The 113,449-nt window shown below is 62.1% G+C and carries 103 protein-coding genes, 1 tRNA gene and 3 pseudogenes (1 of these 107 cut by a window edge); 52 read left to right on the top strand and 55 right to left on the bottom strand.

What is annotated here, in order from left to right:
* Positions 1-144, top strand: the 3' portion of a protein-coding gene (locus Q2M23_RS12430) for a PaaI family thioesterase (protein ID WP_253625576.1). The gene continues 276 nt to the left of window position 1, outside the view; the window shows 144 of its 420 coding nt (coding positions 277-420); its start codon lies beyond the left edge, outside the window; it ends in the stop codon at positions 142-144.
* A 152-nt stretch (positions 145-296) separates the two neighbouring features.
* Here the strand turns inward: Q2M23_RS12430 and Q2M23_RS12425 are convergent, their stop codons facing one another.
* Positions 297-1,562: a flavin-dependent oxidoreductase gene (locus tag Q2M23_RS12425; RefSeq protein ID WP_316395759.1), complete on the bottom strand. Its 1,266-nt coding sequence runs from the start codon at positions 1,560-1,562 to the stop codon at positions 297-299.
* Positions 1,563-1,732: 170 nt separating this feature from the next.
* On the opposite strand from Q2M23_RS12425, the gene Q2M23_RS12420 reads away from it, so the two are divergent.
* Positions 1,733-2,350, top strand: a complete 618-nt coding sequence (locus Q2M23_RS12420) for a glutathione S-transferase family protein (protein WP_316395758.1) — start codon at positions 1,733-1,735, stop codon at positions 2,348-2,350.
* A gap of 165 nt (positions 2,351-2,515) precedes the next feature.
* Here Q2M23_RS12420 and Q2M23_RS12415 read toward each other — a convergent pair whose 3' ends face one another.
* Positions 2,516-3,430, bottom strand: a complete 915-nt coding sequence (locus Q2M23_RS12415; protein ID WP_316395757.1) for a LysR family transcriptional regulator — start codon at positions 3,428-3,430, stop codon at positions 2,516-2,518.
* Between the two features lie 151 nt (positions 3,431-3,581).
* Between Q2M23_RS12415 and Q2M23_RS12410 the strand changes: the two genes are divergently transcribed.
* Positions 3,582-4,004: a nuclear transport factor 2 family protein gene (locus Q2M23_RS12410; protein WP_057016996.1), complete on the top strand. Its 423-nt coding sequence runs from the start codon at positions 3,582-3,584 to the stop codon at positions 4,002-4,004.
* A 78-nt stretch (positions 4,005-4,082) separates the two neighbouring features.
* Here Q2M23_RS12410 and Q2M23_RS12405 read toward each other — a convergent pair whose 3' ends face one another.
* The 3 genes from Q2M23_RS12405 to Q2M23_RS12395 all read right to left on the bottom strand — a co-directional run bounded on the left by Q2M23_RS12405 (position 4,083) and on the right by Q2M23_RS12395 (position 6,553).
* Positions 4,083-4,769 (bottom strand): glutathione S-transferase family protein, encoded by a 687-nt coding sequence (locus Q2M23_RS12405; protein WP_028334792.1) that lies wholly within the window; start codon positions 4,767-4,769, stop codon positions 4,083-4,085.
* Between the two features lie 136 nt (positions 4,770-4,905).
* Positions 4,906-5,232 carry a hypothetical protein gene (locus tag Q2M23_RS12400; protein WP_057016997.1) on the bottom strand — a complete coding sequence of 109 codons (327 nt, stop codon included), beginning with the start codon at positions 5,230-5,232 and terminating at the stop codon, positions 4,906-4,908.
* Between the two features lie 187 nt (positions 5,233-5,419).
* Positions 5,420-6,553 (bottom strand): site-specific DNA-methyltransferase, encoded by a 1,134-nt coding sequence (locus Q2M23_RS12395; protein WP_057016998.1) that lies wholly within the window; start codon positions 6,551-6,553, stop codon positions 5,420-5,422.
* Between the two features lie 108 nt (positions 6,554-6,661).
* On the opposite strand from Q2M23_RS12395, the gene Q2M23_RS12390 reads away from it, so the two are divergent.
* From Q2M23_RS12390 to moaB, 3 genes are all read left to right on the top strand, one after another.
* Positions 6,662-6,865 carry a hypothetical protein gene (locus Q2M23_RS12390; RefSeq protein WP_156436184.1) on the top strand — a complete coding sequence of 68 codons (204 nt, stop codon included), beginning with the start codon at positions 6,662-6,664 and terminating at the stop codon, positions 6,863-6,865.
* A gap of 70 nt (positions 6,866-6,935) precedes the next feature.
* On the top strand, positions 6,936-7,874 hold the full coding sequence (locus tag Q2M23_RS12385) for a neutral zinc metallopeptidase (RefSeq protein WP_057016999.1): 939 nt from the start codon (positions 6,936-6,938) through the stop codon (positions 7,872-7,874).
* A gap of 184 nt (positions 7,875-8,058) precedes the next feature.
* Positions 8,059-8,622, top strand: a complete 564-nt coding sequence (moaB, locus tag Q2M23_RS12380; RefSeq protein ID WP_316395756.1) for a molybdenum cofactor biosynthesis protein B — start codon at positions 8,059-8,061, stop codon at positions 8,620-8,622.
* A gap of 124 nt (positions 8,623-8,746) precedes the next feature.
* Here the strand turns inward: moaB and Q2M23_RS12375 are convergent, their stop codons facing one another.
* Positions 8,747-9,688, bottom strand: coding sequence for a helix-turn-helix domain-containing GNAT family N-acetyltransferase (locus tag Q2M23_RS12375; protein ID WP_076830312.1), 942 nt, complete (start codon positions 9,686-9,688; stop codon positions 8,747-8,749).
* 45 nt (positions 9,689-9,733) lie between these two features.
* Complete coding sequence (locus tag Q2M23_RS12370) at positions 9,734-10,303, bottom strand: glycosyl transferase (protein ID WP_316395755.1); 570 nt, start codon at positions 10,301-10,303, stop codon at positions 9,734-9,736.
* A 164-nt stretch (positions 10,304-10,467) separates the two neighbouring features.
* On the opposite strand from Q2M23_RS12370, the gene Q2M23_RS12365 reads away from it, so the two are divergent.
* The 4 genes from Q2M23_RS12365 to Q2M23_RS12350 all read left to right on the top strand — a co-directional run bounded on the left by Q2M23_RS12365 (position 10,468) and on the right by Q2M23_RS12350 (position 14,899).
* Positions 10,468-11,634: a PA0069 family radical SAM protein gene (locus tag Q2M23_RS12365; RefSeq protein ID WP_316395754.1), complete on the top strand. Its 1,167-nt coding sequence runs from the start codon at positions 10,468-10,470 to the stop codon at positions 11,632-11,634.
* Between the two features lie 117 nt (positions 11,635-11,751).
* Positions 11,752-12,198: a VOC family protein gene (locus Q2M23_RS12360; protein WP_316395753.1), complete on the top strand. Its 447-nt coding sequence runs from the start codon at positions 11,752-11,754 to the stop codon at positions 12,196-12,198.
* A 94-nt stretch (positions 12,199-12,292) separates the two neighbouring features.
* Complete coding sequence (locus tag Q2M23_RS12355) at positions 12,293-13,069, top strand: ribonuclease HII (protein ID WP_076830319.1); 777 nt, start codon at positions 12,293-12,295, stop codon at positions 13,067-13,069.
* A gap of 321 nt (positions 13,070-13,390) precedes the next feature.
* Entirely contained in the window at positions 13,391-14,899 is a 1,509-nt protein-coding gene (locus tag Q2M23_RS12350) for a glycosyltransferase family 39 protein (protein ID WP_316395752.1), read from the top strand.
* Between the two features lie 146 nt (positions 14,900-15,045).
* Here the strand turns inward: Q2M23_RS12350 and Q2M23_RS12345 are convergent, their stop codons facing one another.
* Positions 15,046-15,876, bottom strand: coding sequence for a uracil-DNA glycosylase family protein (locus Q2M23_RS12345; RefSeq protein ID WP_410469720.1), 831 nt, complete (start codon positions 15,874-15,876; stop codon positions 15,046-15,048).
* Between the two features lie 185 nt (positions 15,877-16,061).
* On the opposite strand from Q2M23_RS12345, the gene Q2M23_RS12340 reads away from it, so the two are divergent.
* The 6 genes from Q2M23_RS12340 (at position 16,062) to Q2M23_RS12315 (ending at position 24,921) form a co-directional block, all read left to right on the top strand.
* Complete coding sequence (locus tag Q2M23_RS12340) at positions 16,062-17,720, top strand: electron transfer flavoprotein-ubiquinone oxidoreductase (RefSeq protein ID WP_316395751.1); 1,659 nt, start codon at positions 16,062-16,064, stop codon at positions 17,718-17,720.
* 434 nt (positions 17,721-18,154) lie between these two features.
* Positions 18,155-19,939, top strand: a complete 1,785-nt coding sequence (locus Q2M23_RS12335; protein ID WP_229192997.1) for a tetratricopeptide repeat protein — start codon at positions 18,155-18,157, stop codon at positions 19,937-19,939.
* 321 nt (positions 19,940-20,260) lie between these two features.
* Positions 20,261-21,148: a 4-(cytidine 5'-diphospho)-2-C-methyl-D-erythritol kinase gene (locus tag Q2M23_RS12330; RefSeq protein WP_057019120.1), complete on the top strand. Its 888-nt coding sequence runs from the start codon at positions 20,261-20,263 to the stop codon at positions 21,146-21,148.
* A gap of 434 nt (positions 21,149-21,582) precedes the next feature.
* Positions 21,583-22,509, top strand: coding sequence for an SMP-30/gluconolactonase/LRE family protein (locus tag Q2M23_RS12325; RefSeq protein WP_057019121.1), 927 nt, complete (start codon positions 21,583-21,585; stop codon positions 22,507-22,509).
* A 146-nt stretch (positions 22,510-22,655) separates the two neighbouring features.
* On the top strand, positions 22,656-23,249 hold the full coding sequence (locus Q2M23_RS12320) for a GNAT family protein (protein ID WP_316395750.1): 594 nt from the start codon (positions 22,656-22,658) through the stop codon (positions 23,247-23,249).
* A 28-nt stretch (positions 23,250-23,277) separates the two neighbouring features.
* Positions 23,278-24,921, top strand: coding sequence for a GMC family oxidoreductase (locus tag Q2M23_RS12315; RefSeq protein WP_316395749.1), 1,644 nt, complete (start codon positions 23,278-23,280; stop codon positions 24,919-24,921).
* Between the two features lie 171 nt (positions 24,922-25,092).
* On the opposite strand, the gene Q2M23_RS12310 is transcribed toward Q2M23_RS12315, so the two are convergent.
* Together Q2M23_RS12310 and Q2M23_RS12305 are read right to left on the bottom strand one after the other, a co-directional pair.
* Positions 25,093-26,595 (bottom strand): NAD(P)/FAD-dependent oxidoreductase, encoded by a 1,503-nt coding sequence (locus tag Q2M23_RS12310; RefSeq protein ID WP_316395748.1) that lies wholly within the window; start codon positions 26,593-26,595, stop codon positions 25,093-25,095.
* A 90-nt stretch (positions 26,596-26,685) separates the two neighbouring features.
* Positions 26,686-27,528 (bottom strand): AAA family ATPase, encoded by an 843-nt coding sequence (locus Q2M23_RS12305; RefSeq protein WP_016847781.1) that lies wholly within the window; start codon positions 27,526-27,528, stop codon positions 26,686-26,688.
* Positions 27,529-27,893: 365 nt separating this feature from the next.
* On the opposite strand from Q2M23_RS12305, the gene Q2M23_RS12300 reads away from it, so the two are divergent.
* From Q2M23_RS12300 to sseA, 3 genes are all read left to right on the top strand, one after another.
* A complete protein-coding gene (locus Q2M23_RS12300) occupies positions 27,894-29,069 on the top strand; it encodes a vWA domain-containing protein (protein WP_016847779.1) in 1,176 nt (391 codons plus the stop codon).
* Between the two features lie 132 nt (positions 29,070-29,201).
* Positions 29,202-29,615, top strand: a complete 414-nt coding sequence (locus tag Q2M23_RS12295) for a rhodanese-like domain-containing protein (RefSeq protein WP_316395747.1) — start codon at positions 29,202-29,204, stop codon at positions 29,613-29,615.
* Between the two features lie 99 nt (positions 29,616-29,714).
* Entirely contained in the window at positions 29,715-30,572 is an 858-nt protein-coding gene (gene sseA / locus Q2M23_RS12290; RefSeq protein WP_253625586.1) for a 3-mercaptopyruvate sulfurtransferase, read from the top strand.
* 17 nt (positions 30,573-30,589) lie between these two features.
* Here sseA and Q2M23_RS12285 read toward each other — a convergent pair whose 3' ends face one another.
* Positions 30,590-31,417, bottom strand: a complete 828-nt coding sequence (locus Q2M23_RS12285) for a hypothetical protein (protein ID WP_316395746.1) — start codon at positions 31,415-31,417, stop codon at positions 30,590-30,592.
* A 329-nt stretch (positions 31,418-31,746) separates the two neighbouring features.
* Here Q2M23_RS12285 and Q2M23_RS12280 point away from each other — a divergent pair, with 329 nt between their 5' ends.
* The gene (locus Q2M23_RS12280; protein WP_316395745.1) at positions 31,747-32,991 is read left to right on the top strand and encodes a L,D-transpeptidase; all 1,245 of its coding nucleotides are present in this window, start codon (positions 31,747-31,749) and stop codon (positions 32,989-32,991) included.
* 102 nt (positions 32,992-33,093) lie between these two features.
* Positions 33,094-33,837 (top strand): DUF4336 domain-containing protein, encoded by a 744-nt coding sequence (locus Q2M23_RS12275; protein WP_229193191.1) that lies wholly within the window; start codon positions 33,094-33,096, stop codon positions 33,835-33,837.
* Between the two features lie 18 nt (positions 33,838-33,855).
* Here the strand turns inward: Q2M23_RS12275 and Q2M23_RS12270 are convergent, their stop codons facing one another.
* Both Q2M23_RS12270 and Q2M23_RS12265 read right to left on the bottom strand, forming a co-directional pair.
* Entirely contained in the window at positions 33,856-34,818 is a 963-nt protein-coding gene (locus Q2M23_RS12270) for a D-2-hydroxyacid dehydrogenase family protein (protein ID WP_316395743.1), read from the bottom strand.
* Positions 34,819-34,935: 117 nt separating this feature from the next.
* Complete coding sequence (locus Q2M23_RS12265) at positions 34,936-35,181, bottom strand: hypothetical protein (protein ID WP_057019128.1); 246 nt, start codon at positions 35,179-35,181, stop codon at positions 34,936-34,938.
* 273 nt (positions 35,182-35,454) lie between these two features.
* On the opposite strand from Q2M23_RS12265, the gene ettA reads away from it, so the two are divergent.
* From ettA to Q2M23_RS12250, 3 genes are all read left to right on the top strand, one after another.
* The gene (gene ettA, locus Q2M23_RS12260; RefSeq protein WP_057019129.1) at positions 35,455-37,104 is read left to right on the top strand and encodes an energy-dependent translational throttle protein EttA; all 1,650 of its coding nucleotides are present in this window, start codon (positions 35,455-35,457) and stop codon (positions 37,102-37,104) included.
* Positions 37,105-37,269: 165 nt separating this feature from the next.
* Positions 37,270-37,851, top strand: a complete 582-nt coding sequence (locus tag Q2M23_RS12255; RefSeq protein ID WP_057019130.1) for a TIGR00645 family protein — start codon at positions 37,270-37,272, stop codon at positions 37,849-37,851.
* Between the two features lie 99 nt (positions 37,852-37,950).
* Positions 37,951-39,195: a lytic murein transglycosylase gene (locus Q2M23_RS12250; RefSeq protein ID WP_410469719.1), complete on the top strand. Its 1,245-nt coding sequence runs from the start codon at positions 37,951-37,953 to the stop codon at positions 39,193-39,195.
* A gap of 95 nt (positions 39,196-39,290) precedes the next feature.
* On the opposite strand, the gene Q2M23_RS12245 is transcribed toward Q2M23_RS12250, so the two are convergent.
* Both Q2M23_RS12245 and Q2M23_RS12240 read right to left on the bottom strand, forming a co-directional pair.
* Positions 39,291-39,575: a hypothetical protein gene (locus Q2M23_RS12245; protein WP_016843728.1), complete on the bottom strand. Its 285-nt coding sequence runs from the start codon at positions 39,573-39,575 to the stop codon at positions 39,291-39,293.
* 236 nt (positions 39,576-39,811) lie between these two features.
* Positions 39,812-40,117: a hypothetical protein gene (locus Q2M23_RS12240; protein ID WP_016843729.1), complete on the bottom strand. Its 306-nt coding sequence runs from the start codon at positions 40,115-40,117 to the stop codon at positions 39,812-39,814.
* Positions 40,118-40,507: 390 nt separating this feature from the next.
* Here Q2M23_RS12240 and Q2M23_RS12235 point away from each other — a divergent pair, with 390 nt between their 5' ends.
* Both Q2M23_RS12235 and bfr read left to right on the top strand, forming a co-directional pair.
* A complete protein-coding gene (locus Q2M23_RS12235) occupies positions 40,508-40,780 on the top strand; it encodes a bacterioferritin-associated ferredoxin (protein ID WP_106322359.1) in 273 nt (90 codons plus the stop codon).
* A gap of 189 nt (positions 40,781-40,969) precedes the next feature.
* Positions 40,970-41,458 (top strand): bacterioferritin, encoded by a 489-nt coding sequence (gene bfr / locus Q2M23_RS12230; protein WP_076830360.1) that lies wholly within the window; start codon positions 40,970-40,972, stop codon positions 41,456-41,458.
* A gap of 90 nt (positions 41,459-41,548) precedes the next feature.
* On the opposite strand, the gene Q2M23_RS12225 is transcribed toward bfr, so the two are convergent.
* The 5 genes and pseudogenes from Q2M23_RS12225 to Q2M23_RS12205 form a co-directional block, all read right to left on the bottom strand.
* Complete coding sequence (locus tag Q2M23_RS12225) at positions 41,549-41,959, bottom strand: hypothetical protein (protein ID WP_076830363.1); 411 nt, start codon at positions 41,957-41,959, stop codon at positions 41,549-41,551.
* A gap of 187 nt (positions 41,960-42,146) precedes the next feature.
* Positions 42,147-42,500 carry a hypothetical protein gene (locus tag Q2M23_RS12220; RefSeq protein ID WP_076830365.1) on the bottom strand — a complete coding sequence of 118 codons (354 nt, stop codon included), beginning with the start codon at positions 42,498-42,500 and terminating at the stop codon, positions 42,147-42,149.
* A gap of 154 nt (positions 42,501-42,654) precedes the next feature.
* Entirely contained in the window at positions 42,655-43,002 is a 348-nt protein-coding gene (locus Q2M23_RS12215; RefSeq protein WP_316395738.1) for an MmcQ/YjbR family DNA-binding protein, read from the bottom strand.
* 17 nt (positions 43,003-43,019) lie between these two features.
* A pseudogene (locus tag Q2M23_RS12210) lies at positions 43,020-44,077 on the bottom strand (alpha/beta fold hydrolase).
* A 111-nt stretch (positions 44,078-44,188) separates the two neighbouring features.
* Positions 44,189-44,590, bottom strand: coding sequence for a nuclear transport factor 2 family protein (locus Q2M23_RS12205; RefSeq protein WP_316395736.1), 402 nt, complete (start codon positions 44,588-44,590; stop codon positions 44,189-44,191).
* Positions 44,591-44,729: 139 nt separating this feature from the next.
* On the opposite strand from Q2M23_RS12205, the gene Q2M23_RS12200 reads away from it, so the two are divergent.
* Positions 44,730-45,419, top strand: a complete 690-nt coding sequence (locus tag Q2M23_RS12200; protein WP_316395735.1) for a metalloregulator ArsR/SmtB family transcription factor — start codon at positions 44,730-44,732, stop codon at positions 45,417-45,419.
* A 15-nt stretch (positions 45,420-45,434) separates the two neighbouring features.
* On the opposite strand, the gene Q2M23_RS12195 is transcribed toward Q2M23_RS12200, so the two are convergent.
* Positions 45,435-45,680, bottom strand: coding sequence for a DUF2188 domain-containing protein (locus tag Q2M23_RS12195; protein WP_016840968.1), 246 nt, complete (start codon positions 45,678-45,680; stop codon positions 45,435-45,437).
* A 118-nt stretch (positions 45,681-45,798) separates the two neighbouring features.
* Between Q2M23_RS12195 and Q2M23_RS12190 the strand changes: the two genes are divergently transcribed.
* Both Q2M23_RS12190 and Q2M23_RS12185 read left to right on the top strand, forming a co-directional pair.
* The gene (locus tag Q2M23_RS12190; protein WP_057019313.1) at positions 45,799-46,065 is read left to right on the top strand and encodes a DUF2277 domain-containing protein; all 267 of its coding nucleotides are present in this window, start codon (positions 45,799-45,801) and stop codon (positions 46,063-46,065) included.
* A gap of 85 nt (positions 46,066-46,150) precedes the next feature.
* Positions 46,151-46,375: a hypothetical protein gene (locus tag Q2M23_RS12185; protein WP_028334831.1), complete on the top strand. Its 225-nt coding sequence runs from the start codon at positions 46,151-46,153 to the stop codon at positions 46,373-46,375.
* 55 nt (positions 46,376-46,430) lie between these two features.
* Here the strand turns inward: Q2M23_RS12185 and Q2M23_RS12180 are convergent, their stop codons facing one another.
* Positions 46,431-46,958, bottom strand: a complete 528-nt coding sequence (locus Q2M23_RS12180) for a collagen-like protein (protein ID WP_057019139.1) — start codon at positions 46,956-46,958, stop codon at positions 46,431-46,433.
* A 130-nt stretch (positions 46,959-47,088) separates the two neighbouring features.
* Here Q2M23_RS12180 and Q2M23_RS12175 point away from each other — a divergent pair, with 130 nt between their 5' ends.
* A complete protein-coding gene (locus Q2M23_RS12175) occupies positions 47,089-48,084 on the top strand; it encodes a hypothetical protein (RefSeq protein ID WP_229193055.1) in 996 nt (331 codons plus the stop codon).
* A gap of 113 nt (positions 48,085-48,197) precedes the next feature.
* On the opposite strand, the gene Q2M23_RS12170 is transcribed toward Q2M23_RS12175, so the two are convergent.
* A complete protein-coding gene (locus tag Q2M23_RS12170; protein WP_016840962.1) occupies positions 48,198-48,458 on the bottom strand; it encodes a helix-turn-helix domain-containing protein in 261 nt (86 codons plus the stop codon).
* A 169-nt stretch (positions 48,459-48,627) separates the two neighbouring features.
* The gene (locus Q2M23_RS12165) at positions 48,628-49,395 is read right to left on the bottom strand and encodes a 3-oxoacyl-ACP reductase FabG (RefSeq protein ID WP_316395730.1); all 768 of its coding nucleotides are present in this window, start codon (positions 49,393-49,395) and stop codon (positions 48,628-48,630) included.
* A 127-nt stretch (positions 49,396-49,522) separates the two neighbouring features.
* On the opposite strand from Q2M23_RS12165, the gene Q2M23_RS12160 reads away from it, so the two are divergent.
* A complete protein-coding gene (locus tag Q2M23_RS12160; protein WP_316395728.1) occupies positions 49,523-49,996 on the top strand; it encodes a hypothetical protein in 474 nt (157 codons plus the stop codon).
* Positions 49,997-50,084: 88 nt separating this feature from the next.
* On the opposite strand, the gene Q2M23_RS12155 is transcribed toward Q2M23_RS12160, so the two are convergent.
* Positions 50,085-50,339, bottom strand: a complete 255-nt coding sequence (locus tag Q2M23_RS12155; protein ID WP_057019143.1) for a hypothetical protein — start codon at positions 50,337-50,339, stop codon at positions 50,085-50,087.
* Between the two features lie 273 nt (positions 50,340-50,612).
* On the opposite strand from Q2M23_RS12155, the gene Q2M23_RS12150 reads away from it, so the two are divergent.
* Entirely contained in the window at positions 50,613-51,053 is a 441-nt protein-coding gene (locus Q2M23_RS12150) for a hypothetical protein (RefSeq protein WP_141343177.1), read from the top strand.
* 248 nt (positions 51,054-51,301) lie between these two features.
* Here the strand turns inward: Q2M23_RS12150 and Q2M23_RS12145 are convergent, their stop codons facing one another.
* The 4 genes from Q2M23_RS12145 to Q2M23_RS12130 form a co-directional block, all read right to left on the bottom strand.
* Positions 51,302-51,883 carry an NUDIX domain-containing protein gene (locus tag Q2M23_RS12145; RefSeq protein WP_316395727.1) on the bottom strand — a complete coding sequence of 194 codons (582 nt, stop codon included), beginning with the start codon at positions 51,881-51,883 and terminating at the stop codon, positions 51,302-51,304.
* Positions 51,884-51,902: 19 nt separating this feature from the next.
* Positions 51,903-52,352 carry a GNAT family acetyltransferase gene (locus Q2M23_RS12140; RefSeq protein ID WP_035632483.1) on the bottom strand — a complete coding sequence of 150 codons (450 nt, stop codon included), beginning with the start codon at positions 52,350-52,352 and terminating at the stop codon, positions 51,903-51,905.
* 14 nt (positions 52,353-52,366) lie between these two features.
* On the bottom strand, positions 52,367-53,794 hold the full coding sequence (locus Q2M23_RS12135; protein ID WP_316395725.1) for an FAD-binding oxidoreductase: 1,428 nt from the start codon (positions 53,792-53,794) through the stop codon (positions 52,367-52,369).
* 134 nt (positions 53,795-53,928) lie between these two features.
* Positions 53,929-54,915, bottom strand: coding sequence for an L-threonylcarbamoyladenylate synthase (locus Q2M23_RS12130; RefSeq protein WP_092087289.1), 987 nt, complete (start codon positions 54,913-54,915; stop codon positions 53,929-53,931).
* Positions 54,916-54,993: 78 nt separating this feature from the next.
* On the opposite strand from Q2M23_RS12130, the gene Q2M23_RS12125 reads away from it, so the two are divergent.
* Positions 54,994-55,070, top strand: a tRNA-Pro gene (locus Q2M23_RS12125).
* A 168-nt stretch (positions 55,071-55,238) separates the two neighbouring features.
* On the opposite strand, the pseudogene Q2M23_RS12120 reads toward Q2M23_RS12125, so the two are convergent.
* Positions 55,239-56,039, bottom strand: a pseudogene (locus tag Q2M23_RS12120) (tyrosine-type recombinase/integrase); the annotation flags it as partial.
* A 1,905-nt stretch (positions 56,040-57,944) separates the two neighbouring features.
* On the opposite strand from Q2M23_RS12120, the gene Q2M23_RS12115 reads away from it, so the two are divergent.
* Positions 57,945-59,099 (top strand): hypothetical protein, encoded by a 1,155-nt coding sequence (locus tag Q2M23_RS12115; RefSeq protein WP_316395723.1) that lies wholly within the window; start codon positions 57,945-57,947, stop codon positions 59,097-59,099.
* On the opposite strand, the gene idi is transcribed toward Q2M23_RS12115, so the two are convergent.
* The 11 genes from idi to Q2M23_RS12060 form a co-directional block, all read right to left on the bottom strand.
* Entirely contained in the window at positions 59,077-60,720 is a 1,644-nt protein-coding gene (gene idi, locus Q2M23_RS12110) for an isopentenyl-diphosphate Delta-isomerase (protein ID WP_316395721.1), read from the bottom strand. The genes Q2M23_RS12115 and idi overlap by 23 nt on opposite strands.
* A 363-nt stretch (positions 60,721-61,083) precedes the next feature.
* Positions 61,084-61,344, bottom strand: a complete 261-nt coding sequence (locus tag Q2M23_RS12105; protein WP_081334827.1) for a helix-turn-helix transcriptional regulator — start codon at positions 61,342-61,344, stop codon at positions 61,084-61,086.
* Between the two features lie 210 nt (positions 61,345-61,554).
* Positions 61,555-62,811, bottom strand: a complete 1,257-nt coding sequence (locus Q2M23_RS12100; RefSeq protein WP_069279578.1) for a hypothetical protein — start codon at positions 62,809-62,811, stop codon at positions 61,555-61,557.
* A 39-nt stretch (positions 62,812-62,850) separates the two neighbouring features.
* Positions 62,851-63,894: a hypothetical protein gene (locus Q2M23_RS12095; RefSeq protein WP_316395719.1), complete on the bottom strand. Its 1,044-nt coding sequence runs from the start codon at positions 63,892-63,894 to the stop codon at positions 62,851-62,853.
* A gap of 1 nt (position 63,895) precedes the next feature.
* A complete protein-coding gene (locus tag Q2M23_RS12090; RefSeq protein WP_069279576.1) occupies positions 63,896-64,618 on the bottom strand; it encodes a hypothetical protein in 723 nt (240 codons plus the stop codon).
* An 82-nt stretch (positions 64,619-64,700) separates the two neighbouring features.
* Positions 64,701-66,161, bottom strand: coding sequence for a magnesium transporter (locus Q2M23_RS12085; RefSeq protein WP_081334828.1), 1,461 nt, complete (start codon positions 66,159-66,161; stop codon positions 64,701-64,703).
* Between the two features lie 16 nt (positions 66,162-66,177).
* A complete protein-coding gene (locus Q2M23_RS12080; RefSeq protein WP_316395717.1) occupies positions 66,178-66,897 on the bottom strand; it encodes a thermonuclease family protein in 720 nt (239 codons plus the stop codon).
* 396 nt (positions 66,898-67,293) lie between these two features.
* Positions 67,294-67,602, bottom strand: a complete 309-nt coding sequence (locus Q2M23_RS12075; protein WP_316395716.1) for a DUF3892 domain-containing protein — start codon at positions 67,600-67,602, stop codon at positions 67,294-67,296.
* Positions 67,603-67,607: 5 nt separating this feature from the next.
* Positions 67,608-67,898, bottom strand: a complete 291-nt coding sequence (locus Q2M23_RS12070; RefSeq protein ID WP_069279573.1) for a hypothetical protein — start codon at positions 67,896-67,898, stop codon at positions 67,608-67,610.
* A 19-nt stretch (positions 67,899-67,917) separates the two neighbouring features.
* A complete protein-coding gene (locus Q2M23_RS12065; RefSeq protein ID WP_069279572.1) occupies positions 67,918-68,205 on the bottom strand; it encodes a DUF3892 domain-containing protein in 288 nt (95 codons plus the stop codon).
* A gap of 4 nt (positions 68,206-68,209) precedes the next feature.
* Positions 68,210-68,446 carry a hypothetical protein gene (locus Q2M23_RS12060; protein ID WP_316395715.1) on the bottom strand — a complete coding sequence of 79 codons (237 nt, stop codon included), beginning with the start codon at positions 68,444-68,446 and terminating at the stop codon, positions 68,210-68,212.
* A gap of 94 nt (positions 68,447-68,540) precedes the next feature.
* Between Q2M23_RS12060 and Q2M23_RS12055 the strand changes: the two genes are divergently transcribed.
* Both Q2M23_RS12055 and Q2M23_RS12050 read left to right on the top strand, forming a co-directional pair.
* Entirely contained in the window at positions 68,541-68,894 is a 354-nt protein-coding gene (locus Q2M23_RS12055) for a helix-turn-helix domain-containing protein (protein ID WP_069279570.1), read from the top strand.
* 2 nt (positions 68,895-68,896) lie between these two features.
* Entirely contained in the window at positions 68,897-69,781 is an 885-nt protein-coding gene (locus Q2M23_RS12050; RefSeq protein ID WP_069279569.1) for an ImmA/IrrE family metallo-endopeptidase, read from the top strand.
* A gap of 96 nt (positions 69,782-69,877) precedes the next feature.
* On the opposite strand, the gene Q2M23_RS12045 is transcribed toward Q2M23_RS12050, so the two are convergent.
* Together Q2M23_RS12045 and Q2M23_RS12040 are read right to left on the bottom strand one after the other, a co-directional pair.
* The gene (locus Q2M23_RS12045; protein ID WP_316395714.1) at positions 69,878-70,444 is read right to left on the bottom strand and encodes a hypothetical protein; all 567 of its coding nucleotides are present in this window, start codon (positions 70,442-70,444) and stop codon (positions 69,878-69,880) included.
* Between the two features lie 1,018 nt (positions 70,445-71,462).
* A complete protein-coding gene (locus tag Q2M23_RS12040) occupies positions 71,463-72,635 on the bottom strand; it encodes a hypothetical protein (protein WP_316395712.1) in 1,173 nt (390 codons plus the stop codon).
* Positions 72,636-73,812: 1,177 nt separating this feature from the next.
* Between Q2M23_RS12040 and Q2M23_RS12035 the strand changes: the two are divergent.
* A pseudogene (locus tag Q2M23_RS12035) lies at positions 73,813-75,480 on the top strand (NAD-dependent malic enzyme).
* A 267-nt stretch (positions 75,481-75,747) separates the two neighbouring features.
* Here the strand turns inward: Q2M23_RS12035 and Q2M23_RS12030 are convergent.
* Positions 75,748-75,942, bottom strand: coding sequence for a hypothetical protein (locus Q2M23_RS12030; RefSeq protein ID WP_316395711.1), 195 nt, complete (start codon positions 75,940-75,942; stop codon positions 75,748-75,750).
* Between the two features lie 82 nt (positions 75,943-76,024).
* Here Q2M23_RS12030 and Q2M23_RS12025 point away from each other — a divergent pair, with 82 nt between their 5' ends.
* From Q2M23_RS12025 to Q2M23_RS11995, 7 genes are all read left to right on the top strand, one after another.
* Positions 76,025-76,774: a hypothetical protein gene (locus Q2M23_RS12025; RefSeq protein ID WP_316395710.1), complete on the top strand. Its 750-nt coding sequence runs from the start codon at positions 76,025-76,027 to the stop codon at positions 76,772-76,774.
* Between the two features lie 51 nt (positions 76,775-76,825).
* Positions 76,826-77,170, top strand: coding sequence for a hypothetical protein (locus Q2M23_RS12020; RefSeq protein WP_316395709.1), 345 nt, complete (start codon positions 76,826-76,828; stop codon positions 77,168-77,170).
* A 214-nt stretch (positions 77,171-77,384) separates the two neighbouring features.
* On the top strand, positions 77,385-77,582 hold the full coding sequence (locus Q2M23_RS12015; protein WP_316395708.1) for a hypothetical protein: 198 nt from the start codon (positions 77,385-77,387) through the stop codon (positions 77,580-77,582).
* Between the two features lie 555 nt (positions 77,583-78,137).
* Positions 78,138-80,516 (top strand): TerB N-terminal domain-containing protein, encoded by a 2,379-nt coding sequence (locus Q2M23_RS12010; RefSeq protein ID WP_245314014.1) that lies wholly within the window; start codon positions 78,138-78,140, stop codon positions 80,514-80,516.
* A complete protein-coding gene (locus Q2M23_RS12005) occupies positions 80,513-81,844 on the top strand; it encodes an ATP-binding protein (RefSeq protein ID WP_316395706.1) in 1,332 nt (443 codons plus the stop codon). The genes Q2M23_RS12010 and Q2M23_RS12005 overlap by 4 nt, the downstream gene beginning before the upstream one ends.
* Positions 81,813-84,053 (top strand): DEAD/DEAH box helicase, encoded by a 2,241-nt coding sequence (locus Q2M23_RS12000; protein WP_316395704.1) that lies wholly within the window; start codon positions 81,813-81,815, stop codon positions 84,051-84,053. The genes Q2M23_RS12005 and Q2M23_RS12000 overlap by 32 nt, the downstream gene beginning before the upstream one ends.
* A gap of 45 nt (positions 84,054-84,098) precedes the next feature.
* Entirely contained in the window at positions 84,099-87,494 is a 3,396-nt protein-coding gene (locus Q2M23_RS11995; protein WP_316395703.1) for a TM0106 family RecB-like putative nuclease, read from the top strand.
* A gap of 96 nt (positions 87,495-87,590) precedes the next feature.
* Here Q2M23_RS11995 and Q2M23_RS11990 read toward each other — a convergent pair whose 3' ends face one another.
* The 6 genes from Q2M23_RS11990 to Q2M23_RS11965 form a co-directional block, all read right to left on the bottom strand.
* Complete coding sequence (locus tag Q2M23_RS11990; RefSeq protein WP_245324891.1) at positions 87,591-87,800, bottom strand: KTSC domain-containing protein; 210 nt, start codon at positions 87,798-87,800, stop codon at positions 87,591-87,593.
* Positions 87,801-87,815: 15 nt separating this feature from the next.
* Positions 87,816-89,642, bottom strand: a complete 1,827-nt coding sequence (locus Q2M23_RS11985) for an ATP-binding protein (RefSeq protein WP_316395702.1) — start codon at positions 89,640-89,642, stop codon at positions 87,816-87,818.
* Entirely contained in the window at positions 89,639-90,853 is a 1,215-nt protein-coding gene (locus tag Q2M23_RS11980; protein WP_316395700.1) for an SIR2 family protein, read from the bottom strand. Before Q2M23_RS11980 ends, Q2M23_RS11985 begins: the two co-directional genes overlap by 4 nt.
* A 68-nt stretch (positions 90,854-90,921) precedes the next feature.
* Positions 90,922-91,818 carry an exonuclease domain-containing protein gene (locus tag Q2M23_RS11975; RefSeq protein WP_069279557.1) on the bottom strand — a complete coding sequence of 299 codons (897 nt, stop codon included), beginning with the start codon at positions 91,816-91,818 and terminating at the stop codon, positions 90,922-90,924.
* Positions 91,819-92,018: 200 nt separating this feature from the next.
* Positions 92,019-93,341 (bottom strand): DUF2130 domain-containing protein, encoded by a 1,323-nt coding sequence (locus Q2M23_RS11970; RefSeq protein WP_316395699.1) that lies wholly within the window; start codon positions 93,339-93,341, stop codon positions 92,019-92,021.
* Between the two features lie 497 nt (positions 93,342-93,838).
* Positions 93,839-94,891: an amidohydrolase gene (locus tag Q2M23_RS11965; RefSeq protein WP_316395698.1), complete on the bottom strand. Its 1,053-nt coding sequence runs from the start codon at positions 94,889-94,891 to the stop codon at positions 93,839-93,841.
* 156 nt (positions 94,892-95,047) lie between these two features.
* Here Q2M23_RS11965 and Q2M23_RS11960 point away from each other — a divergent pair, with 156 nt between their 5' ends.
* Positions 95,048-95,638 carry a S1/P1 nuclease gene (locus Q2M23_RS11960; protein WP_316395697.1) on the top strand — a complete coding sequence of 197 codons (591 nt, stop codon included), beginning with the start codon at positions 95,048-95,050 and terminating at the stop codon, positions 95,636-95,638.
* 592 nt (positions 95,639-96,230) lie between these two features.
* On the opposite strand, the gene Q2M23_RS11955 is transcribed toward Q2M23_RS11960, so the two are convergent.
* Complete coding sequence (locus Q2M23_RS11955; protein WP_316395696.1) at positions 96,231-97,253, bottom strand: hypothetical protein; 1,023 nt, start codon at positions 97,251-97,253, stop codon at positions 96,231-96,233.
* Complete coding sequence (locus Q2M23_RS11950) at positions 97,250-100,114, bottom strand: penicillin-binding protein 1A (protein ID WP_316395695.1); 2,865 nt, start codon at positions 100,112-100,114, stop codon at positions 97,250-97,252. The genes Q2M23_RS11955 and Q2M23_RS11950 overlap by 4 nt, the downstream gene beginning before the upstream one ends.
* A gap of 190 nt (positions 100,115-100,304) precedes the next feature.
* Here Q2M23_RS11950 and Q2M23_RS11945 point away from each other — a divergent pair, with 190 nt between their 5' ends.
* The 4 genes from Q2M23_RS11945 to Q2M23_RS11930 all read left to right on the top strand — a co-directional run bounded on the left by Q2M23_RS11945 (position 100,305) and on the right by Q2M23_RS11930 (position 106,359).
* Positions 100,305-100,877 carry a hypothetical protein gene (locus Q2M23_RS11945; protein ID WP_028343337.1) on the top strand — a complete coding sequence of 191 codons (573 nt, stop codon included), beginning with the start codon at positions 100,305-100,307 and terminating at the stop codon, positions 100,875-100,877.
* Positions 100,878-101,334: 457 nt separating this feature from the next.
* Positions 101,335-104,118 carry a UPF0182 family protein gene (locus Q2M23_RS11940; RefSeq protein ID WP_316395694.1) on the top strand — a complete coding sequence of 928 codons (2,784 nt, stop codon included), beginning with the start codon at positions 101,335-101,337 and terminating at the stop codon, positions 104,116-104,118.
* 535 nt (positions 104,119-104,653) lie between these two features.
* The gene (locus tag Q2M23_RS11935) at positions 104,654-105,049 is read left to right on the top strand and encodes a hypothetical protein (RefSeq protein WP_229189152.1); all 396 of its coding nucleotides are present in this window, start codon (positions 104,654-104,656) and stop codon (positions 105,047-105,049) included.
* A 128-nt stretch (positions 105,050-105,177) separates the two neighbouring features.
* A complete protein-coding gene (locus tag Q2M23_RS11930; protein ID WP_316395693.1) occupies positions 105,178-106,359 on the top strand; it encodes a radical SAM protein in 1,182 nt (393 codons plus the stop codon).
* A gap of 50 nt (positions 106,360-106,409) precedes the next feature.
* On the opposite strand, the gene fabF is transcribed toward Q2M23_RS11930, so the two are convergent.
* The 3 genes from fabF to Q2M23_RS11915 form a co-directional block, all read right to left on the bottom strand.
* Positions 106,410-107,672: a beta-ketoacyl-ACP synthase II gene (fabF, locus tag Q2M23_RS11925; protein WP_316395692.1), complete on the bottom strand. Its 1,263-nt coding sequence runs from the start codon at positions 107,670-107,672 to the stop codon at positions 106,410-106,412.
* A gap of 171 nt (positions 107,673-107,843) precedes the next feature.
* Positions 107,844-110,153 carry a tetratricopeptide repeat protein gene (locus Q2M23_RS11920; protein ID WP_316395690.1) on the bottom strand — a complete coding sequence of 770 codons (2,310 nt, stop codon included), beginning with the start codon at positions 110,151-110,153 and terminating at the stop codon, positions 107,844-107,846.
* Positions 110,154-110,447: 294 nt separating this feature from the next.
* Positions 110,448-111,566 carry a hypothetical protein gene (locus tag Q2M23_RS11915; protein ID WP_316395689.1) on the bottom strand — a complete coding sequence of 373 codons (1,119 nt, stop codon included), beginning with the start codon at positions 111,564-111,566 and terminating at the stop codon, positions 110,448-110,450.
* 363 nt (positions 111,567-111,929) lie between these two features.
* Here Q2M23_RS11915 and Q2M23_RS11910 point away from each other — a divergent pair, with 363 nt between their 5' ends.
* The 3 genes from Q2M23_RS11910 (at position 111,930) to Q2M23_RS11900 (ending at position 113,032) form a co-directional block, all read left to right on the top strand.
* Positions 111,930-112,343, top strand: a complete 414-nt coding sequence (locus tag Q2M23_RS11910) for a hypothetical protein (RefSeq protein ID WP_316395770.1) — start codon at positions 111,930-111,932, stop codon at positions 112,341-112,343.
* Positions 112,344-112,441: 98 nt separating this feature from the next.
* Entirely contained in the window at positions 112,442-112,651 is a 210-nt protein-coding gene (locus Q2M23_RS11905) for a hypothetical protein (RefSeq protein WP_141340037.1), read from the top strand.
* 210 nt (positions 112,652-112,861) lie between these two features.
* The gene (locus tag Q2M23_RS11900; protein WP_316395688.1) at positions 112,862-113,032 is read left to right on the top strand and encodes a hypothetical protein; all 171 of its coding nucleotides are present in this window, start codon (positions 112,862-112,864) and stop codon (positions 113,030-113,032) included.
* The last annotated feature ends 417 nt before the right edge of the window (positions 113,033-113,449 follow it).

Here is a 113,449-nt window from a genome sequence, read left to right as displayed (position 1 = left end):
CCGATCACCGGCGAGGCGACGGTGACGCAACTCGGCAAGACCATCGCCTTCGTCGAGGGAAAGCTGAGCGCCGCCGACGGCACACTGCTCGCGACCGCGAGCAGCAGCATCCGCCTGGTGGAGGCGGCGCGCGCGCTGCGATGAAGCCGCGCCTGCATTGGTAAGTCCGTCATGCTGAGGTGCGAGCGGAGCGAGTCTCGAAGCATGCATGGCCACCGGCCGGGCCGTGCACCCTTCGAGACGCCGCTTCGCGGCTCCTCAGGGTGACGGTGATACATAGTGCGCCGCGCTACAACTCAGCCTGCCCGCTGCACGATCGGCGGCTTGGCGTTCAGTCCCTCGACCTGGAAACCGGCGACGCGCTTGTAGTTGGCGGCGATGTCTTCCAGCTCCTGCTGCGACAGCACGTCGGTGACGACCTTGAAGCCGTCAGGCGCGCGCTCCTCGACCAGCTGCATCACCTGCTCCGGGCCGTTGCGGCGATTCAGCATCACGAGGTCCGCGGTCGCAGGCCGCCGCTCGGCCTCATAGGCCGCGAGTGCCGCCTGCGTCGGGCCATGCGCCAGAATCTCGCGCGTCAGCACGCGCGCATCCAGGATCGCCTGCGAGGCGCCGTTGGAGCCGATCGGATACATCGGATGCGCGGCATCGCCCATCAGCGTGACGCGGCCAAAGGTCCATTGCGGGATCGGATCGCGATCGACCAGCGGATATTCGTAGGCATGCGGACAGTTCCGGATCAGGCCGGGGACATCGAGCCAGTCGAAATTCCAGCTCTCGAACCACGGCAGGAACTCGTCGAGCTTTGCGGTCCGGTTGTAGTCCTCGCGGCGCCATTGATAGGTCGGCGGCATGTGTCGCTCGGCGACCCAGTTGATGTCGAACTTGCCGTCGGGGCCTGCCTCCTTCGAGATCGGGTAGCAGACGAATTTCAGGATCTCGTGGCCGGCCATGATCATGGTGCGGCCGGTCAGGAAGGCATCGCCGCGGGTGATGCCGCGCCACAGGATGCGGCCGTTCCAGATCGGCGGCCCCTCCTGCGGATAGAGCTTCTCGCGCACCGCCGAATGGATGCCGTCGGCGGCGATCAGCACCACGCCGTCATAGCTGCCGGCGGGCTTGCCGGTGGCGCGATCGATGAAATCGGCGCGGACGCCGTCGGCGGTCTCGGTCCAGCCGGTGAGGTGATGGCTGGTGAGAATGTTCGCAGCCCCCAGCCGTTCGGTCGCGGCATCGAGCAGCAGCTGTTGCAGCCGGCCGCGATGGATCGAGAATTGCGGCCATTTATAGCCGGCCTCGAGCCCGCGCGGCTCGCTCCAGATCGGCTTGCCGTGCTTTGAGAAATAGGCGAGCTCGCGGGTGCGCACCGCAGAAGCGTCGAGCACATCGTGCAGGCCGAGCTCGATCAGTTCGCGCACCGCATGCGGCAGCACGTTGATGCCGACGCCGAGCGGCCGCAGCTCGGGCACGCTCTCGAAGACGCGGGCCGGCACGCCGATCTGGTGCAGGCTGAGCGCCAGCGTCAGCCCGCCAATTCCGCCACCTGCAATGAGCACAGTCATAAAAAATCCTCTCAATTGGCCATGGTCATCGCACGACGGCACCGCCGCGGGCAAGGTCCGCGGCGCGCGGGGTGGACGGCCAAGGGGGCTGCCGCTAACCTCCGCGCCGTCAGAACAAGAACCAGAGCCGCGTTCGCAACGAACCGACAAGGCTCGGAGAGGACAGCAACATGCTCAAGTTCTATTTTGCCCCCGGCACCTGCGCGCTCGCGTCCCACATCGCGCTGGCCGAGGCCGGCGCGCCCTACACGACCGAGAAGATCGACTTCAAGACCAACCAGCAGAACAGCCCGGAATACCTGAAGATCAATCCGAAGGGCCGCGTGCCCACTTTGGTGACCGATCGCGGCGTGCTGACCGAGACGCCGGCGATGCTGGCCTATATCGCGCAGAGCTTTCCGCAGGCGAAGCTCGCGCCCGACGACGCCTTCGAATTCGCCAGGCTGCAGGCCTTCAACTCCTATCTGTGCTCGACGGTCCATATCTGTCACGCCCACAAGATGCGCGGTCCGCGCTGGGCGACGCAGGAGACGTCGTTCGCCGACATGAAGGCGATGGTGCCGAAGACCATGGGCGCCTGCTTCAACCTGATCGAGCGCGACATGCTGAAGGGCCCGTGGGTGATGGGCGAGAACTACACCGTCGGCGATGCCTATCTCTACACGCTGACCCTGTGGCTCGACGGCGACGGCGTCGACATCGCAACGCTGCCCAAGGTGAAGGCGCATCGCGCGGCGATGGAGGGCCGCCCGGCGGTGCAGAAGGTGCTGGCGGAGCAGAGGGCGTAAGGCCCAAAAATTCGGTGTCGTCCCGGGCAAGCGCAGCGCGACCCGGGACCCATAACCACCAACGATCGTTGTTACGCGACGCCGGGGCCGCAGCTCACTCTCACAACGCAACCCTGTGGTTATGGGTCCCGGCCTTCGCCGGGACGACGTGTGGAGAGAGCTGGGCTACACCTTCCCCGTCTCCAACTCGCGTCCGGTCTCCAGCATCAGCTTGCGCAGCCAGAGCGAGCCCGGATCCATCTGCGCCCTTGTCGGATAGAACATGTGCTGCTCGTCGATCCCTGGATCGAGCGGCGGCGTCACCGTCATCAACGACAATTGCTTCGACAGCGCCGAGATCAGCCGGCGCGGCACAAAGGCGACGAGGTCGGTGCGCGCGGTGACGTGCAGCGCCTCGATATAACCCGGCACCACCAGCGCGATCCGCCGCTCGATGCCCTTGGCGCGCAGCCAGCTGTCGATCAGGTCCTCGTTCTGGCCGCGGATGATCACGGCGACATGGCGCGCGGCGAGGAAGGCCTCGCAATTCTTCAGCTTCGTGCCGACGCCGTGGCCGCGCCGCACCGCGAGTGCATCGCTGTCGGTGTAGAGCCGCTGGCGGTGAAAGCCCTTGAAGGAGTCGCCGATCGAGATCACGAGATCGATGGTGCGGGCGAATTCGGGCGTGAAGATCGCAGGTCCCCGCCACGGCACCACGTCGATGGTGACGTTCGGCGCGATCTGCGTCACCTTCTCCATCAGCGGCGGCATCAGGAGCTCGACCGCGAGGTCGGGCATCATCAGGCGAAAGTGCCGGTCGCTGCGCGCGGCGTCGAAATCGTCGGAGACGAACAGCGCGCGCACCTGGTCGAGCGCATGGGCCAGCGGCGAGCGCAATGCCTGCGCCCGCGGCGTCAGCTCCATCCGCGCGCCGGTGCGCACCAAAAGCGGATCGCCGATCAGGTCGCGCAGCCGCTGCAGCGCGTGGCTGGTCGCCGGTTGCGACAGATTGAGCCGCATCGCCGCGCGGCTGACATTGGCTTCGCGCAGCAGGGCGTCGAGCGCGACCAGCAGATTGAGGTCAAGCGAATTCAAATTCATCGAGTGAATATATATCATACTACCTATCGATTGGAAGAATGCGCGCAGGCGCCGCAGGATTGCGGGCAAGGCGTTTTTCACGAGAGCCGAAGACCGCATCGCGTGAGGAAACGCCTGAAATCAGGGTCTATCAATCGCAAGGAGACGCGCCATGAGCGCAGCCGACAACAAGAAACTGGTGCAGGAGATGTTCGTGATCGCAGGCAGTCCCGATCCTGCGGTGCGCGAGAACTCGCTGTTCATGGCAACGCTTGCCGACGACGCGATCTGGACCGTGACCGGGCAATATTCCTGGTCGCGTACGTTCACCGGCAAGCAGTCGATCATCAACGATCTGCACGGCCATGTCCGCTCGAAACTGGTCGAGCGCGGCCGCACCGTCGCCCATCGCATCATCGCCGACGGCGACATCGTCGTGATCGAGGCCAAGGGCGACAACCTCACCAAGCAAGGTCAGCGCTACGACAACGACTATTGCCTGGTGTTCCGTTTCGACGGTGGTCGGATCAAGGAGGTGCGGGAATATTGCGACTCGGTCCTGACCGAGAAGGCGCTCGGCGCGTTTCCGGCGTAGCGGTCCGCCGCTAACGGGCGGCACAAACGAAGACGGCGCCCATCCGGGCGCCGTCGTCTTGCCGTCGTGTGGATTGGCTTACGCCACCTTGGACTTGAGGTGGCCGAACATGATGTCGCGCGCCGCGTCGTCCATCTCGGCCTTGAAGGTGTGCTTGTCCTTCAGCGCGATCGCGCGCGCCGCCGCCGGCCGCGCCGAGATCTCGTCGACCAGCCGCTTGACGTTCGGATATTTGGCGTAGCCTTCCTCGCCGAGGATGAACGCCGCCATCCGCGCCCAGCCCCAGAACGCCATGTCGACGATCGTGTAGCTGTCGCCGACCATGTAGCGCTGTTTCGCCAGGTGATCGTCGAGGATCTTGTAATGGCGGTGCGCCTCGTACTGGTAGCGGTTGTTGGCGTAGTCGAGATCCTTCGGCGCGAAGTGCTTGAAGTGCACGGCCTGGCCGGAATAGGGGCCGAGGCCGGTCGCGATGAACATCAGCCAGGACAGCGTCGCGGCGCGATTGGCCGGCGTATTGGCGGGCAGGAACTTGCCGTGCTCCTCGGCGAGGTAGAGCAGGATCGCGTTCGAATCGAACACCAGCACGCCGTCATCGTCGATCGCCGGCACCTTGCCGTTCGGGTTGACCTTGAGGAATTCCGGCGCGAACTGCTCGCCCTTGCGGGTATCGACCGGGATCGCCTCGAACGGCAGGCCGGACTCTTCGAGGAACAGCGCGACCTTGTTCGGGTTCGGCGCACCATTGAAATAGAATTTGATCATGAAGGGACTCCCTTGGTTCTTGTAGCCGGCGAGATCGCGACGCGGCGGGGAAGGCCGCAGACCGGCTCCTCTTGCGCAAATTTCACGCCGCGGCGCAAGCGACGAGTTTGTGAATCAGGGTCGCGTGGCGCGCTGGTCAGCCGGCCCAGAAGAAGCCCAGGATACCCGCGACGACCAGCGCGATGCCCGCGACGTCCAGCGCGGCGGCGGAGCGGGTCGCAGCACGCAAATGGGAGACCTGCGCCGCGCGTTCTGATCCCCGCGCGTAGCCATGGACGATGATCTCTTCATTGAACTCGCCATGCGCCTCGAGGGCGAGCGTCAGGCCGACGCAGACGAGCAGGATGCCGAAAATGATCAGGCCGAAGAATCCGAGCAGGCCGATCAGCAGCATCGGAAACATGCCGAGCAGGAAGACCGGCAGCAGCGGCACCAGCAGCAATGTCTCGGATTGTCTGCGCATCGGGCGACCAGTCGAAGCGGCAAGTGGTGGGACCGAATCTAGTCCCGCCGTCGCGGCGCAACAAGGCGGGCCGCATTCAAGACGGCGTCATCTTTCCCAACGTGTCATTCCCCGGTGCGCAATTGCGCATCTGAGGGCGCCGGGAAGCGGCGAGCCCGGAATGACGAGGAAGATTAGTCGGCTTGCCTCAGCCCGCCGCCATCTCGGAGCGGATCTCGGCGCGCAGCTCGTCGATCAGCCGCAGGCCGCTCTTGGTCTCGACGTGCCAGAAGGTCCAGCCGTTGCAGGCGCCGGAGCCCTGCGCGACCGCGCCGATGCGGTGGATCGAGCCGACCTTGTCGCCGAGCATGATGGCGCCGTCGGCGCGCACCAGGGCGCCGTGGCGCTTCTTGGCGTCGACCAGCCTGGCGCCCGGCACGATCATGCCGCGTTCGATCAGTTCGGAGAACGCCACCCGCGGTGCCTCGCGCGCGGTCATGAACGGCGCCAGCGTTGCTTCCGGCAGCGGCTCGATCGCGGCGATGCGCGCCTCGGCGGCGGCGGCATAGGCCTTGTCGCGCTCGAAGCCGATATAGCTGCGGCCGAGGCGCTTGGCGACGGCGCCGGTGGTGCCGGTGCCGTTGAACGGATCGATCACGAGATCGCCGGGCTTCGAGGACGACAGCAACACGCGGGCGAGCAGCTGCTCGGGCTTCTGCGTCGGATGCACCTTCTTGCCGTCGCCGTCCTTGAGGCGCTCCTCGCCGGTGCACAGCGGGATCAGCCAGTCGGAGCGTGCCTGCACGTCCTCATTGGACGCCTTCAGCGCTTCGTAATTGAAGGTGTAGCCCTTGGCCTTCTCGTCGCGCGCGGCCCAGATCATGGTCTCGTGCGCATTGGTGAAGCGGCGGCCGCGGAAGTTCGGCATCGGATTGGACTTGCGCCACACGATGTCGTTCAGGAGCCAGAAGCCGAGGTCCTGCATGATCGCGCCGACGCGGAAGATGTTGTGATAGGAGCCGATCACCCACAGCGTTGCCGACGGCTTCATCACGCGGCGGCAGGCCAGCAGCCAGGCGCGGGTGAAATCGTCGTAGGCGGCGAACGACGAGAACTTGTCCCAGTCGTCGTTGACGGCATCGACATGCGACTCATCGGGGCGCTTGAGGTCGCCCTTGAGCTGCAGATTGTAGGGAGGATCCGCGAAGACCAGGTCGACCGAGCCGGCCTGAAGCTTCGACAATTCGGCCACGCAATCGCCAATGACGATGTGGCTCGATGGGGCACTCTCAAATTTAGTGCGGGGCGCCCTTGCAGACGCCCCGCGACGCGACACTACCATGACTCAAGAACTCTGACTCAGGCGACGCTGTCGGCGACGCGGGACTAAACAACCGACTGGCGTCACATTGACCCGGCAAAGTAAAAATCGACTTAATTGGAAATCTTCATGCAAAAGATTGCAGCATCTTTTGCGCGGCACGTCGCGATGCCACCGGCGTTGTGCTGCAACATCAGCGCGTTCGGCGAAAAAATTTGCGGATCATCAAACCGGCACGATTCGCGCGGTAAATTTGCGCTCATTGGCAACCGTTTGCACCGCAAGGGATGCGCCTCTTCCGGACTAGGCAATTATTGCCGGGCAGGATATTGATTAACAGAATGGAAATTTTAAGTTGGAGTGTCCCGCGTCGGGTCGCCGACTGGAATGAAGGGAAACCACCATGCGCTATGATGATTTCCGCCGCAGCGACGACATCGAAGATCGTCGCGATGAAGGCGGGATGGGCGGAGGGGGCGGTGGCGGCTTCGGCGTTCCGATGGGTGGTGGCGGGCTCGGCATCGGCACCATCATCGTGCTCGGCTTGCTCGGCTATGCCTTCGGCATCGACCCGCGCATCCTGATCGGCGGCGCCGAGATTCTCACCGGCGGCGGCCAGGCGCCGACCTACCAGACCGACCGGCAGTCGTCAGGCGGCCAGGCCAAGCGCGGCGCCCCGACCGACGAGATGGGCAGCATGATCGCCGGCATCCTGGGTGAGATCGACGATCGCTGGAGCGAGATCTTCAAGGCCAGCGGGCAGACCTACACCGGTCCGAAGATCGTGCTGTTCCGCAATGCCACGAATGGCGGCCGCTGCGGCATGGCGCAGTCGGCGATGGGACCGTTCTACTGCCCGCCGGACAAGACCATCTTCCTCGACACCGGCTTCTTCCGCGAGGTCGAGACGCGCTTCCGCGGCTGCTCGGGCAACGCCTGCAAGTTCACCGCGGCCTATATCATCGCGCATGAGGCCGGCCATCACATCCAGAACCTGCTCGGCATCATTCCGCGCGTGAATCGGCTGCAGCAGCAGGCCGGCAGCAAGGCCGAGGCCAACGCGCTGCAGGTCAAGGTCGAGCTGCAGGCCGATTGCCTTTCCGGCGTCTGGGTCAACCGCGAGGAGAAGAAGCGGCCGGGCTTCCTCGAGGCCGGCGACATCGACGCCGCGCTGACCACCGCGAACGCGATCGGCGACGACACGCTGCAGCGGCAGGCGACGGGCAGGGTGGTGCCTGATTCCTTCACCCACGGCTCCGCCGCGCAGCGCAAGGAGTGGTTCATGAGGGGCTACCAGCAGGGCACCGTGCAGGCCTGCAACACGTTCGGCGGTAGCTTGTAGCCGTGTGCCGGTAGCGTCATCCCCGGATGAGCGCGAACGCGCTCACTCGGGATATGTTCGCCTGTTGGCGAGCCTCGAAGGATGACGGAGCCCGTGGCCCATCCTGAGGTGCTCGCCCAGTGATGCAAGTGCACCGCGAGGCGAGCACCTCAGGATGTCGTCAGCGGGATGGAAAGAGGTGCAAATGTCCTCACTCGACGAATCCAAATCATTCATCCCGCTCAATATCGCGGTACTGACGATTTCCGACACCCGCTCGCTGGCGGATGACAAGTCGGGCACCACGCTGGCCGACCGTCTCACCGCGGCCGGCCACAAGCTCGCGGCGCGCGAGATCGTCACCGACGATGTCGAGGCGATCAGAGCCGTGATCCGGCGCTGGATCGCCGATCCCGCTGTCGATGCCGTCATCACCACCGGCGGCACCGGCTTCACCGGCCGCGACGTGACGCCGGAGGCGGTCGAGCCATTGTTCGAGAAGCGGATGGACGGCTTTTCGATCGCCTTCCACATGCTGAGCCACGCCAAGATCGGGGCGTCGACTGTCCAGAGCCGCGCCACCGCTGGCGTTGCGGGCGCGACCTTCGTCTTCTGCCTGCCCGGCTCGCCCGGCGCCTGCCGCGACGGCTGGGACGGCATTTTGGCGGCGCAACTCGACTACCGCACGCGCCCCTGCAATTTCGTCGAGATCATGCCGCGGCTGGATGAACATCTGCGCCGCCCGAAGGCGAAAGGCGCGAGCGCTTAGCCTCCCTCATTCCGGGGCGTGCGAAGCGCGAACCCGGAATCCAGAGATTGTGGCGCGAGATGCCGGGTTCGATGCTGCGCATCGCCCCGGAATGACGCCGGAGGGTAAAGAGAGGTAAAGAGCCCTACAACTCCAGCTCCCAGGTCTCGCCGACTAGGTCGACGCCAAAGCTGTGGTGCTTTTCTTCCTTGACCCGCTCGAAGCCGGCACGGGCGTAGATGCCGCGCGCGGCGACCAGGATGCTCTGGGTCCACAGCGTCATCTTCTTGTAACCCTTCTCGCGCGCGGCGCGGATGCATTGCTCGACCAGTGCGCGGCCGACGCCGAGCCCGCGCGCCTTTTCTTCCACCAGCAGCAGGCGCAGCTTGGCGACCCCGTCGCCGCCGTCGACCAGGAAGACCGAGCCGACCGGCTCGCCGTCGACCTCCGCGATCCAGCAATGCTCGCGCGCCGGATCGAACGATCGCAGAAACTGCGCGCAGATCTCGGCCACCAATGCCTCGTAGCTAATGTCCCAGCCATACTCCTCCGCGTAGGCTTGTCCCTGCCGCGAGACGACCCAACCCATGTCGCCGACGCGATGGCTGCGCAGCAGGAAGCCGACCGGTTTCTCGGCCGGCGGCTCCAGCGATTGCTCGATCGTGCCCATGGCGCGCACCACCGCGGCGCGACGGTCGCCGTCCATCTGCTTCAATAGCGTCCCGACCTCGCTGCGCGAGCGGCAGTCGAGATCGGCGGCAGCAGTGCGGCCCTTGGCGGTGAGGGCCACCTCGTTGACGCGCTTGTCGGCCTTCGATGGCTTCCGCGTCACGATCTGGCGCCTTTGCAGCGCCGCCAGCGTGCGGCTGACGAAGCCGGCATCGAGGTCGAGATCGCGCACCAGATCGGTTGCGGTGCAATTTTCGCGGTGCGCGAGCTCGTAGATGATCCGCGCTTCCTGCAGCGTGAATGGTGAGTGCAACAGCTTCGGCTCGATGATGCCGAGCTTGCGGGTATAGAACCGGCTGAAGCCGCGGACCGCGGCGACCTGGCTCTCGAGCGTGGTGTCATGGAAGTTTGATTTCATCAAGCATACTATTTGACGGAATCAAATAATCCGCAAGCGCTTTGTTCAGGCCACCATGATCCGGCTCCGCAGCATGGTGCGGGAGGAACGGCCGAGCCGGCGCAGCAGGCGCGCCTCGGAGCGGCGGGCATCGGGCCGGTAGCCGCCGATCCGCTCGTAATGCTCGCGCGCGATCAAAAGGCCCTGTTCGGCCGAGGGTCCGGTGATCATCCGGGCAACGAATTTGAGGCCGTCGCGCAGGCCCGGGTCGGTGTAGGGTGCGCGGGCGTAGCGGAAGATGCCGGCGCGGTCCTTGCCGCTGGCCGCCACCATCTGGATGAACTGGGTGGTTTCCTCGATCCAGCCGGCATCGAGCACGGCGCCCGGATGCAGGAACATCAGCCAGGGCGACCGCGCCTGCCGCGCGCCTGCCGCAAGCGCGGCGGCGCGCGTGCCCTCGAAGCGCAGGAAGCGGCAGCCGGCGACGTCGGCGACGCGCTCCATCACATCGCTGTGGCTGCGGTCGACCAGCAGCACTTCGCGGATGACGCCCGCGGCCGCGCCCGGCACCAGCGCCGCCAATGTTACGACCGCGGTGCGCTCGACGCCGTCGGTTGGAATGATCACGCTCAGCATGATTTTGAGGCTTCGATGGCTCAAACGGTGGAGAAACTCCGGCCGTGTTATCACCTTGTCATATTCAAAGCAGCCTGTTCGCCTGCAGAATTTTGTAGCAAGGTTTTGTGGAATTTCTCCGTTCATGTTCTTGATTTGTTCTCGTGCTGTGTTAGCTTCAAAGCATGAGCCGAGCATCCTCTCATGCCCTCAAGCACCCGCCGGTAACGGCGCCCTCCGATAACCCGGCGGGTGCACCTTCCCCTTTTCCCGAGCTTGCGGTCGCGATCGAGCGCGAGCGGCGGCGCGGCCGCGGCGCGCAGTCCAACGCCAGCGGCCGCTACGAGGCCGAGGCGCGCGTTGCCTTCGACGACGGCTGGCAGAGCCTCGAGGACCTGCCGCCATTTGCGACCAGCGTGGCGCTCGACACCTCGCGCAAGGTGATCACCCGCAACGACTCGCCCGACATCGGCTTCGACCGCTCGATCAATCCGTATCGCGGCTGTGAGCACGGCTGCGTCTATTGCTTCGCGCGGCCGACCCACGCCTATCTCGGCCTGTCGCCGGGGCTGGACTTCGAATCGAAGCTGTTCGCCAAGCCGGACGCACCCGCGCTGCTCGAGAGGGAGCTGGCGGCACCGGACTACGAGGCGCGGATGATCGCGATCGGCACCAACACCGATCCCTATCAGCCGATCGAGCGCGACCGGAAGATCATGCGCGGCATCCTCGAGGTGCTGGAGCGCGCCGGCCATCCGGTCGGCATCGTCACCAAGTCGGCGCTGGTCACCCGCGACATCGACATCCTGGCACGTATGGCCAAGCGCAATCTCGCCAAGGTCGCGCTCTCGGTGACGACGCTCGACCCGAAACTCGCCCGCACCATGGAGCCGCGCGCCTCGACCCCGCCGAAGCGGCTCGAGGCGATCAAGCGGCTCACGGATGCCGGCATCCCGACCACGGTGATGGTCGCACCCGTGATCCCGGCGCTGAACGATTCCGAGATCGAGCGCATCCTCGATGCCGCCGCACATGCCGGCGCCAGGGAGGCGAGCTATGTGCTGCTGCGGCTGCCGCTCGAGGTGCGCGATCTGTTCCGCGAATGGCTGATGGCCAACTATCCCGATCGCTACCGTCACGTCTTCACGCTGATCCGCGACATGCGCGGTGGCCGCGACTACGACTCGCAATGGGGCACGCGGATGAAGGGCACCGGCCCGATGGCCTGGATGATCGGCCGCCGCTTCGAGATCGCCTGCGAAAAGCTCGGCCTCAACAAGCGGCGGACCAAGCTGACCACCGATCACTTCGCCAAGCCGAAGCGCAGCGGGCAGCAGCTGAGCTTGTTTTAGGTGCCAGCAAAGTGATGATCGTCATTGCGAGGAGCGAAGCGACGAAGCAATCCATGCATCCGAATATGTGGAACAATGGATTGCGTCGCTTCGCTCGCAACGACGGGAAAGGTAAACATGAGTAACGCCGCGACCGCACGCTTCACCGTCCTCACGCTGGGCGTCAGCGACATGCGCGCCAGCATCGGCTTTTATGAATCGCTCGGCTTCTCCAGGAAGATGCGCGCGACCGGCGAGGAGGTCGCCTTCTTCGAGACCGGCGGCACCGTGCTCGGCCTGTTCCCGTCGCATCTGCTCGCTGCCGATGCCGGGCTGCCGGATCAGCCACGGCCTTCAGCGTTCCGCGGCGTCGCGATCGCTTGGAACTGCAACGACGACGCCGAGGTCGATCGTGTGATGGCGTTCGCGCTGTCGAAAGGCGCCAGGCTGCTGAAACCCGCGCAGCCGACCAGCTATGGCGGCTATTGCGGTTATTTCGGCGATCCCGACGGCCACGCCTGGGAAGTGGTGCGCGCGCCGGGCTTTGAGGTTCGCGACGACCGCCGGGTGTCAATCCCCGATTAGAGCGCCGATCCCGATTAGGGTGGCGGATTGAATAACGGGGAAGGGCGCCAGGTTCCCGGTTGCGCCGCGGGCCGGGCTTGATCACGATCCCCGCATGATTCGGGACAAGTCCAATCGCACGTCAAAGACCGCGTCGAAGAAGAAGCCGGCCGAGCCGGCCAAGCCGGACAAGCGCGTCATCGTGGTGACGCGGCCGAGCTTTCGGCGCGAGCGCGCGCTGATCAAGCGCGGCGTCTGGCCGGTCGCCGGCTGCGACGAGGCCGGGCGCGGGCCGCTGGCGGGTCCGGTGGTCGCCGCCGCCGTGGTGCTGGACCCAAATCGGATACCCAAGGGCCTCGATGATTCGAAGCGGCTGACCGTCGAGCGCCGCGAGGAACTGTTCGAGGAAATCTGCGCGACAGCAGCGTTCTCGGTCGCGGTGGCGTCACGGGCGCGGATCGACCGCGACAACATCCTGCGCGCCTCGCTGTGGGCGCTGGCGCGCGCGGTGCATGCGCTGCCGGAAATGCCGAAGCATGTCTTCGTCGACGGCCGCGACAAGCTCGCCACGCCCTGCGACTGCGACGCCGTGATCGGCGGCGACGGCATCGTGGCCTCGATCGCGGCGGCCTCGATCATCGCCAAGGTGACGCGCGACCGCCTGATGTGCGCGCTGGCGCTGGATTGCCCCGGCTACGGCTTCGAGCAGCACAAGGGCTATGCCGTCCCCGAGCACCTCGAGGCGCTCGACCGGCTCGGCCCCAGCAGCCATCACCGTAGCTTCTTCGCTCCCGTCGTCGCGGCGCGGCTGAAGCATTTCCCGGTCCCGGCGGAGCCCGACCTGTTCACGGTGGACGCCGAAAGCGAAGCCGCGGCATCCGAAGCGGCGTAAAGCGCGGCGGCGCCGCACTCTCGGTGTCATCGCCCGGCTCGCCGCCTCCGCTAAAGCTTCGGCGCGCCAGGGGGCCCTGGCCTCGTCGAAGCCTTGGCGAAGACGGGACCGGGCGATCCAGTATTCCAGAGACCGTTGTGCTCAAGCCTGGCCGCCGCGGCGTACTGGATGACCGCCTTCGCGGGGCATGACAGCGATGTTTGACTTTGCACCGTGGACACATCCAGCCCGGTTGCCTCCATCGCCGCCGCCGTTTATCAAAAAACCTCGGGATCAGATGGCGCCGCTTGATACGGGTGGCTGGGGCATTTCAGGCGTTTCATGCGGTTTACCTCCCTGGTTGTCGAACTGATCCGCGCCCGGCCGCGCCTCGTGGTCTGGATCGTGGTGCTGGCGCAGGCCGCGATCTGGCTGTTCCTGCCGGCCATCTTCTACGGCAGTCCGCCCGGCAACCTCGCCACCATCCTCGCCTTCGGCCGCGAATATCAGGTCGGCACCGACATGGGGCCGCCGCTCGCGTTCTGGCTCGCCGACATCGCCTTCCGCGCCGTCGGGAATCACGTGTTCGGCGTCTATCTCCTGGCGCAGATCTGCGAGATCGTCACCTTCATCGCCTTCTACGCCTTGGCGCGCTCCATCGTCGGTGGCCCGCAGGGCGTGCTGGCAGTGCTGCTGTCGATGACGGTCGTGGTGTTCTCCTCGCCAAGCGTCGAGTTCGGTCCGCTGATCCTGGCGCGCCCGCTCTGGGCGCTGCTGTTGCTGCATTCCTGGCAACTGATCGGGCAGAACCGGCGCAGCGCCTGGTTCGCCTGGTCGATCGATTGCGGCCTCCTGCTGCTGACGACGCCGGCGGCGATCGGCATGATCCTGCTCGTGACCGGCTTTGCGCTCGCAACCGAGCGCGGGCGGCGCATGCTCAAATCGGTCGATCCGATCTACGCGCTGCTCGTCATCATCGTGCTGGCGCTGCCCTACCTGATCTGGATGCTCCGCGCCGACGTCCTGGCGCTGCCGGCCTTGCCGGCACTCGCCGATCTCAAGGCGCGCGCGCTGCGCTGGGGCGTGGTGCTCGGCGGGCTGATCGTGGCGACCGCCGCGATCGCGCTGCTGGCGATCCTCAATTCGCGCTGGTTCGCCGGCAAGACCGAGGATGCCCCGATCATCAACCGCCCGCCGGTCAGTCCGCTGGCGCGGCAATTCGTGTATTTCTTCGCGTTTGCGCCGGCGATCGCGAGCAGCTTCGTCTCCGCGCTGTTCAATCTCGATCGCGCCTTCGGCGGCGCCGGAGTGGCGCTGTTGATGTCCGGGCTTGCCGTCGTGGTCGCGACCGGCGAACTGATCCCGCTCAGGCGGCAGCGGCTGCTGCGTTCGGTCTGGGCCTTGGCGGTCGCGGCGCCTGCAGCGCTCGCGCTGGCGGCGGCGCTGTTCCTTCCCTGGACCAGCACCACGGAGGCGTCCACCTCGCTGCCGGCAGCCGCGATGGGCCGCTTCTTCGATGACAGCTATGAGCGCCGCACCAACCAGCGCCTGCGCGCGGTGGCCGGCGATCCCGAACTTGCCAGCCTGATTGCGATGAACCGCCGGCGCCCGCATCTCTTGCTCGACGCCACGCCGCAGCGGACGCCGTGGCTGTCGGTCGCAAAATTCAACGAGACCGGCGGCGTCGTGGTGTGGCGCGCACAGGACACCGCCGGCACGCCGCCGCCCGACATCGCGCAGCGCTTCCCCGGCCTCGTGCCGGAAGTGCCGCGTTCGTTCGACCGGCTGGTCAACGGACGGCAGCCGGTGCTGCGGATCGGCTGGGCGATCGTGCGGCCGAAAGGGACGTGATTTGACGTGACGTGGAGCCGTAGCCCGGATGAAGCGGAGCGAAATCCGGGGCCGCCCTTTTACGCCACCTGATCCACCCGGATTGCGCGGAGCCTGTCATCGGGCGCGCGTCCGCGCGACCCGTTGGCTCCATCCGGGCTACGAAGCTACGCGCTCGCCACCTGCAACACCTTCGCGATCGCGCGCAGATCCTGCCACGACAGCCGCTTGTACGACGGCGAGCGCAGCAGATAGGCGGGATGGAAGGTGGCGACGGCGCGGATCGTGCGGGTGCCGGTGTCGTAGTCGATCCATTTGCCGCGCGTGCGCATGATGCCCTCGCGCGTGCCGAGCAGCGCCTGCGTCGAGGGATTGCCGAGCGTCACCAGCACGTCGGGATTCACGAGTTCGATATGGCGCTGGATGAAGGGCAGGCACACCTGCGTCTCCTGCGGCGTCGGCGTGCGGTTGCCGGGCGGCCGCCACGGGATCACGTTGGCGATATAGGCTTTGCTGCGGTCGAGCCCGATCGCCGCGATCATGCGGTCGAGCAGCTTGCCGGAGCGGCCGACGAACGGCAGGCCCTCGATGTCCTCGTCGCGGCCCGGCGCCTCGCCGACGAACATCACGCGCGCCTGCGGATTGCCGTCGGCGAACACCAGCCTGGTTGCGGTGTGCTTCAACGCGCAGCCGTCGAAATTCTCCATCAGCGTGCGCAGGGCTGCAAGCGTCGGCGCAGTCCGCGCAGCCTCGCGCGCGGAAGCGATCGCGGCATCCGGCGCCACGGTGATTTCGCTGCGCGGAACTGACGGCATCGGCGGCGGACGCAGCGGATTGAGTGCAACTGATGGGCGCGGCGCGGCTGGGGCGGGAACTGGCTCCGGCTCCTCGAGCCGGTTGATCGGCGCATCGCCAAGCGCGCAATCGACCCCGGCCTCAAGGTAAAAGGCCAGCAATTGCTGCAGTGTAGGGGTGGGCTCGGGCGGCAGGGCCATCATGGGCGCAATCTAGAGCATCGACCAGAAAAGTGGAGGGCGGTTTTCGGAAAAGATTATTCTCTTGCGGTACCCGGGCCGTGCAAACCCATGGAAGCGCAATTCCATGGTTGTCCTTCCGCCAAAAATCGGAAACAACGACCCGTGAAAAGCTTAGAAGCGTTCTCAATGGGCTGAGATCAAAGATCATGAATGCTGAAGACCTTCCTCCGCGCGAGTCTATGGAATTCGACGTCGTCATCGTCGGCGCCGGCCCGTCGGGCCTGTCGGCCGCGATCCGGCTGAAGCAGCTCAATCCGGAGCTCTCGATCGTCGTGGTGGAGAAGGGCTCCGAGGTCGGCGCGCACATCCTCTCGGGTGCGGTGATCGATCCGGCCGGGCTCGACAAGCTCGTGCCCGATTGGCGCGACGACGCCGATTGTCCGCTGAAGACGCAGGTCAAGGACGACCGCTTCTACTGGACGACGTCGCAAGGCTGGTTCCGCCTGCCGAACTTCATCATGCCGCCGCTGATGAACAATCATCACTGCTACATCGGCTCGCTCGGCAATGTCTGCCGCTGGCTGGCACCGAAGGCGGAAGCGCTCGGCGTCGAGATCTATCCGGGCTTTGCCGCGGCCGAAGTGCTTTATGACGACAAGGGCGCGGTGCGCGGCATCGCCACCGGCGACATGGGCATTGCCAGGGACGGCAGCCACAAGGATTCCTACACCCGCGGCATGGAGCTGCTCGGCAAATATACGCTGTTCGCCGAAGGCGCACGCGGCTCGCTGTCCAAGCAGCTGATCGCGAAGTTCAATCTCGATGCCAACTCCGAGCCGCCGAAGTTCGGCATCGGCCTCAAGGAGGTCTGGCAGATCGACCCGGCGAAGCACAAGAAGGGTCGGGTGCAGCACACGCTCGGCTGGCCGCTGAACGACAGGACCGGCGGCGGCTCGTTCCTCTATCATTACGACGACAACCGCGTCGCGGTCGGCTTCGTCGTGCATCTGAACTACAACGATCCCTATCTGTCGCCGTTCGACGAATTCCAGCGCTTCAAGACCCATCCCGATGTCCGCGAGCTGTTCGAGGGCGGCAAGCGGCTCGCCTATGGCGCGCGCGCCATCACCGAGGGCGGCTACCAGTCGGTGCCCCGGCTCTCGTTCCCGGGCGGCGCGTTGATTGGCTGCGCGGCGGGCTTCGTCAACGTGCCGCGCATCAAGGGCGTCCACAACGCAATGGGCTCCGGCATGCTCGCCGCCGAGCATGTCGCGGCCGCGCTCGGCGCCGGACGCGCCAATGACGAGCTCGTCGAGTACGAGAACGCCTGGCGCTCGTCGGCGATCGGCAAGGACCTGTTCAAGGTCCGCAATGCCAAGCCGTTGCTGTCGAAGTTCGGCAGCATGCTCGGAACGGTGCTCTCCGGCTTCGACATGTGGTGCAACACGCTCGGCTTCTCGCTGTTCGGCACCCAGCCGCACGCCAAGCCGGACCGCAAGACGCTCGATCCGTCCAAGCAGCACCAGCCGATCGCCTATCCGAAGCCGGACGGCAAGATCTCGTTCGACAAGCTGTCGTCGGTGTTCCTGTCCAACACCAACCATGAGGAGGACCAGCCGGTCCATCTCAAGGTCGCCGACCTCAATCTGCAGAAGACCTCGGAACACGACGTGTTCGCCGGTCCGTCCAACCGCTATTGCCCGGCCGGCGTTTATGAATGGGTCGAGGAATCGACGGGTCCGCGCTTCCAGATCAACGCCCAGAACTGCGTCCACTGCAAAACCTGCGACGTGAAGGACCCCAACGGCAACATCACCTGGGTTCCGCCGGAGGGCGGCGGCGGTCCGAACTACGAGGCAATGTGAGGCCAGGGTGAGCTCGAGGCGGCCGACCACATTTGCGTGAGGCGGCCGCGCGAGTTGCCGCAACCTCCGCTTGGCCTCTCCGCGCGTGGAGCGGCCGGATTGCACTTCAGGTTACAACGGAAGACGCAAAAAGGGGTGCCGTGGCACCCTTATCTCGCGCCTTTTTGCGTCCGCGCGCGAATATGCCCGGCCCGGTCACGATACCGCCATAGTGGAAGCGTCTTGCGGAGGCTGGCTGGATCGGCGGGCCTAAAGGCCTAATCTGCCAATTGATTCGTCATGGGTTGCCTTTGGGCGATCCTTGCGGATAAGCGCCAAAAGCGGCATTGTCCCCCGCCGTGATGCCGCCGCTTGGGTTCGCATTTTGAGACTGATCGCAAGATCTTGGCCGTAAAATCCATCTTGGCGTAAATCCCTGGAGCAAGGCGACCGTGATGCTGTCCACCCGATTCCACCGCCTGACGATTGCCGTTCTCGCTGCCGCAGCGCTTGCCGTGCCTGCGCAGCTTGCAGCGCAAACGCCGGACCATCCGACCGACAATGCCGCGCAATTCCCGTCCAAGAACGACCTGAAGTCGCTGACCACCGCCGGCAGCTATCTCGCCGCCCGCCACGCCAGCGTCGAGCGCGATGCGACCTCGGCCGCGACGTTCTACCGCTCGGCGCTGCGCACCGACCCGAAGAATTCCGAGCTGCTCGACCGCGCCTTCATCTCCTCGCTTGCCGACGGCGATATCGAGGAGGCGGTCAAGCTCGCCGACCGCATCCTCACCCAGGACAAGGCCAACCGCGTTGCGCGCCTCGTCGTCGGCGTGCGCGATCTCAAGCTGAAGAAATATGCCGCCGCGCAGTCCAACATCAACCAGTCGGTGCGCGGCCCGATCACCGATCTCGTCGCGACGCTGCTGTCGGCCTGGGCCGCCTATGGCGCCGGCGACAGCAAGGCCGCGGTCGCCTCGATCGACAAGCTGACCGGCCCCGAGTGGTATCCGATCTTCAAGGACCTGCATGCCGGCATGATCTACGAGCTGTCCGGCAAGGAGAGGGATGCCGGCGCCCGCTTCGAGCGCGTCTACAAGCTCGACGATTCGATGCTGCGCACGGTCGACGAATATGCGCGCTGGACCTCGCGCAACAAGGACGCGGCCGCCGCGACCGCGATGTACGAGGCCTTCGACAAGAAGCTGCCGCGTCACCCGCTGGTGCTGGAAGGCATCAAGGAGACCAAGGCCGGCAAGAAGCTGCCGCCGCTGGTCGAGTCACCGCAGGCCGGCGCGGCCGAGGCGCTGTACGGCATCGGCGCGACGCTGACCCGCCGCGGCGGCGAGGACCTCGCGCTGGTCTATCTGCAGCTCGCGCTCTATCTGCAGCCCAACCATCCGCTGGCGCTGCTGTCGCTCGCCGATCTCTATGAATCGGTGAAGAAGCCGCAGATGGCGATCAAGGTCTATGAGCGGATGCCGGCGTCCTCGCCGCTGAAGCGCAACGCGCAGATCCAGCTCGCGACCAATCTCGATGCCGCCGACCGCAGCGACGAGGCGATCAAGATCCTCAAGGAAGTCACATCGGATCAGCCGAAGGACATCGAGGCGATCCTGGCGCTCGGCAATATCGAGCGCGGCCGCAAGAAGTTCGCCGACTGCGCCACCACCTATTCGCAGGCGATCGACGCACTGCCGGCCGGCGGCGACAAGAACGCCTGGGTCACCTATTACTATCGAGGCATCTGCGAGGAGCGCTCCAAGCAGTGGAACAAGGCCGAGGCCGACATGCGCAAGGCGCTCGAGCTGCAGCCCGAGCAGCCGCATGTGCTGAACTATCTCGGTTATTCCTGGATCGACCAGGGCATCAACCTCGACGAAGGCATGAAGATGATCAAGCGTGCCGTCGATCAGCGCCCCGACGACGGCTACATCGTGGACTCGCTCGGCTGGGCCTATTACCGGATCGGCAATTACGAGGAGGCGGTCAAGAACCTCGAGCGCGCGATCGATCTGAAGCCGGAAGATCCGACCATCAACGACCATCTCGGCGACGCTTACTGGCGCGTCGGCCGCACCCTGGAAGCCAAGTTCCAGTGGGCGCATGCCCGCGACCTCAAGCCCGAGCCGGAAGAGCTGCCGAAGATCCAGGCCAAGATCGACAACGGCCTGCCGGATGACACCTCCAACGCCGCCGCTGCCGAGAAGAAGAAGGACGACGACGGCAAGGGTGGCTGAGCGGCGGTCGTCGCGCTGCATCTTCATAAAATACCGTGATGCCCGGGCAAAAGCGCGAAGCGCATCTTCGCGCAAGATGTCCCGGGCATTGACGTTTGCCCGTCATGGCCGGGCTTGACCCGGCCATCCATCCCTTCGAGAAATTCGTTCTTGGTTGATAGATGCCCGGGTCATAGGCGAGCGGAAGCGACGCCGTCCTTCAGACGGCTATGCCCGGGCATGACGAGTCATGGCGGAATTTCCATCCAAACAAAGGGATAGGATCGTACGGCGATTTACGCTAATCGCATCACGATGTTTGTTTTTTAGGGGTTTATCGCCGTGCCGGCGCTGATTGAAGAAGGGCGTGCCAAGGTCAACCTGACGCTGAAGGTTGTCGGGCGGCGCGTCGACGGGTTTCACGACTTGGAGAGCGTCGTCGCGTTTGCCGATTGCGCCGATCGCCTGATGCTCGAGCCGGGACCCGAGCTGTCGCTTTCGATGGCGGGGCCGCTGGCCGATGCCTGCGGCGACACCTCTGACAATCTGGTGCTGAAGGCCGCGCGGCTGCTCGGCGAGCGCGTCGCGGACCTCGAGGTCGGCCACTTCACGCTGGAGAAGGTGCTGCCGGTTGCGGCCGGCATCGGCGGCGGCTCGGCGGACGCCGCGGCGGCGCTGCGGCTGTTGGCGCGGCTCAATGAGCTCTCGCTCGACGATAGCCGGATCATGGAGGTCGCGCTGCAGACCGGCGCCGACGTGCCGGTGTGCGTCGCCTCGCGGGCCTGCGACATGACCGGCGTCGGCGAAGGCCTGCTGCCGCTCGACCTGCCGAAAATGCCGTGCGTGCTGGTCAATCCGCGCGTGCCGGTTGCGACCAGGGACGTCTTCAATGCGCTCGGCCTGCGCAATGGCGAGCTCCTGATCGGCGCCACCGACGTCGTGATGCAGGCGCCGTCATGGCCGGAAGCCGGGCGCGCGATCGACGATTGGATCGCGGCGCTGGAGCGCGGCACCAACGATCTCGAAGCCCCCGCGGCGCGCATCCAGCCCGTCATCAGTGACGTGCTGTCCGCGCTGCGTGAGACCCGGGGCGTTCGTCTGGTGCGCATGTCGGGCTCGGGCGCGACCTGCTTTGCCGTGTTCGGAACCGACGCCGACGCCGAGGCGGCCGGCGAACAACTCCGCGCCGGTCACCCCGGCTGGTGGGTGCATGCGGGCACGCTGAGCTAGTGCGCGCCCATTCTCTCTCCGTCATTCCGAGGCTCGCGCCAGGAGGCGCGCAATTGCGCACTGGGGAATGACGACGGAGAGGGGTGCGACAAAACAACCCGACGGGCAACTCAGCAAAACCTGTCAATCCTCGCGCGCGAAAATATTTCGCTTTATCCGAATCGCGAAGCTCGGACAGTGTCGCGAGAACGCGGAAATTTGACTCACTGACCGTGCCACCTATTCGGTGTCGTCCCTGCCTAGTGCGCAATTGCGCACTAGGCAGGGACGACAGGGGCATTTGCGGCGCGCCCATCCCGCCCCAACGCCGGGCAGCCTTGCGGGGCCATTGCTTGGCAAGCCAAACCCCGTTTGCCATAACAGGATGAAACAACAACGTTGCGCGTGCGGGGCCGTTCGGAATCCGCCTGCAGCCAAAGAGCCGGGAGGATGCCATGGCCAATATCCGAGTTCTCGCCACCGATCTGGAGTTTCCCGAAGGTCCCGTCGTCATGCCCGACGGTTCGGTCGTGCTGGTCGAAATCCGCGGCCAGCGGCTGACGCGGGTCTATCCCGACGGGCGCAAGGAGATCGTCGCCAAGGTGCCGGGCGGCCCGAACGGCGCGGCGCTCGGTCCCGACGGCAAGATGTACATCTGCAACAATGGCGGCTTCTCCTGGATTCCGACCCGCAACATGATCATGCCGGGGCCGCAGCCCGAGGATTATCTCGGCGGCTCGATCCAGCGCGTCGATCTGCAATCCGGCAAGGTCGAGACCGTGGTGACGAAATGCGGCGAGCACGCGCTGCGCGGGCCGAATGACCTGGTGTTCGACAGGCAGGGTGGCCTGTGGTTCTCCGACCTCGGCAAGCGCCGCGCCCGCGACATGGATGTCGGCGCGTTCTATTATCTGAAGCCCGGCATGAACGAGATCGTCGAGGCCGTGCACGGCATCCTGCCAGCCAACGGCATCGGCCTGTCGCCGGACGAGAAGACCGTCTACATCGCGGAGACGCCGACCGCGCGGCTGTGGGCGTATGAAGTTTCCGAGCCCGGCACCGTCAAGCCGCGCGACGTGATCTATCGCGGCGAGCGCGGCAAGCCGATCGCCGGCCTCGGCGGCTACCAGATGTTCGACTCGCTCGCGGTCGAGGCATCGGGCAATGTCTGCGTCGCGACGCTGGTGTCGGGCTGCATCTCGGTGATCGCGCCCGACGGCACCGTGGTCGAGCAGGTGCCGACCGGCGACCGCGTCACCACCAACATCGCCTTCGGCGGCCCCGAGCTGAAGACCGCCTACATCACGCTGTCGGGCAAGGGCGAGCTGATCGCGATGGACTGGCCGCGGCCGGGATTGCCGCTGAATTTTCTGAATAGATGACGATTGCGGTTCGCGAAGCGCAATCGTCATTCCGGGATGGTGCGAAGCGCCAGACCCGGAATCTCGAGATTCCCCGATGCGCAATTGCGCATCTGAGGTTCGATGCTGCGCATCGCCCCGGAATGACAAAGATGGAGAGATCTCGAATGCCCTGGCTTGAACCGGTCACCCTTCGCGGCGCGCATGCGCGGCTGGAGCCGTTGTCCCACGATCATCGCGACGGGCTGGTCGAGGCGGTGAAGGACGGCGAGCTGTCAAAGCTCTGGTACACCGCGATCCCACAGCCGGAGAACATGGCCAAGGAGATCGACCGCCGGCTCGGCCTGCAAAAGGCCGGATCGATGCTGCCGTTCACGGTGTTCGACGCCGACGGCAAGATTTCCGGCATGACGACCTACATGAACGTCGACACGTCGAACCGTCGCGTTGAGATCGGCTCGACCTGGTACGCCAAGCGTGTGCAGCGCAGCGCGGTCAATACGCAGTGCAAACTGCTACTGCTGACCCATGCCTTCGAGAAGCTTGATTGCATCGCGGTCGAGTTCCGCACGCATTTCTTCAATCACCAGAGCCGGCGTGGCATCGAGCGTCTGGGTGCGAAGCAGGACGGCATTCTGCGCAGCCATCAGATCGCGTCCAACGGCACGTTGCGCGACACCGTGGTTTACAGCATCATCGCCAGCGAATGGCCGACGGTGAAGGCGCATCTGACCTATCAACTCAACGAAAAGCCGCGCTGACACGATAGTCGGCGCCAGAAACGAGACGATGGAAACGTTCGATTATGTGATCATCGGCGCAGGCTCCGCCGGGAGCGTGCTGACCAACCGCTTGAGTGAAGACGCAGGCACCAAGGTGTGCGTGCTCGAGGCGGGGCCGAGCGACTGGCATCCCTACATCCATCTGCCGGCCGGCTTCATCAAGACCTTCCATATGAAGAGCGTGAACTGGGCCTATCAGCAGGAGGTGGGTCCCTACACCGGCGGGCGCAGCATCTATGCGCCGCGCGGCAAGACGCTCGGCGGCTCGTCCTCGATCAACGGCCACATTTATAATCGCGGCCAGCGCCAGGATTTCGACACCTGGGCGCAGCTCGGCAATCGCGGCTGGGGCTATCCTGACGTGCTGCCCTATTTCCGGCGCATGGAGAGGCGGATCGGCGAGGGCGACGACACCTATCGCGGCCGCGACGGCAACCTCACCGTCACCACCATGGACTGGCAGGATCCACTCTGCGAGGCCTTCATGGCAGGCGCGGTCAGCCTCGGCATTCCGCGCAATCCTGATTACAACGGCCAGATACAGGAAGGCGTGTCGTACTGCCAGCGCACCATCCTAAACGGCCGCCGGGTCAGCGCCGCGACCGCGTTCCTGCATCCGGCACGGCGGCGGCCCAATGTCGATGTGCGCACGCATGCGCATGTCACCGGCATCATCTTCGAGGACAAGCGCGCGGTCGGCGTGCGCTACAACCGCGGCGGCAAGCACGGCGATCCCCTGGAGATCCGCGCCACCAAGGAGGTCATCCTCTCCGGCGGCGCCTACAACTCGCCGCAGCTGTTGCAGCTCTCCGGCGTCGGCGCGCCCGAGCTGTTGCAGGCGCACGGCATCGAGGTGCGCCACGCGCTGCCGGGCGTCGGCGAAGGTTTGCAGGATCATTACGCGCCGCGCTCGGTGGCGCGGGTCAAGAACATCAGGACCATCAACGAGCTTCGCCGCGGCTTCAGCCTGTGGGGCGAGGCGATCAAATGGGCGACGACGCGGCGCGGCCTGCTGTCGCTGTCGCCTACCATGGTCTACTGCTTCTGGCATTCCGGCGAGACCACCGAGAGCTCCGATCTGCAGCTCACCTTCACGCCGGCGAGCTACAAGGAAGGCGTGCAGGGCCAGCTCGAGGACGAGCCCGGCATGACGGTGGCGTCATGGCAGCAGCGGCCGGAGAGCCGCGGCTATGTCCGGATCCGCTCCGCCGATCCTTTCGCGCCGCCGATCATCCAGACCAACTACCTCGCCGAGGAGATCGACCGCCGCGTCGTCGTCGCCGGCATGAAGCTGGCGCGCCGGCTGCTCGCCTCCGAGCCGCTCAGTCCGTATTACGCCTATGAGGACTTTCCGGGCCCGAAGGTCACGAGCGACGACGAACTGCTCGCGGCCGCGACCGAGCGCGGCACCACCACCTTCCATCCCGGCTGCACCTGCCGGATGGGACCGGCGGACGCGCCGTGGGCGGTGGTCGACGACCAGCTTCGGGTCCATGGCATGGAGGGCCTGCGCGTGATCGACGCCTCGATCATGCCGCGGATGATCTCAGCCAATCTCAACGCCTCGACCTTGATGATCGCCGACAAGGCCTCCGACATGATCCGCGGCAAGGCACCCGAGGCGGCTGCGAAGCTGCCGGAGTATGCGTGACGGAATAGAGGCGTACGCGACGTTGCTTTTTGATCAGCGCGCTGTGTCTAACACCGTCATGCTGATGAGGCCGCGAAGCGGCCGTCTCGAAGCACGACGGCCCGAGTGGGGCCGTGCATCCTTCGAGACGCGCTACGCGCTCCTCAGGATGACGGGACTAATATCAGGAGCTCAGCCGTAGACGAACGCCTTGTCCTTGAGGTCGATCGCCGGGAATTCGTCCTTCTCGGCCCAGTAATCCTGGTTGTGCTGCCACTCCGGCTTGTCGCCGCGCTTCGGCAAGAGGTGCATGCCGCGCATCATGTAGCCGGGGTTGAAGTTCTCCGGATCGATCCACGGCAGCAGCGGCATGTTGTGGTCTTCGGGGCGCAGTTCCGGCGTCACCTTGTTCGCGCCGGTCGCCTTCATGTGCTGCAGCAGGCGGCAGACGAAGTCGCCGACCAGATCGACGCGCAAGGTCCAGCTGGCGCGGAAATAGCCGAACACCCAGACGAGGTTCGGCACGCCGGTGAACATCATGCCGCGATAGGTCACGGTATCGGCGAAGTCGAGCGGCTTGCCGTCGATCTCGAAGTCGATGCCGCCGTTGGCGGAGAGGTGGAAGCCGGTCGCGGTGATAATGATGTCGGCCTCGAGCTGCTTGCCGGACTTGAGCAGGATGCCCGTCTCGGTGAAGCGGTCGATCTCGTCGGTGACGACCGACGCCTTGCCGCCCTTGATGGCGTGGAACAGGTCGGCATCCGGCACGAAGGCGATGCGCTGCCGCCACGGCCGGTAGCTCGGCGTGAAGTGGGTGGCAATGTCGTAGTCCTTGCCGAGGACGGCTTCGACCGCCGCCAGCAGGTCCTTCTTGGCGCCCTCGGGCTCGGCGAAGGTCCGCCTGGTGAAGGCGTCCTGCTCGAACAGTATCTTGCGGCGGGTGATCTCGTGGATCCAGTGCTCGTCGACCTGCAGCCTGCGCAGCTCCTCGGCGATCTCGATGGCGTTGCGGCCGGTGCGGAAATAGGTCGGCGAACGCTGCAGCATGGTGACATGGCCGGCGTCCTTGGCCATCGCCGGGATCAGGGTCGCGGCGGTGGCGCCGGAGCCGATCACGACCACGCGCTTGCCCTTGTAGTCGAGGTCGTCGGGCCAGGTCTGCGGATGCACGACGGTGCCCTTGAACTTCGCCATGTCGGTCCATTCGGGCGTATAGCCCGCGTCGTGGCGATAATAGCCCTGGCACATCCAGAAGAAGTTGGTGGTGAAGCGCAGCCGCTCGCCGGTGTCGATGCGCGTCGCATCGATGGTCCAGAGATTGGTTTCGTTCGACCACTTCGCCGCGGTGATGGTGTGGCGATAGCGGATGTGACGGGCGATGTCGTTCTCCTCGATCACCTCGCCCATGTACTTCAGGATCTCGGCCGCGGTCGCGATCGGCGCGCTGGTCCACGGCTTGAAGCGATAGCCGAAGGTGTGCAGGTCGCTGTCGGAGCGGATGCCGGGATAGCGGTGGGTGGACCAGGTACCGCCAAAAGTCTTCTGCGTCTCCAGCACCACGAAGCTGGTGCCGGGGCATTGCGTGGTGAGGTGGTAGGCGGCGCCGATGCCGGAGATGCCGGCGCCTGCGATCAGGACGTCGAAGTGCTCTGTCGTGACGGGCTCGGCGGCCCGGATCTGGGTTTGGACGTTCATCTTCCCTGGTCTTCTTGCTTGTTGGCTTGTTTGTTGAGCTGCAGAAGCAAAACGCCGGAGCCATCGCCCCGGCGTTTGCCGATATCGGAACTAGACTTCGCGGCGGCTGAGGAAAGCGAGCCGCTCGAACAGATGCACATCCTGCTCGTTCTTGAGCAGCGCGCCATGCAGCGGCGGGATCAGCTTGCGCGGATCGCGCTCGCGCAGCATCTCGGGGGTGATGTCCTCGTTCAACAGCAGCTTGAGCCAGTCGAGCAGTTCCGAGGTCGAGGGCTTCTTCTTCAGGCCCGGCACCTCGCGGACTTCGAAGAAGATCCGCAGCGCCTCTTCCACCAGGCGCTTCTTGATACCGGGGAAATGCACGTCGACGATCTTGCCCATCGTCTCGTTGTCGGGGAACTTGATGTAGTGGAAGAAGCAGCGGCGCAGGAAGGCGTCCGGCAGTTCCTTCTCGTTGTTCGACGTGATCATCACGATCGGGCGCAGCTTCGCCTTGATGGTCTCGCCGGTCTCGTAGACGTGGAATTCCATGCGGTCGAGTTCGAGCAGCAGATCGTTGGGGAATTCGATGTCGGCCTTGTCGATCTCGTCGATCAGCAGCACCGGGCGCTTCTCGTTGGTGAAGGCCTCCCACAGCTTGCCGCGCTTGATGTAGTTCTTGATGTCGGACACGCGGGCGTCGCCGAGCTGGCTGTCGCGCAGTCGCGAGACGGCATCGTATTCGTAGAGGCCCTGCTGCGCCTTGGTGGTCGACTTGATGTGCCAGGTCAAAAGCGGCGCGTCGATCGCCTTGGCGACTTCCTCGGCCAGTACGGTCTTGCCGGTGCCGGGCTCGCCCTTCACCAGCAGCGGGCGCTCGAGCACGATGGCGGCATTGACGGCGACCTTGAGGTCATCGGTGGCGACGTAGTCCTTGGTACCCGTGAATTTCATCTATCTGTTTGCCTTGCTTCGTTCGTCGGCGGCCCGGGCCCCCACACGAAACGACCGCTCTCGCAGCGGTCGCATGTCCTCTCCGATATCTTGTCCGCTACAATTCTAATTGAAAAAGCCGGGCGGTCTAGCGCGGATTCCGCAGCGCAGCGGTACCGATGTGGGCTTCCGCATGGAATGTCATGCATCATCTTTCCGCTCTGCGGAATGATCGCCGGCGTGGCGCGACCTTGCCGCGATGGCGCGGGCGCCGCCACGGACCGACGGCGGCGGAGGTAACCCGGTGAAAGTGGATGGCTGATCTCGGGATGAAGCACGGCCGGGGGCCCTTGACGCCACCGGCCCAGCGGGCGATCTAGGTGGGTATGTTCCTGCAGTTTTTCACATCGCTGCGCGACGCCCAGGTCCCCGTGACGCTACGGGAATATCTGACCTTGATGGAAGCGCTTGACGCCGATCTCGCCGAGCAGACGGTCGAGAACTTCTACTATTTGTCGCGCGCCGCGCTGGTGAAGGACGAACGCAATCTCGACAAGTTCGACCGCGTGTTCGGCACCGTGTTCAAGGGGCTCGAGAGCCTGCTCGACGCCATGGGCAAGGCGGAGATCCCCGAGGAGTGGCTGAAGAAGCTCGCCGAGAAATATCTCACCGAGGAAGAGAAGAAGCAGATCGAGGCCATGGGCTGGGACAAGCTCATGGAGACCCTGAAGAAGCGGCTCGAGGAACAGAAGGGCCGCCACCAGGGCGGCAGCAAGTGGATCGGCACCGCCGGCACCTCGCCGTTCGGCGCCCATGGCTATAATCCCGAGGGCGTGCGGATCGGGCAGGAGAAGAACCGCAACAACCGCGCCGTGAAGGTGTGGGACAAGCGCGAGTTCAAGGATCTCGACGGCAATGTCGAGCTCGGCATCCGCAACATCAAGGTGGCGCTGCGGCGGCTGCGCAAGTTCGCGCGCACCGGCGCGCCAGACGAGCTCGACCTCGACACCACGATCAAGGAGACCGCCAACCACGGCTATCTCGACGTGCACATGCGCCCCGAGCGGCGCAACGCGGTCAAGGTGCTGGTGTTCTTCGATATCGGCGGCTCGATGGATTCGCATATCGAGCAGGTCGAGGAACTGTTCTCGGCCGCCAAGAGCGAATTCAAGCACATGGAGTATTTCTACTTCCACAACTGCCTCTATGAAGGCGTCTGGAAGCAGAACAAGCGGCGCTTCACCGATCGCACGCCGACCTGGGACGTGCTGCACAAATATCCGCACGACTACAAGGTGGTGTTCGTGGGCGACGCCTCGATGTCGCCTTACGAGATCATGGTTCCCGGCGGCTCGGTCGAGCATGTCAATGAAGAGGCCGGCTCGGTCTGGCTCGATCGAATCATCCGCACCTATCCGCACGCGGTGTGGCTCAATCCGGTGGCGCAGAAGCACTGGGACTATTCGGAATCGACCACCATCATCCGCCGCCTGTTCTCCGAACGCATGTATCCGATCACGATCGAAGGTCTGGAGAACGCGATGCGGGAGTTGGTGCGGTAACCAATCCCGTCATTCCGGACGGTCCATGGGATCGATCCGGAATCTCGAGTTGATGAAATTCGATCGTCATTCCGGGTTCGATGCTGCCGCATCGCCCCAGAATGACGATCAAGAAAAGCCAGGGAGAGCCCCATGCCCCAGAACATCCACCGCGGCATCAAGGTGATGATCGACGAGGCCAATGCCGAGATCGAGACCATCAGCGCGGCCGACGCGATCACGCTGATCGGCAAGAACGACGTCGTCATCGTCGACATCCGCGATCCCCGCGAGATCGAGCGCGACGGCAAGATCCCCGGCGCGTTCTCCTGCACCCGCGGCATGCTGGAGTTCTGGATCGATCCGAACAGCCCCTATGCCAAGCCGATCTTCCAGGAAGACAAGAAGTTCATCTTCCACTGCGCCGGCGGCCTGCGCTCGGCGCTCGCCGCCAAGACCGCAAAGGACATGGGCCTGAAGCCGGTCGCGCATATGGGCGGCGGCTATGCCGCCTGGCGCGAGGCCGGCGGGCCGATCGAGGCGTGGGAGCCGAAGAAGAAGGGCTAGGCAGGATGTCACACGCGGGCTTGACCCGCGTGTCCATCGCTTCAAGGCAAGATGGATTGCCGGATCAAGTCCGGCAATGACGATGGAGAAACACGCAAGATGACGATGACCGACGATCCGCTCGTTTCGACCGAATGGCTGGCTGCGCATCTCGGCGATGCCAACGTCAAGGTGCTCGACGCGACCTTCAAGCTGCCCGGCGTGCTGCCATTGCCGAAGGACGATTATCTCGCCGCGCATCTGCCGGGTGCTGTGTTCTTCGATGTCGACGCGGTGTCCGACCATGCCAATCCGCTGCCGCACATGTTTCCGAGCGCCGAGCAGTTCGGCCGCGACATCGGTGCGCTTGGCATCGGCAATGCCGACACCGTGGTGATCTACGATTCCGGCGGCTGGGTCGCGGCACCGCGCGCCTGGTGGATGTTCCTGTCCTATGGCCATCGCAACGTGCGCATTCTCAACGGCGGTTTGAAGAAGTGGCGCGCCGAGGGCAGGGCGGTCGAGAGCGGCGAGGTGAAGCCGAAGCCTGCGACCTTCAAGGCGAGCTACGATCCGCAGCGCGTGCGCAGCATCGAGCAGATGATCGCCAATGTCGAAAGCCGTGCCGAGCAGGTGATCGATGCGCGCGCCGCCGACCGCTTCGAAGGCCGCGCGCCGGAGCCGCGTCCGGGCATCCGCGCCGGCCACATCCCAGGCGCCCGCAACGTGCCCTACAACCAATTGTTCGATGCCGCGACCGGCGAGATGAAGCCGCTCGATGACCTGCGCAAGTCGTTCGTGGGCGCCGGCGTGAAGCTCGATGCGCCCATCGTCACGAGCTGCGGGTCCGGCGTCTCGGCCGGCGTGCTGACGCTTGCGCTCTACCGGCTCGGCGTCACCGAGAGCGCGCTCTATGACGGCTCGTGGTCGGAATGGGGGCAGGCGAGCGGCCCGCCGATCGCAACGGGGCCGGCCTGACAGGTCGTTCCTGCTTGCTAGCGCCGGGTGAGCGGCACCAGGGTCGGCTGGCCGAACGGATCGAGCTGCTGCTGCTGAACGACCTGCCGAACCGGCGGCGCGCGGACAATCCGCCGCCGCTCCTTGCGATGTGCCGGCTTGCTGACCGCGCTGCGCTCCGGCTTCTTCGCCTCAGCGGCCTTCGGCGCTACCGGCACTTCGACAACAACTTCGGGCCCACCCAGCGTTGCGATCTTGGTCGCGGCCGCGATCGCCTCGGGTGATGGCGGCGGGGCGGGCTCCGGCGCTGCCATTGCGGGTGCCGGCGGCGGAAGCGCGGGCTCGCTGGGGGCAGGCGGATCGGCGACGGCGGCGACCTTGGCCTCCGTAGCTGCCGGTGCGGCTTCGGCGGCAGCGGGCGTCGGCTCCGATGCCGCCGAGGGATCTGCGGTCGGAGTCTGAGCCGCAGTGTCGGCGGATTGGGCCGGCGCCGGGGTCCCCGTGGCTTGGGCCTCCGGCTTCGGCGGAGCGGGTGGGACCGGATCATCCGCCGTCACGGCGGCGACCTTCTCCGGCTCGGCTGCAGGGGCGGCGATCTCAGCGGGAGCGGCCGGCTCGGACGGGGCTGCCGGCGTATCGGTCGTCACCTTGTCGGCGGCGGGCGGATCGACCCGCACCATGGCAAGCACCGGCGGGGTCTCGGGCTGCTGCGCGAATTGCGGCTCGGGCGGCGGCGCCCGGCGGGCCGGAATGCTGGCGAACTCTTCATGCGCCGCGCGGAACAGCGCGGCTGCCCCTAACCCGAACACCAGAAGCGAAGTCGCCAGCACGACCGCGGCGAACAGAAAACGAAGGCCGGGGAGCATGGGCGCGGGTTCCCCCTTCTGCGGGAGGGTCTTCGATGTCGAGGGAACGCGGTGACCACACAAGAAAGCCGGCGTCGCGAGCGCGAATCAGGCCGATTCGAAGATATCGCAACGTCCCGGGACTGTTTGTTACAAAATGCGGGTGATTGATGACTTTGGCCACGTGGACAAACATTCCCGACCCGTGAGACATCTTTGCCGCAGCGTTGACGCGAAATCACAAAAGGCCCGGAATAGCCCGGGTTTCGCGGATTTGTCTTGAATGCGCCGCTATCTTCCTGCATTGGGCCGTTAACAGTCCGGTGTGGCTTGGGGACTATAACAGAGCAATGATGATCAACCGCATTCTGACGATTTGCGCTGCCGCGGCTCTCGGCGTGGCAGGAACCTCGCTTGCGCATGCGCAGCAGGGTTATCCGGCGCCCCAAGGCACCGCCTATTCGACGGCGCCCCAGCCCTACCCCCAAGGCAGCATACCGGATTTCGACGCACTCAATGACGATGACGGGCAGGATTCGGCTGCATTGCCGCCGCCCGGCCCGGTGCTGTCGCCGAACGACCCGCGCTATGGCCGTCCGGCGAATGCGCCCGCCTATTCCGATCGTGGCGCGCCGACCGGTCCGGTGATGTCGCCGGACGATCCGCGCTATGGCCGCCCGATGAATGCTCCTCCGGTCTATTCCGACCGTGGCGCGCCGACTGGGCCAGTGATGTCGCCCGATGATCCCCGCTATGGCCGTCCGATGGGGCCGCCGCCGGTGATCTACGGCGATCGTGTGGGTGCGCAACAAGCCAATCGCGACAATGGCGTTCCGGCCGCCGGTGTTTCCTACGGCGACGACCGCGGCGGCATGCGTCCGCCCGAGGGCGTTACCGGAGCCGTGCCGCAGCAGCAGGCGCCGGTTGATGCCAACGGCAAGCCGGTGCAGATCGCGGCGCTGCCGCCGGACGAGCAGCCAGAAGACGCCCCGGCGCAACTGCCGCCGAAACTGCGTCGCCAGGAAGTGTCGTTCGCGACCAAGGAGCCGGCAGGCACGATCGTTGTCGATACGTCGAACACCTACCTCTATTACATCCTGGGCAACGGCCGGGCGATCCGTTACGGCGTCCGTGTCGGCCGCGACGGCTTCACCTGGACCGGCGTGCAGAAGATCACCCGTAAGGCCGAGTGGCCGGATTGGCATCCGCCGACCGAGATGATCGAGCGTCAGCCCTATCTGCCGCGCTTCATGGCCGGCGGACCCGGCAACCCGCTCGGCGCCCGCGCGATGTATCTCGGCTCGACCGTGTACCGTATTCACGGCACCAACCAGCCGTCGACCATCGGCAAGTTCGTCTCGTCGGGCTGCATCGGCATGCTGAACGAGGACGTCTCCGACCTGTTCGAGCGTGCCAAGGTCGGCACCCGCGTGGTTGTGCTGCCCGGTGGTCCGCCGCCGGGAACGGCGACGGCTTCTGCCGCGCCCGCGAACCCGATGGCTCCCTCTGCGGCCCAGGCTCAGGCGGCCGCGCCGCTGCCCGGCACGCAGCCGACCACGGTGCAGCCGCTGCCCGCACCGGTGACGGTGCGCTAGGCCAACCGGCAAGTTCATCATTGAAAAAGGCGCGCGAACAGCGCGCCTTTTTTTGTTGCAACAAGCCGCGCATTTCGACGTTGCAGCTTGGGAAGCAATGCGATGCAGGACGTCTGCGAGACCTATCCGCCGCTGAATGCGCCAAAGCCTGTCGCCGATGACGTATGGATGATCGATGGTCCGATCATCCGGTTCGGTCCGCGCTGGTTCAAGATGCCGTTTCCAACGCGCGCGACGATAGTTCGTCTGCCGGGTGGGCGGCTGTTCATTCACTCGCCGACACCATTGCTGGCCGAGCTCAAGGCCGCAATCGTTGAGCTGGGCGTACCGCGCTGGATCATCGGTCCGAACCGTCTGCATTACTGGTGGATTCCGCAATGGAATGCTGCCTATCCCGACGCGCGCATCTTCCTTGCGCCCGGGATCAAGCAACAGGCGGACAATCGGCTGACCTTCGAAGGCGAGCCACTGGAACGATCATCCGGCTATCCCTGGGATGAGTGGATCGCGACGCTGCCGGTGGCAGGCAGCTACATGACGGAGGTCGTGTTCTTCCATCTGCCGTCGCGGACATTGCTGCTGACGGACCTGATCGAGAATTTTGAGGCCGGACGAGTCCGCTCGCCGTTGATGCGGTTCCTGATCTGGCTCGGCGGCGTGCGCGATCCCGACGGCAGCACGCCAACCGATCTGCGCTCGACCTTCCTGCAGGACAGGGACGCGATGAAGGCCGCCGTCGACCGCATGATCGAATGGGATCCGGAGCGGATCATTCTCGCCCACGGGCGCTGGTACGACCGGGACGGCCGCGCCGAGCTCGAACGCGCGTTCCGCTGGCTCGGCTAGCCGCAGTGAATGCCGCTGTCAGGCCAGGCGCCGCGGCGGCTCGTTGCCCTTGGTGAAGGCATCGATGCACTCGACCATCTGCTGATAATGCGCCTGCAGGCTCTCGCGCGTCGCGTAGCCGAGATGCGGCGTGATCACGACGTTGTCGAGCTTGCGCAGCGGGTGATCCGACGGCAGCGGCTCGACCGAGAACACGTCGATGCCGGCGCCGGCGATCGTCTTGTCGCGCAGCGCCGCGAACAGGGCGTCCTCATCGACGATCGGCCCGCGCGCGGTGTTGACGAGATAGGCCGATGGCTTCATGCGGGCGAGATCGGCGGCGCCGACCAGTCCGCGCGAGCGCGGGCTCAGCACGACATGGATGGTGATGATGTCTGATGTCGCGAACAGCTCGTCCTTGCTGGCATAGCCGACGCCGGCCCCCTTGCACTTCTCGGGCGTCAGATTGGGACTCCAGGCGATGACGTTCATGCCGAACACCTTGGCCATGCCGGCGACCTTGCTGCCGAGCTTGCCGAGGCCGATGATGCCGAGCGTCTTGCCCTCGATCTCGGTACCGGCAAAGGTCTGCCAGGCCTCGCCGGCGTGCATGCGCGCATTCTCGCGGCCGATGCCGCGCGTCAGTTCCAGGATCAGGCCCATGGTCAGCGGCGCGGTGGGATCGCGGCTATATTGGGTGCCGCACAACACCACCTTGCGGTTCTTGGCGGCCTCCATGTCGATCGCCGCGTTGCGCATGCCTGACGTGATCAGGAGCTGCAGCCTGGGCAGCGCGTCGAGCAGGCTCTTCGGGAACGGGGTGCGCTCGCGCATCGCGCAGATGATCTCGAAATCCTTCAGCTTCGTCGCCGCTTCCGCCTCGCTCGCGAACGGCTTGTCGAACACGGTGACGTCGACCCGGTCCTTGACCTTCGGCCAGTCGGCCACCGAAAGCGCGATGTCAAAATAGTCGTCGAGGATTGCACAGCGGAGCCGCGTCATCGGGGAGGTCCATTCAGGGTGAGGACGACGGCGGGAGATCAACCGTCGGGATACCCGTCATGGTCGCGCGCAATCGGCAGGCGCGCAAGCGGCCGCGGTTTCAAAAAGCGGCGATTGTCACACGCGCGGCGACGGCTTCTTCGTGGCGCGGATATCGGCGAGCATCGAGCGGACCGCCGGCGACAGCGCCATCTGCTTGGCACGGCAGGCCGGACCCGGGCCGCGCATATAGTGCAGTTCCGGCCGGTAGGGATTGAAAGCCTTGGCGACGAAGGCGCGCCAAAAGGCGCGGAATTCGGCGAACAGCGTCGCCTCGCCTTTGGTCGTCGGGCGCGGAAGGGGTGCTGAAATGATGGTAGCCATGACGTGGCCTCAACTGTTTTGGCCGCGGTTCTGCCGCGAAAATCGCCGTTTTTCGACGTTGAGAACGAGTTTTGGCCTGATTTATTAAAAGATGGTTTCAATTGTCGTGATTCGGCGCACACATGACGTCGAACCCGTAATCATCCGTGGTGAAGCCGCGAAACGTGGTGAACGGACGGAAAACAGAGGTCCCGCGGTTGCGCTTTCGGGGGCCGGCCGTTACATCGGCGGCAGCAAAATTTCCACAAATCGGATCAATTCCAGGGACAGCGGATGGCTCGCCAGTTCATCTATTTCATGCAGGGTCTGACCAAGGCGTACCCGACCCGCAAGGTGCTCGATAACATCCATCTGAGCTTCTACCCGGACGCCAAGATCGGCGTGCTCGGCGTCAACGGCTCGGGCAAGTCGACGCTGCTCAAGATCATGGCCGGCCTCGACAAGGAGTATAACGGCGAGGCCTGGGTCGCCGAGGGCGCCCGCGTCGGCTATCTCGAGCAGGAGCCGCACCTCGATCCGGCACTCAACGTTCGTGAGAACGTCATGCAGGGCGTCGCCAAGCAGAAGGCGATCCTCGACCGCTACAACGAGCTTGCGGTCAACTATTCGGACGAGACCGCCGACGAGATGACCAAGCTGCAGGACGAGATCGAGGCCCAGGGCCTGTGGGATCTCGACAGCAAGGTCGACCAGGCGATGGACGCGCTGCGCTGCCCGCCCGACGATGCCGATGTCACAAAACTGTCCGGCGGTGAACGCCGCCGCGTGGCGCTGTGCCGCCTACTGCTCGACCAGCCGGAATTGCTGCTGCTGGACGAGCCGACCAACCATCTCGACGCCGAATCGGTGTCGTGGCTGGAAGGCCATCTGCGCAACTATCCCGGCGCGATCCTGATCGTGACCCACGACCGCTACTTCCTCGACAACGTCACGGGCTGGATCCTCGAACTCGACCGCGGCCGCGGCATCCCGTACGAGGGCAATTACTCGTCCTGGCTGGTGCAGAAGCAGAAGCGACTCGAGCAGGAAGGCCGCGAGGACGCCGCGCACCAGAAGACGCTGGCCCGCGAGCAGGAATGGGTGGCGTCCTCGCCGAAGGCGCGCCAGGCCAAGTCGAAGGCGCGCTACCAGCGCTATGAGGATCTGCTCAAGAAGGCGAGCGAGAAGCAGACCCAGACAGCGCAGATCATCATTCCGGTCGCCGAGCGGCTCGGCGCCAACGTCGTCGACTTCGAAGGTCTCAGCAAGGGATTTGGCGATCGCCTGCTGATCGACGATCTCACCTTCAAGCTGCCGCCCGGCGGCATCGTCGGCGTGATCGGTGCCAACGGCGCCGGCAAGACCACGCTGTTCAAGATGATCACCGAGCAGGAGACGCCGGACAAGGGCACCATCACGGTCGGCGAGACCGTGCATCTCGGCTATGTCGACCAGTCGCGCGACGCGCTCGAGGGCAACAAGACGGTGTGGGAGGAGATCTCCGGGGGCAACGAGCTGATCCTGCTCGGAAAGAAGGAAGTCAATTCGCGCGGCTACTGCTCGGCGTTCAACTTCAAGGGCGCTGACCAGCAGAAGAAGGTCGGCGCGTTGTCAGGCGGTGAGCGCAATCGCGTGCATCTCGCCAAGATGCTGAAGTCGGGCGCCAACGTGCTGCTGCTCGACGAACCGACCAACGACCTCGACGTCGACACGCTGCGCGCGCTGGAAGAGGCGCTCGAGGATTTCGCCGGTTGCGCCGTCATTATCAGCCATGACCGCTGGTTCCTCGACCGCATCGCGACCCACATCCTGGCCTTCGAGGGCGACAGCCATGTCGAATGGTTCGAGGGCAACTTCCAGGATTACGAAAAGGACAAGATGCGCCGGCTCGGCCAGGACAGCATCATTCCGCATCGCGTGAAGTACAAGAAGCTGACGCGCTGACCAGTATGAACGGTCGAACGCGGCATCTCGCCGCGCTCGACCGTTCTTCGTTGGCAGGATCGTGACGGCATCGCGGCGCAATGTGCGGCCAGTTGTCGCTTTTCAAGCGCGCGGGATTGCGTAGATAGAGCGCTCCGCAATTTTCAATCCTGCGAGCACTCCACCATGTCCGCACTTTCTGAGGCGCGCGCCCCCGCGAAGGGCCGGTCGCTGCGTCCCGTTCCCATGCTGATCTTCGGATCGCGCTGGCTGCAATTGCCACTCTATGTCGGCCTGATCATCGCCCAGGGCGTCTATGTCGTGCTGTTCCTCAAGGAACTATGGCACCTGTTCGCCCATGCCTTCGATTTCAGCGAGCAGCAGATCATGCTGGCCGTTCTCGGCCTGATCGACGTCGTCATGATCTCGAACCTGTTGGTGATGGTGATCGTTGGCGGCTACGAGACCTTCGTCTCGCGCCTCAATCTGCAGGGCCATCCGGACGAGCCGGAATGGCTGAGCCACGTCAATGCCAGCGTGCTGAAGATCAAGCTGGCGATGGCCATCATCGGCATCTCCTCGATCCATTTGCTGCGCACCTTCATCGAGGCCGGCGCGCTGTCGTCAGGCAAGGGCAACTACACTGAGACCGGCGTGATGTGGCAGACCATCATCCACTGCGTCTTCATCCTGTCGGCCATCGGCATCGCCATCGTCGACAAGCTGTCGAACGACTCGATCGAGGGCGCCAAGCAGGCCGCGCATTGAGCGCGGCCGCCAAGGTTCACAGCAATCCGGTGTCGTGGTAAGGCTCACGACACTGATATCGCGGGCGTTGGCCTGATGCCGCGCCCATTGGACCGCTGCGTGAACAGGTTGTTGGATTTGACATTCCTCCGCGCGCTTGCCCTCGGGCTCCTGCTTGCATCCGTCGTCTCACCCGCGCGCGCCGCCGATGCCGCGTTCACCCAATTCATCGCCTCGCTGTGGCCGGAGGCCAAGGCCGCCGGCGTGTCGCGCGAAACCTTCGATCGCGAGACGCGCTCGATCGAGCCCGACTACAAGCTGCCCGACCTGATCCTGCCCGGACGTCCGAAGACCGGCGCACCGGCGCAGGCCGAGTTCGTGCAGGTGCCGGCCGATTACATCAGGGAAGCCTCGATCGCGCGGCTCGCCGCTGAGGGGCAGCGGCTGTTGCAGAAGTATCGCTCCTCGCTTGATGCGATCGAGAAGCGGTTCGGCGTCCCGGCCACCGTCGTGCTGGCGATCTGGGGCCGCGAGACCGATTACGGGCGCTATTCGCTGCCCTACGACACGCTGCGCGTGGTGGCGACGCAGGCCTATGTCGGCCGTCGCAAGGATCAGTACCGCACCGAGTTCATCCTGGCGCTGAAGATCCTCGGCGAGGGCGCGGTGACGCGCAAGGAGATGCGCTCATCGTGGGCGGGAGCGACCGGCTACACCCAGTTTCTGCCGTCGGAATATTACAAGCACGGCGTCGATCTCGACGGCGACGGCCGCGTCGACATCTGGCATTCGGTGCCGGACGCGCTCGCCTCCGCCGCGCAGCAGCTGGTCAACAAGGGTTGGCAGCCCGGCGTGCGCTGGGCCTATGAGGTGCAGGCGCCGGCCAATGCCGACTGCACGATGGGCGTGCCTGAAGTGACGAAGCCGATCAGCCAGTGGCTGCGCGCCGGCTTCGTGCCGGTGCGCGGGCAGAAGCTCAGCGCCGCCGAGCAGGCGCAATCGGCGTCGCTGCTGCTGCCGGAAGGCAGCTACGGTCCGGCCTTCCTGACCACGCCGAACTACTTCGTGATCAAGGAATACAATTTCTCCGATCTCTACGTGCTGTTCGTCGGCCACCTCGCCGACCGCATGACGAGCCCGCAGCCATTCGCGACGCCATGGTCGGCGTCGAAGCAGCTGCGCTCCGCCGATGTCGAGGCGATGCAGCAGCAGCTGACGAAGATCGGTCTCTACAAGGACAAGCTCGACGGCAAGGCCGGGATGCAGACCCGCGCGGCGCTCGGCGCCTATCAGAAGCAGGCCGGGCTGAAGGTTGATTGCTGGCCGAGCGAGGCGGTGCTGCGCGCGATGAACGGGCAGCGCTGATCGGGCTGGCTCGCAAGGCCGCCTGTTGGCGTAAAAGCAAAAACCCGGCCGCGAGGCCGGGTTTTCGAATGTGATGCTGAAAACGTGTCGGTCGATCAGTCGCAAACCTGGATGCGACGGAAGCGCCAGCCGTAGCCGTCCCAGAAGCGCTCACGAACCATGCGGCACGGGGCCTCTTCGACGTAAACCGGCGCCGGTGCGACATAGACCGGGGCGGGGCGAGCGCCTGCGATAGCGCCGCCCAGCAGGGCGCCGCCGATCAGGCCGCCGGCAACGCCGGCCGCGACGGCGCCGCCGTCACCAGCCTTGGCAGCCGGAGCAACGGCCAGCGAACCGGCAATCGTGGTAACGGCGACAAGGGCAGCTAAAGTCTTCTTCATGTCTTTGGCTCTCCTGGAAGATGGTGGCGCCGTGGTTCGGCGCCGGGTTGAGGTGACTCACACGCTGATCTCGAACTGCTGTCTTGCTAAACAGCGCAGAACAGTCAACCGAAAGTAAACGTCCGCAGGCTGATCGCGCAGAAAAGCGGTTTTTTCTGGCCATCTGCAGCAGATGTCCCGGAGAAACAGTCGGTCTTCCGGGACATCTGGTTCGATTTAATCGAGATGAACGGCGATCAATCGCAAACGCGGACGCTGCGAACACGCCAAGTGTAGCCGTCCCAGAACCGCTGGCGCTGCCAGAAGCAGTCGGGGCCGTAGCCGGGTTCGGCGACATAGGCCGGACCGGGCGCATAGTAGCCGTATCCGGGACCGTAATAGCGGTTCTGCGATGCGATCGCGCCACCGACAATGGCGCCACCGATTAATCCCGCAGCGACGCCGGCGGCGACACCGCGTTGTGCCTGGGCGGGGGCGGGCACCGCCACAGTCGAAGCCGCCACAGCGGCGACGGCGCAAAGCGCCAGCAATGTCTTCTTCATGGCCTCACCTTTCTCGCGGCAGCAGGGACAGCGTGCATTGGCGATCTGTCTCGCCGGAGGGTTCCATATTCAGCTTGAATGATCAATGAACGACGCTGCCGCATTCGCGACCAAATGCTTGCAGTTTTTGCAATATCTTGCAGCGCACAAGCCCGATAGCGCCGCGGCGAGGCGCCTACTCATGGGGGCCGGTGGCGAAGGCAGCGGTTATTGGCCGTCAGCCACCCGGCGGGTGTCGGATTCCTGACGTCCGACCGATTTAGACTCATTCCAATATGAATCCCGCATCAGTTTGGAATTGCTACAAAAACCGCTTTTTCCTTTTGCATCCCGCGGGAGCCGACAATATCCATATTGCCAAGCATCACCGTTGGACCCCGCCTTTCTCCGATGATTGTCTGTTCCTGTAACGTCCTTAGCGACCACGATGTCCGCAATGCCGTCAATGGCGGTGGGTCCGTGACTCGAAATGCCAAGCAGGTGTACGGCTGCCTCGGCTGCAATGCCGAATGCGGCCGCTGCGCGCGCACCATCAAGGCGATCATCGACGAGGCGCTCGGTCCCTGCGCCAAGGCCTGCTGCTCCGGCTGCCCCCACAGCGGCCATCCGCACGCCGCCAACGAGGACGCCGAGCCGGCAGAATTCGCGCTCGCGGCCTGCTAACGCTTCTCGTTTCGACGCGCTTCCTGACGGCGAACCGGCTTCCGTTTCGCTGGAAGACGCTGCGCTAATCCTTCGAATCCGGTTATCCACGCGCTGCTTCTGCGAAGAGTTGCTCTTGCCGATAATCTGTTTTAGAAGCGTTCTAAGTTTAGCGCCGGCCAAGGTTGGCCGCGACAGGTGGAGTGGATCATGCAAGGCGACCCGAAGGTCATCGATTATCTGAACAAGGGGCTGCGCAGCGAACTGACCGCCATCAATCAGTACTGGCTGCACTACCGGATGCTCAACAATTGGGGCCTCCTGGAGATGGCCAAGGTCTGGCGCAAGGAGTCCATCGAGGAGATGGAGCACGCCGACAAATTCGTCGATCGCATCCTGTTCCTCGACGGCTTCCCGAACCTGCAGGTGCTCGATCCCCTGAAGATCGGCCAGGACGTCAAGGAGATCATCGAGTGTGACCTCGCCGCCGAGATCGGCGCGCGCACGCTCTACCAGGAGGCGGCGACCTACTGCCATGGCGTCAAGGACTATGTCAGCCGCGACCTGTTCGAGCAGCTGATGAAGGACGAGGAAGAGCACATCGACTTCCTCGAGACCCAGCTCGACCTGATCAAGCGCATCGGCCTTGAGCTCTACACCCAGAAGCACGTCGGTCATCTGAAGGGCGAGGATTCCTGACCGGCTGTCAGCCGCGCGCCGAGCGTCTGCCAAAATACGAGAGGCCGGCCTTGCGGGCGGCCTCTTTTGTTTTTGTGAACGAGCTATTCGTCAGTAGCACCGCGTGATGTTGATGGTGCGGTCGCCGCCGCGGCCGGGCACCGTGACGCTCTCGGTGGGGCAGCTCGACACATAGGGCCGATCCGACGGCACCACGGCCGGCGGATAGCGGTGCGCCCAATCCCACGGCACGTCCTGCGTGTAGGTGTAGCGGACGTCGCTCGAGACCGGCGCCGGGACCTCGGCGGCGAAAGGAACGCTCGCCGCGCCATCATAATATCCGCCCGCGTCCGGCAACACGATGCCGGGCACCCGCACATGATGGCGGAAAGCTGGATGATGCGAGGAGAACGTGCCGCGCGCTGCGGATCCGGATCTCGCATAGGTCTCGGTCGGGGAAGCAAGCAGCAGCGCTGCAATGCCAAGGGACGCCATCAGCGCCCCAGTTGTTCGATACGCCATTCTTCGAAGAGCCATGGCACGCACCAACTCGCGGTTACGGAGCATTTCTGCAGACGCTAGGCCGCGCCTCATGGCGCCCGCAAACTCATCCTTAATTATTGGTTAAAAAGTAAGGTTAACAGGGAGTAACTGTTTCAAATTGACGCGACCTCGCGCGCAGGCTTCCCGCGCAGGCGGCGGGCGCCGCTCAGACCGCATCCGCCGGAACGAAGCAGCTGATGATGATGCTGCCGCGGTGGTGCACGTACCACACCACGGCCTCGCCGACCGGGTTGCCGCGATCGCGGATCACGGCGCGCTCCGGCACCATCATCCACTCGCCCTCGATCGGCACCCAATAGGCGCCGCCCCGAACGTCGTAGCTGGTGCGATGGCCGTCGGAGATGTCGCAGCACGGCACGCCATTCGGCGCGATCACGCTCTTGAACCAGGCGCGGATATCGGGCGGCACGTTGTCATATTGGCCGTTGTCGAACGCCAGTGCAGCGCCCGCCATCATGGCGAGCCACGCAAGCACCGCGACATGCGTGAGCTTTCGCATTGCCTTCCTCCGGCGAAAACTTCTACGTGACCCGCGCGTAGCGTCACGCGAATCCGGTGTTTGCGCGATTAGGCACGAACCGCGCGCGGGATGCATGCTCAAAGAATCGGCGAAACCGCGCAGTCAGGCGTGATGCAGTGCGGGATGGTTGCGCTCAGGTTGGTTGCTTCGTGCGCGCCCTCTTCGCGGCTTTCACCGCGATATTGTCCCGCGCCATTTCGAGCACGCTGCGCAGCGTGATCTGATCCGCTTTCGCGAGGCGGACATTGGTGCTGCCGCTCTTGCCCCAGCCGCCCGGCACCGGCCGGAAGATCTCCGGCTCGGCCTCGACCACCATCGCCTGCTGCTCAGGTGTCAGCTTCACCATGCCCCAATCCTGGTCGGGATAGCCGAGCGTCGCGAAGATGCGCTTGCCGACGCGGAAGTCGGCGGTGCCGTGATGCGCGCCTTCAACGACCTCGGGCAGGCTCAGCGCAATGCGGCGGAAGCGATCAGCGGACATCGCCTTGGCCTCGATCGCTACATCGTGCGTTGCGGCGCCGTCTGCAACAGTTCCTGCAATTGCCTGGCATAGAACCGCGCGTCGCCGGTGGTGAGATGGCCGCGTGTCTCGCTGCTTGCCGGGATCAGATCAATCCTGCCGTTCTTGATCCGCTTCACTGCAGCTCCGGTGACGCCGGTCTCCGGCGGATTGCGCTCATCGTCGGCCGCATTGATCGCAAGCAGGGTGGCCTCGATCTTCTCCAGTCCCGCCGACGGATCGTAATCGTGCGAGGCCTCCCATTGATAGATGTAGTCGTTGGCATCTGATGTGACCGGCAGGGCCAGCTGGTCGTCGACGAGCTTGTCGGCCTGCGTCGCGGTCGGCGCCAGCATCTGGTAGGCGAGCGTGCCGCCGGCGCTGGCGAAGCGATAGGCGGCGATGGCGTATTTCATCATCCGCGGCTGGCTGGTGTAGTTGCCGCCATTGTAGTCGGGATCGTTGCGGATCGTTTCCAGCATCGTCCGCCGCAGCATCCAGTTGCGTGCCGCCATAGCGGTCGGCTGCGAGGCCATCGGCACCAGCACGTCCATCATCCGCGGATAGCGCACGCCCCAGATCCAGGTGTGCATGCCGCCCATCGAGTTACCGATCACGAGCCGCAGATGCCTGATACCGAGCCCTTCGGTGACCAGCCTATACTGCGCGTCGACCATGTCGTTGTAGTCGTATTTCGGAAAGCTCGTCCGCATCGCGTCCGACGGCTTCGACGATTTGCCGTGCCCGATGCCGTCGGGGATGATGATGTAGTATTTCGCCGCATCGAGCGGCTGGCCGGGGCCGAACAGCTGGCCGGCAAAGCTCGGCGTCAGCATGCTGGCCGCCGAGCCGCCGGAGCCGTGCAGCACCAGCACCGGCTGTCCGGTGGGCGCGCCGGCCGTGGTGTAGTGCAGCCGCAGTTCCGGCATCACCTCGCCGCTGTGAAACTTGAAGTCCTTTGCGATCCATTCTGCGGCGTGGGATGGTCTGCAGCCATGGCCGGTACCGACATCGAGACAACAACAGCGGCCACAAAGGCCGCGCACCAACGGATCATTATGCTTCTTCCCACGCGCGGCGCATTTGTCCAGCCGCTTGCGTGCAAGCCTAGCATGACGGAAGGCGTCGTCCGATAGCGGCGCCGCGCCCCTGACGCAGAAGTGTCCGGTTAACTCGCCTTCAGCACGTTCAGCGCATACCATCCCCAATAGACGCGGTGACGCTGGATCAGGCCGTCATCGATCTCCATGACCTCGACCAGATCCATCTGATCGCCGTCCGGAGACTGCCGTGGATACTCCCAGGTGAGAAGGCGGCCGTCGCTGAAGAAGCCCTGCTTGAAGCGCCGCCGTTGCGGCGGGTTCGTGCGGAACACGCGCGTGATGAACTCGCACAGCGCGTCGCGGCCGCGGACGATCCCGTCTTTGGTCTGCATCAAATGCTGGACCAGCGGGCTCTCGATCGAGGCGTCGGCTGCGTAGAGCGCGAGCGCCGCCTCGAGGTCCTTGTTACCGAGCGCATCATCCCAGAGCCTGTAGATACGTTCCGCGTCGTTGCTGCCAGCTGTCATGATCGTTCCCTTGTGTTTGGTCGACTGCCGCCCATTTGAACGGAACAGGCCGCCGCAACGTTTCAGGAAAATCTGAAATGAGCTGCGTGGCACGGCGCATGCGGGTAGGACGTTTCGGCGCGATCTGGAGGACGATGCGGTGGGATCATCCCAGGGCTTGCAGACAGGATTTTCGCGGATCGCCGAGGCCTTGGGCGATCCGGTCCGCGAGGCGATGGTCAGTGCGCTGGCCGACGGCAAGGCGCTGCCGGCGGGCGAGCTTGCTGCGGTCGCCGGCATTTCGCCGCAAGGCGCCAGCGCGCATTTGCAGAAGCTGGTCGACGCCCGCGTGCTGTCGGTGTGGGCACAGGGCAGGTTCAGATATTACCGGATCAGGGACGACGACGTCGCGGCGCTGATCGAGAACCTCGTCGATCTTGCGGCCAAGGCCACCGTCGGGCGGCGGCGTGCGATGCCGGCCGAGCAGCTCAGGCGATCGCGGACCTGCTACCACCACCTTGCGGGTCAGCTCGGCGTGCTGTTGTCGAATGCGCTGATCCGCCGCCGCCTCGTCGTGATCGACGGCCGCGATGGTCGCGTGACCGAGCAGGGGTTAGCCTGGTGCCGGGCCGAGGCAATCGATTTCGATTCGGCGCGGCAGCCGCATCTGCGGCTCTGCAACGACTGGACCGAGCGCGTGCCGCATCTCGCCGGTCCGTTTGCCAATGCCGTGCTGGCGCGGCTGATCGAGATGCGCGGCGTTGCGCCGCATCGGATTCCGCGCGCATTGCGGATCACCGACCGGGGGCGGGCGTTCTTCGACCGGCTTGGCGTCCAGGTTCCGTTCTGAAGGCGACGAGATGATCTAGCGGCCGTCCTCGACCTCGGTCTCCGGGCGGTCATTGCCGGAGGCGGTTTCGGTCAACCATTTGCCGTCCGACGTCTCGTACTGGATCGCCTCGGTACGGCCGGGGACGCGCTGCTCGTTGGCGGCGCGTCGGGCAGCGGCGAGTGCCGCGGCGTGGGTAGGAAATGGTTCCGAGAACACCCCGTTGACGGTATAGGCCCAGCCGCCGTCGTGCTGGACTACCTTGTAGATCACGTGGCTCATCCGGAACCTCGCTCCACCGTGGACGATGACACTGCCAGAATAGACCACGATGTCGTATTTTGCAGCAGCCGATCGTCCTGAGAGAGCCGCCCCGTTGCCGCGGGCGAGGGAGACCGACATGTGCCGCAATATCAAGACGCTGTTCAACTTCGAGCCGCCCGCCACCGAGGACGAGATCCACGCCTCGGCGCTGCAGTTCGTGCGCAAACTGTCCGGCTTCAACAAGCCGTCGCAGTCCAATGAGGCCGCCTTCAACCTGGCCGTGACCGAGGTCTCGAATGCCGCGCGCAGGCTCCTGATCTCGTTGCAGACCACGGCACCGGCGCGCGATCGCGAGGTGGAGGCGGAGAAGGCGAGGGAGCGTTCGCGCCTGCGGTTTGGCTGAGGGCGGGGCGCACTGTGATGCAGATCACGGTACGGCGCCACGCGTCCGGGCATCGGTGTCGTTCACCCGATCCCGGAGCGACGCCATGAAGCCTGCCCTGCTCACGTCCTGTTCGATTGCGTTCGCCGTGCTCTGGACCTGCGGCATGCTGTGGTCGAGCGGGACGATCGACCTTGCCAACGTCATCATCCTGTCGGCCTGCGGGGCGCTCGCGGGCGTTGCCTGGTATTACGCCATGCGCTGGGTCTTCCAGCTCATGCACCTCGCTCGCCCCTCCGATCCTCCGGCCAATCCGGGCGCGGAGCAGTAGGCATCGGGGCGACACGGACAGAGCTGGCCGCGTCGCCGCGCCAGGACAGGAAGGATTACTTCTTGTCCTTCTTGCGGTGCTTCTTCTTTTTCTTGTGATCGTCGTCCTCGTCGTCATCTTCCGCAAAGTCGATGGCGTCGACGTCAAGCGCGATCGCCTCCGCTGCCGCGCGCTCGGCGGCATCGCGCTCGGCGAACTCGGCGGCTTCACGCTCCTTGGTGCGCTTGTAGTCTTCCCAGGCGTCGAAGATCATGTGCAGCCACGGCATCACCTGCTCGATCGACGGCAATTGTCCGGGCGGGCCGGCTTCACCGCGCGGGCCGGCCGGTCCCTGCGGTCCCTGTGGGCCAGCCTCGCCGCGCGGACCCTGCACGCCCGCCTTGCCTTGCGCTCCCGGCTTGCCCTGGGGCCCCGCCTTCCCGACCAGTCCGGGCTTGCCCTGCGGACCCGGCTTGCCGCGCGCACCTTCCGGCCCCGGCCGCCCCGGATGTCCTTGCGGACCGGGCCGACCCGGCTCGCCCTGACGGCCCTGCGGCCCCTGCGCCCCTCGTGACCCCTGGCGGGAGATTGTCTCGTCAGCCACTGATATGCTCCGTCGCGATTTCAAGCCGCTTGTAACAGAGGTTGGATGACGGCTTCAATTCTGCCGGGCGCGGCTGATGCAAGCGATCAACAATCATAATTCGATGCGAAGATCGTGACGGGAGGACGCGTTGCGGATTCTGAACGACAGGCGCGGGGCAGTTGCAGGCGACGCAACAGGGACGCTGACGTTCGACATCGTGGTGACGCGGCACGATCTGCGCGACGAAGCGGCGTTTCGCAACACTGGCGTCCTCGATCTGTATGCCGAGCTGTTTCCTCCGAACGAGCGCGACGCCCCCGACGACATTGTGCGTTGGGTGTTGTCAGATGATGTCGGCGAGCGACGAGAGTTCAGCGTCGGTGATCAGCAGCTGTCATATTGCCTCGACTCGCGCTGCTTCATCCTGCGCGCGGAAGGGCGCGCGATCGGCCTCGGCTTCTTCACCTACGATCACGCAAGCGAGCTGATCTACTGCAACTATGTCGGCGTCGCGAAGGCGTGGCGCGGCGGCGGCCTGGCGGGCCGGTTCTATCGCGAGATGATCGAGATGCTCGACGCCTTGTTTCCGCGCAATATCGGCGTGGTGCTCGAGGTCGAGCCGTATGATCGCGATCGCCTGGCGGCGATCATCGGCGATCTCGAACTGACGGGCATGAGGCGGCTCGCAGCGGATCAACAGACCGAGATTCGCAGATTGCTGCGCGTCAACTGGTACGACAAGCTTGGCTATTGCTTCTTCTGCGACGCGCGCGGCATGCAGCCGCTTGAGTGTCGCTCGCCATGCCTCGATCCATCGCTATTGCCATCCGCTTGGGGCGGCGCGGAGGAAAATTATTGGTTGGCCTGTCAGTCGCGGACCGGCGCGTCCTTGGCGGAGGGCGAGCGCGCGGGTGAGCTCTGGCAAAGAGCCGTCGCTGCGATCTATGTCGAGATCCTCGCAAAATCGCTGGTCGACGACGATCCGAAGGGGCGGCGCGACTATTGGGACTATGCGACGGCGCTGGTCGCGCAGACGCTGCAACAGGCCGCGACGACCGAGGTGCGTCTCGCTCGCTGCCTTGATGCCGGCGGCAGCGAGCTGTTGTCGCGCTGGCGGCGGCTTTCGATCGACCTGCCGATCTAGCGTCGACGTGCCGCTCATGCGTGATGCGATCCGGTTGAATCGTCATCACGCTTAGCTCGTTGTCCAAGCACGATCTTCCCGGAAAGCCGCTTCGCGCGTTTCCGGATCTTGCTCTAGGCTGCGGCGTGCTCGCTCAGCGGCACGTCGATGCCGTCGGCCGAATATTCGCGGATCTTGTTCCGCAACGTCCGAACCGACAGCCCGAGCACGCGCGCGGCGCGGGTGCGGTTGCCGTCGCAGCGCGCAAGCGTTTGCAGCACGAGCTCGCGCTCGACTTCATCGACGGTCGCGCCGATCAGCAGTGGGACGATTTCATTTGGAGCCAGCGACGGCAGCAGAGCTTCCGGCGACGGTACGGTGGACGCGTAAGACATGAACTCCTCCCGATCAACGCCCGCTTCGTCGGTGAAGCGAAGACATCGAGAACCAACTACCCCGTAGATCAACGGTGTGCCGGTTTGGTTAACAAGCCCTTAACGCGCCCCTAACTCCCTGCTCTGTAAGCAAAATACCCAGAAATCGCCACGATTGCGGTTCCATCCGTCACAATGTGCGGTAGCCGCCATCGACCATCACGATCGATCCCGAGACATAGGCCGACAGGTCCGAGGCGAGGAAGATGGCGGGGCCGACGATGTCCTCCGGCTTGCCGGCGCGGCCGAGCGGGGTGTGGTCCATGAAGACCTTGACGAGGTCGGGATTGGTGGCGCGCACCTTCTCGTTCAACGGCGTCTCGATGAAGCCCGGCCCGATTGCATTGACGCGCACACCATCCTTGCCGAGTTCGGCGGCCAGCGCCTTGGTGAAGCCGAGCACGCCGTGCTTGGAGGCGGTATAGGCCGGCGAACTCGGCGTGCGCAGATGCACGAAGGACTGGATCGAGCCGATGTTGACGATGCGTCCCTTGTTCTTGCGCAGTGGCGCGAGGAACGAATGCGTCACGTTGAACACGCCGGTGAGATTGATCGAGATGATGTCTTCCCAATCCTTGATCACGGCCTCGTCGGTGCCGAGCATGCCGTTGCGGCGCGCGATGCCGGCATTGTTGACCAGGATCGAGACCGGCCCGGCCTTGTCGGCCACTTGCTTTGCCATCGCGACGCAGGCGTCGCGATTGGTCACGTCGAGCGCAAAGCTCTCCGCCTTGCCGCCGGCATTGCGGATCTCCCTGGCCGCTTCCGCCGCCGCATCGCCGTTCATGTCGAGCAGCACCACGCGCGCGCCCTCGCGGCCGTAGCCCCGTGCGATGGCGCGCCCGATGCCCGAGCCCGCACCGGTGATGACGGCGATGTGATTGTCGAGAAGGGCCATGGCGTTTCCTCGTTCTGATTTGTGAGCGTTGTCGACAACACTATTCAAAACTGCGCCAACCGAAACGCCAAGCCGCGTTTGCGCGTTGCTGTTATCCGGATTCGGATGACGGTTACGGACCGCGGACATGGACCCGCATATCAGACACTGGAAAGTTGCGATCGAGCGCTTTTGCGCGGCGCCGGATCCCGACTACCGCGAGATGGCCAAAATGGTCGCGGAGATCGCCGCGACCGACATCGACGAGACGCTGCGGCATGCGGCCGCACAGGTGCTGCCGATCCTGCGCCAGGCGGCGATGAAATCGGCCGACCGCCGCACCAAAGCGATGGCGCTGCGCCGTCTCGGCATCGTCAACGACGCACTGCACATGCTGTCGGCACCGCGGTTTGGCCAGCGCGGCCTGGCGCCGAAGGCGCTGACGCAGGAGGAGCAGTACCGGCAATTGCTCGGCCTGCCGTTGGGCCGCCGCCTCGCTGCGACCGAAGTCCAGCAGGCTTTCAAGCGCGCCGCCAAGACGGTGCATCCCGACGGCGGCGGCAACGGCGCGGCATTCCTCGAACTCGCCGCCGCGCGCGACGCCCTGATCAAGCATCACTGACGCTGGATCGCGTCATATCTGACAGCACAAGGACGGACGCCGCGCTGTTGCCGCGTGTCCGCCCTTTGCGTGATCGAATGGCGTTCGCTCAAAACGCGCAGGTGCCGTTGTTCAGGAGGCCGGTCTTGTAGCTGAACGCAGCGTCGAAGGTCGGCAGCTCCTCGCTGACGATGGAGAAGTTCGCCGGCCACGGCGTGGTCGGGATGCTCTGGTCCCAGATCTGGCAGAAGCCGGTGTCCTGCCAGCGGATCAGATGATAGGGCGTGGCGCTGGCTGGGCTTGCCGCGGCAAGCAAGGACACGGTGGCGGCAATGGCGGCACAGGCAATCGCAAGACGACGCATGGGAAATCTCCGGTTTGAAAAATGAATGCTCCGCGGGGCAATCCTGGAGCTCAGGGGCCGATCGCCCCGGACATGCAGTGAGTATTGCAACCCCGGGAACAGGTTCAACACCGGTCGTGCGAAAGCACCCGTCAACAAATCGGCCATCGCTGTGCCAAATTGCGCCTGTTTACGCGCTTGCTACAGTCGGAGCATCGCGATTCGCAGCCGTGTCACGACGCGAGCAAATCGACGAGAGCAAATCGACGTGAGTAAATCCTGGGGAGACCACACATGAAACCTTCATCCACCCTGCGTGCTGCGCTTGCCGCGCTGCTGGCGTTCATTGGCCTTGCGTTCTCTTCCGCGGCCCGCGCCGACAGCGGCTTCGTGACGCTCACGATCTACAAGGCCGGATGGATCATCGGTGGCTCCGGCGGCAGCGGCGTGTTGACCTTCCGCGGCCGCTCCTACCGGCTCTCCACCGGCGGCCTCGACTACGGACTGGTGTTCGGCGGCTCCAAGACCGTGCTACGCGGCCGGGTCAGCAACATCAACCGTCCGTCCGACGTTGCCGGCGTCTACGGTGCGGCCGGCGCGGGGCTTGCCGTCGGACGCGGCGCGCGTGCGATCGTGCTGACCAATCAGAAGGGCGCGGTGTTGGAGTTGACCGGCCACCAGGTCGGCCTGATGGCCAACGCCGATCTGAGCGGGCTTGCGATCACGATGCGGTAGAGCATTTCGTTCGGTTTATCCCCGTCATCCTGAGGAGCGCGTCTTCGCGCGTCTCGAAGGATGCACGGCCCGACTGGTGGCCGATTCATCCTTCGAGGCTCGCCGAAGTGGCTCGCACCTCCAGCGACAATGGCATAGCCATGACAATGGCATAGCCATTGCGCAGGGATGACGGGGACAGCTAGTCTAAAGCGTTGAGTGCGCGAAGCCGCAAGGCCGTGCCGGCACCGGCCGGGGCGAAGCCGCGCTCACCTGAACAGATGCAGCGCGGCGTATTGCAGCAGCATGATGGTCTTGGCGTCGACAATGCGGCCGTCGCTGATCATGGCGAGCGCGTCGTCGATCGCAAGCTCGAGCACCTCGATGTCCTCGCCCTCGTCGGCGAGCCCGCCGCCGTCACCGATGCGCATCGCGGCGTCGTATTCGGCGACGAAGCAATGCAGCTTCTCGGTCACGGCGCCCGGAGACGTGAAAGCCTCGAACACCTTGCGCACATGCACGAGCCGGTAGCCGATCTCTTCCTCCGCTTCGGCGCGGATGCGTGCTTCCGGCTCGGCACCGTCGAGCATGCCGGCGGCAACCTCGATCAGCAGATCGTCATAACCGTTGGCGAAAGCGGGGAAGCGGAACTGGCGCACCAGCACGACGCAGCGGGTCGTCAGATTGTAGGGCAACAGCGCCGCGCCGTTGCCGCGGTCGTAGACCTCGCGCACCTGGGTCTGCCATTCGCCGTTGGCGCGCCGGTAGTCGAACGTCGCGCTCTTCAGCTCGTAGCGGCGCTTCGAAAGCAGCTCGACGTGCTTGACGCGAACGCGGTCGGCGATGCTCATGCGTCGGTCCTCAGCCCTCTCACGGCGTCGCTTCGCGCCCGTCGAGCCATTTGGCCAGCATCACCGAGGTCGACTCGTCATAGCCGAGCGATTGGTAGAACGCGCCGGCCTTGGCGTTCTCCCGCCGCACCAGCAGTTGCAGCTTCGGCACGCCGGCGGCGCGCAGCCAGTCCTCGGCCGCCGCCATGATGGTGCGGCCAAGCCCCTTGCCCTGGCGGTTGGGATCGACCGCGACGTAATAGACCCAGCCGCGATGACCGTCGTGGCCGACCATCGCGGTCGCCACGATCGCATTGGCGTCGCGGCCGACCAGCACGGCTGAATTCGGTCCGCGCCGCGCCAGCGCGATGTCGGCAGCAGGATCGTTCCATGGCCGCGTCAGGCCGCAGGCCTGCCACAGCGCGACGACATCGGCGATGTCGTTATCGGTGATCTCTGCAATGGCGAGGGAGGCAGAGGAGGAGGGCATCGTCGCCTGCGCGGTCACAGCACCTTGCCCGGGTTCATGATGCCGAGCGGATCGAGCATCGCCTTGACCTGCCGCATCAGCTCGATCGCGACCTTATCCTTGACGTCAGGCAATTCGTCGCGCTTGAGCACGCCGATGCCGTGCTCGGCCGAGATCGAGCCGCCCATCCGCAGCACGATCTCGAACACGACGGCATTCACGTCGTGCCAGCGCGCCAGGAAGTCGGCCGCATTGGCGCCGACCGGCTGGCTGACATTGTAGTGGATGTTGCCGTCGCCGAGATGGCCGAACGGCACCGGCCGCGAACCGGGGATCAGCTTCACCACGGCAGCATTGGCTTCCTCGATGAAGGCGGGCACGGCTGCGACGGGCACCGAGATGTCGTGCTTGATCGAGCCGCCTTCCGGCTTTTGCGCCGCCGACATCTCGTCGCGCAGCTTCCAGAACGCCTGGCGCTGGCTCAGATTGGCGGCGATGACAGCGTCATCGACGATGCCGTCCTCCATGCCCTGGGCCAGGATAGCCTCCAGCGTGTCGCGCGCATCGTCGCGCGACGACGACAATTCCATCAGCACGTACCAGGGGTGCTTGCTCTCAAGCGGATCGCGGATATCGATGCCGTGGCGGATCGAGAAGTCGACCGCGACGTCGGCGAGCAGCTCGAAGCTCGTCAGCGCTCCGGCCGCTTGATCGCGCGAGATCGACAGCAGCTTGAGTGCGGCCGCCGGCGAAGCCAAGCCGACATAGGCGGTCTCGACCGCACGCGGCCGCGGAAACAGCTTTAGCGTGGCCGCGGTAATGATGCCGAGCGTGCCTTCGGCGCCGATGAAGAGGTTGCGCAAATCGTAGCCGGTGTTGTCCTTTTTCAGCTTCGACAGCGCGTTCAGCACACGGCCGTCAGCCAGCACGACTTCGACCCCGAGCGCCATTTCGCGCGCCACGCCATAGGCAAGGGCTCCGGTGCCGCCGGCATTGGTCGAGAGGTTGCCGCCGATCGTGCAGCTGCCTTCTGCGCCGAGCGACAGCGGAAACAGCCGGTCGACCTCGACTGCCCTCTGCTGCGCGACCTGCAGCACCACGCCGGCCTCGCAGGTCATGGTGTTGGATTCGACATCGATATCGCGGATCTTGTCGAGACGCCGCAGCGAGACCACGACCTCGCCATTGTGCGGCGTCTGGCCGCCGACCAGGCCGGTATTGCCGCCCTGCGGCACCAGCGCGATCCTGTGCTCGGTCGCAAGCTTGCAGATCGCAGCGACCTCGGCGGTCGAACCCGGGCGCAGCACCAGCGGCGAGCGGCCGTGGAACAGGTCGCGTTCCTCGGTGACGTAAGGCTTGATGTCGGCAGCATCGGTCACCGCATATTTCGCGCCGACGATGGCGCGGAATTTTTCAAGCAATTCGGGCGGAAGCGGCGGCACCGCTGATTGGACGATGTTCATTTTTTCTTGGTCTTTCACTCAGTCGGGGATCTTTGCCTAAGCATGCCCTTCGCGCAAACGCTTCGCGTTTGTCGCGAGGGAAAACCGGTTCCCGCTTGGCGCCAACGCGGCCGTTCCGGTCCGGGTCATGCTTGTTACCGCCCAACGGCTGCGCGGCGCAGCCGGTCATTGATGGCTTCGCCCAATCCCTCCTCGGGAATCGGCGTCACCGCGATCGCATCCGCGTTTCTCTTGTCGAGGGTGCGAAGGTAGCCGAACAGATTGGCGGCGGCCTCGGCAAGATCGCCGCGCTCGGACAGGTTCATCTCCACCGAGGCGCATTCGCGCCTCGCGACCTTGGCCGGCCCGAACGACAGCAAGGCTTCGCCGACATGGACGTCGCTGGCATTGAGCCGGACCGGTGTCCGCGGCGCGTAGTGAGAGGCGAGCATGCCGGGGGCAACCGGCTGGGCGTCGCTTTCCGCGTCTTGCGGCGGCGACTGCAAGGGCTGGCCGAGCACGCGCTCGATCTCTGCGCGCGTCAGCCCGCCCGGTCGCAGCAGCACCGGATCGGAGAAGCAGCCGATGATGGTGGATTCGACGCCGACCTCGACCGGCCCGCCGTCGACGATCAGGTCGATGCGGCCCGCGAGATCGCCGTTCACATGCTCGGCGGTGGTCGGCGAGACATGGCCGGAGAGATTGGCCGACGGCGCTACCACGGCACCGCCGAAAGCCTTGATGATGTCGCGCGCCACCTTGTGGGCCGGGATGCGTATGGCGACCGTGTCGAGCCCGGCGGTCGCGAGTTCCGCAACTGGGCAGGACAGCGCCTTCGGCAGCACCAGGGTCAGGGGACCCGGCCAGAACGCGTCCGCCAATCGCAGGGCCTGCCCATTGAACAGGGCAATCCGGCGGGCGGCGCCCAGATCGGCGACATGGGCAATCAGGGGATTGAAGGCCGGCCGGCCCTTGGCCTCGTAAAGCCGGGCGATCGCTGAGGCGTTGCCGGCATCGGCGCCGAGGCCATAAACCGTCTCGGTCGGAAACGCCACCAGGCCGCCCTCGGCCAGGACCCCGGCGGCCGTCGCCGTGGCGGCGGCGCCGGCGGACAAAACGTGCGTTTTCAGACCTGTATCCACTGTGACTAGATTCCTCAATTGGGTGGCTCGTGGTCCCTTGCGGTCCCCGAAACCCGACGCTATAAGCCGGCCCTCAGTCGGAGTGTGGCTCAGCCCGGTAGAGCACTGCGTTCGGGACGCAGGGGTCGCAGGTTCGAATCCTGCCACTCCGACCAGATTTCCTTAGGTTTTTTCTTCTCATCGGTGGCTGTTCCCGAGTCAACCACCGATTTGACCACCGAAACATACCGCGTTTTCTGGCCAATGGCTGCCGCCGCCCCGTGCAAATGATCGGGATGGTGATGGCCATAGGTATCCTGCAGGACCTCCGGCGACATGCCGAGGAACCCGGCCGCCTCCCAAATCGGCACGCCGCGCTGCATCAGCCAAGTCGCTGCCGTGTGGCGCAACGTGTGCGGAGTGACTTTCCCGGGCAGCTTGGCCAGATCCACGGCAGATTTGAAGCCCTTCTTCACGGAAGCGACCGGCTTGCCGTTGAACTCGACGAAGCACGTGCTGATCAGCTTCCGGTCTTGCCAACGTCGCATGTGAGCCAGCAGCCGGGGTGGAAGTGGAGCGGGTGTCTGACGCTTCTTGGTGGCTCGCTTCCCGATCGGCCTCCGGTAGAAGATACCACGCTCGAGATCAACGTACGAGTGTCCAAGCTCGGGGTAAGGCGATGCCGCCGCGATCGCGCCCGCCCTGGTGCCGGTGTAGAGGCCGATCAGGATAAATCTGGCTACGTGTCGCAGTGGTCGGCGATCTGTCCAAACCGGAGCGCCCTTCGCGCCGCCGGCGTGAATTGTCTGTTTTTCGCGATAGCGCCAACATTGCCAAACCAGGGCTGCCGCCTCAGTGCGCGTCAGCCACCGATCGCGTGCCTCACCTTTCGGTGGGAGGGATACGCGGACAACGCCTCGGTGAAGGCCCTCCTTTGCATGATGGTTGATCGCCGCGCGGAGAGTTTCGAGGTCGCGACGCGCGCCGCCTTGGTTGCCGCGGTGCTTGGCGTAAGCCGCACAGGTCCGCGCGTTGACTGCCGATAGTGTCTTGCCACCCCAAAAATCGTTGAGCCGGTCGATCCGCGCTTCAATCTCAAACTGGTCGCCTGGCTCGCCGATATCGGTCAGATAGATCGACAGCACGTCGGCGCAATCGATGTCGTCGATGTCGCGCCGATTGCGTTCGGGCTGATACTTTTGCGCGATGTAGTCTGCTAGCGCTTGCTCTGCCTCTCGAGGCGGCTTTGTTTCAGACGGGCTCGCAAGGCAGCCTGTGGCGATATGCCGCTCGCCGTCCTTGATGATCCAGACGGCTCGAGCGGCGAGCTTTCCGCCGCGATATCGTGCCTTTCGCTTATAGAGTCGGGCTCCCTTACTTTGACGCGGCACAGCTCCCTCATCTTCTCGATGTTTTCGAGCGTAGTATAATCTCTGCCGGCAATTCTTTCTATTTCGAGTCGGCCGCGGCGTGCTTCTCGTCGCAGGCCAGAAGCAGTCATCGATCCGTCTGGAAAAGCCAACGATGCGGCAGCAGACAGGCGGATAGGCATATCACGCGAAACCAGACTTGGGGAGAGATGCGCTCTGGCCATGCTAAGACCAAGTCATCTAGATCCGAGTGGCATGCATTTGTCGATGGTCCAGGTCCACGCGAGCCTTCCGATGGTGTAAGGGCAGCCAATTTTTCTGGTGACGTCACGACCTCAAAATTCGAGCAGTCGAAGCTTTGCCTGGCGATGGCAATGTTAACTAACCTTGGAGAAGTATACGGACGCTTCGTCATCGCTCAATTGAGCGAGGTTCGGGTTCTTCCTTGACGCGATCAATGCCTCGCGTCGAGTGTCATAATCTCGTCCATTCCAGGCTGCTATTAGTATAAGCGAAGGCTTCAACTGTGAAAGCGGATCGTGCTCGCTCGTGGGACAATCGGCGGCTTCCGAGTGCAAATCGGAACACTGAGACGAGTTTTGAAATGGTCCTAGTCGAGGATCCCTCATCGCACTTACCTCGTAGCCCTTGGCCTGTGTGCATCGCCACATGCAAGCCTGATGCGGTCTCGACGTTCATGTCCGAGCTCATGTCGACAGCGCGGGAGAGCGTCGCCAGCCAATCGTGACAATAGTCCGTGCGCGCCGGTGCCGTCAGACTAGCCAATGCGAGTCCTATCAGAAGATAGATCTTTACGGGAAAGCTGCGTTACGATCCGTGGCCGACTTGCGATGCGTGTTTTCTCGGTGCAATACGATTGGACTCAGGTGTCCGGGCGTGGAACGATCTTTAGCTGGCGCGGACGCATCATAGCTTTCTGCCCGACTTCCAGACGTTCCCCATGTTTTGGTGACCGTCGAGCTCGAAGAAGGTCCGTGGATGAATGCCAGCTTAGTGGGGGATGGGCGAGAACCGACCGATGGCGCAGCCGTCACCTGTAGATTCGACGCCCACGATGATCGCTGGACATTTCCGAGCTTTGCTCTGGTGTAACGGGAGGGAACGCGGGGCGTGAGATTACACGACCAGGCTTCCATCTGCCCGCGCCAGCGCCCTTTGGACCGATAAGCTTTCTAACAAAAGCTAGCCAGTCGTCAGAACATGGGAATCATAATCCTGGGGTCGGGGGTTCGAGTCCCTCTCCCGCTACCAAATAGTCACTATAGATCAATCGGTTATGCCGGGCAAATTTTTGCCGTCGGTTTTTGTACCAAGAATGTACCAACAGTCAGATTTGAAGTGCGCGGATAGGGGCAGCCGCGGGCCGACACATGAGGCCAGGAACGTCGCAATGAATCCTTGAGATTTGCGCCTGGCCGAATCCTTGGTTACGCGCTGGAATGAGAGCGTTCGCGACGCGCACTGGCTCCCGGTACCGACCGGGGGGTGGGCGGCCTCTCCGAATTCGAATCCTTGCCCCAGCTCGGGCCGCACGAAGGGCTGCGCCCTTTCAGCGTTCAGCGGAGAGCGTCCCCCGTCGCCCCTCATTGCGGCCGGAAACTGCAGGCACTCCTCATCTTTGTCCGAAAAATGCATTCCAACGCGCGGGGAAGCGTAATCTTGAACAAGATCGGCATAACGGCTGGCTTGCTGTGCGCCCTCGCCAGTTTTGCCACGCAAGCCGCTGAGAAACCAAGGTGGACCGAGGAACGAATGTGGGGCCCGCCCCCTCGGGACATCGCTGATTGCAGATTCGCGTCGGTTGGCGCTGGTTCTCGCTTCATTGTTGCCGGAGTGATGGACGGAGATACGCTTAGCAATCTGCAGTTCGGCGACCCAAAGGAAGCGAGCACAATTGTCCGCGTTGAGGTCGAAGCGGGATCAGATCCGTTAACGGTCTTTCTGCACTCGGAATCTCCTGTGATCTGGGATTTCGGAGGTGCAGTCGAGCGGATCGAGAGCGCCTTCATCGCCAGGCGCAAAGGGACGCGAGAGGTGGCATCCCGAGGTTTGCCTGAGGGCGTGGCCAAATTTCCCGACTTGGATCGCTGCCCCACAGTCATCCAACCGCCATGGGCGAACGTAAATAACGTTCAGCTCTATTTTGGCCGCGCTCCTGATCTCATCGCATTCGAGAACAAGCCCAAAATGCTGAAATTGCCCACGGGTGAATTCGCTACACAAGAGCGGCCGGATGCAGCGACATACGCCGAGCGGGAGATCTACATGTATCACCCCGGCGGCTTTCGCGTGCTCGACGCGAAGTCTGTCGTCTCGGCCTTACCTGTGCTTGAGCCTGAAACGTACCCGCAGGAGGCCGGGCTCTTCGAACTCGTGAAAACCGAAGCCATCCGAGAGCCGGAGCGCGGAGAGATTGATCGCCTTGTTGAAGATTTTCTTCGACGGCATCCTTCAAAAAGCAACGATGTCAGCCCCCACATCCATTCCGTCAATTACCTGATCATCCGCGAGATCATGCTGCCGCCAGCCATGTATGGTGGTCACCTCAAGAGATTTCTCGTACTGCCTGGCGTGCCTGAACCTCGTGGCAATGTTGGCCATGGCTGCGTGATTTTTATCGATGGCCGAGCGACCAAGAACGGAGGCGCCTGTTTAGCGGGCCTCTTGAGGTCTCCGCCTAAGCGGCCCCGCCGGTCACCGTTACCCGCATTTCCGGACGCTCCCGAATTGCATCGGACTGCGAGTGATGAAGCGGCCGAGCTACTCGGCCGCGGTTACTGTGCTTCATGGTCTATTCGCTGCCGTAGACGTTGAACCGAAAATACACTCCGGCATCCGCACTCTTGGTGCTTGCGGTGGTCCGGAAACTCACCAACTCCTGAATGCCGCTAGTGATCGCGGTATCAAATGGCGATAGCGCGGAGAGCAATCGAGCATGTGAACGAGGATCAACACCTTCCGCTTCAAGAATGTGTCCTATGCGTCTCGCTGCCTCTGCATCGGAATCCGCCGTCGCCGAGAGCCGCAGATAGACATTGGCCTCATCTGCGCGGGTACTGCCATGACGTAGCGCAAGACAGGTAATCGGCTCATTTGAGATCAGCCCGCCGTCAGACAAAATTTTGTCGCCGTAGATTAGGCGGGCGACTTCAGCCGCTTTGTGACTGTCGTGATGTCGAGCAAATGACGCAACTCGGTTCAACTCAGCGAATGTCATCGGAGCGTGCCGGAAATACAACTTCACTCGGGCGTGCTGCTCTGTGGTCAGATCTAGCGCAAAGAACTCAAGAACATGACCACGCTCACGTAGTTCTGCATAACTGCCCGCGACCTCCCTCCAAGCGCTCTCGAGGCCAAGCCGCTCGATCGCCTGAGCCACCACATCTCCCTCGGTACCGTTTCCATGTACCTGAGGGTTCAAGTAGACCTTGAAACAAGCAGGAGCGCCAGGCCGCCAAGCGAGCGAGTGCCATATAGTTGGACGGCCGGCAGCGGGCGCAGACGAAACGAACAAATCCTCGACGAGCAGGTATCTATCAATTGAAACGCCTGGCTGACTTGCCAACCGTCGGGTCAATTGGCGGCCAGCCTCTTGCGCGCTATGCGCTGTGGCGTCCGAGCCGAGGGATTCGAAAAGGATTCTTATCTCCGGTGCGCGATCGCGCCAGCTCACAGAGAATTCGGCTGGAAAACCGTCCTCCGCCACATAAGAGCGATACGGTGGCTGCTGGCCTACCAGGCGGTCTTCCCACGAGTCGACGGCATCGAGCAATTGCGTCAGGACAGCTTCTGACTGTGGACCGTCAACACCTAGAGATGCTGAGATTGTTCGCCACTTATCAGATAGGAAATTATTGTAGGACACAGCCGGATTTTGAAACAAACGGTTGCGACGAATTCGCAATGTCCTGCGCCATCGTTCGATCTCTGCTGAGCCGAATTTCTCCAGGATTATTTTGAACCAGATCGTGAAGTCGTCCGGATGACAGTTTACGCGATCATTTAGCGCCGGCAACCCGATCCACATCCACTCGCTTGCTTCGGCCGCGTTGAGGAGGGGTTCTCCGTTGTACAGCCCCACGAAGATGTGGTCGTACTCGTGTTCGATCAAATCGTCCGACACTCGACCTTGGTGGAGTATCGTCGTTACTTCTCTCAAACGGCAATCAAAGCCCATTTCTTCGCGTAGTCTGCGATGAGCCGCTGCTTGTGTATCCTCTCCCACTCGTGGATGACCGCAGCAGGTGTTCGTCCAAAGTCCGGAAGAGTGATACTTCCCGGGGGCTCGACGTTGTAACATCAAGCGTCCGGCATCATCAAAAACAAAGATGGAGAAGGCGCGGTGTAGCAGGCCCCGCTCGTGTACCGCCATCTTCTCGGCCGATCCTACGGGGCGATCGTCTGAATCTACTAAGATTAGGGTCTCTTGCGGCAACGGCGGGCCTCCTCCGTGTCGATTCTCGTCCCTGTTTGAACGCGCCGACGGAAGCCTACATATTGGCGCTTTTTGGAATAGCGCTCGTCGGAGAATAACTGCTATTCTCCTGTAGAATGTATTGTCATCACAATACTACCAAGGGGCGTGTATTGTCGCTGACGGGGCCTGCTAACTCGTTGCTCTAGCCACGCCTAAGCTCGTCGCATTTTGCCGGCGTGTCAGGATGTGTCGTGCGTAGCGCCCTGCAGGCTGCATCGAAATGGCGCGCATCTCAGGCAGAGCTTCAGATCGGGGAGATCTCATGCGCGCCAATGCGCGTTGAAGCAGCAAGATAACCTCTCGCCAAGGACGGAAAGAGTTCTACTTCCCTGGGCGAGCCTCGAAGAGCTCCACGAAGCGCACACCCAGACTGCTTGCCAGTGCTTCCAAGGTCGCAAGTGTGGGGTTGGCTCGGCAATTTTCGATCAAGCTGACCGCCGTCTGTTCAACTTCAAGCCTGCTGGCGAGTTGACCCTGGGACCAGCCCTTGCTCTTGCGTAATTTCCTGACATTACGGGCTAACGCCTTCGCAGTTTGCGAAGTTCGTTCCGGAAATCTTTCGTCGAAGCTCGATCGTGCCATTTCGTGGCACGGTCGAGCGGTAGAGCCAGTCAGTCCAGATGATACATCATGTATTTACAGCCCAATTTGCGACCGCAACCTTCGACCGTGAAACGGGCAAGCTAGGGATGAGTTTAGAGGATGGCGGCAGCATCACCTGGCCGCAATTTGCCGGGAGGCGTTCGGTTCGGGCTCGCTCGTTTGCATCCTGTTACAGTGGAGCCCATCACGCTATTGCATTCGTTGGGGAGAGTCGCTGGCGGAGGCGCGTGGCATCGTCGGCTCGATGCGCATCGGTGCAGCAGGTCTGGGTCTGACCGTGCGGGTCGTCGGCGGGGAGGCAGGGGTTGCCGTCGTCGTTGGCGATAATATCGATGGAACGACCTCGTGCGGCACGGATTTTCGTAGCCGGATCTCAATTCGTCTGCGCTGGGCAACGTCGCCGCCGGGCGTCTTCGAGATCGCCAGGGTCTCATCCGTGTTAACGAGCTGGGCGCCCGAGAGAGGGATCATCTTCATGTTCGCCAGCTGCGGCGATTGGCGCAGAACGCTGACAACAGAGACCGCTCTGGCGAGACCGAGCCCCGCATTGTCGACCGGCGTTGAGCGAGAGATGTCGCCGCCGTCTCGGAGGACGGCAGGCAGCCATCGATCGAGGTTTGATCGTCTCTGCGGTATCGCCGGCGGCATAGGAACGGCCGGCGCGGATGGATCCACTGTTGGAGCGGGCGGAGCGATTGTACGGATACCGAAGGTTTGTTCGTCGGTGTGACCGACGACCTCAATGACATCCACGTCGTACTGTTGGATGTCTCGGTAGATAGCGTCCGCTGTTGTCGTCAGAAGCGCTGTCCGGAAGGGTGCCGAAAGCTCGGCGCTTCCGGTTTTGAAGATAAAGCCACCGGCTTCGCTTAGTGTGATAATCGGAGGCCACTGGTGACCGGAGTGGTCGGCCCCGGGAGCGAGCCCCTTGGCGATGAGGTCCGCAATCTCCTGCGGTGACGGGGGTAGCTTGTCGGAGGCGGGCATGACTCGCTTAATGGCTGATACGATCTCGGCGTCGTGGAGGCCTTTCTCGAGATCGACCCCATTCGCCAGCAAGGTCGACATGGCGGTAGCTTTGTCCCGCAGCTCCTTCAACGAACTGCCTTCCTTCTTGATTTCGGCCATTGCGGCCTTGCTTTCGACAAGGTCGCGCCAGAACTCATCGATCGCCGCGGCATCGCCGCCGGTCGCGTTTACGATCTTTTGGTACATGACGGGATTTTGACGCAGAGCATCAACGATTGCCTGGCCTTGTTTGCTCTCGGCTCGTTCCCGTTCCAACTCCTTTCGCGCGTCATCGAGCTTGGTCTGCTCGTGCTTGAGGAACGTCGCCATCGCGATGAGAAGGCAGAATACAAGCAGGAGCATGATCTCGGCCATGGTGAGGCCAAGCACGAGGCCTTGGCGATACGAGGAGTTTTGTCGATTGATTGTCTCGTCCATCGCTCGATACCTAGCGTCGGTTGGTCGCCGTGGCCGTCTTCATTTGGTCATCTCCCCGCCGGGGACGCCCCAGGGACCGGTTGTGGGAGCGGCAGACTGCCGACGTTCGTTCTCCGAGGCCCGGATCTCCTCGATCAGCTTTGCGGTGGCTGCCGATATCTCTTGCGTCCGCATCAAATTCGCTTCGACGGCTTTTGCGTGATCCTCGGCTCCTTTTGTAAACGTGTTCACCACTCGCGACAGGCCTTGAATTGCCGGCGAAAGCTTGACTTCGATGACGTGCTCAGGCGTTTGCATTGAGTCGAGCTTCGTGGCCAATGCTTCGATGGCTCGGATTACCGAACGGGTGCTTGCCGCCAACTGGTCTGCATTACTGGTCAACCTTTGAGATGCTGCGTCCAGCGATTGAGTGATCCGATTATTCAAGAATTCGATCGACTCGCCTGACTTCTTCGAGGCTTCCTCGATCGGTTTGCTTGCATCGTCCGCAAACTGTTTGAGTTCCCCGGCTACGTTCTGACGCGCCTCGCCGAGGAGACCCTTCATCTCATCCAAAGCGTCCGAGAGAGACTGCTGCGTCATCCGCCTGAAGTAGCCGAACTCGAGGACGGTGCTATCGAGCTCGCGCTTAACCCTGCGCGAAGCGTCGGCCAATTCCATTCGCGCGGTCGCCTCGACTTCGACCGGGTCTCGTCGCATCTGATTGAAAAAGATGCGGAGGGCGATTCCCGCGATGGTCGAGGCGATTGCGATGCCGAAGTTCTGGACAATTTGCTCCGCGGATCCGTTTGTGGAGAACTGATAGAGCGAGACTGCGAGGCTCGTGAGCGTGAACAGGAAGCCCATGTAGTAGAGATTGTCGCCGGTCTGATCGTCACGAAGCCTCAGAAGCCGCGCGACTCCGAGGGCGATCGCGTACAGAAGCATGATTAGGACGGGCACTGAGGTGACGAGCGCGGCGCTCACGCCGACGATCTTTGCCCCAACGATGTATCCACAACCTAGGAGCACGACAGCGAAGAAGAGCAAGCTGCTCGACAGACCCGCCGGCAATCGTGACTTCGTTTCGGAAGCTGCCGTCATCTCAAGTTCCCTGAAGCCTGTGAATGGCAACGAAGACACCGGAGTTGTCCTTCACCCACGCCTCCCAGAAGGCGGCATGACGCGTTGTGTCTGGCATGACGGCCGGTCTCGTCACATAGTTAATCGTCACCAGAGCCTGATGGAGGTCCGTCCGGTACTTCAAGTAGGCAGGGGACTGCTTGAACCGAGCAAAGCTCAAATCGGGATTTCGGTACTGGCTGTAGTCGCGGGTGTGCTCAATCATGTCGGATATCACAACGAGGGTCTTCTTGATCGATCTGCTGTGTTCGCTCGAAAACTGGTCAAGCGCGATATCTTGGATTGCGGCCATGATTGGCGAACTGTTGGCCTTGGCTGAGGCGAGGCTCGATTTCACCGCTTCGTGAGCCGGCTTCCGGAAGCTTTCGATCCAACGCATCCGCGCCAGCCGCGGATTGTCGGTCCACTCGCTGAGTCCGATGCCGTCGCCCGGATTGCACTTGGCAAATAGAGATCGGCTCCGATTGCCTTGGATGTCGAGCACACGGATATCCAACCGATGGTATGCCGGAAGGCTCGTGATGAGGTCATCTAGGATGCCGTCGACCTCACGAACACCCGCAGCAGGGAGGTCATCGGAAGTGTCGACGAGCACTACTGTCACGCCCTGGGGGCCGTCGACGGGACACAAGCTCCGCGCATCGATCGTTGGTTTCGACGGTAGAGAGAAGTAGAAGAAAGCCAATGCGGCTCCCGCGAGCGCGGCTCCAACAAGGAGCGCAATTCCGCCGATGGCGGACCCGCTCAGTCCCTGTGCGCCTCTCCTTCTAGGTGGAAGCCTTGCCATTCGCGGCCTCCGGGAAGAATTGGTCTATTTCCTTGTACGATCTGACTTCCGTGTCGAAGGCGTTGTTGATCGCCTGCGTTTGTGCCCTGAGGGTTTCTTGCGCCTGCACGATGGAGCGGCGTAGATCTTCCTTGTGGTCAAGGTCCGGTTCGACCGGGGCGGGGACGATGCGGTCCAGCTTGTAGGGGCGATCGAAGTAGGCCGGAGCATCCGTCGATCGCGCGCGCCGATTGGCTTCCCGATACGTCTGTAAAAGGGCGTTGCAGGCGCGCTCGATCTGAGCTTGGTGCTCGACAAATCGTTGGGCGAGGCGGCTCCGCGCTTGCAATAAGGCATCGAGCTCCGAGCGTCGGACTGTCAGATCTCTGGCCGCGTCGTTCATCGCCTCTGATGCATCATCGCGGATGCTACGCAATCGCTCGATCAGTTCCGCCTTCGTATTCGTGAACTTCAGGCTCGCGTCGTTCCAGCGCCGCTCCAGGCCAGCATATCCGACGTAGGGATCGAAGAAGGTCAATCCATCGACCATCGCGATCAAGGAGAACATGAAGCCGACACCAAACAAGAGCCACGACATCACATCGGTTAGGTGGAATGGCGTGGTGAGAAGGTGTTTTAGCGCCTCTTGTCCGGGGTCTATTCCGAGCGTCGGCGTCACCTCGCGCAGGTGAGCTAGCGTGAGATTGAGCGCGAACGCGAAAATCAGGTAGATGACGAAGCTTAGAGCTCCGACGATCTTGAGGATGGTACTACGACGATTGATCAATCGAACGGGGACAAGGCCCCAGAGGAAGCTTACCAGAATGTTGAATGCAGCGAAAACGATGGCCTGAACAATGCCTCCTAATATGCCTTGCTCGCTCGCCTTCGCGAGAAAGCCCCCATTGATTGCAGTCTCCAGGATGAACAGAACCGCTAGAACTCCCGCCTTTAGGAGGCCGGACCCGAAGGTCACAAGCCGAGCTGGGCGAGTAATTCGGTGCTTTGAGCGGAATCCTTCCCGCTCCGCTTCGCTCTCGTGGAGCCGCCTGCGCAAGGCAAACAATTCGTCGCGGCCGAGGGACGCTTCGGCCGCGAAGTCGCCGACAGCTTCAGGGGCTGCTTGTTGGATGACCGTGAAGCGCTCTTCGAAGTTGAGCGCCGCAACACGCTGATCATAGGTACGCAGGTGCTCAAGATAGAGCCCATGCGCATCTTGCTTATGCGATTCGATCCGCTCGACGACCTGGTGTTCAATGTCGTCGAGTGTCTCAGCGCTCGATTGCGGTCGGTTTTCCGCTCCCCGTTCCGAACCGCGGTCCGTCAATCCCATCTGGCGTGCGTTAGATTGGACGTCCAGATCGAGGAATACCTGGGTGGCGGGCCTATAGTCGTGCGGCGCCTGGCCGAGCAAGGCGCGTAGCCGGGCGATCGCGGATGGGCGTTTCGTCGTCGAGTTCATGTCTTCAATGGGGGGCCTAGAGCTTGGATCTGCGGCAGCCGGCTGCGACAGCCTCTGCTTCGGAGCAGAACCATCGCCTCGTGCGAGAATCCGTCATGGACAAGCGGTCGTAGAACTGGCCGCCGGGCAGGTGATAGATGCACGTGGGGGTAGCGCGCAAGTTGCCTTTGATCGCGCAATTTGGGGCGGGCGGATCGCCGGCGGTTACGGATCTGCTTATCATAGACTTCTGGGCGTCGGTGGGCACCGCGACGGCGCCCAGAATAACTGTAGATATGCTCCGATGGCGCCACTGCCAGGGCGCTATGAATGCCCCTTGCCATAGGCCCTTCTGGGAGGCTTGTGCGCGTTCCTCGTCAGGCAGGTAGACCGTAGAGTAGCGCCTGAAGGCGAGAGCCCATCCTTCGCGGACCAGCCAACCGTTTACGTCTTCTTCGCCGATATAGCAGGTTCCGAGATCTCGTCTGTATCGGTCGGTCCCCGACGTTCGGCAGAGCCACGACCGTCCGTTGGAGTGGCTTTCGAGCGCGGCGCGAGCGGCGATTCCGCACGTCCACGATTTCCCAGCGGCGTTCAGACAGGTTTGGTCCATCTCGGGCGCGTCGACGCCCTGAAGTCTAATCTTTGCTTGTCCGATATAGACAGTGTCCGCATCGACTATCCGCGGAACTCCAATCACTTCCGATGCCCAAGCCGGCACGGCGGCAAGCAGCCAAAGCAGTACAATCAGACGCATCTGCAATCCCCCGACACGACTTTACGGTGTCTGCCGGATTCTTCAACAGCGACATCGCGAGATGACCGGCTACGAAAGTACAAGGCGTCGCGGGATGGTTTGGCCGCCGCATTTTTGACGGTCAGGCGACCCTTCCTCATTTCTTGATTGAGCCGCTCAGCACGTCCTCAGCCAGCTGGCGCAGTGAGCGCGGCGTATCTCTCTATTCGATGCTTCTGCCGTCTCGCGTGACGGACACGCGCGCCGAGGCACTCCTTCTCGTGGGAGCGGCCTACCGGGAATGAGCTGTAAGAAAAACAAAACTTGAAACCATGGGCGGCTTGGTAGCTTGAGCGAAAGCCCAAATCGCATGGCGGAGCGCGGAGAGACTATGGCATTAGCTATCTACTAAAGACCCTAGAACTCGGGCAGATTGTCCAAATTGTCCCTGGTAGTATTGTCTCTCTTCGTTTTTATGTAGGCCACGTTGTGGATGTGGATGACGAACACATCCTCCCCTTTCCTCCATTTCCCGTCGGTTATCTTGAAGGCGGTAACGAAAGTGATGCCATCATCATTGATAGCCTTTACGATTGTCTGACGTGTGAATTCCTGAACTGTCTCCAGTGACTCGCCGTTATCTTTCCAGGCCCTTACCCTGTCGATGTGGGTATGCTTGTCGTTAAATCTGACTGCCGTGATGACGTAGTCTGCCCATTTAGCCATTTCGTCTACTTTCCTGTCGTTGCTTTTGCCCGCTGCGCGTTACGGGCGCGCTCGAGAATTGCCTTGCGATATTTCTCCTTAAGTTGTGGGACGATGTTCACAACAAGCGCGTTATCGCGATACGGACGAACCTTACTATCGATGGCGTTTTCCATCGTCTTGATTGCCGCCCGAACGCTTTCAGGTTTCTCCGGATCGAAGCCCACCGTCGCAACCTGGCCATCTAGCGCTTTGAAGGCCTTTTGCGCGTCATCAAGCTCCTTCTTCAGCTTGTCGAGGCCTGTAATTTTCAACATCGTTGTTGCTCCTTCCTAGTCATGCCGAGCACTCGTTGAGCGCGAGGAGGTTGTCCTTCCAGATGCCGTCGGCATAGGTCTGAAGGAATTTGTTGCCCGCGGCGCTGATACGCACGCGAACCCAGGCGCTCGCATTTCCCTCGTGCGTATAGAAGCGGTGCTGGTTCGTCTCAATGAAGCGAATGACGTTGGCTGAAGTGTCCCTCCACCGCCCGACACCATTCGGGTTCGGGCCGCCGACGTGAGTGATGTGTTCGTGAGGGCTATTGCGGTGGGGCTTGTTCACGCAATCAATACGGTAGTCCATTGGCCTACTTTCCCTTGACGATCTTGGACAGGGAAGCGCCGCCCATGCGATCGCGCAGGGTATCGAGCCTCATGTCGCTCCGAACGCCCGGGGCGAAGTCAGCGCCGTACGTCTTACGGAGAGTGCCGATGAGGGTGTCGCCGCGCTTCCGGCGGATTTCGCCATCGAGGTCGCGGCAGCGATCGTCGAGGCCTTCATTGCAATCGTGGTCTTTCTTCATGCGGAGGGGCTTTTCGGTCATCCTTGCGTTGTGCGAGTCCGCCATGTCATAGTTGACGGTAGCGCCATGATACTCTGATTGGCGAATACGTCAACAGTACTATGTCGAAAGCGCCATGAATCCAAAACAAGCTACTGATATATTTCAAGAAAGGCTTAAGTCTGCCCGTGATCTGCGGGGCCTTAGTCAGACTCAACTGGCGACCGATGCCGGTCTGCCGCCAAGCTCGGTGTCTCACTTTGAGTCTGGATCCAGAAAGCCGTCGTTCGACAACCTGAAGCGCTTGGCCAGCGCCTTGAGCGTTACGACGGACTACCTCTTGGGGCGCTCCGACGTGCCTGATGCATCAGGCGCCGTCGGCCGGCTCCATCGTGATCAGCACAAACTCAGTTCTGATGACTTGAAGCTCACCGAGCAATTCGTGGACATGTTGCTCAAGCGCGATGCTCAGAAAAAGGAAGAGAAGTGATTATGAAACCGCGGCTCGCGCGAAAGTCATTGGCTGAAGGAACGGCCAGCCTGGTTCTGCGTGAGCTGAAAATCGACGCACTGCGCGTTGATCCTGCGGCGATCGCAGCTAGCAAGGATATTGTTGTTAAAGCAAAGCCCGACACCGTTGATGGCGTGTCCGGCATGCTGGTGAAGGCCGCAGATCAATTCGGAATTATGTACGCCACCAAAATTCCGAACAAGGGCTTCCAAAATTTTTCAATTGCCCATGAGCTGGGCCACTACTGCATTGACGGACATTCCGATGCGCTACTATCGAGTGGCGTTCATTACTCGCAAGCAGGATTTCGCTCGTCGGATCCATTCGAGCAGGAGGCCGACTTCTTTGCTGCAGCATTGCTTATGCCTGAGATGCCTTTCAAGAAAGAGATGAATCGACATGTCGCGGGCCTGGCCTGCATCGAAGCGCTCAGGAAAGCGTGTGATACCTCGCTGACGGCGACGTCGATCCGATATGCGAACCTAACTCGTGACGGGATTGCCGTTATCTTGAGTTCGGGGCTCAACGTTGAATACTGCTTCATGTCGGAAGGTCTGAAGGAAGCAAAGGGCATTAGTTGGATCAAAAAAGGCAGCCCCGTTCCCGATGGAACGCTGACCGCGGCATTCAATGATCGGCCGGAGAATGTACGTGTAGGTGAGCGAGATAGCGGTGATGGACGCTTAAATGACTGGATGGGTGGCGAGCGCATTTATCGTGTGCATGAAGACGTCATCGGGCTTGGCCAGTATGGTCGGACACTCACTGTCTTGACCTGTGATGGGCTAAGCGCTGAAAAAGAATCTGAGTACGATGACGAAGAAACTGAGTTGATCGAAAGCTGGACGCCTAGGTTTCGACGCTGATTGCCGCGCCGACACCGACGGGAAACGGAAGTACGTCAGCCAGAGGCCACATCTGGGTCACGATAACAGATTCGATAGGAGGTCAGCGGCTCCGAGTCATTTTTGACCGTGCCGGAATCCAGGAACTGGCTTTATGCCTCGACCGAGATTCGCCCACTCAGGCTTCATTTGAAGAACGACACGTCGCAATACCCTCGGTAGGTCTCCAATATTGAATTCGCTCGCTTGATTATCGGGTTCGTAGTTGTACCTGATTGTCTCGAAGGCCCGGCTCGATGCGAGGAGAGCGCCCGGCAGGTCGCGGCTAATCTTTGCCTCCTGATGGTGTTGATCGATCGTGTCCCACATTGCCTTTCGATGAGGGACGACGTGGGCGTCCCATAGGTGAACGATCTTGCTGCGGGTTTCGGGTGCAAGCAGTCCAAAAAGTTCGAACAGGTGATGGCCCTTGGGTGTTCGCGACGTCTCGATGCACACCAGACACTTAAAGAACAGTTCTGACGTAAGTGCGGAAACCACCATGCAAGGCTGAGCCACCTGACCGGCCAACTGAGTGTTGGGGCCGAGAGTAAGGTGACCAAGTGCGTCTTCCGCGGCGTGGAAGCCGAGAGCATGCATATATATTTGTAGCGGGTCGATGTTCTCGAGATGCGGTTTAACCATGGCAAAAGCAAAGTCCTAAATCGACAAGCTTCGAGAGGCGGCCCACGAAGTGGGCCGACGATTGCGAGGACTCAACGCAACGCTGAAGAACGTGGCCGAAGCTCCACGCGGCCAGGAAGAATTGCCGCCATCGGCGGATAACCGGGATGCTGTCCGTCGTTCAGAAGCCGAAATCGAGTTGATCAGGCGAATAGCGGAGGCTCAGGGGAGGCGACATGCCGCGAGCGTATCCGCTCACGGTCCGACGATACCCGTCGACCCAACGCGCATACGCCGGCACAAACACGATTTTCGGACTCTTGCCATGGCTGTTACCCACGGTGGTCTCCGTCTGTTGAGCGGGTCATACAGCCCGCTGGCCACCCCGGATTACGCGGGTGCGGCTGGTCGGCCTTCCGCCCTTTCTGGCTGAATCACAGAAGGGTGCCGATGGCGGCAATCTCCAGTAATCCCAGAGAGGCCTTACGAGGGTCGTGAGGCTGTTTGAGTCGAGCCCGAATGCCAAGCTCCGAGTTTGTGAAATCCACAATTGCCGCGTGTGCGACATACCAAGAACGAAGGGTAGGTGTGAATCACGCCTCACTACTCGATGAGTTTCTCATTGTCTGCTTCCAGGTTGCGAGGAATGTTACGAACTCGCCTTTTAGTTGATTAGTTATTGTTGCCGTGTGGGGCCTAGCTCCTCGAATTGTTTCAAGCCGTATGGCGTCACGCGGTATCCGTAGCTCTCCTTGGTTACGGCGTGGCTGTCGATGATGACGGGGCGGGAAGCTCTGTGGGTACGTACAAAGTCGATTAGTTCCTGATCAACGGCGCGCACGTCATCCAAGGTTGTCGCCTCGCTGATTGCGCTCGAAGGTCAGATTGGCTGCGGATTTGCCCGGCCCCTGAAAGGCGAGCAGTCAATCGCTCATCGAACTCGAACACCTCGAGCTCTGGGAGGTTTGCTTTCAGGGCTTTAGTCAAAGAGCTTTTCCCTGACGCAGGAGCCCCCGTGAGGTACACAACCTCTGCCATATCAAAATGTGACCTTAAGCTGTACGTAAGGATACGCAGCAAATCCATTCCATTCCAGCGCCTTCACGGTCGAGAACTGCTGAGTGACCTGCAGGACACCGCTGAGTTGAACATTGCTAACTGGCCTCCAATCTGCTCGAGCCGATGCTTGTAAGATCAGATCGTCACGACCACCGGGAAACTCGGTGAAATGCCGTCCTTGGACATAGCCACCAGCGGACGCCGTCAGGCCGGACACAGGCGTTTGCCAAGTCACGCTTCCAGATAACCTGGAGGAGAAGTTTTGTTGGCTTGCAATATCCGAGAAGGTAAACTCGCCCTCCGCAACGAACGTGCCGGCGACGCAAAATGCTTCCTGGCCTTTCGGACCACAGACCATCCCCGCAAGATCTTGATTGTTGCGAGCCCACGCGATTGAAGGCGTGAAGAGCTCTACCTGATACGGACTGAATCCCGCACCGTAGACGGTGCTTGACGCAACCGAGTAGCTCATTACGTCAGACGTAGTCGTCCCGCTCGTCTTACCCAGCACGACCAAGTTGAGGACCTGGTTGTAAGTCGCGCTGTTCACGAGGATGTCGACGTCCTTGGTGAACAGGCAGGCGTAGCGTTGGTCGCTCACCCCGGTCTGCAGGATGAAGCTATCGGCAATACCGACAGGAATATTGACCGTAAGAAGCCCCGTTGAACCAAATACCGTATCGCCGACGTGAATTGGCGTCTTAGCCGCGTTGTTGTCGAAGACCGATTGCGTTGAAGCGGATGCTGTGACTGTGGTTTCTCGCGGCTTCGTCGTTACGACGTGTTCGGTGATCACCTTCCTTTTCTGAACCTTACGGGTCTCGTGATCCTTGATACCGTATTGCTGAAGGGCCGCCTTGAACGACTCGGTGCTCATCGGGAGCAGTTGTCTTTGTCCCTTCTTGGCGAGTATCTTATTCAGGCGCCGACGTTGTTCCTCGAGAGATATCTGAACGGTTTCAGTGGTCGTATAGGTCTGGACCCTTGTGTGAGTCACGACTTCGGTTTGGGGAAGATCTGGCTTTCGGTCTTTGGGCGGAGTCAGATTCTCGATGCGGACTTGAAGGTTTGGATCTACCTGCGCGAAAGCGGCGGGGGCGTGCATAATGAAAAGTGCTGCAATCAGGACGGACAATCTAAAAAAACTGCGCATGATCAGCTCCGGTAAAAGAAATGAAAGTAAAACCGCGAAAACATGAACTGCTCGCAATAGGGGCGCTGGTGGTCATCGCCTCTATTGCGGCCACAGGTCAGCTAATGGCCGACCCGCTTGCCGGCGGAGCCGATCCCAATCTCCAGAATCGGATTGAACAAACAGTCCCGAGCGCGACGGACCGCTTGCTCAACAATATGCGTGAAAGTCCCCCGACTATCGCCCCTGCCAGAAAGCCGCGTATTCACCCCTCGCATCGTCGACACGGCGACAAAAGCAACCTTCCACGCTGAGCGGATGGTTCGCGGCGTTACGTCCCAATGTCGCAGGCTATAAAACCGCAATACAAGTTCAAGTAGAATCTTCGTTGCAGTGCGCGGTTTTTCGCAGCGGCCTTACTGATTGGCCCATGTCGCACTTCGCATGCCCCACGGCATGCGAACGGTGTCAAGATTCCAACGACCCTTGGTCGCAACTAATCGGTTCGCTTCGTTGCGGGCGATCTCAAAGGAGCCCGTCATCTCGAGGATGCGTCTCTGCATCCGCGGCCGATCGGGTTCGCCCTCCGATCGGTGCCGAAGATAGAAGTGTTGTCCCTTGTTGATGTTGCGGTGCCTACACCTTCGGACGGCACGCCACAGACGAGCGATCGCGAATGATCATTTGTTATTTCCCTCGAGAGATCGAGACGAGCAGGCGTAGAGAGATGCCGGCTCCTCAAAGAACCACACCAACAATGCGATCACGCACAATTCATAATTTTCCGCCGATGATCCCGCACGTGAGGGGTATCGGGTCAAGCGACCCCCTATCGGATTTTCGTCGTATTCCGAATCCCGCCAATCGATGACCGTCGACTCCTTGGGGCATAGTGCGATTGCAGTCCATGGCGATCCCCGACACAGGCATCGCAAGCAACTACTATTCCGGCAGGGAATACGTGGCTCGCCTAGCGTCGGCTTAGTCAACCGTCCACGAGGGCGACCGAGCAGTTCGTCCGGAAAATTTACGCTTGTCATTTGTGTTCACCGACGGTCAACCTAGGTGGCCCCATTCGGGCAGCACGCAGTACACGACGTCCCGCCTGTCTTGAAGCGAGAGCGACGTGGAGGCTGTCCGGACGACAACCAAGGACCCGTTGGCGATAAGTGCCGGCGGGCGAAGCCGTGAGTACGCCATGACCCTGCCTGCACCAAAGAAGCCGGTTCTCCAGTCTGTCGATCTGCCGCACGGCCTCGCGCTGCTGCGTCATCCGCTACTCAACAAGGGCACCGCGTTCTCACTTGCCGTGCGCGATTCTTTTGGCCTGCGCGGCCTCTTGCCGCCCCACGTCTCGACCATGGAGGAGCAGGCAGATCGCATTTTGAAGCATCTGCGCCGCCTGCCGGACAATCTAGAGAAGTTCGTTGTTCTGAATGCGCTGCGGGACCGAAACGAGACGCTGTTTCTGCGCGTAGTCTGTGACAATATTGACGAGATCCAGCCGCTGATCTACACGCCGACGGTCGGCGAGGCCTGCCAGCGCTTCGGCGATATCTTCCAGCGTCCGCGTGGCCTCTATATCAGTACTAATGACCGCGGCCAGATCGTACAGTTAATGCGCAACTGGCCGCACCCAACGCGGTTGATCGTGGTAACCGACGGCGAGCGCATCCTTGGCCTCGGCGACCTCGGTGCCAACGGTATGGGCATTCCGGTGGGCAAGCTTTCGCTCTAGTCCGCCTGTGCCGGCATCCATCCCTCGCTGTGCCTGCCGGTTGTGTTGGACGTCGGCACCAATAATGCCGAGCTCCTAACGAACCCTCAATATATCGGCCTGCGGCAACCAAGGCTGCGCGGCGACGACTATGACGCAATCGTTGACGAATTCATGCAAGCGGCGCAGCAGGTTTTTCCCGACGTGCTGATCCAGTTTGAGGATTTCGCCAACCACAGCGCCTTCCGGCTGCTGCAGCGATATCGGGACACCGCGTGCGTCTTCAACGATGACATCCAGGGAACGGCGTCGGTAGCGCTCGCCGGCCTGTTCTCGGCGCTGCGGGTTACCGGGGGGCGGCTGACGGAGCAGAAGCTCTTGTTTCTTGGCGCGGGTGAAGCGGCGACGGGCATTGCCGACCTTGTGGTGGCAGCCATGGTGGCGGAGGGCATTTCGGAGGACGAGGCGCGCAGAGGGATCTGGTTGGTCGATTCCAAGGGCCTCGTGGTCAAGGCACGCAAAGATCTCGCCGAGCATAAGCTGGGCTACGCCCATGAGCATCCGCCGGTGACTGACTTTCTCGCTGCAATCAAAGAGCTCCGACCAACCGGTATCATCGGGGTCTCGGCGGTGGGCGGTACCTTCACGTCGGAGGTGCTGCGCACCATGGCGGAGCTCAATGCTCGGCCGATCATCTTCGCACTATCCAACCCAACGTCGCAGGCGGAATGCAGTGCCGAGGAAGCCTATCGTCACACCGACGGCCGGGCGCTCTTCGCCTGCGGTAGTCCCTATGCGCCAGTAACGTTCGGTGGCGTCAGCTTCGTGCCCCGCCAGGGCAACAACTCCTATATTTTCCCAGGAGTCGGCCTCGGTGTGATTGCCTCGGGCGCCAGCCGGGTCACCGACGAGATGTTCATGGTGGCAGCGCGGACCTTGTCGAGTCTCGTTACCGAAGCGGATCTTGCGCAAGGCAGTCTGTACCCAGCATTGCCGCGCATCCGCGAGGTCTCGTGCCGTATAGCGGCGGATGTGGCAGGCCTCGCCTATAAGCGCGGCCTCGCCAGTGGTCGCGTGCCAGATGATGTGCTCGGCTTCGTCCGTGCTCAGATGTTTGAAGCGGAATATCGCAGCTATCTTGCTCCGTAAGACTTCGTTCCCTAAAGCGAAGTTGCGGCGCGTCGGGTTTGCCGGCGACGCGCATTGTCGCCCGATCGGTCGGCATCAGGACGCCGCTGATGCCTGCTACTATGCCGTCCGTTTAACGGGCCCGAGGGAAGTTCCAGCCAAGATGTGGGAGTTGTGATGACAACTTCGAGCAATGAGGAGGGTAGGTTCGACCGTGGGGAAGCCCTCTCCTATCACCTTGCTAATCCTGATGTTACCCTCGAAGCACATGCCAAGAGACAAATGCTCTCACTGGCCGAGCGACATCGACATCGCCTCAAAATCTATCTCGATACCAACTTTTGGGTGATGCTTCGCAGAGCCGCCGCAGGCGAGGGACCGCAGATGGGCCTCGACTTGCTTGCGGCATTGGTGAACGGCGTCGAGTCGGGTGCCTGGATTTGTCCATTGAGTGAAAGCGCCTTCATTGAGCTGTTTCGCCACCGATCTCACCACGCGCCGTGCCACCGCCGCGCTGATGGACCAACTAAGCCTAGGTCTATGCCTCATTGAACAGAACATGCGAATGGCAACTGAGATCGGCCATCTGTTCCACGAAAAAAGCGGTTTCGATATCTACGAGCTGGACCAGCTAGTTTGGTGCAGGGTCTCCTACGCCTTGGGCTATCTTCACCCTCAAACCGACTTGTTAAGCCCGGAGATGATGCTGGCCCTGCAGAAAGGCGTGTTTGACGAAATGTGGGGCGCTTCGCTCACCGACATCGTCGATCAGGTTGCGAACCATGCTGTTCCCGATGAAGCCGATCTTAAGGTGATCGCATCTAACCTCAACCGTGAGAACGTCGCGCATGCCCACAAGATCAGGTCCTTCAAGCAAGCTTATCACGCGGAGGCAGCGGGAGTCGCAAGTCTCTTCGCAACTGTAATCTCAGATATCTTCGAGCAAATAGTCACGCGTAGCGGCACCGTCCCCGCTGGTGTCCAATTCATCGTAGACGACGCTACACAGAACAAGGCCGTTCACCTTGTCGCGCTTGCGCTCGAGAAGGAAGTCGCGCGTGACACGTTACGCTCGCTTCACATTTTGGTGTCGCTACATGCTTCCCTGCGTTGGGACAAACAACGGAAGATCGACGCACATGATCTTCTCGACTTCAATCATGCCGCGGCCGCGATCGCTTATTGCGACGTCTTCCTAACGGAAGAACCTCTTCGAACGATGGTTGAGCAGCGGCATCTTGGTCTACCTGAACGGTACAACTGCAAGGTTCGCTCATCGTTGGCAGGTGCTCTTGACTTGATTCGGTCAATATAGGGTACGGAGAAGCACGATGTCGCTAGCCTTTTGCGGTTTTTAGGAGAGCCGATGGTGCGTGTCTTTCCCAGCCAAGCCGTTCAAGCCATTGAAAACCTGATTGGCGCCAAGACAACCGATCTCGATGAACGGCGAATTGGTCATCATTTGATCGGGAAGGTCAGTAGCATCCTGACGTTGCTCGATCATGTGCCCGACGAACTTATCAATCAGCCGTTCAGCCTTATCAATCAGCCGTTCAGCGAGTTTGTCGAGTTGATTCAATGCAAGGAGGTGCTGTCAGCGGCGACCAGGCGGTGGGTCCCCGGGGGCATCGCGCCGGCGCACGCTGTGAACGGCAAGGACTCGGTAGAGCGGATCCGAAGGCTCTTGGCGCAATGCCAGGATAATCTCTAGCCTCCCGAGCCTGAGTTGCCGTTCATGAAGGACGTCGGTCTTCGCGAAGGCATTCAGTCGCAAATTGCGACGGCTTGGAATGGGTACCAAACGCGGGACTGGCTGTCAGCCACGACTTTCGCTGGAGCCTCGATGGAAGGAGTTCTGCTGTGGGCTCTGAAGCAAAAGGACGCACAGAGCAAAAGGTTCCCTGGATGACCTCGCGCTAACTGATATGATCGACCTTGCCGCCAAGCACAAGGTCGTGTCGGAAGCCACGGCTGCGATTGCACATCAGTCGAAAGATGCGCGGAACCTCATCCACCCAGGCAAAGTGGCACGGGAAGGGGCGTCCTGCACCAAGGCCTCTGCGCTAACCGCAATGGCGGGCCTCTACCGTGTCATTCAGGATGTGAAGGCAGCAATTGCTTAAAGCACAAAAGCTGTTTCGAGCAGGTAGTGGAGCTTCGGGTCCGGTAGCGGAGGGCGGGCCGGCCCCGGTCTCAAGCTCTCAATCTATCGGTGGCAGTCGGTCAGCATATCCCCTTTGGCCCGCGTGAACTTTAGGCCGCGTGGACCGTACTCGTACGGTCTCCCCTAGCATGCGAAGTGGGAACGGGCGGCCCTTTTGGGCGCTGTTTCTTTCGCCAAGCCAGATCGAATGTTATTTTTTTTCGTTAGTTAAATCAATCACTTGAATGGCGTTTGGGTTCGGCCGCGCTTTAGTTGACTGTCGAGCATGCCGGGCCCTCGTTCGCGGAGGCACCAGCCGTACCCAGTTCGCGCGGCCTTCCCCAAGCTTTCCCATTCCTTCGCGCTGCTCGATTCGCGAAAGCCGCTTTTGTCTGCGGCCAGCACGTAAGATCGCGGGCTACGACCTTGGGCGATTGTACTTCCCCGCTGTCACACGCTATTGCTGAACGAACGGACGGCGGCATCTTGGACTGACGGAGATATGGGGCGGCGCAGGGGCGGGTCTTCGGCAGGAATGGGCTTGCTGATCGTGCTGGTCGTGCTCTACGCGGCTCTCAGCGCGGCCTACCGTTTTGTCATGGAAAACTTGGCTGCGGTCGTGACCGTATGTGCGGTGTCCGGTTTGATTTTACTCCTCGTCTACCTGCTCTCAAGGGGCGACCGGAAGAAGACCACGACCGATCAACACAGCGTACAGCGCACTCCTGCGCCTCTTGCTCAACCAGGTGAGGAGGACGTCGAGCAAATTCCCTCGGCGGCTGCTCGGACGCGCCGGAGTCCAGGATCGGCCAGATGGGTGCCGCCAGGACAGCCGGTCACCATCCAGGGCGTCACTATCAGCGCCGGACGGTTTTATCTTGGAGAAGCTCTCTTCTTCGAAGGACACGAAATCGACGGCTACGTCGTCAATCCAAAGCTCACCGCAGTGGCGTCGAGGCCGGATGTTAGCGGCGATTCCATGCCGTACTGGCCATCCTATGCAGACGTTCCGCCAGCGTCGCGGCGGGCGTTCCTCGATTGGATGTCGACCGATCGGCGCGCTGATTCATACGGCATCGGCCACGTGTTTGTGTTCTTCTACGGACTAGAGCACAGACTCTTCGTCGACCGGGACCTCGCGAGTGCGCCGGACTTCATCGCCGAGGTCGAGAGGCTACTTTCGACCCGTGTCGATAGCGAATCCTTTCAAAGCTACGGAAGGCGGTTCGTGGAGGTCGCACGATGTGCCGCCGGCATACCGCTCGACGTTCCACAACCATCGGCGGAGCGGTCGCACTCTGCCGATATGGACCTTTCGGTACGCCTCCATCTTGGGCGACGTCTTGCGCAATCGCCGACCGTCCCGTCGGAGGATGCACTTCTCTGGGCTCTGGCATTGCCGGATGTGTATCTACGAACGGCGGCCGTACGATGCTTCGATGAATTCGTGGTCTTATGGCATCTGCGCTTCCGCAATGCGCTCCCGGACGGCTTCCGTGTCGCGACCTCCGGTAACGTCGACCTTCATTACAACGCCGCAAGTGGCGCGTTCCGGGTCTCGATCGATGGACCACATCGTGCCTATCCGGACGTCGTGAAGGTAACGACATCCCTCGAACCATTGAGGCGTCTCGTGCAAGAATGTACCGACGAACTGGACGGCTTCAGCCGGCTCCTCGGCCGCCAGCCCGATGCACGCAACTCGGTGCAGGCGGCGCTTCTGCTTCCGCCGGATCTCTTGTCCGAAGTCGGTTTCGAGGCGCTACGTCTGTTCGGTGAACGACTGTCGGAGATCATGGGCGGCCAAAACCGCGCGAGCACGACCATGGGCAAGATCCTGCGCTCTGCCAACTTCGAGCTTCCGGAGAATGGCAAGGTCTCATCTGGGCTCGCTGACCAGCTCGGACAGGTGCTCGACCGTCTCGATATCGCTATCGAGCCGGACCGACGGTTCGGCGGCGCCGTTCCGCAACCGGAGGATCAGATCTTCCTGTTTAAGGCGCCTGGCGGCGGACCGGTCGACCCAGAGCGCATGGCCTATCGGACGATGAAGGCCAAGGTCGAGGTCGCGGTTCTGGCAGCGGCGGCGGATGGCGAGTCCTCGAACGAGGAGATGTCGCAGGTGATCGCGGGGATAAGGGATGGAAAGGACCTGGGCGCGATCGAGCGAGCCCGTCTCATCGCGTTCGCCGTCACAATTTTCAACAATCCGCCGAAGCTGTCGAGAGTCATGAAGCGTTTGGCGGAACGGAGCGAGGCCGAACGGGAGGCCATCGCAGACGCCGCAGTCGCCGTTGTCGGGGGCGACCAGAACGTTCGACCGGACGAAGTCAAATTTCTCGAGAAGCTCCATAAAGCGTTGGGACTCCCCAAGGAACGCGCCTATTCGGAGCTACATAGGACCGTTCCTCGAGCCGACGAACCGGTGCCGCTATCGGTTGAGAGACGCGAGGCCGGCGTGCCGATCCCGAAGGAGAAGCCGGCCGCCGCAGCGGCTTCGGCGGCCGTGCCGCCTCCGGCTCCCGGCATCAACATCGATGCCGCGCGTCTCGCGCGAACGCAGCGGGAGACGGCCGCGGTTTCGGAACTCCTGGCGAACATCTTTGAAGAGGAGCAGGCGCCGACGCCGGTCGAGACGCCAGTGGTATCCGCCGTGAACAGGGCGGCATTCGAAGGATTGGACAACCCGCATACCGAGCTCGTCGAACTCCTCGAGCTGAAGGGGACGATCGCACGGGCCGAATTCGACGAGCGGGCCCGCGCAATGAAGCTCCTCGCGGACGGTGCCATCGAGCGCATCAACGATTGGTCCTTCGATCGCTTCGATGAGCCGCTGCTTGAAGAGGGCGAAGATATCATCATGGTTCCGCATATGCGGGACCGACTGGCTGAACTGAGAGAGACGACGGCATGAGCAAGGCGCCGAAGACAATTAAACCAAAGGAACGGGACACGATCATCCAGGCGCTCAGCGCTGGCGTGGTGCCACGCGTCGGTCTTCCGCACATTCAAGTCGGCAGAGCGGCGGAGATCGGAGCGTTGCTGCGTGATATCGACCGCATCGCGGATGGCGGGGCGACCGTCAGATTTGTAATCGGCGACTACGGCGCCGGTAAGACGTTTTTTGCCAACCTGATCAGGCTGATCGCGCTTGAGCGGAAATGTGTGACCGTTCACGCTGACTTGGCGCCCGACCGCCGTATTCACGCCAGCGGTGGCCAAGCGAGAGCGTTGTACTCAGAAGCCGTTCGTAACATGGCCACGAGGACTAAGCCCGAGGGTGGCGCCCTGGCGGCAGTCGTGGAGAGGCTCGTCACCGACGCAGTCAAGGAAGCCGGAGAGCGGCAGGTTCCTGTCGAGAAGGTGATCGACGAGAAGTTGGCGCCGATCCAGGAGTTCGTCGGTGGCTACGATTTCGCGACGGTGCTCAAGGCCTATTGGCGCGGCAGTGAGACCTCGAGCGACGAGCTCAAGCTCTCGGCCTTGCGTTGGCTGCGCGGAGAGTTTTCCACAAAGACGGAGGCCAACAAGTCGCTCGGGGTCCGGACGATCATCGATGATGACAGCGTGTATGACTCGCTGAAATCCCTCGCGTGTCTGACGAAGGTTGCGGGTTACGCCGGATTGTTTGTGATGTTCGACGAGATGGTAAATATCTACAAGCTTCAGAACGCTCAGGCGCACAAATCGAACTTCGAACAGATCCTTCGTATCGTGAACGACGCGTTGCAGGGAAACACGTCCAACATCGGCTTCGTCATGTGCGGAACGCCCCAGTTCCTGATGGACACTAGACGGGGGCTGTTCAGCTACGAAGCGCTACAGTCGCGGCTCGCCGAGAACCAATTCGCCACCAAGGGTCTCGTCGACCTCTCTGGCCCGGTCATCAATCTTCAGAGCCTGACGCCGGAGGATCTTCTGGTCCTTCTATCGAACATCCGGATGGTCTTCGCGGCAGGCGATCCGTCCAAATATCTGGTCCCCGACGAGGCGTTGACGGCATTCATGGCCCATTGCGATCAGCGGATCGGAGAAGCCTACTTCAGGACCCCACGGACAACGGTGAAGGCCTTCGTCCAAATGCTCTCCGTCCTTGAGCAGAACCCAGGCACGAAATGGCAGAATCTTCTTGGCGACGTGCAGGTTCCGGCCGACGTCCAGGGTCAGGAAGAAATGGTGCCTGAGGGTGGTGCGCAGCCCGGAGATGACGATGGACTCACCAGCTTCCGCCTCGGGACTTGAGGCGGCCTATCACCTGCTTCACCCCAAGATCCGTCGTTGGATCCGCGATCAAGGCTGGGACGAACTGCGCGAGATCCAGGCGCGCACGATTCTCGCCGTGCTCGAAGGCGACCGCGATATTTTGATATCAGCGACGACGGCAGCCGGGAAGACGGAGGCCGCGTTCTTGCCCATTCTGACCTCGATCGCTGAGCGAAGCGGGTCGGGCTTCTCCGTCCTCTACGTCAGTCCGCTCAAAGCCCTGATCAACGATCAGTTCCGTCGCCTCGAGGCATTGTGCGAAAGCATGGAGATCCCGGTCGTCAAGTGGCATGGGGACGCGCCGCAGGCTGAAAAAAAGAAGGCCATGAACAGGCCGGATGGCATCGCTCTCATCACGCCGGAATCGATAGAGGCCATGTTCATCCGCCGTCCGGCCGACGCAAAACGTCTGCTGTCGTATGCCGATTTCATTGTTGTTGATGAGCTTCATGCTTTCCTGCAGGGTCCGCGGGGACTCCACGTCGCAAGTCTTCTACGGCGCATCGACGCCATGGCGGCGCGACCCGCCAGACGTGTCGGGCTTTCGGCGACGATCGGCGATCTCGGCCAGGCATGCGCATGGCTGCGCCCGACCGATCCGGCACGCGTCGAGCCGCTCAAGGCTAAATCGGACGCGCCCGAATTGCGGCTTCAGGTCAGAGGATACGTCGAGCCGCCAGATCTAGACGATCCCGATCATGCGGAAGGAGCTGCGGTCGGTGCGGAGCAAGATGTGCCGCGCCGCATCGCGCTCGACTCGATTTCCGACCATCTGTTCGAGACGTTGCGGGGCGAGAATAACCTCGTTTTCGGTGGATCGCGGCGGACGGTGGAGTCGACAGCCGACCGCCTGCGGAGGCGTTCGGAGAAGGCGAACGTACCGAATGAGTTCTACCCGCACCACGGGAGCCTTTCGAAGACGCTCCGCGAAGAACTCGAAGACCGCTTGAAGGAGGGCAAATTACCGACGACGGCGGTCTGCACCTCGACACTCGAGCTCGGCGTCGATATCGGTTCGGTCAAGTCCGTTGCCCAGATCGGCGCACCGCGATCGTTGGCATCGCTGAAGCAGAGATTGGGACGCACAGGTAGACGGCCGGGTGCGCCGTCGATCCTGCGCATTTATCTGCGCGAGCCGAACATTGACAGGAAATCCGGCATTCTCGACCGGCTACGTCCCAATACGATTAGATCCGTCGCGGTGGTGCGACTTCTGCTTCAAGGGTTCGTGGAAGAGGCCCGCACAGTTCCTGAAATCGCTTCGACGCTCATCCACCAGATCCTCTCCGTAATAGTTGAGCGCGGCGGCATCGGCCCGAAGCCGCTGTACACCCTCCTATGCGGGCCTGGACCGTTCTCGGCGATCTCCGCGGCCGATTTCGCTGGGCTACTGCGCCATCTCGGTAGCCCGACCGTCCGCTTCATTGAGCAGGCCGCCGACGGGACGCTGATGCTCGGGCAGGAAGGCGAGAAAGTTGCCCAGTCGCGGAGCTTCTACGCGGTATTTGAGGCGAGTGAGGAGTGGCGACTGACGGTGGGCGGACGGACGCTTGGAACGTTGCCGATCACGTATCCGGTCCACAAGGACGGTCTGGTCGTGTTCGCAGGCCAACGTTGGATCGTGCAGGACGTCGACGAGCAAACGAAGACCCTGGTGGTCGCTCCCCATCCGGGCGGTGTCGTGCCCCGCTTCGAACCCGCGGCCGGCGAGCCGGCCCACGACCGGCTTGTCGCTGAAATGCGCCAGGTCTATCTCGCGGACGACGTGCCACCCTACCTGGATGCCAGAGCCCGCGATCTGCTGGCGGAAGGGCGGGAGACATTTAGAAAGCTCGAACTGGAAACGAGATCGCTCGTTTCGGAGGAGCGCGACCTCCACGTCTTTCTCTGGCGCGGATCCCAGGCGACCGCCGTTTTCAGCGCCGCGCTCGCGATGGCCGGGCTGCAATCGGGTGTGCACGAACTCGGCGTTTCGGTCTCCAAGATCAAGGAGGACGAAATGCGGCCGATCCTTTCGAAGCTGGCTAAGATGCAGAAGATCGATCCCGACGACGTTTCGGGATTCGTTGCCAACATCAAGGTCGGGAAATTCAGAGAGCAAGTTCCCGACAACCTGGCACGATCACTTTGGGCTAGACAGAACCTCGACAAGGTCACGGAAATTCCTGCCATGGCGGGTGTTCCATAGCGGCGAACCGCGGGTAACGAGCGGTCATGGCAAAGGAGTCACTCGATGCAAAAGATGGGTGAACGGCTCACGCTCAGTGCGAGCGACCTGGTCGGCCATCTGAACTGCCGATACCTGACCGAACTCGATCTCGCTGTGGCGAACGGCCAGTTGGAGAAGCCGCGCGTCTGGGATCCGGTGTTGGAGACCCTCGCCGAGCGGGGCGAGCTTCACGAGCAGGGCTACGTCGATCATCTCAACAAAAGTGGACTGACGGCGACCACGATCGATGGAATCGGCATTGATACGAAGTCACTCGCGGCTACCACCGAGGCGATGCTCCGGGGCGATCCCGTCATCGTTCAAGCGGCTCTCCGGTGCGGAAGCTGGAGCGGGCGCGCGGATATCCTTCTTCGTGTCGAGAGGCCGAGCCAACTGGGCGCCTGGTCCTACGCGGTTACCGACACCAAGCTGTCCCGAGAAACGAAGGCAAATACCGTCCTTCAGATTTCGCTCTACTCGGATCTGCTCCGCGAAATGCAGGGGCTCGAGCCGGATGAGGCGTTCGTCGTGACTCCGGGGACAAATTACGAGCCTGAGCGATATCGGGTCTCGGACTATGCCGCTTACTACCGACACGTGCGGGCAAGTCTGGAGCGGGCTGTATCCAATGGTGAAGCTGCATCCGCGTATCCGGAGCCGATCGAGCACTGCGAGATCTGCCGGTGGCGCCTCCATTGCGACGAGAAGAGACGGGCGGACGATCACATGTCGCTCGTCGCGGGCATCAGTAAGTCGCAGATCGGTGAGTTGGAGAGACACGGCGTCGACACCACCGCTAGATTAGCGGCGATGCCGTTGCCGCTCGAGTGGAGACCGGATCGCGGCGCGGCCAAGAGCTTTGAGAAGGTCCGCGAGCAGGCGCGGATACAGGTGGCGGGAAGGCAGGCGGGCCAGGTCCTGTACGAAGTCCTACCTCCGGTCGCGGGATTCGGATTGTCGCGCTTGCCGGCGCCATCGCCGGGCGACATTTTCTTTGACTTCGAAGGCGATCCGTTCGTGGGCGACGGCGGTCTGGAGTTTCTGTTCGGCTACGTCTTCGCCGACGTAGATGGTTCGGGCAAGTATGTCGGTGATTGGGCCTCCAATCGGCAGGAGGAACGCGCTGCGTTCGAGCGCTTCGTCGACTTCGTGACAGAGCGACTGAAGAAACATCCGGATCTCCACATCTATCACTACGCGCCCTATGAGCCGGCTGCGCTGAAACGCCTGATGGGACGTTACGCTACACGCGAGAACGAGGTCGACGATCTGCTCCGCGCGGAGATCTTCGTCGATCTGTACTCAGTCGTGCGTCATTCGATCCGCGCCAGTGTCGAGAGCTATTCGATCAAGAAGCTTGAGCCGCTCTATTCGTTCGTCAGAGCCATCCCGCTTGAAGAGGTCGGAGCGACGATGGCACGCACTCAGGCGCGTCTCGAGATGGCGGATGCGGACGATGTTCCAGAGGACGATAAAGCGGCCATCCGGGGCTACAATAGGGACGACTGCTCGTCCACCGAGGGGCTTCGGGACTGGTTGGAAAAGCTTCGCGCCGCCCTGGTTGCGGACGGCTCGGACATCGAGCGTCCGGCTCCCTCGGAGGCAGAGATCGGCGCTAAGCTCGACGATCGCCAGAGGAAGGTCGCCGCACTCGTCGCCCGTCTCACGGAAGGCGTACCTGACGACGTTGTCGAGCGGAGTTCCGAACAGCGAGGTCGCTGGCTGTTGGCGCACATGCTGGATTGGCACGGTCGTGAGAACAAGTCGGTCTGGTGGGAGTACTTCCGGCTGCGTGACCTATCGACGGATGACCTTCTTTACGAGCGGGATGGTCTCGCCGACCTCACGTTCCTCGAGCCGCGCGGAGGGACCGCGAAGGCACCCATCCACCGGTATTCATTCACTCCACAGGACACGGATATCCGGGCTGACGACGAGCTCAGGAGCGTGGGCGGCGAGAAGTTCGGGCGCGTGGTGGCGATCTCCCTCGACGACCGGACCATCGACATCAAGAAGCGAGCGGATACCGCCGGTCTGCATCCAGCGGCGGTATTCGCGCACAGCTTCGTCGACACTCAAGTGCTCGCCGACGCCTTGATGCGGATCGGCGAATACGTCGCGGATCATGGGATGGAGGGCGACGGCGATCATCGAGCGGCACGAGACCTTCTGATGACAGTCACTCCGCACCTGCGGAATGGCCAATTGCAGGTCGACGGGGAGGGCGGATTGGCCGCGGCGACCCGCATAGCGGTCGAACTCGAAGAAAGCGTGTTTCCTGTCCAGGGCCCACCCGGTGCCGGGAAGACCTTCACCGGCGCACGCATGATTCTGGCACTCGCGCGGCAAGGAAGGACGGTCGGGATTACGGCCAACTCCCACAAGGTCATCCGCAATTTGCTGGATGAGGTAAGGGTTGCCGCGCGCGAACAGGGGGGAGGCGTCGAATGCATCCAAAAGCTGCCTGACAAGGAGAACGACCTGCCAGGCCTTCGCTTCACAACCGACAACGCGGCGTTTCTTGATGCGTTGAACTCCGACCGCCACGTGGGCGGGGCAACTGGTTGGTTCTGGGCGAGGCCGGACGCAGTGGAATGCGTCGATGTGCTCTTCGTCGACGAGGCCGCCCAAATGTCGCTAGCGAACGTCCTGGCTGTCTCCCAGGCCGCACGAAGCGTCGTCTTGCTGGGCGATCCTAGGCAACTTGAGCAGCCGATTCAGGGCAGCCATCCCGACGGCGTCGATGTGTCGTCGCTTGACCACATTCTTGGTCAACACGCGACGGTGCCTGCGGATCGCGGACTCTTCCTCGCGGAGACGTGGCGATTGCATCCCCTAATCTGTGCCTTCAATTCGGAGATGTTCTATGAAAGCCGGCTGCATCCGCGCCCGGGTCTCGAAAATCAGGCGATCAGATCGGAAGGAAGGCTTCGAGGCGCGGGACTGCGGTATTTGCTGGTGAGCCACGATGGCAATCAGAGTTCATCGCCCGAGGAAGCTGACCGCGTTCGCGACCTCGTGGATGAGATCCTGCGGACCGGAACGACATGGATAGATCGGGCGGGCGAAGAGCGTCCGCTTGGCCTGGACGACATACTCGTCATAGCGCCCTACAACGCACAAGTGGCCGAAATCCAGGAGCGCATTCGCGGCGCCCGCGTCGGGACCGTTGACAAGTTTCAAGGTCAAGAGGCCCCGATCGTGATCTGCTCGATGACAACCTCCAGTCACAGCGATGCTCCGCGCGGTATGGAGTTTCTTTACAGCGCCAATCGGCTGAATGTCGCGACCTCGCGTGCGAAGTGCATCTGCCTGGTGGTGGCATCTCCGCGTCTGTTCGAAGCCGAATGTCGAACGCCTCGTCAGATGCAGCTCGCCAACGCATTTTGCCGATACCTTGAATTGGCAACGGTGATTTGAGCCACCACCCTCAGAAGTCAGCCAAGCTGGCTGAAGTACTCTGGTTGACCTATCTTGCGTCGGCGGGATCCTGATGGCGGCTACAGCCGACGCTGGTTATCCAACTCGGGAGAACGGATAAGCGTTCTTAATGTAAGCGTTCAAAAATTGTCCCTTCGAAGAGGCAGTCATGAGTTGTTCGTAGAGCGCAGCCCCAACGTTATAGTACTGGTAGATGGCCCCCGAGATGAACTCGACCTCAAGGGTTTCGGACGCGGAGTCGTAGCCCAGCGATGAAATGTTGGTCGATGCCACTGGCTCGCGCATCATCTTGTTTGTCTCCTACTCTTCATCATCATCCACTTTCTCTCGATTGATCTTGAGATCTCGGACGACCGCCGTCGTCCGCTGAGCACGCCAGGACGCCACTACACGATCGTATCCTTCCGCTACTCGGCGACTCCGCCACGCATCGCTCACGGCCGGATCGTGGCTATTCGGCCGATACTCCCGTCGCGGAAGGAAAACCCGGCATCTGACCGGCAGTCGCGCTGCCTCCCCAGCAATGATCGCTTCTCCCGTCCGCAGTACTGGTAGGAGATCCATCAAGCCAGACAGATTATCGGGGAGGGCGCCCTTCACTCGCGCACGGTCAGTCGGGTTTGAAAGCCTTAGTGCGATTAAGGTGCCGCACTGCGAGAGGACGGTTTCATCGATCTCAGCGGGGCGTTGGGAAACGAGCATCGCGCCTACGCCGTATTTTCGTCCTTCCTTCGCAATTCGCTTGACCATCTCTGCGGCAACGTTGCCGCTTTCAGGTGACACGTAACGGTGTGCTTCTTCCATGACGACGAGCAATGGTCGGAGGACGCCTCCTTCCGTCTTCTCGCGGCTCCAATAGAGAGCCTCGTATATAATTCGAAGAATGGAGCCGATTAGTCTGACTAAGACCGCGCTTGGGACCCCCGAAAGGTCGAGTACCGTCAGAGGCTTTTCATGGCCGAGCCACCCCTGGATCAACGTATCGAGGTCTTGAGCGGTGACCCCCTTTAAGTCAGGATCCCAAGGGCCGGGGTGCAGGATGAAGTCGAACCGCCGGTCCAGCATCCGCGATCGGAGGAGATTCAGCTGCCTCCGAATGCCCCGCGCGGATTGATTGAGGAACGGTCCCGCAGCGCCCATTGCATGCGGCTTGTACTTGGGTGGCGTCAATGACGTCGGATCACCAGGGTTCTCCAACGCCGGCTGATCGCGCTGCTGTCCGGTGAACGTCGTTGTTTCGAAATCAATGAGTTCATACCAAAGTCGATTCAGCGAAAACGGAACAGGGCTATCGACGGTCAACGAACTTGGATCGAGGCCCGGCAAAGCAACGCTGCTGACCCTCTCTTCCTTTAGTTCCTGAATTTTGTCGGTGAAGGCGATTGTCTGGTTGTCGTTGAGTTGACCTGCGATGAAGTCGAGCAATTCACCCGCCTCGAGCGCCCAAAATGGAACGAAGAGTGGCTCTTCGCCCGGCTGAGGCGTCGCACTAAATATCTTCGCCACGTCGCCGAGCGCGGCTCCATACTCGCCATGCACGTCGAGAAGCAAAATCCGGGCTCCCGACGAACCACCGCTCTCAGCCGGTTCGATGATTGAGCGCAACAGACTAGCAACCGTTGTCGACTTGCCAGACCCGGTAGAACCCAGGATCGCACTGTGGCGGGTTACGAGGCCGTCGAGTGAAAGCCTGATCGTAATGTTCTCCGCGCTCGAAAGCGTGCCGACCTTGATGTGGTCTTGCTCCCCTTTGCCATAGATTCTTCGAAGATCCCGCTCTGTTACGATGTGAACGGTGTCATCTATGTTCGGGTGCTGGCTCAGGCCTCGCTCGAACTGTTCTCCGATAGCCTCGCCGGCGAGTTCGACCCGCATCCAGCGGCCGCCTTCTATCTCCTCTATCGGAGTATTGGCCGGCGCTGCCGTCGCTCCAACCTCGGCGACGACCCCAAACAAATCTTGATAACCGAGCGGAATCCGCACAAAGCTGCCGACTTGCGCTACTCGATAGGTATGGCCGCCAATTATTGCCAAGCCCGACGCGAGAGACTCGGCGAGCTTCACGGTGATCGATGCACCAGAAACTGCGCTAACGCGGCCGAGATACGTAGGATCTGAACCTGTCATCCTTGGGCCGCATCCATTGCGTCTTGCTGCTCGATTATCTCCTTCGGCTTAGCCAAGTCGGGTGAATGAGACAGTGCGCAGAAGCGGCAGAAGCTCGCGAAATCACCGAGCAGGAAGACATCGGGGCCGGTGTCCCATCGCTGTCCCCAAAAGCTGGCTCTGATCTCCGACCAGTTTTTGGGAGGATCACCTGGCCGCCATTTGCCAGGCACTCCGCTGATCACCGCGCCATCGGCCGCGTAAATGGATAGGTTGGGGCGATCGAGTCCTAGTGCACAAGCAGCGTCTTCCTTATCGAGGCTCTGGAACTGAAACGCGAAGACGGCAGCGTTAGCGTTCATGGCGAGGGCCTCATCGAGCAACGCGCAGATATGAGCGTCTCGGAACGAGAACCCCGCTGTCAGAAGCAACGTATCTGGCTGAAGAAGGAAGTGCTTCAGACGCTCGAAGAGGGCCGCATATGGTTGCTTCTGAGTAAGATCGTATTTGAGATGATCCGGATAGACTAGCTCAGTGGAATCGTACCCGCCCGATCGAACCACGACGCCGTTTTCAAGCTTCCACCCGAGCGAGCCGTGGAGTTTCCATAGTCGAGACCAGCGCGGCGGCAGGTCATTGCCGGCGACCGTGACCGGGTCAAAGAAGGGGGCGTGCCCACCGGTGAAACCATCAAAATAGGGGACTTTGGCGGACTCGAATGCTTCCTCGAGGAGGAGGTCATAGTTCGTGGTGAAGATCTCCACTGGGTGGGGACGTTGTGTCCCGCTTATCCACGTGACCAACTCGTGGTAGGCGCATCGATCCTTGGGCAGTTTTGCGCCGACAATCGAACCAATAGCGTTGCACATGTGTGTGCCGAGCGTTCGGTATCCCTCACCATCGAACCCGTTAACAGCGGTTGTTCCGAGCGCTTGTTGTAGCAGTCGGACGCGTGATAAGATTGTCTCAATATTGCCTCCGCCGGGCAGCGCTTTGCGGATCGCGTCGGCGGCTATCTCATCCTGCCCAGCAAGGCTCTGGATCACTTGGTTCGTAAGGGCATCCACGCCGGGAATAAGTGGTTGACCATTCGGAGAGAGCTTTCCCGCCTCATCAACGCGGATTGAAAGCGGTGCGCCGGCGCCGATAAGCAAGCCAATTCGCTTCCGCCCCTGCGACAAGATCTGCCGAAGATCAGCCATAAACCGATCTGGATTGTGCACGGTATCCATATTATTTCCCAACAACGGCTAGCGCCCTGCGGAGGTGCGGACGCAAACTCAATCCATAGTCAGATGCGCTAAGCTTCCGCTGGACGCTGCACACTCTCGATCGCGCCATCTGCAACCATCAGCATAAAATCACTTTCGCCGACAATTCGAAGTGGAGTACCGGCCAGGATCATCTCCTCCGCCTTGCGGTGCTTCGAACTCTTCTCGTTTCCTTTGGTGCGTCGCAAGTCTTGGTCTCCGACCACGAGGATGGTTGTTCGCTTATTGACGCCATCCGCGACGTTGCAACCCGCGGCAGCGGCTGCTTGCGCGGCTACTCGGCGCGGAACATTGAGTTCGCCAGTAAACACGACGGTCTCACCTGCCAACGGTCCCGAGGGGGCGCCGCTGGTCGCAAATCGACCTGGAGCGCGACCTGATATGGACAGATCTACTCGCTTAAGCCAATCGTCCAACCCGTAGCCTGTGTCGGCGATTGCACGCAGCATCAGAAGTCCCGCCGCCCGGGCATCTTCAGCGGCGTCATGATGAGAAAAGTTAATGTTGAATTCGGAAGCTAGCCGAGCGATCCCGTAGCCAGTGCCATCGTTAAGCTGAGGCCAAGCGCGGCGAGCAACGCGCAAGGTATCCAACCAAACGCCCGGAAGCGGACCAGCGCCGCATTTTGTTGCCGCGCGAGTCATCGCCGTCCGGTCGAAAGGACTGTGATGGACCACGATAACATCGGACAGCGACGCTCGTATCGCAGGAAAGACCTCTCGCATCGTTGGCTTACCGGCGACATCTTCCGGACGGATTCCGTGTATTCCGATATTCAGCGAGTCGAATTGGTCTTCGGGGTCGACAAGAATCGTCAAGGATTTGAAAACATCGCTCGACCGAAAATGAACGAGCCCGATCGAGCAAATACTTCCGAGGTCAGCATTAGCCGTCTCGACGTCGAGCGCAATGAAATCAGTAGCCACGAATATTCCACCCCCAACCGACCTACATCATTCGGCAACCGGAGCGCGAGCACAAGTAGCCAATGGTTGAGTGTGGCCATTCCTGTCCGGAATAACGTGAGCCCAGCGCGTGGGGTGAAGTCGGTAGCTACCGTAGCCGCATCGTCAGTGAGAGCGAGATTGCCGTAGGCTCAGGTACTCTCAAAAGACTTGGCTTAGCTTCAACCAGCTGCGTTGGACCCTGCGTGAATTTCGGTCGAATTCTCCAGCAATGGCACTTCAAGGCTTGGAATCTGCGGCATCGCCTTACCAGCGATGGCCTGCAGATCACCGACCATCCCGACGGTGGATTCGATCATCGCAAAGATCTGAGCCTCGCGCTTGGCCCATAGCCGACCCATGAACTTGCGCTCCTTGTCGAGGTCTTCGCGCATATCGTTGAATTTCTCGACGACGGCTTCGACCCTCTGCCGGAACTTCGTGCCGGTCAAATATTGGTAGACTTGCTCCATCTTGGTCTGCTGTCCCTGCTGGACGTGTCGCATGCTTGAGACTTCAATCAAGGTCTGCCGCAAGGACACCGCAACGGGAAGGGCGTAGCGGGGGTGCGCTACCCACACACCGTCGACCAGGTCGAAGTGCTCAATGTGTTTCGGTAGAGCGTGGGAGATAATTAGTGCAATATCGGCGCCGCACCGTCGCTGATCGTCGCGCAGCTTGGCCAGCCAGCTATCGCTCCAAGCTTTGGTACGTTTGGACTCCCACAGGATGATGCCGGCGGACTGACTGATCGAGCCGTTGACCTGCTGAACTACGTCGGCGCCTAGCTCGCCTTTGCCAACCGGTTCAATCACATCTGTCGGGAAGCGGCCGCGGAGCAAGCCCTCGAGCTCGACCTCAAGTACTTCGCCCTGGGATTGTTGGGACCCTTGCTCGGCCTTGCGCTTTAGCTCCTCGATAGTCCGCGACATGGACTCGATCGTCTGGTCTTTCTCCAAGACGCGTAACCTGGCAGCTTCATCGGCTTCCTGCCGCGCCTTGAGCTGAATGTCAGCGATTGAAGCCTGAACACGCTTCTCAATGGTAAGATCAAGTTCGCGCTTCTCTTCGTCGAGAGCGCGCTGTTTGCGCATCAAGTCAGCCTGGGCTTGCTGCGCCTCGGCGAGTTTCGCGTTGTTTGCGGCGAGGCTCAGGCGAAGCTCGCTCGCTTCCGCCTCCTTGGCGTTTAACTCGGCAGCGGCCGCCTGGCGGGCCTTCTTGGCTTCGGCTTCGATTAGCTGGCCTCGCTCGGCCGAGAGCCGCTTTGATACCTGATCCTCGATCTGCTCGCGCGCCTTCGCCAGCTGCTCGCGTTCTTCGCGTAAAGCTTCGATCCTCCGGGCGATGTCTGCGTCCTTGTTGGCCAGTTGCTCCTGAAAGCGCCTGCGCGTTTCTTCGAGCAGAGGAGCTGCGAGCGACTCGGTGAGATGAATTTCGTGACTGCAATTCGGACAGTGGAGAACCGGCTGACGGGCAACGCCGGCCACTGTTGGTTGTAGGTCCATGAGCCCTCCTTTTGCCGCCGCCGGGCAAAAATGCGCGAGATCCGGTCAGCATAGCCTGCGCATGCAATCTGGCTTAGCGCGATTCCCAAGTCTCGGCCGATGACTGCGAGCAGGTGCACCAGCTTTTCCACCGAATCTAGCATGCGTTGGTTCTCGGATGACTTAGATTGACTTGGCTGCCGACTGAACGGCAATTGGGAACGACGGCCGTGCCCGCACCGGTGCCGCCGGTCACCTCCAGCTTCCGCGGATGGCGTTTTGATAGAAGGCCCGTGTCTGCCCACGGACGTGCATTCTCGTTGGGAATGAGACTTATTCGCTGGCGGTAGCTAGCGCGAATTTCCGTGCTCCGGCATACGTACGGTCGTGTCGGGTGACGACATTCGTCTCTGGGTCTCCGGTTTTCAGTTTGGCTGTTGGACTCTCACGAGCGCGGATAGCGGAGCTTGTTTCGTCACCTTCCTGGGGTCATGCGCGTTGCTCGGCATCAGGATTTGTCATCCGAGCTGTTGCTCGAATGGGATGCTGCTCGGTGCCAGCTTCGGTATGATGTCAGCGGAAAGGGCGAGATCGTTTACCGTCGGCGGCGAGCCGACGTGGAAGGTCCAATCGGCGGAAATCCGATTGGCGGCCGCAAACCGCGTGACTTCGTCATGCAACATCTGTTCGAGCGAGAGGCCCGTTGTTTCAGAAACCGGGTCCTCGAATGCTCTGACTGTGCCATGAATCTCTGCCGTGGTCGGAAGCGCGTTCGAGGCACAGCCGTCAGCCACAAACTTCGTAACGCTGACGACCAAAGGCCGATTTGCAATATCAACCCGGCGGGCCGGCAGGAGAGAGAGCTGCTGGACCAAGTGGGTCGCGAGCAACAATACATCGTCGCCCTCGTAGGGGACCGCAGCATGCGAGCCACGACCCGTGAGCTTGACGTTGAAATAGTTGCTGCCCGCAAGCGAAGGGCCCGGCGCCAGCGAGATTGTGCCGACCGCCAATCCCGGAGCAGAATGGGCCGCAAAAATCCGCTGCACGCCCAACCTAGGGAGAATACCATCGCGTACAATGTCGTCCGCGCCGCCCGGCGTCTCCTCGGCGGGTTGAAAGAGAAAAATGATCTTGCCGCTGACCTTGTCCTTCTTCGAAAACAGCAGCTCCGCCGTGCCAAGTAAGATGGCTGCGTGCGCGTCGTGCCCGCAGTTGTGCATTGGTGCTGGAATCGTCGACCGAGGCTGGTGATCGACCGGTTCATCCACTCCTGCCTCGAGCGGCCGGGCGTCCATCTCGGCACGAAGCGCGATCATAGGGCCTGGACGGCCCGTATCCAGAATCGCGATAACTGCCGTTGGTGCGCTCATCGAAGGTTCGAACGTGTCGAAGCCGATCTTTCGAAGGCGTGTTTCGATGAACTCATGTGCTTTGATTTCTTGCTTGCCAAGCTCAGGGTTCTGGTGAAGGAATTCGTACGTCTCGCTGACGGTTGGCTGTATTCGCCGGATCTCATCCGCGAGACTGAAGGCTCGGCAATCCAGAGTCCAGCTGGAATGGTCACCCAAAACGTTACAACAAATAATAAGGAATGCGACCTCCCGTCGAAGCGGATTCGGACCAACGATGGCGCGCAGTCGACTATCTTGTAATCGATACCGTCTAATTCGTGGCCTATCATTGCGTCCTCGCAGGCTTCGGAAAATTTCGATTGTACGCATAGGTTGAGCATTGACAAGCTCAACCTATGCGAGCTGGTTGAGGTTTTCATTATTTCATTTCGAGGGCGCCATATGTTTCGCGCTGCAATTCTCCTCAACTGCCTTTTCTCGCTCTACTCGAACGCCGTTTCGGCATGGGGATATCAGGGCCATCGCGTCGTTGGGTCGATTGCCGATCGGCTAATGAGCCAGAACGCCAAGTCTCACGTATCGGACGTCCTCGGCTTTGACCTTCGCATCGCCGGTCCATGGGCCGATTGTGTCAAAAGCGTCGTCCGGAACGATGACAACACATTCAGCTATAAGGAGAATCCGTCTCACCCCGAGTATGAGATCCCTTGCACGTCCTTCCGCACCCCGGATGAGCAGAAACGCATGGAGGACTACGTCGGCCGGAATTGGACTCAGTGCGACTATCCGCCCAAGGGCACGCCCCGTGGCTGCCACAATACTTATCATTTCGATGATGTCGCCGTTGAGCGCGACGGCTTTAGCCGCACTTATCAGGGGACCAATGAACATGATCTAGTTGGCGCGACCACTACGCCGACGATGCAACTGATCATGCGGCCGGTCCGGTTCGAAAGATTGTAAAAACGGATCTTCGGGGGAACGGTCCCGACCTACCCCGAAAGATTGGGGCCTACCGATCGTTCGTTCCGACGCGGGCAGATTTTGCAGCAAACACCATCGGAACACAGGAGACAGCTTGCCGGGAGGGGATTGATCTTCCTGTATTCAAGCTGACTGTCCAATCCGCGGCTCTATCGGAAGACCACCTGCTCGAGTTTCGCTCCCATATTTGAAGTTCACCCATTCGACAGTTATGGAAAAGTAAGCTGGGATCTTACGACTCTCATTCTCCAGTTTGGGCGGTCATTTTGAAACGCCTTGAAAAACAATGAGGCGTGTCTTACCCAAGCAATTTCGTAAGTCATTGAATTCGCTATCTTGTTTCAGTTCCCTAGGGAGCGCCAAATACGCGATATTCCACGACATTTTGCGATGTGAGTCCCGATCGGGAGTGTCAACCCGTCGATCGACTGATCTTGCAAGCGGTGGTGGGCAGCAGTCTTACCCCGGCTCGGTGACTGTTTGCCAGTTCTTCGGGGTTTCTTAGACGCCTGTCGACTGCAACGCGATTTGTCCATCTACCGGCGTCCATTCGTCGCCACACACGATTTGCTCATTCCCGCTCCATCATGTCGGCGATCGCCTTGATGCGGCTTCTGGCGTATTTCGGCAGGCCGGCGCTCAGCGAATCGCCGCTGTTGAAGGAGCTCTTGCCCATCAGCAGTTGCGCGGGCACGAGGTTCCGCAGAATGGGTGTATTGCTGTATTCCCTTTGCTTGTTCAGCACGTCGTTCCTGACCGCAATCAGGATATAGACCGTTGCGATGGCGGCTTCCCGCTCGGTCGGATGCTGTTGCAGAACCGCGAGCAGCTTGCCGAACTGGATGACCTGGTTGACCCAAAAGATGTTCTGCTCGAGCGCGCTGGTGACTGTGGAATCGAGCCCTGTCAGGCTCGGCAGCTCGGCAAGGAGCGGCTGCGTGACCAACATGATCTCACTCTGGAACTCGATGAAATCCGGAATGGGCTTTTTGCTCTCCTCGCGCAGCTTGTTGGCAAGCTGAATGCCCGACGGAATTTTCCCTTCGAACATGTAGCGGGACTGCACGCAGATCGCCTTCGCGTCCTCGCACCAGCGGCGATTCGGCGGACGGTTGTGCGCGGCGCCCGCGTCCTTGTTGGGAACAGCATCGCCCGTCGTGATCGGCCGGTGCTTGACTGCCGGATCGATCTGCTCGAGGAACGCGACACTCGCATACCGCGACAGATCCATTGCCGCTGCCGATCTTGGAAGTCGAAACCGCGCCTCCGCCTGGTAGACCGAGAGCTTTAGCTTCGCTTGTTGGTTGAGCGTGGGCTCAACGAAGGTCGGGAAGAGCGAGAGGAAGCGCCGCTGAACCGGACGTGAGCGGGCCCAATCGTCGAAAGGAATGAGCCCGGTCGAGGAATCGGCGAGCTTGTCGTTGCGTTGGTCGGCGAAGATGACCGTGAGCGGTTTGATCTGCGTGATCGGAACGCTGGCGGCTCCGGGCACGTCCTCCAACTGGAATTCCTGCGCTTCCGCGCCCGTGCAGGCGGCCACGCAGGCGGCGATGAGGGCAGCGGCACGGTAGAGTCTCATGGCGTCAATGCTCAATTCAGCCGCCGCCAGAAATAATCGGGATCGACTCGAAGCGGCGGTCGCGGGAGGCGGTCCTCGTCATCGGGATATCCGCGCGAGGAGGGATATTCGCGCGGACCAAGACGCCAGGTCGGGAATGGAAATGGCGGCCGGTTATCGCCGTAAAGGCGGTTATCGTGGGACCACTGCTGGAATGGCCCGTCGTTTTCGTCCTGACCGCCACGATAGGCGTAGCGTTCTGCACGCGAGACAATCCGAAATCGCGAATCATTGATTCTGCCCGATGGATCCCTCTTCAAGTACTCGGTGAAAGCGCGCCCGGAGCCGGCCGATGCCGGATCGCCCGTATAAGGATCGATCGACAGAGCAACGAGCTGATGCATGGCTTCGCGCGAAGGGCCGTTCAACACCGTCCTCGGAGCGTGCAGCTCCCAGGCTGCCTGCACGATCGGCTCGAACATCGGCAGCGCTACTTTCGCTCCGGTCTGGCCGGGCCCAAGCGTGCGGCGCCCGCCGTCGCCGTTGTCGTAGCCGACCCAGATGGCGATGGTGACGTCATTTGTGAAACCGACGAACCAGGCATCTGCCGAATTATCAGTGGTACCAGTCTTGCCGCCGACATAGGGCGAGAGATGTTTTACCACGCGCGCGGTTCCGCGCGCGAGCACGCCCTGCAGCATTGACTTCAGCTGGTAAAACGATGCGCGGTCGGCGGGGCCGATCCAGGAGACCGCATGCGGATCGTGCTGGTAGACTGGGCGACCGTCCTGTTCGATCGTTTCGATCGCATGGGGCTGGGGTCGTGCGCCTTCGTTGGCGATCGCTGCATAGAACGCCGCAAGATCGATGAGCCGCACTGCTTGGGCACCGAGCACGAACGGATAGTGGCGCGTGCATTCTTTGTAGAGTTGCGCTTCCATCGCGACATCACAGACCCGGTCGAGGCCTCGCTCGGCGCTGTCGTCGAGACCGGTCGCGAGCAGTTGCACGGTGGCAAGATTCCGAGAGTTTTCCAGCGCATGCCGCAGTGTAATGGGGCCCATAGCGCCGCCGTCGTAGTTCTTCGGCGACCAGAAATCGCGCTGGCGCGCGTGAACCGTCGCCCCGATCGGCGCCAGCGTAATGGGTTCGTCCATCACCAGCGTGTTGGGCTGCAATCCCTTGCGAAGGGCGGCGAGGTAGGTCAGCGGCTTCAAGGTGGAGCCGGGCTGCCGCAGGCTCTGGACGACGCGGTTGAGCTGGCTTGCCGGATACGAAAAGCCGCCCGCCATCGCGAGAATGCGGCCGCTTTCGTTCCCGAGTACGAGCGCCGCTCCCTGCACGGTCGGTCGAATGCGCAGATCGGCAAGCGCCGCTTGCTTACCCTTGGCTTCGCGCACCTGTACGTAGACCACGTCGTACGGCTTGAGACCGCGCCGGATCGCGTTGCTCCAGGTGTTCAGCGGCAGGATGCTTCCGTCAGTCAGACCGACGTTGATCGCATGGCCGCGCTTGCCACGCGTATTCTCCAGGATGACCGCCGCTTCCCAGTGAACGTCATAGAGAGGTAGCCGCGTCGTCTTCAACGCCACGCGCCAAGCCGGTTCGGTGGCCCTCGGGTCTGCCGCAATCAGACGGACAGCATCGGAAATATTCGCTTCGGGTCCCTCAAATTTGTAACGACCGGTGTTCAGCTCGTACCGCGCGAGGCCCTCCTGCAATGTCGCTTCGACTACGCGCTGCAAGGCCGAGTTGACGGTCGAGCGCACCGTGTAGGAGGAATTGGTGAGAGTATCGAGGCCCGCGACCATCTTTGCCTCGCGGCCGATGTGATCGACGAAGTGAAAGCCGAAGTCCCGTCGCGTCGGCCGGTACTCCACGAACTGCGGCAATACTACTTGCGCCGCGGCGGCGTCGATCATGGCGTCGTCCTGCATGCGGCTCAGCACATAGGCAAGGCGCTCGCGCGCGCGCTCAGGGTGGTGGTCGGGATTGAAGTAATTCGGTCCCTTGGCGAGCCCGGCGAGCAGGGCGCCCTCGACTGCGGAGAGCGCCTTGGCTGGTTTGCCGAAATAGCTGCGCGCCGCCATCTCGATGCCCCAGGCTCCGCGACCGAGATAAATCGAGTTGAGATAGAGCTCGAGGATCTCTGCCTTGGTCAGGGCGCGCTCGATGCGCGAAGCAACGATCATTTCGCGCAGTTTTCTTTCGTAGGTGATGTCGTTGCCCACCAGCAGGTTCTTCGCGACCTGCTGCGTAATGGTCGAGCCGCCCTGCGGCCGGCCCGGCTGCGTGAAGTTGCCGATGAAGGCGCGGACCAGTCCGCGCTCGTCAATGCCGGTGTGTTGGAAGAAGCGCTTGTCCTCGGCGGCGATGAAAGCGTTGCGCACCGCTTCTGGGATATCCGCAAGCTTGACCCAGATGCGGCGATTGTTCGGCGCGTAAATCTCGGCAAGGCGCTGGCTCTTGTTGTCGAGGATGACGCTGGTGACAGGAAGCCTGAGGTCTTTAAGCTGCACGGCGTCGGGCAGATCCTTGACCGCGCTGTTGTAGAAAGCGATGACCTGACCGAGATCGACCGGAGAGCCTTCAACTTTTTCGACCTTGCAGAACTGCCTGTAGGCTACGTGGAGGTCGGCCAGATTCAGTCCTTTGAGTGCCCTGATCTCGCTGCTCAACGCTTCCTTGTCATCCATGGCAGTGGCAATCAGATCGTCCAGGTTGATGTCCTCGATGTCGAAAGCCTTGCGCATGTGGACGCAGCCGGCACTCAAAAGCTGCGCCACCTCGACGCGGTCGCGCACCGCATCGAACTCCGTCTTGACCCCATCCGGCCGGGTAGTGACCTGGCTGAAGGCAAGCGCCGTGGCGAAGATCTTGATGAGAATCGAGTCCATGACCTGCCGACGGTCGAAAAGCCGCCCCCGTAAGGTCCCGAACAATATTGAATAAGCCTGTATTGAGGAAAAAGTTCCCGAGGCGCCGCCGCCCGCTTCTCCGGGCCCTCAGCACTGCTCCGACCGGCCGCGCCGCGGAACCAACGCTGCGGCCAGCGCGTTTTAAAAAGTCCGTATTGGCAGCGCACCCATGAATGCCCCTCTTCCAGTCGTGCTTGCCGTGGCGCTCATCAGCGCCGCCATCGCCGCGATGCCTGCGGATGCTGCTTCTAGAAAAAGGAGCACCCGGGCTCTTGCCGCGGTCTCCCCTGCTGCCAGCGCCGCTCCCACGGACAGATTTTTTGCCTGCGACGTCCGGGTGCGAGACTATCTTCGCGAAGGCGGAGCGGTGGCACGGGTGACCAAGATCGAAGTGGACGATGCCCGACTGCAGTTGAACATTCATCATGAGTACGGGGAGGCGGGAAAGTCGGCTCGAAAATACCTCCGCGGTGACACTGAAGAAGAAATGCGCAAAAATCTGCGTGGAATATTGGATGAGTTCGCTGCGGCTGCGAAGGCGGCAACGGCTGGTCGCGCTTGGTATGTGATCGCTGCTCGCAAGGTCATGCCGGACACCCGCGACGGTTCGGGCGAGACCACGAGTCCGTGGACAGCCGTCGTCCTCGCGGATTTCGAAGGAAAATGCAGACCCATCACGTTCTTTCAGTCTGTCGACCGGAACAAGCTCGATGCTGAACTGAGCAAGAAATTGGATGAGTGAAGTTTTCCGCTTGAAGTGATTTGCAGTCGTAACAACGGCGCCTGGACGCCATGAGGCGCGGCGAGGTGCTCAACTGCCGTCGCCGTTGAGTTTGCGGCATTGGCGGCGAGGCGCGGCTTTCATAGGGTACGTTTGGGCAGCCGTTCTGAAGCGCTTTGAAAAGCAATAAGGCAGTTGCTGCCCAAACTTTTCTTTAACCCACTGAAATCACTCATTTCTGCCCCATCCCTAGGGAGCGCCAAATGTTCGCTATTCCACGACATTTTACGATACGGCTCCATTCGCCGGGAGCTTTCCTGCTCGACGACTGATTGATCACGCCGGCCGCCTGAGCAGTTGCCGCCTTGTGCTCATTTGCGTCCCGGTGACGCAGCTTCGAGCCCTCATCGCGCCTTGGCGGGCAATCCCCACCACGAAACAAGCGGCGGGCGTCCCTCGTTTCCGCTATGATGAAGCCATGACGATCGGGATTACCGGACCCGGCCGGAAAGGACCACGGCAAAGTGGCGTGGTCAGGCTGATCGTTGCGGCCATCGTCATCACGATTTGCCTGATCCTGCTCTCGTTCGCGAGCGACTTCCTGGTCGATTGGCTGTGGTTTTCATCGATCGGCTACCTACAGGTTTTCCTGACGGCGATCGGCGCCAAGGCGATCGTCTTTCTCTCCGTCTTCGCGGTGACCACCGTCGTCCTCTCGCTGAACGGAGTCCTGGCGGTGCTGTTTGCCATGCAGCAGCCGCTACAGAACCGAGTCGCCCCGGGGAAGGTCGCCGGTTTTACGGCGCCGCCCGATCCGTTCGTAGAGCTGCGCGACCAATTAGCCCGGCCGCGGTTTGTCGCGCTCGGTGCGGGCGTGCTCGCCGTGCTGGTTGCCGCAGGCGAAGTCGGCAATTGGAACATCTTCCTGCAGTTTCTCTACCACGTGCCCTACGGTGCGCAGGATCCGCTCTACAACAAGGACATCGGGTTCTATCTCTTTTCGCTACCCGCCTATATCGCGATCAAGAACTGGATGCTGTTGACAATTATCCTGGGCGCGCTGTTTGCCGGAGCGATCTACTGGGTGCGCGGCGACATCGAATACGATGTTCACAACCGTTCAATTTCGCCGACCGTGATCGCGCATGGCTCGGCGCTGATTGGCCTTCTGTTCGCGGTGAAAGCCTGGTCCTATGGGCTCGACCGCTATCTGCTGCTCTACGGCGACAATGGTGTCGTGGTCGGGGCGAGCTACACCGATGTCCATCTGGGGCTGCCGGCTCTGTGGTTGATGATCGGGCTTTCGATCATCGCGGCGCTCATCGCATGGGCCAATTTGCGGGCGTGCACCTACCGGCTTCTTGCCGCCGCGTTCATCCTCGTCGGCGTCGGCTCTGTCATGCTGTCGAGCCTCGTCCCTTCGCTTTTCCGGCACTTCGTCGTCAAGCCGACGGAGTTGGAGCTGGAGAAGCCCTACATCGAACGCAACATTGCGCTCACCAGGCAGGCCTACAATCTCGACCGGATCGCAACCAGGCCGTTTGCCGCTGAACAGAGGCTGACCTTCAAGACGCTGGAAGCGAACAAGGCGACCATCGACAACATCCGGCTGTGGGACTGGCTGCCGCTGTCGAATACCTACGCGCAGCTGCAGGAGATCCGTACCTATTACAAATTCCACGATCTTGACGTCGATCGCTATTGGCTCGACGGCTCCTACCAGAGCGTGATGCTCTCGGCCCGCGAACTCCGGGCCTCCCTGCTGCCGGCGAACGCCCAGACCTGGGTCAACCGCCACGTGCTGTTTACGCACGGCAACGGCGCAGTGATGAGCCCGGTCACCCGCAAGAACACGGAAGGACTGCCGTTCTTCTATTTGCGCGATATTCCGCCCGTTGCCGACGGTGGCCCCAGGATCGACGAACCGCGCATCTATTTCGGCGAAGAGAGCGACGACTACGTCATCGTCAAGGCCAGCATCCCGGAGTTCGATTATCCGAAGGGGAAGGACAACGTCTATGCGGCTTATGACGGCAGCGGCGGTGTGCCGATCGGAGCATTGGGATGGAGAACGCTGTTCGCCTACTACTTCAACGACGCGAATCTGGTCCTCTCAAGCTATATCACGGCCGACAGCCGGATCATGATCCGGCGCAACATTACGGAACGGGTGCGCACGATCGCCCCATTCCTCAGGCTCGATCATGATCCCTATCTGGTCGTCAGCAACGGTCGGCTGTTCTGGATGCAGGATGCCTACACCACGAGCTCCTATTTCCCCTCAGCGCAGCCCGTGCCGGAGCTCGATCTCAACTACATCAGGAATTCGGTGAAAGTTGTCGTCGATGCCTATAACGGGACGGTCGATTTTTACCTGATCGACCCAAGCGACCCCATTGCAGCGACCTACCAGCGCATCTTCCCGGACCTGTTCAAGCCGTTCATGGCCATGCCGGCGGATTTGCAGAAGCATATCCGCTATCCGGAGAATCTGTTCCTGATCCAGGCGCGGCTGTATCAGACCTACCACATGGAGCAGGCCGAAATATTCTACAACCGCGAGGACTTCTGGCAGTTTCCGCGACAGCCGGGCGGCGACGGCACTTCGGTGATGACCCCCTATTACATCATCATGCGGCTGCCCGGCGAGCCGCAGGCCGAGTTCTTCCTGATGCTTCCCATGGTACCGAGCCGTCGCGACAATATGATCGCGTGGCTCGCGGCGCGTTGCGACGCCCCCGACTACGGCAAGCTGATTGTCTACGAGTTCCCCAAGGACAAGCTTGTCTACGGGCCGTTTCAGATCGAGGCACGGATCAATCAGAATACCGAGATCTCGCAACAACTCACGCTGTGGAATCAGATGGGCTCGCGGGTGATACGCGGTGCGAACCTGCTGGTGATCCCGATCGAGAACTCGATCCTTTATGTCTCGCCGCTCTATTTGCGCGCCGAGCTTGGACACCTGCCGGAGCTGAAACGCGTGATCGCGGCCTACGGTGAGCACGTCGTGATGAAGGAGACGCTCGCTGACGCCCTGGCCGCGTTGTTCGCGGAGCCCGGTGCGGTGCCGGCGGTTTCAAACGCAACGGAAACGGTGTCCCCTGCAGGCGGGACGGCGAGCCCGGCGCAGCAGGCGCTCGATCACTACAATCAGGCGATGGAGCGATTGAAGGCGGGAGACTGGAAAGGTTTCGGTACCCAGTTCGATGCCCTGCGCGAGCCCCTTGAGGAAATGAACCGACGCTCCGCCGGTCACTAGAGCATGATCCGGAAAAGCGTGTAGCGGTTGTCCGAAAAGATCGTGTCAAATCAAAGGGCCAGAGCGGGATGACGATTCGAAGAAAAGTCATCGCGCTCCAATGGGCTCGGGGAATTGTGAGTGCGGACGCACGCCTCAATCGGGTATTGTTAAAGGTCGCATTGCAATTTCAATCACATAAGAGTTCGCAGTTTCGTTCCGATTGGCGCGCCATTGAGCCCTCATCCGCAAACCCGGAACTGACCCGCTTCGGCACGTAAAAGCGGCCATTTCGCGCGCATGCCTGCGGCTCCCGATTCAGATTGCGGTGCCGTTGGCCGCGATCACATTCGTGAACGATTGCGGAGGTCTTTCGGAACGGGCTCGCGCGAGAGCGTGCCCTGGTCGTTCGCCCATCGCGAACTGATCGGCGCAGCATCAGACGCGATACCTAGACTCCGCTGCAAATCCGCTGCTATACTTTCAGTTGCTCGACCGGCGTAAGGCACGCGCCGACATTTCGTTTGATTGCGATATCGCGAAAAGGAGCTCAACGATGGCGATCACGCTGACGGTCTTGGCGAGCCTGCTGCAACTGCACGGGCCGGGTGCGACAATCGAAAGCGATCATCAGGGTATCGACGCATTGCTGAGTGGTGTGCGCGAGCAGAGCCTTCAGGAACAGGGCGCTCAGGAACAGAGCCCTCAAGAACAGAGCTTGCAAGAACAGAGCCCTCAAGACGTACAGGGCTTCCAGCTGGGGGTGGTTTCCGACCAGCCTCAGGCAACTCAGGTTTATTTCAGGCGCGGGGCCTTTGCCAGGGGGCCCTATGCGGGCGGCTTTCGCAGGGGCGGCGGCTACTATCCGGGCGCCGGCGCATTTCGCAGGGCCGGCGGATATTATCCCGGAGCAGGCGCGTTCCGACGAGGTGGCTTCGTCAGAGGCTACTAGAGCATGATCCGGAAAAGTGGAAACCGGTTTTCCGAAAAGATCATGCTCAAACAAACAGATGAGATCATGATGCGGTTCCGTGGAAACGCATCATGATCTAGCCCGATCGCAGCTTGCCGGTAATCCGCATGTCGGTTGACGCTTCAAATTCCGTCGCGTTCCAGGAGCAGCCGATCACGCAGTTGCTGGTCAAGGTAGCGGCGAGGTGCAACATCGATTGCTCCTATTGCTACTGGTTTCGCGATGCGGCCGTCTATGACAAGCCCAAGCTGATGAGTGCCGAGGTGCTGCAACAGCTGTTGCTGCGCCTCGAACAGCACGTCGCCAGATACTCCCTCGTCGACTTTCCCGTGATCCTGCACGGCGGTGAGCCGCTGCTTTGGGGTGTCGATAATTTTCACCGTTTTGCGGAGGGCTGCGAGGGCATTTCATCCCGGACCGGCTGCGAGATCCCGATCGCGGTGACGACCAACGGCATCCTGATTGACGATGAATGGCTCGACTGCTTCGAGGCCCGCAATATTTCGGTGGCGATCAGCATCGATGGGCCGGCACATATTCACGACGCTCACCGCAAGACGTTTCAAGGGACCGGCACCCATGCCGCCGTGGAACGCGCCGCCCGCATGCTGGTATCGCGCGACATCGGCGTGATCGCCCTCGCGGTTTGCAACCCGGCCTACGCGCCGCAGGAGTACGCGGATTTTTTCGCGGCGTGCGGCATCGCCAACTACGACATCATGATTCCCGACGCGACGGTGGACGAGAAGCCGTCGTCCATTGCCCCGTTCTATAACGGCCTTTTCGATTTGTGGCTGGAAGCCAATCGCACGACGCCGACATCGAATGTCCGCATCATTTCCGACATGGTCTCGGCCCTGATCGGCAACAACGCGCCGACCGAAGGTGTCGGCCACAAGCCGGTCGAGCTTTGCACGGTCATGACCGACGGCACGGTGGAGGCCCACGACGTGTTGCGCATTGCGGGTGACGGTTTCACCAACACGCGGTTCAACATCTTCGATCACGCGATCGACGACGTCAGGACCGAGCCGCGCTGGAAAGCCGCACGCGATGCTTCAGTCAATCTTTGCGAGAAGTGCCGGCAATGCAAGTTCATGAACGCCTGCGGCGGAGGCTACCTTCCGCACCGCTTCTCCACCAAGAACGGTTTCGACAATCCGTCGGTTTATTGCGACGATCTCTATTCGATGTTCGAGAACATGCAATCCGTGCTGGAACGTCATCTCTACGTCCGCAAGCAGGACGGGGAACGGATTGACGTGCGCAACGCAGCGGCGGGCGGTTAGGCAATTCGGCACGCGCGGTATCGTTCCATTGCGCGCAACGCCCGACCGCCTCAGGACCACCGTCGAAACACCAGGCTGGCGTTGACGCCGCCAAATCCAAAACCGTTCGAGATCGCGTGTTCGATCGCCATCGGCCGCGCGACGTTCGCGACGAGGTCAATGCCCTGAGCTGCGGAATCGGCGTTCTCCAGATTGAGCGTGGGCGGCGCGACCTGATCGCGCAGCGCCAGGATGGTGAAGATCGCCTCGATGCCGCCGGCGGCGCCGAGCAGATGTCCGGTCGCCGACTTGGTGGCGCTGACGGCAATCCCTCCCGCGCGCCCGAACACGCGCTTGATCGCTTCCAACTCGGAGAGATCGCCGACCGGCGTCGATGTCGAGTGCGCGTTGAGATGCTGGACCTCGCCGGGCCGCAGCCCGGCCTGCTGCAGCGCCGCCTCCATCGCGCGCCGGGCGCCGTCGCCGTCTTCGGGACCAGCGGTGATGTGATAGGCGTCCGCCGTCGTGCCGTAGCCGATGAGCTCGGCGATCGGTTTCGCGCCGCGCCGAAGCGCGTGTTCGAGCTCCTCGATGACGAGGACGCCCGCGCCTTCGCCCATCACGAAGCCGTCGCGGTCGCGGTCGAACGGCCGCGACGCCCGCGCCGGCGTGTCGTTGAACGACGTCGACAGCGCCCGCGCCGCCGCAAAGCCGCCGAGGCTCACCGGATCGATGCAGGCCTCCGCGCCGCCGCAGATCGCAATGTCGGCTTCGCCTGATCTGATCAGGCGCGCGCCGTCGCCGATCGCTTGCACGCTCGCGGCGCACGCGGTCACCGGCGCGCCGATCGGACCCTTGTAGCCGTAGCGGATGCTGATCTGCCCGGCCGCGAGATTGGCCAGGAAGGAGGGAATGGTGAACGGCGACAGCCGGCGCAGGCCGCTCTTCTCCGCCGTGCGCACGGCGTCCGCGATCGCGGGAAACCCGCCGATCCCGGATGCGATCACGGTCGCGGTGCGCTGCTGCGCCTGCGCGTCGGCCGGCATCCAGCCGGCTTGCGCCACGGCTTCAGCCGCTGCGAGCAGCGCGAACAGGATGAACCGGTCCATCTTCTTCTGGTCCTTGCGCGGGGCCGCCAGGTCAGGATCGAAGCCGCCCTCGGCATCCCCGGCCTTGTCAGGAACCTGTCCTGCGACGCGCGCCGGCAGCGCCGCCGCCCATTCCGGCAATGCCGTAAGCCCGGAATGCCCCGCCAGCAGCCTCGACCACACCAGTTCGGTGCCACAGCCCAGCGGGGACACCGTCCCCAGACCGGTCACAACAATTCGACGCATGGCTCTCCTGTCGCGCCCTGGTGCGAACCGGCATGGCCGGGATTCGAACCTGCCCGGGCGTCGGGTCGTTATATGATGTTTGTCATCTATTGTCTCGACCGGCCGGACGTCAAGGGATTGACTTCGCTCTCAGCGCTCCGCTGACGAGCAACTGCCGTCAGGCAGCAACGATCACGCCGGGACGACGATATGGTCCGGCGCAATGCCCGCCCGGTGACGCGCATACATCGTGGTGTAGGCGGCCTCGATATGCCGGGTGAAACGTTTGGTATCGAACAACGGCGCCGTCAGCCGGTTGGCCGCCAGCCTGGTGCTGAGCGCCGCGAGCCTCGAAGGATCGGTCGCAAGATCGACCGCCATGCGCTCATAAGCCTCCGGAGATTCCGCAATGAGCTCGGGCAGGCCGACCGCATGGAGCAAGCTCGCCGCGACCCGGCTGGCAAACGTGTCGCCGAGAATGGTCAGCACCGGCAGGCCGGCCCATAGCGCATCGCTGGCGGTGGTGTGGGCGTTGTAGGGCGTGCTGTCGAGGAACAGGCCGGCGAGGCGATGGCGTGCGAGATGGTCGGGTGACGAAATACGCGGCGCGAACACAAGGCGCTCCGCAGCGACGCCACGCGCGACCGCCTCCTTTCGCAAATTTGCGGCAGAGTCGGCGTTGGCTTCGAGGAGCCACAACATGCTGCCCTCGACGCGGCCGAGAATCCTCATCCACCGATCGAACATGTCAGGCGTGATCTTGTAGTTGTTGTTGAAGCAGCAGAACACGAAGCCGGTCGGCGCCAGCCCGACGTCGCCGCGCGTGAACACGCGATCGGCAATGACGCGCTTGTCGTCGTTGGCCTGATAGTTGTCGGGCAGGGCGACCACCTTTTCGCTGTAGAATTCGCGATGGCGGTCCGGGATCACGGTACGGTCGGCGATGATGTAGTCGATGAACGGGGCACCGAGTGTTCCCGGATAGCCCAGATAATTGACCTGGATGGGGGCGGGCCGGCGGCCAAGGACTCTGGTGCGGGATCCCCCGGTAAAGCCTTTCAGATCAACCAGGATGTCGATCTCCAATCGTCTGATCAGGTCGGCGACCTCATCGTCGTTGATGTCCCGGACCTCGACAAATCGATCGAACGACGCCTCCAGCCGTCGACGCATCTCCGAGGGCTCGTTGGGCGACCACGAGATTGCCACCGTCTCGAATTTCGACCGGTCGTGGCACTCGAACATCCCTGCCATCAAGAGCGATGTCGCGTGGTTGCAGAAATCCGACGAGAAATAGCCGACGCGAATTCGATCGTGATGGTAGCGCTCGCCCCGCCAGCGCTGGCTTGCGGACGGCGGATGATTCTTCGCGGTCCACCGCGTGGCGCATAGCAGTTGGTCGGCGGTCGATGAAGGAAGGCTACAAAACAGAAATGGCGGCGTCGTCGCGTTCCGGGTCCTGATCAACTCGACAAGTCGGTCGCACTCGGCGTCAAAGCCGGCCCAGTCGCAAATGTGGGATTTGGCGTGCAGACGATAGCCTTCGATGTCGGCCTGGTCCGGTTTGAGCGCGACGGCCTTGTCATAGGCGGCGAGTGCCTCGGGGTAGCGCGCCAGAACGGATAGAACCTTGCCGCGGTTGGCGTAAGCAGCCGCATCGTCGCCCTTGTGCCGGATCGACTTGTCGATGCTGGCGAGCGCCGCCTCATGATGCCTGAGCCTGAACAGCGCCGAGCCGCGGTTGTTGTAGGCTTCGGCATAGTCGGGCCGCAGGGCGATCGCCTTGTCGTAACTTGCAACGGCCTCTTCGAGACGATCCAGTTCGACCAGCACGTTGCCGCGATTGTAGCACGCGCCGGCGATTCCCGGGGCCCGGTCGTAGCTCGCGAGCGCATCATCGAACCTCTTGAGGTCGTTGAGCACGTTGCCACGATCGTTGTGTGCGCCGGCATCGTTGGGCCTGAGCGCAATCGCCCTGTCCAGGCTCGCCAGGGCTTCCTCCGGCCGCTGCAGCTTTCTCAGCGCGGCGCCCCTGTTTCGATGGGGGTCTGCATGGTCGGGCACCAGCGCGAGCACGCGATCGTAGCTTGCGAGCGCCTCCTCGTGGCGCCCGAGGTCCGCAAGCGTGATTCCGCGATTATAGAGCGCCGGCGCGAGGTTTTGCCTGAGCGCGACCGCCACATCGAAGCTCGCGAGCGCTTCGTCGAAGCGGCGCAACGCGCGCAGCGCGTTGCCGAGGTTGCTGTGCGCGTCCGCGACGTTGCCGTTGAGCCTGATCGCGCGCCGGATCAGGTCGACGCCGCGCTCGCTGCGGCCGGTCTGCGCGGAAATCAGGCCCAGCAGATGCAGCGCATCGAAGTTGTCCGGCTGCTGTCGGAGCAAGTCTTCATAGATCTTCTCTGCGGCCGCCAACTGACCCCGCTGATGCAGCGCGACCGCCTGCGCGAAGGCGCGCTGCAAGTCGGTCGAACTGGATTTTTGAGATTCACCTGTTTCGGGCATCGGACGTCTTCACGCGCTCGGTGTCCGGGTCCTGGCCTCACGCCGGCGGACATGTCGCATCCTGTGCCCGCGATAGGGATCGCCCGTTGATTAAAGGTTGAAAACTTGCAGATCGCCCTCGATTGCGCAACGGCCTCCAGGAACTCAGCTCCACGAATAGTCGGGCTGAAGCGGATGGTTCTCGGTCGGCCGAGCGGCTGCCTCGTCAGCCGCAGCCGAACCGTGGACGGTCACGCCGGAAGCGGGGGCATCGTCCGGAGCATCAAGGCCGGCGTTCACGATGCGCCTGCCATTCTAGCTCGAACACGCGTCGTTGCTGAGAAGCGGCGTCGGGTTCTCAGTCGAGTTCTCCCCGCCGCGATACCATGGCTTGAAGCGAAACCCCGTTCTCGCATACGACCATGGCGCGGTCAGGGATCGGGCGCTGCCCTCCGTCGTATATTCTGAAGCGACGCCAGGATCTGGATTGTAGAGCGAGAAGACGCCGCGCCAGCTGCCGTCCGGCTGCTCCTGGGCGTAGGACAGCTCCACCTTGTTTCGCGAGACCGAAACCAGACGATCCGAAGCGTGATCGAACACGAATGGCCGCTCGAACCAGATCGTGGTCTCATCCTGCTTGATTGCGACGTTGGCCTCCTGTCGTGCCGTGCCGCCACCGACCAGCAGGGGAATCCCCAGCGGCACCGCGACATCAGCGGTGGCGGTTGCATTGAGACGGTGGGCGGAAAGCGTCGACGCAAAACCATCCGGCCGCGCAATGACGGTCTTCTTCGTGAACGGGCCGTGCGGGCCATCTGCCGTGGCAACCAGCGCGACGGCGTTCTGCGTGTTGTTGTAGTAGCCGTGATAGAAGATGACATATTCGCCGTTCGCGCGCCGACAGGCATAGCTGATCGACAGCCCGGACGCTTCCTCGGGCAGTGAGGGCGTGATCACGGCGCCGTGGCGCGTGAACGTCATGCCGTCAACGCTGGTCGCAAGCTTGATCTGCTTCGCCGCGCGGTCGAGGTAATAGATCATGTACGGCTCGGCTGCTCCAGGCTCATACACCACCTGCGCCGGGCCGATCCCGCCGGGCTCGGACGCGTCCGACTGAAAGGCGATTCCCCACGGAATCCAGGCTCCTTCGTTCGTCGACGTCCAGAGCCGCCGCTGAAACCAGCCCGTCGTATAGGCCGACGCATAAAGACGCCTTGTATGCGCATCCGGCGCGATCGCGGATGGCCACGCCAAATGAAGAACGCCATCGGGCGGCGACAGCGCCGGCGTCAGGCTCGACACCAGGCCGTCGTCGCCGAACTCCCAGATGTGATAAATGCCGCTGCTCCCGACGCCATTGAGAAACCAGCTTCTGGCAATTGCGCCTGCCGGGAAAAGCGTGAGGATGACGAAAACAAGTCCCCGCACAATCATGAAATTTATCCTGGGTCGTGCCGTCTATCGAGCAAACAATTCCGTTGTGATGACACACTCGGGCGCTCGTTTCGCCCGGAGATTTGTTTCTGAAAATGACGCGGGCCTCGGATTGAAACGCGCAGGATGCTCGGCGGATCAGTTACCGGCGGTGCTCGCAGTCGAGGTTGCGGCCGCTGCAGAGTCTTCTTGAAATCGCTGCCACGGCGGAGATCAGATCGTATTGCACAACGATCGACTCGCTGCCGCCGACTGCAACCAGTACAACGACTGACCGGCCTGATTTCTGTACTCAGGACCGGTTCCGCGCGACCATATCTTGGGAATTTGCAACGACAGGAGAATCCGGCTTTTGTGACCAGCATGGGCTCTAAATCTCGGGAGTACTTGTTCGGAGCGACGGTCAGGCATCTGGCCGAGCGCGCCAAGGAGGCCCGGCTGGAGGCGGATGGTGCGGCCTGCCGGGCATGGAACGCCCGCATGCTCGCTTTTCAGGGGCCCGCCCAGCCGTCGCCCGCGCTCGGCGATGCACTCAACGCCGGTTTCCGCTACCTCGAAGTGAAATGCCTCGGCTGCGAGACGCATCAGACGGTCGCGCTCGATATCGTGAGGCGGCCGAAGTGGACGCCGATCCACGAGCTGGAGCGCTATATGCGCTGCAAGCTGTGCTCGCGACGCTCCGGCTACCCGTTCAAGCGCAGCCATCTTGTGGTACTGCGGACGGCTAAGATCTCCGCAATGAACCCGCCCTCAACCTGGTGGCCGGGAGAGCGCTGACACCGTCGCAGAGCAGGCTGCGCCCAAAGTCCCACCTCACTATTGGAACATTCCAGGCCTTACCCGCTTGTTCCGAAATCCAGAACGAGTTCACTAACGTGACGGACGAATTTGAATATCTAGCGCACCGATTGGTGATTATCGAGCAACCCGGCGGTGGGTTCTTGGTCGAAGTCACGCCGATCGCCGGCGGCCAAACCATCAGAACAATGACCTACCAACGTACTCAAGAAGCGATCGCTGCAGCGAAGCGGACAATCGACAAGCATCCCGAAGGCAGGCGACCTGCCAATCTGGCCCGGTCTTAAAGTGGCTGACCACCCGCTGCGAAATTCAAGCTGAGACCTGTTCGCTCAAAAAGCACCGGCGCGTCAGTTCCTAACGGATGAAAAAATTTCGAGCGCCTAGATTATCCCAGGACAATGCGAGCCCGTGCGGCTGGTGTTCTGACGGTCGCTGGTTGGAATGTCAGGCGAACTGTCATGGTAAAGAAACGGCGCAAACGGACGATACAAACGATGTCGCTCACCGCTCGGCTTGACCGGCTTGCTCAGGAATCGAGGGCGAAAGCGGCAGGTCTTCCCCCCGGAGCAGAGCGCGAGCATTTGCTGAAAAAAGCGCGCGAAGCCCGGCGGGCCATTGAGATCGAGGACCTGCTCAAGCGGCGAGGTATCGAGCTGCCGGTTTGATTTTCGGCGGCGGGATAGCACCGTTAGGCTGGCGCCCCAAAGAATGGCCCCAGCGAGGGGGTACACGCTGAGGCCAAGACGGTTGGATCATCCATGAGATGGCAGGCTCATCACATAAACAGGGCGCCGACGCCTACGATGAGCGCTACGAACGATATCGCCGCCAACGCCATGAGGCTGTACTCGACGCCATCGTCGTGACTGAACCTGAACATATGGAGAGCTTGCGCCGCGGCCTTGGTGTTCGCATTTACTTAGGCGTGTCAGGAGCCGTGTCCCATCTAGGTTCCGGCCTTATCTTAAGTGAAGATTCTTCGCGGGAAGAAGCTGTTGAGCGAGCCTAGTGGCTCGTCACAGTGATTTTGACGGTTTGATACCGAGCCAGCTTAGGATCGGCAAGTTCTCTGGCGGCACGAG

This window comes from Bradyrhizobium sp. 33ap4, from assembly GCF_032654765.1.
Lineage (GTDB): Bacteria > Pseudomonadota > Alphaproteobacteria > Rhizobiales > Xanthobacteraceae > Bradyrhizobium > Bradyrhizobium australafricanum.
This window is presented reverse-complemented; position numbering and strand designations above follow the sequence as displayed.

Excerpts from the sequence above, each read along its gene's own strand:
- Q2M23_RS12425 (WP_316395759.1), bottom strand. The coding sequence starts at position 1,562 with ATGACTGTGCTCATTGCAGGTGGCGGAATTGGCGGGCTGACGCTGGCG.
- Q2M23_RS12420 (WP_316395758.1), top strand. The coding sequence starts at position 1,733 with ATGCTCAAGTTCTATTTTGCCCCCGGCACCTGCGCGCTCGCGTCCCAC.
- Q2M23_RS12415 (WP_316395757.1), bottom strand. The coding sequence starts at position 3,430 with ATGAATTTGAATTCGCTTGACCTCAATCTGCTGGTCGCGCTCGACGCC.
- Q2M23_RS12410 (WP_057016996.1), top strand. The coding sequence starts at position 3,582 with ATGAGCGCAGCCGACAACAAGAAACTGGTGCAGGAGATGTTCGTGATC.
- Q2M23_RS12405 (WP_028334792.1), bottom strand. The coding sequence starts at position 4,769 with ATGATCAAATTCTATTTCAATGGTGCGCCGAACCCGAACAAGGTCGCG.
- Q2M23_RS12400 (WP_057016997.1), bottom strand. The coding sequence starts at position 5,232 with ATGCGCAGACAATCCGAGACATTGCTGCTGGTGCCGCTGCTGCCGGTC.
- Q2M23_RS12395 (WP_057016998.1), bottom strand. The coding sequence starts at position 6,553 with ATGGTAGTGTCGCGTCGCGGGGCGTCTGCAAGGGCGCCCCGCACTAAA.
- Q2M23_RS12390 (WP_156436184.1), top strand. The coding sequence starts at position 6,662 with ATGCAAAAGATTGCAGCATCTTTTGCGCGGCACGTCGCGATGCCACCG.
- Q2M23_RS12385 (WP_057016999.1), top strand. The coding sequence starts at position 6,936 with ATGCGCTATGATGATTTCCGCCGCAGCGACGACATCGAAGATCGTCGC.
- moaB (WP_316395756.1), top strand. The coding sequence starts at position 8,059 with ATGTCCTCACTCGACGAATCCAAATCATTCATCCCGCTCAATATCGCG.
- Q2M23_RS12375 (WP_076830312.1), bottom strand. The coding sequence starts at position 9,688 with ATGAAATCAAACTTCCATGACACCACGCTCGAGAGCCAGGTCGCCGCG.
- Q2M23_RS12370 (WP_316395755.1), bottom strand. The coding sequence starts at position 10,303 with ATGCTGAGCGTGATCATTCCAACCGACGGCGTCGAGCGCACCGCGGTC.
- Q2M23_RS12365 (WP_316395754.1), top strand. The coding sequence starts at position 10,468 with ATGAGCCGAGCATCCTCTCATGCCCTCAAGCACCCGCCGGTAACGGCG.
- Q2M23_RS12360 (WP_316395753.1), top strand. The coding sequence starts at position 11,752 with ATGAGTAACGCCGCGACCGCACGCTTCACCGTCCTCACGCTGGGCGTC.
- Q2M23_RS12355 (WP_076830319.1), top strand. The coding sequence starts at position 12,293 with ATGATTCGGGACAAGTCCAATCGCACGTCAAAGACCGCGTCGAAGAAG.
- Q2M23_RS12350 (WP_316395752.1), top strand. The coding sequence starts at position 13,391 with ATGCGGTTTACCTCCCTGGTTGTCGAACTGATCCGCGCCCGGCCGCGC.
- Q2M23_RS12345 (WP_410469720.1), bottom strand. The coding sequence starts at position 15,876 with ATGATGGCCCTGCCGCCCGAGCCCACCCCTACACTGCAGCAATTGCTG.
- Q2M23_RS12340 (WP_316395751.1), top strand. The coding sequence starts at position 16,062 with ATGAATGCTGAAGACCTTCCTCCGCGCGAGTCTATGGAATTCGACGTC.
- Q2M23_RS12335 (WP_229192997.1), top strand. The coding sequence starts at position 18,155 with ATGCTGTCCACCCGATTCCACCGCCTGACGATTGCCGTTCTCGCTGCC.
- Q2M23_RS12325 (WP_057019121.1), top strand. The coding sequence starts at position 21,583 with ATGGCCAATATCCGAGTTCTCGCCACCGATCTGGAGTTTCCCGAAGGT.
- Q2M23_RS12320 (WP_316395750.1), top strand. The coding sequence starts at position 22,656 with ATGCCCTGGCTTGAACCGGTCACCCTTCGCGGCGCGCATGCGCGGCTG.
- Q2M23_RS12315 (WP_316395749.1), top strand. The coding sequence starts at position 23,278 with ATGGAAACGTTCGATTATGTGATCATCGGCGCAGGCTCCGCCGGGAGC.
- Q2M23_RS12310 (WP_316395748.1), bottom strand. The coding sequence starts at position 26,595 with ATGAACGTCCAAACCCAGATCCGGGCCGCCGAGCCCGTCACGACAGAG.
- Q2M23_RS12305 (WP_016847781.1), bottom strand. The coding sequence starts at position 27,528 with ATGAAATTCACGGGTACCAAGGACTACGTCGCCACCGATGACCTCAAG.
- Q2M23_RS12300 (WP_016847779.1), top strand. The coding sequence starts at position 27,894 with ATGTTCCTGCAGTTTTTCACATCGCTGCGCGACGCCCAGGTCCCCGTG.
- Q2M23_RS12295 (WP_316395747.1), top strand. The coding sequence starts at position 29,202 with ATGCCCCAGAACATCCACCGCGGCATCAAGGTGATGATCGACGAGGCC.
- sseA (WP_253625586.1), top strand. The coding sequence starts at position 29,715 with ATGACGATGACCGACGATCCGCTCGTTTCGACCGAATGGCTGGCTGCG.
- Q2M23_RS12285 (WP_316395746.1), bottom strand. The coding sequence starts at position 31,417 with ATGCTCCCCGGCCTTCGTTTTCTGTTCGCCGCGGTCGTGCTGGCGACT.
- Q2M23_RS12280 (WP_316395745.1), top strand. The coding sequence starts at position 31,747 with ATGATGATCAACCGCATTCTGACGATTTGCGCTGCCGCGGCTCTCGGC.
- Q2M23_RS12275 (WP_229193191.1), top strand. The coding sequence starts at position 33,094 with ATGCAGGACGTCTGCGAGACCTATCCGCCGCTGAATGCGCCAAAGCCT.
- Q2M23_RS12270 (WP_316395743.1), bottom strand. The coding sequence starts at position 34,818 with ATGACGCGGCTCCGCTGTGCAATCCTCGACGACTATTTTGACATCGCG.
- Q2M23_RS12265 (WP_057019128.1), bottom strand. The coding sequence starts at position 35,181 with ATGGCTACCATCATTTCAGCACCCCTTCCGCGCCCGACGACCAAAGGC.
- ettA (WP_057019129.1), top strand. The coding sequence starts at position 35,455 with ATGGCTCGCCAGTTCATCTATTTCATGCAGGGTCTGACCAAGGCGTAC.
- Q2M23_RS12255 (WP_057019130.1), top strand. The coding sequence starts at position 37,270 with ATGTCCGCACTTTCTGAGGCGCGCGCCCCCGCGAAGGGCCGGTCGCTG.
- Q2M23_RS12245 (WP_016843728.1), bottom strand. The coding sequence starts at position 39,575 with ATGAAGAAGACTTTAGCTGCCCTTGTCGCCGTTACCACGATTGCCGGT.
- Q2M23_RS12240 (WP_016843729.1), bottom strand. The coding sequence starts at position 40,117 with ATGAAGAAGACATTGCTGGCGCTTTGCGCCGTCGCCGCTGTGGCGGCT.
- Q2M23_RS12235 (WP_106322359.1), top strand. The coding sequence starts at position 40,508 with ATGATTGTCTGTTCCTGTAACGTCCTTAGCGACCACGATGTCCGCAAT.
- bfr (WP_076830360.1), top strand. The coding sequence starts at position 40,970 with ATGCAAGGCGACCCGAAGGTCATCGATTATCTGAACAAGGGGCTGCGC.
- Q2M23_RS12225 (WP_076830363.1), bottom strand. The coding sequence starts at position 41,959 with ATGGCGTATCGAACAACTGGGGCGCTGATGGCGTCCCTTGGCATTGCA.
- Q2M23_RS12220 (WP_076830365.1), bottom strand. The coding sequence starts at position 42,500 with ATGCGAAAGCTCACGCATGTCGCGGTGCTTGCGTGGCTCGCCATGATG.
- Q2M23_RS12215 (WP_316395738.1), bottom strand. The coding sequence starts at position 43,002 with ATGTCCGCTGATCGCTTCCGCCGCATTGCGCTGAGCCTGCCCGAGGTC.
- Q2M23_RS12205 (WP_316395736.1), bottom strand. The coding sequence starts at position 44,590 with ATGACAGCTGGCAGCAACGACGCGGAACGTATCTACAGGCTCTGGGAT.
- Q2M23_RS12195 (WP_016840968.1), bottom strand. The coding sequence starts at position 45,680 with ATGAGCCACGTGATCTACAAGGTAGTCCAGCACGACGGCGGCTGGGCC.
- Q2M23_RS12190 (WP_057019313.1), top strand. The coding sequence starts at position 45,799 with ATGTGCCGCAATATCAAGACGCTGTTCAACTTCGAGCCGCCCGCCACC.
- Q2M23_RS12185 (WP_028334831.1), top strand. The coding sequence starts at position 46,151 with ATGAAGCCTGCCCTGCTCACGTCCTGTTCGATTGCGTTCGCCGTGCTC.
- Q2M23_RS12170 (WP_016840962.1), bottom strand. The coding sequence starts at position 48,458 with ATGTCTTACGCGTCCACCGTACCGTCGCCGGAAGCTCTGCTGCCGTCG.
- Q2M23_RS12165 (WP_316395730.1), bottom strand. The coding sequence starts at position 49,395 with ATGGCCCTTCTCGACAATCACATCGCCGTCATCACCGGTGCGGGCTCG.
- Q2M23_RS12160 (WP_316395728.1), top strand. The coding sequence starts at position 49,523 with ATGGACCCGCATATCAGACACTGGAAAGTTGCGATCGAGCGCTTTTGC.
- Q2M23_RS12155 (WP_057019143.1), bottom strand. The coding sequence starts at position 50,339 with ATGCGTCGTCTTGCGATTGCCTGTGCCGCCATTGCCGCCACCGTGTCC.
- Q2M23_RS12150 (WP_141343177.1), top strand. The coding sequence starts at position 50,613 with ATGAAACCTTCATCCACCCTGCGTGCTGCGCTTGCCGCGCTGCTGGCG.
- Q2M23_RS12145 (WP_316395727.1), bottom strand. The coding sequence starts at position 51,883 with ATGAGCATCGCCGACCGCGTTCGCGTCAAGCACGTCGAGCTGCTTTCG.
- Q2M23_RS12140 (WP_035632483.1), bottom strand. The coding sequence starts at position 52,352 with ATGCCCTCCTCCTCTGCCTCCCTCGCCATTGCAGAGATCACCGATAAC.
- Q2M23_RS12135 (WP_316395725.1), bottom strand. The coding sequence starts at position 53,794 with ATGAACATCGTCCAATCAGCGGTGCCGCCGCTTCCGCCCGAATTGCTT.
- Q2M23_RS12105 (WP_081334827.1), bottom strand. The coding sequence starts at position 61,344 with ATGGCACGATCGAGCTTCGACGAAAGATTTCCGGAACGAACTTCGCAA.
- Q2M23_RS12100 (WP_069279578.1), bottom strand. The coding sequence starts at position 62,811 with ATGGACGAGACAATCAATCGACAAAACTCCTCGTATCGCCAAGGCCTC.
- Q2M23_RS12095 (WP_316395719.1), bottom strand. The coding sequence starts at position 63,894 with ATGACGGCAGCTTCCGAAACGAAGTCACGATTGCCGGCGGGTCTGTCG.
- Q2M23_RS12085 (WP_081334828.1), bottom strand. The coding sequence starts at position 66,161 with ATGAACTCGACGACGAAACGCCCATCCGCGATCGCCCGGCTACGCGCC.
- Q2M23_RS12080 (WP_316395717.1), bottom strand. The coding sequence starts at position 66,897 with ATGCGTCTGATTGTACTGCTTTGGCTGCTTGCCGCCGTGCCGGCTTGG.
- Q2M23_RS12075 (WP_316395716.1), bottom strand. The coding sequence starts at position 67,602 with ATGGCTAAATGGGCAGACTACGTCATCACGGCAGTCAGATTTAACGAC.
- Q2M23_RS12070 (WP_069279573.1), bottom strand. The coding sequence starts at position 67,898 with ATGTTGAAAATTACAGGCCTCGACAAGCTGAAGAAGGAGCTTGATGAC.
- Q2M23_RS12065 (WP_069279572.1), bottom strand. The coding sequence starts at position 68,205 with ATGGACTACCGTATTGATTGCGTGAACAAGCCCCACCGCAATAGCCCT.
- Q2M23_RS12060 (WP_316395715.1), bottom strand. The coding sequence starts at position 68,446 with ATGACCGAAAAGCCCCTCCGCATGAAGAAAGACCACGATTGCAATGAA.
- Q2M23_RS12055 (WP_069279570.1), top strand. The coding sequence starts at position 68,541 with ATGAATCCAAAACAAGCTACTGATATATTTCAAGAAAGGCTTAAGTCT.
- Q2M23_RS12050 (WP_069279569.1), top strand. The coding sequence starts at position 68,897 with ATGAAACCGCGGCTCGCGCGAAAGTCATTGGCTGAAGGAACGGCCAGC.
- Q2M23_RS12045 (WP_316395714.1), bottom strand. The coding sequence starts at position 70,444 with ATGGTTAAACCGCATCTCGAGAACATCGACCCGCTACAAATATATATG.
- Q2M23_RS12040 (WP_316395712.1), bottom strand. The coding sequence starts at position 72,635 with ATGCGCAGTTTTTTTAGATTGTCCGTCCTGATTGCAGCACTTTTCATT.
- Q2M23_RS12025 (WP_316395710.1), top strand. The coding sequence starts at position 76,025 with ATGGCAACTGAGATCGGCCATCTGTTCCACGAAAAAAGCGGTTTCGAT.
- Q2M23_RS12020 (WP_316395709.1), top strand. The coding sequence starts at position 76,826 with ATGGTGCGTGTCTTTCCCAGCCAAGCCGTTCAAGCCATTGAAAACCTG.
- Q2M23_RS12015 (WP_316395708.1), top strand. The coding sequence starts at position 77,385 with ATGATCGACCTTGCCGCCAAGCACAAGGTCGTGTCGGAAGCCACGGCT.
- Q2M23_RS12010 (WP_245314014.1), top strand. The coding sequence starts at position 78,138 with ATGGGCTTGCTGATCGTGCTGGTCGTGCTCTACGCGGCTCTCAGCGCG.
- Q2M23_RS12005 (WP_316395706.1), top strand. The coding sequence starts at position 80,513 with ATGAGCAAGGCGCCGAAGACAATTAAACCAAAGGAACGGGACACGATC.
- Q2M23_RS12000 (WP_316395704.1), top strand. The coding sequence starts at position 81,813 with ATGGACTCACCAGCTTCCGCCTCGGGACTTGAGGCGGCCTATCACCTG.
- Q2M23_RS11995 (WP_316395703.1), top strand. The coding sequence starts at position 84,099 with ATGCAAAAGATGGGTGAACGGCTCACGCTCAGTGCGAGCGACCTGGTC.
- Q2M23_RS11990 (WP_245324891.1), bottom strand. The coding sequence starts at position 87,800 with ATGCGCGAGCCAGTGGCATCGACCAACATTTCATCGCTGGGCTACGAC.
- Q2M23_RS11985 (WP_316395702.1), bottom strand. The coding sequence starts at position 89,642 with ATGACAGGTTCAGATCCTACGTATCTCGGCCGCGTTAGCGCAGTTTCT.
- Q2M23_RS11980 (WP_316395700.1), bottom strand. The coding sequence starts at position 90,853 with ATGGATACCGTGCACAATCCAGATCGGTTTATGGCTGATCTTCGGCAG.
- Q2M23_RS11970 (WP_316395699.1), bottom strand. The coding sequence starts at position 93,341 with ATGGACCTACAACCAACAGTGGCCGGCGTTGCCCGTCAGCCGGTTCTC.
- Q2M23_RS11950 (WP_316395695.1), bottom strand. The coding sequence starts at position 100,114 with ATGGACTCGATTCTCATCAAGATCTTCGCCACGGCGCTTGCCTTCAGC.
- Q2M23_RS11945 (WP_028343337.1), top strand. The coding sequence starts at position 100,305 with ATGAATGCCCCTCTTCCAGTCGTGCTTGCCGTGGCGCTCATCAGCGCC.
- Q2M23_RS11940 (WP_316395694.1), top strand. The coding sequence starts at position 101,335 with ATGACGATCGGGATTACCGGACCCGGCCGGAAAGGACCACGGCAAAGT.
- Q2M23_RS11935 (WP_229189152.1), top strand. The coding sequence starts at position 104,654 with ATGGCGATCACGCTGACGGTCTTGGCGAGCCTGCTGCAACTGCACGGG.
- Q2M23_RS11930 (WP_316395693.1), top strand. The coding sequence starts at position 105,178 with ATGTCGGTTGACGCTTCAAATTCCGTCGCGTTCCAGGAGCAGCCGATC.
- fabF (WP_316395692.1), bottom strand. The coding sequence starts at position 107,672 with ATGCGTCGAATTGTTGTGACCGGTCTGGGGACGGTGTCCCCGCTGGGC.
- Q2M23_RS11920 (WP_316395690.1), bottom strand. The coding sequence starts at position 110,153 with ATGCCCGAAACAGGTGAATCTCAAAAATCCAGTTCGACCGACTTGCAG.
- Q2M23_RS11915 (WP_316395689.1), bottom strand. The coding sequence starts at position 111,566 with ATGATTGTGCGGGGACTTGTTTTCGTCATCCTCACGCTTTTCCCGGCA.
- Q2M23_RS11910 (WP_316395770.1), top strand. The coding sequence starts at position 111,930 with ATGGGCTCTAAATCTCGGGAGTACTTGTTCGGAGCGACGGTCAGGCAT.
- Q2M23_RS11900 (WP_316395688.1), top strand. The coding sequence starts at position 112,862 with ATGTCGCTCACCGCTCGGCTTGACCGGCTTGCTCAGGAATCGAGGGCG.